The organism is Peptoniphilus faecalis (assembly GCF_012976305.1).
GTDB lineage: Bacteria > Bacillota > Clostridia > Tissierellales > Peptoniphilaceae > Peptoniphilus_A > Peptoniphilus_A faecalis.
Genome location: NZ_JABDSR010000001.1, coordinates 115,344 through 230,686, shown reverse-complemented (window position 1 = coordinate 230,686; position 115,343 = coordinate 115,344). Strand labels below are relative to the sequence as shown.

The 115,343-nt window shown below is 30.8% G+C and carries 113 protein-coding genes, 2 tRNA genes and 1 other annotated feature (2 of these 116 cut by a window edge); of the genes, 91 read left to right on the top strand and 24 right to left on the bottom strand.

The window, feature by feature from the left end; all coding sequences use genetic code 11:
- From HKO22_RS01175 to HKO22_RS01120, 12 genes are all read left to right on the top strand, one after another.
- A protein-coding gene (locus HKO22_RS01175) for a DUF2848 family protein (RefSeq protein WP_075659038.1) crosses the window boundary here: on the top strand, positions 1–499 show its 3' portion. It extends 182 nt beyond the left edge of the window; only the last 499 of its 681 coding nucleotides appear in the window; its start codon lies off the left edge, out of view; the stop codon is at positions 497–499.
- A gap of 28 nt (positions 500–527) precedes the next feature.
- Entirely contained in the window at positions 528–1,556 is a 1,029-nt protein-coding gene (locus HKO22_RS01170) for a TRAP transporter substrate-binding protein (protein ID WP_083635516.1), read from the top strand.
- A gap of 14 nt (positions 1,557–1,570) precedes the next feature.
- Complete coding sequence (locus HKO22_RS01165) at positions 1,571–2,041, top strand: TRAP transporter small permease (protein WP_075659037.1); 471 nt, start codon at positions 1,571–1,573, stop codon at positions 2,039–2,041.
- Positions 2,038–3,306: a TRAP transporter large permease gene (locus HKO22_RS01160; protein ID WP_169967940.1), complete on the top strand. Its 1,269-nt coding sequence runs from the start codon at positions 2,038–2,040 to the stop codon at positions 3,304–3,306. The genes HKO22_RS01165 and HKO22_RS01160 overlap by 4 nt, the downstream gene beginning before the upstream one ends.
- Positions 3,307–3,949: 643 nt before the next feature.
- Complete coding sequence (locus tag HKO22_RS01155) at positions 3,950–5,296, top strand: DUF3798 domain-containing protein (RefSeq protein WP_169967938.1); 1,347 nt, start codon at positions 3,950–3,952, stop codon at positions 5,294–5,296.
- A gap of 77 nt (positions 5,297–5,373) precedes the next feature.
- Entirely contained in the window at positions 5,374–6,969 is a 1,596-nt protein-coding gene (locus HKO22_RS01150) for a sugar ABC transporter ATP-binding protein (protein WP_075659034.1), read from the top strand.
- A complete protein-coding gene (locus tag HKO22_RS01145) occupies positions 6,962–8,038 on the top strand; it encodes an ABC transporter permease subunit (RefSeq protein ID WP_075659033.1) in 1,077 nt (358 codons plus the stop codon). Before HKO22_RS01150 ends, HKO22_RS01145 begins: the two co-directional genes overlap by 8 nt.
- Positions 8,031–9,182, top strand: a complete 1,152-nt coding sequence (locus tag HKO22_RS01140) for an ABC transporter permease subunit (protein ID WP_075659032.1) — start codon at positions 8,031–8,033, stop codon at positions 9,180–9,182. Before HKO22_RS01145 ends, HKO22_RS01140 begins: the two co-directional genes overlap by 8 nt.
- A 331-nt stretch (positions 9,183–9,513) precedes the next feature.
- Positions 9,514–10,155 carry a TetR/AcrR family transcriptional regulator gene (locus HKO22_RS01135; RefSeq protein WP_169967935.1) on the top strand — a complete coding sequence of 214 codons (642 nt, stop codon included), beginning with the start codon at positions 9,514–9,516 and terminating at the stop codon, positions 10,153–10,155.
- A complete protein-coding gene (locus HKO22_RS01130; RefSeq protein ID WP_169967934.1) occupies positions 10,152–12,206 on the top strand; it encodes an efflux RND transporter permease subunit in 2,055 nt (684 codons plus the stop codon). The genes HKO22_RS01135 and HKO22_RS01130 overlap by 4 nt, the downstream gene beginning before the upstream one ends.
- Positions 12,207–12,217: 11 nt before the next feature.
- The gene (locus HKO22_RS01125; protein ID WP_169967932.1) at positions 12,218–14,647 is read left to right on the top strand and encodes a methyl-accepting chemotaxis protein; all 2,430 of its coding nucleotides are present in this window, start codon (positions 12,218–12,220) and stop codon (positions 14,645–14,647) included.
- Between the two features lie 58 nt (positions 14,648–14,705).
- The gene (locus HKO22_RS01120) at positions 14,706–14,972 is read left to right on the top strand and encodes a GNAT family N-acetyltransferase (RefSeq protein WP_075659028.1); all 267 of its coding nucleotides are present in this window, start codon (positions 14,706–14,708) and stop codon (positions 14,970–14,972) included.
- Positions 14,973–15,039: 67 nt separating this feature from the next.
- Here HKO22_RS01120 and HKO22_RS01115 read toward each other — a convergent pair whose 3' ends face one another.
- Together HKO22_RS01115 and HKO22_RS01110 are read right to left on the bottom strand one after the other, a co-directional pair.
- Positions 15,040–16,059 carry a PTS transporter subunit IIC gene (locus HKO22_RS01115; RefSeq protein WP_169967931.1) on the bottom strand — a complete coding sequence of 340 codons (1,020 nt, stop codon included), beginning with the start codon at positions 16,057–16,059 and terminating at the stop codon, positions 15,040–15,042.
- On the bottom strand, positions 16,059–16,640 hold the full coding sequence (locus HKO22_RS01110) for a nitroreductase family protein (protein ID WP_169967929.1): 582 nt from the start codon (positions 16,638–16,640) through the stop codon (positions 16,059–16,061). The genes HKO22_RS01115 and HKO22_RS01110 overlap by 1 nt, the downstream gene beginning before the upstream one ends.
- Positions 16,641–16,948: 308 nt before the next feature.
- On the opposite strand from HKO22_RS01110, the gene HKO22_RS01105 reads away from it, so the two are divergent.
- The 10 genes from HKO22_RS01105 to HKO22_RS01060 all read left to right on the top strand — a co-directional run bounded on the left by HKO22_RS01105 (position 16,949) and on the right by HKO22_RS01060 (position 28,213).
- Complete coding sequence (locus tag HKO22_RS01105) at positions 16,949–18,886, top strand: acyl-CoA dehydrogenase family protein (RefSeq protein ID WP_075659025.1); 1,938 nt, start codon at positions 16,949–16,951, stop codon at positions 18,884–18,886.
- An 11-nt stretch (positions 18,887–18,897) separates the two neighbouring features.
- Positions 18,898–20,139 carry an FprA family A-type flavoprotein gene (locus tag HKO22_RS01100; RefSeq protein WP_075659024.1) on the top strand — a complete coding sequence of 414 codons (1,242 nt, stop codon included), beginning with the start codon at positions 18,898–18,900 and terminating at the stop codon, positions 20,137–20,139.
- Positions 20,140–20,418: 279 nt separating this feature from the next.
- Entirely contained in the window at positions 20,419–21,033 is a 615-nt protein-coding gene (locus HKO22_RS01095; RefSeq protein WP_235932791.1) for a DUF5317 domain-containing protein, read from the top strand.
- Positions 21,033–21,863 (top strand): diadenylate cyclase CdaA, encoded by an 831-nt coding sequence (gene cdaA, locus HKO22_RS01090; RefSeq protein ID WP_075659022.1) that lies wholly within the window; start codon positions 21,033–21,035, stop codon positions 21,861–21,863. The genes HKO22_RS01095 and cdaA overlap by 1 nt, the downstream gene beginning before the upstream one ends.
- Entirely contained in the window at positions 21,844–22,785 is a 942-nt protein-coding gene (locus HKO22_RS01085) for a CdaR family protein (protein WP_169967928.1), read from the top strand. Before cdaA ends, HKO22_RS01085 begins: the two co-directional genes overlap by 20 nt.
- Before the next feature lie 20 nt (positions 22,786–22,805).
- The gene (guaB, locus tag HKO22_RS01080; RefSeq protein ID WP_169967926.1) at positions 22,806–24,251 is read left to right on the top strand and encodes an IMP dehydrogenase; all 1,446 of its coding nucleotides are present in this window, start codon (positions 22,806–22,808) and stop codon (positions 24,249–24,251) included.
- A gap of 79 nt (positions 24,252–24,330) precedes the next feature.
- Positions 24,331–25,014: a response regulator transcription factor gene (locus HKO22_RS01075; protein WP_075659019.1), complete on the top strand. Its 684-nt coding sequence runs from the start codon at positions 24,331–24,333 to the stop codon at positions 25,012–25,014.
- A 13-nt stretch (positions 25,015–25,027) separates the two neighbouring features.
- Complete coding sequence (locus tag HKO22_RS01070; protein ID WP_169967925.1) at positions 25,028–26,449, top strand: sensor histidine kinase; 1,422 nt, start codon at positions 25,028–25,030, stop codon at positions 26,447–26,449.
- A complete protein-coding gene (locus HKO22_RS01065; protein ID WP_169967923.1) occupies positions 26,442–27,866 on the top strand; it encodes a hypothetical protein in 1,425 nt (474 codons plus the stop codon). Before HKO22_RS01070 ends, HKO22_RS01065 begins: the two co-directional genes overlap by 8 nt.
- Before the next feature lie 8 nt (positions 27,867–27,874).
- Complete coding sequence (locus tag HKO22_RS01060; RefSeq protein WP_075659017.1) at positions 27,875–28,213, top strand: cytochrome C biosynthesis protein; 339 nt, start codon at positions 27,875–27,877, stop codon at positions 28,211–28,213.
- Positions 28,214–28,319: 106 nt separating this feature from the next.
- On the opposite strand, the gene HKO22_RS01055 is transcribed toward HKO22_RS01060, so the two are convergent.
- Entirely contained in the window at positions 28,320–28,967 is a 648-nt protein-coding gene (locus tag HKO22_RS01055; RefSeq protein ID WP_144015192.1) for a helix-hairpin-helix domain-containing protein, read from the bottom strand.
- Positions 28,968–29,109: 142 nt separating this feature from the next.
- Between HKO22_RS01055 and fusA the strand changes: the two genes are divergently transcribed.
- The 6 genes from fusA (at position 29,110) to radA (ending at position 37,203) form a co-directional block, all read left to right on the top strand.
- Positions 29,110–31,170 (top strand): elongation factor G, encoded by a 2,061-nt coding sequence (fusA, locus tag HKO22_RS01050; protein WP_169967922.1) that lies wholly within the window; start codon positions 29,110–29,112, stop codon positions 31,168–31,170.
- 289 nt (positions 31,171–31,459) lie between these two features.
- Positions 31,460–31,912: a CtsR family transcriptional regulator gene (locus HKO22_RS01045; protein ID WP_075659010.1), complete on the top strand. Its 453-nt coding sequence runs from the start codon at positions 31,460–31,462 to the stop codon at positions 31,910–31,912.
- A 10-nt stretch (positions 31,913–31,922) separates the two neighbouring features.
- On the top strand, positions 31,923–32,432 hold the full coding sequence (locus tag HKO22_RS01040; RefSeq protein ID WP_075659009.1) for a UvrB/UvrC motif-containing protein: 510 nt from the start codon (positions 31,923–31,925) through the stop codon (positions 32,430–32,432).
- Positions 32,425–33,405 (top strand): ATP--guanido phosphotransferase, encoded by a 981-nt coding sequence (locus tag HKO22_RS01035; protein WP_169967920.1) that lies wholly within the window; start codon positions 32,425–32,427, stop codon positions 33,403–33,405. Before HKO22_RS01040 ends, HKO22_RS01035 begins: the two co-directional genes overlap by 8 nt.
- Positions 33,402–35,867 carry an ATP-dependent Clp protease ATP-binding subunit gene (locus tag HKO22_RS01030; RefSeq protein ID WP_075659007.1) on the top strand — a complete coding sequence of 822 codons (2,466 nt, stop codon included), beginning with the start codon at positions 33,402–33,404 and terminating at the stop codon, positions 35,865–35,867. The genes HKO22_RS01035 and HKO22_RS01030 overlap by 4 nt, the downstream gene beginning before the upstream one ends.
- Entirely contained in the window at positions 35,836–37,203 is a 1,368-nt protein-coding gene (radA, locus tag HKO22_RS01025; RefSeq protein ID WP_075659006.1) for a DNA repair protein RadA, read from the top strand. The genes HKO22_RS01030 and radA overlap by 32 nt, the downstream gene beginning before the upstream one ends.
- Before the next feature lie 52 nt (positions 37,204–37,255).
- Here the strand turns inward: radA and brnQ are convergent, their stop codons facing one another.
- Entirely contained in the window at positions 37,256–38,563 is a 1,308-nt protein-coding gene (gene brnQ / locus HKO22_RS01020; RefSeq protein WP_075659005.1) for a branched-chain amino acid transport system II carrier protein, read from the bottom strand.
- Between the two features lie 115 nt (positions 38,564–38,678).
- Between brnQ and HKO22_RS01015 the strand changes: the two genes are divergently transcribed.
- Both HKO22_RS01015 and HKO22_RS01010 read left to right on the top strand, forming a co-directional pair.
- Entirely contained in the window at positions 38,679–39,956 is a 1,278-nt protein-coding gene (locus HKO22_RS01015) for a bifunctional folylpolyglutamate synthase/dihydrofolate synthase (RefSeq protein ID WP_169967919.1), read from the top strand.
- Between the two features lie 400 nt (positions 39,957–40,356).
- Positions 40,357–41,799, top strand: coding sequence for a carbon starvation CstA family protein (locus HKO22_RS01010; RefSeq protein ID WP_075659003.1), 1,443 nt, complete (start codon positions 40,357–40,359; stop codon positions 41,797–41,799).
- A gap of 575 nt (positions 41,800–42,374) precedes the next feature.
- Here HKO22_RS01010 and rpmB read toward each other — a convergent pair.
- The 9 genes from rpmB to lepB (HKO22_RS00965) form a co-directional block, all read right to left on the bottom strand.
- Positions 42,375–42,566: a 50S ribosomal protein L28 gene (rpmB, locus tag HKO22_RS01005; protein ID WP_075659002.1), complete on the bottom strand. Its 192-nt coding sequence runs from the start codon at positions 42,564–42,566 to the stop codon at positions 42,375–42,377.
- Positions 42,567–42,935: 369 nt separating this feature from the next.
- On the bottom strand, positions 42,936–43,529 hold the full coding sequence (locus tag HKO22_RS01000) for a response regulator transcription factor (RefSeq protein ID WP_169967917.1): 594 nt from the start codon (positions 43,527–43,529) through the stop codon (positions 42,936–42,938).
- Complete coding sequence (locus HKO22_RS00995) at positions 43,507–44,667, bottom strand: sensor histidine kinase (protein WP_169967915.1); 1,161 nt, start codon at positions 44,665–44,667, stop codon at positions 43,507–43,509. Before HKO22_RS00995 ends, HKO22_RS01000 begins: the two co-directional genes overlap by 23 nt.
- A 3-nt stretch (positions 44,668–44,670) precedes the next feature.
- Positions 44,671–45,309: a hypothetical protein gene (locus HKO22_RS00990; RefSeq protein ID WP_169967913.1), complete on the bottom strand. Its 639-nt coding sequence runs from the start codon at positions 45,307–45,309 to the stop codon at positions 44,671–44,673.
- Positions 45,306–46,019 carry a beta-carotene 15,15'-monooxygenase gene (locus HKO22_RS00985; protein ID WP_169967911.1) on the bottom strand — a complete coding sequence of 238 codons (714 nt, stop codon included), beginning with the start codon at positions 46,017–46,019 and terminating at the stop codon, positions 45,306–45,308. The genes HKO22_RS00990 and HKO22_RS00985 overlap by 4 nt, the downstream gene beginning before the upstream one ends.
- The gene (locus HKO22_RS00980; RefSeq protein WP_169967909.1) at positions 46,016–46,678 is read right to left on the bottom strand and encodes an ABC transporter ATP-binding protein; all 663 of its coding nucleotides are present in this window, start codon (positions 46,676–46,678) and stop codon (positions 46,016–46,018) included. Before HKO22_RS00980 ends, HKO22_RS00985 begins: the two co-directional genes overlap by 4 nt.
- A gap of 372 nt (positions 46,679–47,050) precedes the next feature.
- Positions 47,051–48,190 (bottom strand): radical SAM family heme chaperone HemW, encoded by a 1,140-nt coding sequence (hemW, locus tag HKO22_RS00975; protein ID WP_169967907.1) that lies wholly within the window; start codon positions 48,188–48,190, stop codon positions 47,051–47,053.
- Positions 48,177–49,988, bottom strand: coding sequence for a translation elongation factor 4 (lepA, locus tag HKO22_RS00970; RefSeq protein ID WP_169967896.1), 1,812 nt, complete (start codon positions 49,986–49,988; stop codon positions 48,177–48,179). The genes hemW and lepA overlap by 14 nt, the downstream gene beginning before the upstream one ends.
- A 30-nt stretch (positions 49,989–50,018) precedes the next feature.
- Complete coding sequence (gene lepB, locus HKO22_RS00965; protein ID WP_075658995.1) at positions 50,019–50,543, bottom strand: signal peptidase I; 525 nt, start codon at positions 50,541–50,543, stop codon at positions 50,019–50,021.
- Positions 50,544–50,744: 201 nt separating this feature from the next.
- On the opposite strand from lepB (HKO22_RS00965), the gene hrcA reads away from it, so the two are divergent.
- From hrcA to HKO22_RS00910, 11 genes are all read left to right on the top strand, one after another.
- Positions 50,745–51,767, top strand: coding sequence for a heat-inducible transcriptional repressor HrcA (gene hrcA / locus HKO22_RS00960; RefSeq protein WP_075658989.1), 1,023 nt, complete (start codon positions 50,745–50,747; stop codon positions 51,765–51,767).
- A gap of 8 nt (positions 51,768–51,775) precedes the next feature.
- The gene (gene grpE / locus HKO22_RS00955; protein WP_169967894.1) at positions 51,776–52,351 is read left to right on the top strand and encodes a nucleotide exchange factor GrpE; all 576 of its coding nucleotides are present in this window, start codon (positions 51,776–51,778) and stop codon (positions 52,349–52,351) included.
- Positions 52,352–52,377: 26 nt separating this feature from the next.
- Positions 52,378–54,204 (top strand): molecular chaperone DnaK, encoded by a 1,827-nt coding sequence (dnaK, locus tag HKO22_RS00950; protein WP_075658987.1) that lies wholly within the window; start codon positions 52,378–52,380, stop codon positions 54,202–54,204.
- A 163-nt stretch (positions 54,205–54,367) separates the two neighbouring features.
- Complete coding sequence (gene dnaJ / locus HKO22_RS00945; RefSeq protein WP_075658986.1) at positions 54,368–55,498, top strand: molecular chaperone DnaJ; 1,131 nt, start codon at positions 54,368–54,370, stop codon at positions 55,496–55,498.
- A gap of 74 nt (positions 55,499–55,572) precedes the next feature.
- A complete protein-coding gene (prmA, locus tag HKO22_RS00940) occupies positions 55,573–56,475 on the top strand; it encodes a 50S ribosomal protein L11 methyltransferase (RefSeq protein ID WP_169967892.1) in 903 nt (300 codons plus the stop codon).
- Positions 56,468–57,157, top strand: coding sequence for an RsmE family RNA methyltransferase (locus HKO22_RS00935; RefSeq protein ID WP_169967890.1), 690 nt, complete (start codon positions 56,468–56,470; stop codon positions 57,155–57,157). Before prmA ends, HKO22_RS00935 begins: the two co-directional genes overlap by 8 nt.
- Complete coding sequence (gene mtaB / locus HKO22_RS00930) at positions 57,157–58,455, top strand: tRNA (N(6)-L-threonylcarbamoyladenosine(37)-C(2))-methylthiotransferase MtaB (protein WP_169967888.1); 1,299 nt, start codon at positions 57,157–57,159, stop codon at positions 58,453–58,455. Before HKO22_RS00935 ends, mtaB begins: the two co-directional genes overlap by 1 nt.
- Positions 58,456–58,839, top strand: a complete 384-nt coding sequence (locus tag HKO22_RS00925) for a DUF1284 domain-containing protein (protein ID WP_169967886.1) — start codon at positions 58,456–58,458, stop codon at positions 58,837–58,839. It begins immediately after the preceding gene.
- A gap of 2 nt (positions 58,840–58,841) precedes the next feature.
- Positions 58,842–59,180 (top strand): histidine triad nucleotide-binding protein, encoded by a 339-nt coding sequence (locus HKO22_RS00920; protein WP_169967884.1) that lies wholly within the window; start codon positions 58,842–58,844, stop codon positions 59,178–59,180.
- A gap of 184 nt (positions 59,181–59,364) precedes the next feature.
- Positions 59,365–60,216, top strand: a complete 852-nt coding sequence (locus tag HKO22_RS00915) for a patatin-like phospholipase family protein (RefSeq protein ID WP_169967882.1) — start codon at positions 59,365–59,367, stop codon at positions 60,214–60,216.
- A gap of 13 nt (positions 60,217–60,229) precedes the next feature.
- Positions 60,230–60,979, top strand: a complete 750-nt coding sequence (locus HKO22_RS00910) for a TVP38/TMEM64 family protein (RefSeq protein WP_169967880.1) — start codon at positions 60,230–60,232, stop codon at positions 60,977–60,979.
- 207 nt (positions 60,980–61,186) lie between these two features.
- Here the strand turns inward: HKO22_RS00910 and HKO22_RS00905 are convergent, their stop codons facing one another.
- Positions 61,187–62,467, bottom strand: a complete 1,281-nt coding sequence (locus HKO22_RS00905) for an O-acetylhomoserine aminocarboxypropyltransferase/cysteine synthase family protein (protein WP_169967877.1) — start codon at positions 62,465–62,467, stop codon at positions 61,187–61,189.
- Positions 62,468–62,552: 85 nt separating this feature from the next.
- Positions 62,553–62,794 (bottom strand) — a binding site (T-box leader).
- Positions 62,795–62,964: 170 nt separating this feature from the next.
- Here HKO22_RS00905 and HKO22_RS00900 point away from each other — a divergent pair.
- The 23 genes from HKO22_RS00900 (at position 62,965) to HKO22_RS00790 (ending at position 86,088) form a co-directional block, all read left to right on the top strand.
- Positions 62,965–63,690, top strand: coding sequence for a YebC/PmpR family DNA-binding transcriptional regulator (locus HKO22_RS00900; RefSeq protein ID WP_075658978.1), 726 nt, complete (start codon positions 62,965–62,967; stop codon positions 63,688–63,690).
- Entirely contained in the window at positions 63,690–64,349 is a 660-nt protein-coding gene (deoC, locus tag HKO22_RS00895; protein WP_169967875.1) for a deoxyribose-phosphate aldolase, read from the top strand. Before HKO22_RS00900 ends, deoC begins: the two co-directional genes overlap by 1 nt.
- Positions 64,346–65,104, top strand: coding sequence for a prolipoprotein diacylglyceryl transferase (gene lgt / locus HKO22_RS00890; protein ID WP_169967874.1), 759 nt, complete (start codon positions 64,346–64,348; stop codon positions 65,102–65,104). The genes deoC and lgt overlap by 4 nt, the downstream gene beginning before the upstream one ends.
- Positions 65,105–65,142: 38 nt before the next feature.
- Positions 65,143–65,754, top strand: coding sequence for an epoxyqueuosine reductase QueH (locus HKO22_RS00885; RefSeq protein WP_169967872.1), 612 nt, complete (start codon positions 65,143–65,145; stop codon positions 65,752–65,754).
- Positions 65,751–66,926, top strand: a complete 1,176-nt coding sequence (locus tag HKO22_RS00880) for a CapA family protein (protein WP_169967870.1) — start codon at positions 65,751–65,753, stop codon at positions 66,924–66,926. Before HKO22_RS00885 ends, HKO22_RS00880 begins: the two co-directional genes overlap by 4 nt.
- Entirely contained in the window at positions 66,923–67,612 is a 690-nt protein-coding gene (locus HKO22_RS00875) for a tRNA1(Val) (adenine(37)-N6)-methyltransferase (RefSeq protein ID WP_075658974.1), read from the top strand. The genes HKO22_RS00880 and HKO22_RS00875 overlap by 4 nt, the downstream gene beginning before the upstream one ends.
- Positions 67,609–68,403: a 16S rRNA (cytidine(1402)-2'-O)-methyltransferase gene (gene rsmI / locus HKO22_RS00870; protein ID WP_169967868.1), complete on the top strand. Its 795-nt coding sequence runs from the start codon at positions 67,609–67,611 to the stop codon at positions 68,401–68,403. Before HKO22_RS00875 ends, rsmI begins: the two co-directional genes overlap by 4 nt.
- Positions 68,400–69,344 (top strand): DNA double-strand break repair nuclease NurA, encoded by a 945-nt coding sequence (locus tag HKO22_RS00865; RefSeq protein ID WP_169967866.1) that lies wholly within the window; start codon positions 68,400–68,402, stop codon positions 69,342–69,344. The genes rsmI and HKO22_RS00865 overlap by 4 nt, the downstream gene beginning before the upstream one ends.
- Before the next feature lie 8 nt (positions 69,345–69,352).
- Positions 69,353–71,185: an ATP-binding protein gene (locus HKO22_RS00860; RefSeq protein ID WP_169967864.1), complete on the top strand. Its 1,833-nt coding sequence runs from the start codon at positions 69,353–69,355 to the stop codon at positions 71,183–71,185.
- 167 nt (positions 71,186–71,352) lie between these two features.
- Positions 71,353–71,706 carry an Asp23/Gls24 family envelope stress response protein gene (locus tag HKO22_RS00855; RefSeq protein WP_169967862.1) on the top strand — a complete coding sequence of 118 codons (354 nt, stop codon included), beginning with the start codon at positions 71,353–71,355 and terminating at the stop codon, positions 71,704–71,706.
- A 13-nt stretch (positions 71,707–71,719) separates the two neighbouring features.
- A complete protein-coding gene (locus HKO22_RS00850; RefSeq protein ID WP_169967860.1) occupies positions 71,720–73,378 on the top strand; it encodes a DAK2 domain-containing protein in 1,659 nt (552 codons plus the stop codon).
- A 57-nt stretch (positions 73,379–73,435) separates the two neighbouring features.
- The gene (gene recG / locus HKO22_RS00845) at positions 73,436–75,469 is read left to right on the top strand and encodes an ATP-dependent DNA helicase RecG (protein WP_169967858.1); all 2,034 of its coding nucleotides are present in this window, start codon (positions 73,436–73,438) and stop codon (positions 75,467–75,469) included.
- Between the two features lie 53 nt (positions 75,470–75,522).
- Complete coding sequence (gene rsmD, locus HKO22_RS00840; RefSeq protein ID WP_169967856.1) at positions 75,523–76,089, top strand: 16S rRNA (guanine(966)-N(2))-methyltransferase RsmD; 567 nt, start codon at positions 75,523–75,525, stop codon at positions 76,087–76,089.
- Complete coding sequence (gene coaD, locus HKO22_RS00835) at positions 76,067–76,552, top strand: pantetheine-phosphate adenylyltransferase (protein WP_169967853.1); 486 nt, start codon at positions 76,067–76,069, stop codon at positions 76,550–76,552. Before rsmD ends, coaD begins: the two co-directional genes overlap by 23 nt.
- Positions 76,549–76,989 (top strand): ATP synthase subunit B family protein, encoded by a 441-nt coding sequence (locus tag HKO22_RS00830; protein ID WP_169967852.1) that lies wholly within the window; start codon positions 76,549–76,551, stop codon positions 76,987–76,989. Before coaD ends, HKO22_RS00830 begins: the two co-directional genes overlap by 4 nt.
- A gap of 212 nt (positions 76,990–77,201) precedes the next feature.
- Positions 77,202–77,783 carry a hypothetical protein gene (locus tag HKO22_RS00825; RefSeq protein ID WP_169967850.1) on the top strand — a complete coding sequence of 194 codons (582 nt, stop codon included), beginning with the start codon at positions 77,202–77,204 and terminating at the stop codon, positions 77,781–77,783.
- A 4-nt stretch (positions 77,784–77,787) separates the two neighbouring features.
- Positions 77,788–78,339, top strand: a complete 552-nt coding sequence (locus HKO22_RS00820; RefSeq protein WP_169967848.1) for a hemerythrin domain-containing protein — start codon at positions 77,788–77,790, stop codon at positions 78,337–78,339.
- Positions 78,340–78,441: 102 nt separating this feature from the next.
- Positions 78,442–79,308 (top strand): S-layer homology domain-containing protein, encoded by an 867-nt coding sequence (locus HKO22_RS00815; protein ID WP_169967839.1) that lies wholly within the window; start codon positions 78,442–78,444, stop codon positions 79,306–79,308.
- Between the two features lie 74 nt (positions 79,309–79,382).
- A complete protein-coding gene (locus HKO22_RS00810; RefSeq protein ID WP_075658961.1) occupies positions 79,383–79,742 on the top strand; it encodes a hypothetical protein in 360 nt (119 codons plus the stop codon).
- Between the two features lie 208 nt (positions 79,743–79,950).
- Positions 79,951–81,213: a sodium/glutamate symporter gene (locus HKO22_RS00805; protein ID WP_075658960.1), complete on the top strand. Its 1,263-nt coding sequence runs from the start codon at positions 79,951–79,953 to the stop codon at positions 81,211–81,213.
- Between the two features lie 818 nt (positions 81,214–82,031).
- Positions 82,032–82,634 carry a TetR/AcrR family transcriptional regulator gene (locus tag HKO22_RS00800; RefSeq protein ID WP_235932786.1) on the top strand — a complete coding sequence of 201 codons (603 nt, stop codon included), beginning with the start codon at positions 82,032–82,034 and terminating at the stop codon, positions 82,632–82,634.
- The gene (locus tag HKO22_RS00795) at positions 82,635–84,353 is read left to right on the top strand and encodes an ABC transporter ATP-binding protein (protein ID WP_169967836.1); all 1,719 of its coding nucleotides are present in this window, start codon (positions 82,635–82,637) and stop codon (positions 84,351–84,353) included. It abuts the gene before it with no gap.
- On the top strand, positions 84,346–86,088 hold the full coding sequence (locus HKO22_RS00790; protein ID WP_169967834.1) for an ABC transporter ATP-binding protein: 1,743 nt from the start codon (positions 84,346–84,348) through the stop codon (positions 86,086–86,088). Before HKO22_RS00795 ends, HKO22_RS00790 begins: the two co-directional genes overlap by 8 nt.
- 238 nt (positions 86,089–86,326) lie before the next feature.
- Here HKO22_RS00790 and HKO22_RS00785 read toward each other — a convergent pair whose 3' ends face one another.
- On the bottom strand, positions 86,327–86,584 hold the full coding sequence (locus HKO22_RS00785; RefSeq protein WP_075658957.1) for a putative signal transducing protein: 258 nt from the start codon (positions 86,582–86,584) through the stop codon (positions 86,327–86,329).
- A 166-nt stretch (positions 86,585–86,750) separates the two neighbouring features.
- On the opposite strand from HKO22_RS00785, the gene HKO22_RS00780 reads away from it, so the two are divergent.
- Positions 86,751–88,055: a sodium-dependent transporter gene (locus HKO22_RS00780; RefSeq protein ID WP_169967832.1), complete on the top strand. Its 1,305-nt coding sequence runs from the start codon at positions 86,751–86,753 to the stop codon at positions 88,053–88,055.
- A 134-nt stretch (positions 88,056–88,189) separates the two neighbouring features.
- On the opposite strand, the gene rpsD is transcribed toward HKO22_RS00780, so the two are convergent.
- Positions 88,190–88,786 carry a 30S ribosomal protein S4 gene (gene rpsD / locus HKO22_RS00775; protein WP_075658955.1) on the bottom strand — a complete coding sequence of 199 codons (597 nt, stop codon included), beginning with the start codon at positions 88,784–88,786 and terminating at the stop codon, positions 88,190–88,192.
- A gap of 224 nt (positions 88,787–89,010) precedes the next feature.
- Here rpsD and HKO22_RS00770 point away from each other — a divergent pair, with 224 nt between their 5' ends.
- Positions 89,011–90,354, top strand: a complete 1,344-nt coding sequence (locus HKO22_RS00770) for an oxaloacetate decarboxylase subunit alpha (protein ID WP_075658954.1) — start codon at positions 89,011–89,013, stop codon at positions 90,352–90,354.
- Positions 90,355–90,470: 116 nt separating this feature from the next.
- A complete protein-coding gene (locus HKO22_RS00765; protein WP_169967830.1) occupies positions 90,471–91,718 on the top strand; it encodes an aminopeptidase in 1,248 nt (415 codons plus the stop codon).
- Between the two features lie 207 nt (positions 91,719–91,925).
- Here the strand turns inward: HKO22_RS00765 and lepB (HKO22_RS00760) are convergent, their stop codons facing one another.
- Positions 91,926–92,444 carry a signal peptidase I gene (lepB, locus tag HKO22_RS00760; RefSeq protein WP_169967828.1) on the bottom strand — a complete coding sequence of 173 codons (519 nt, stop codon included), beginning with the start codon at positions 92,442–92,444 and terminating at the stop codon, positions 91,926–91,928.
- A gap of 225 nt (positions 92,445–92,669) precedes the next feature.
- Positions 92,670–93,143: an IS200/IS605 family transposase gene (gene tnpA / locus HKO22_RS00755; protein WP_169967826.1), complete on the bottom strand. Its 474-nt coding sequence runs from the start codon at positions 93,141–93,143 to the stop codon at positions 92,670–92,672.
- A 215-nt stretch (positions 93,144–93,358) separates the two neighbouring features.
- On the opposite strand from tnpA, the gene HKO22_RS00750 reads away from it, so the two are divergent.
- From HKO22_RS00750 to HKO22_RS00685, 14 genes are all read left to right on the top strand, one after another.
- The gene (locus HKO22_RS00750; protein ID WP_169967824.1) at positions 93,359–94,879 is read left to right on the top strand and encodes a YifB family Mg chelatase-like AAA ATPase; all 1,521 of its coding nucleotides are present in this window, start codon (positions 93,359–93,361) and stop codon (positions 94,877–94,879) included.
- Positions 94,880–95,959, top strand: a complete 1,080-nt coding sequence (gene dprA / locus HKO22_RS00745; protein WP_169967822.1) for a DNA-processing protein DprA — start codon at positions 94,880–94,882, stop codon at positions 95,957–95,959.
- A gap of 25 nt (positions 95,960–95,984) precedes the next feature.
- Positions 95,985–98,066 (top strand): type I DNA topoisomerase, encoded by a 2,082-nt coding sequence (gene topA / locus HKO22_RS00740; RefSeq protein ID WP_169967811.1) that lies wholly within the window; start codon positions 95,985–95,987, stop codon positions 98,064–98,066.
- The gene (locus HKO22_RS00735) at positions 98,059–99,501 is read left to right on the top strand and encodes a GspE/PulE family protein (RefSeq protein ID WP_169967809.1); all 1,443 of its coding nucleotides are present in this window, start codon (positions 98,059–98,061) and stop codon (positions 99,499–99,501) included. Before topA ends, HKO22_RS00735 begins: the two co-directional genes overlap by 8 nt.
- Positions 99,498–100,667, top strand: a complete 1,170-nt coding sequence (locus HKO22_RS00730) for a type II secretion system F family protein (protein ID WP_169967807.1) — start codon at positions 99,498–99,500, stop codon at positions 100,665–100,667. Before HKO22_RS00735 ends, HKO22_RS00730 begins: the two co-directional genes overlap by 4 nt.
- 9 nt (positions 100,668–100,676) lie before the next feature.
- Positions 100,677–101,057 carry a prepilin-type N-terminal cleavage/methylation domain-containing protein gene (locus HKO22_RS00725; RefSeq protein ID WP_169967805.1) on the top strand — a complete coding sequence of 127 codons (381 nt, stop codon included), beginning with the start codon at positions 100,677–100,679 and terminating at the stop codon, positions 101,055–101,057.
- The gene (locus HKO22_RS00720; RefSeq protein WP_169967803.1) at positions 101,047–101,778 is read left to right on the top strand and encodes a prepilin peptidase; all 732 of its coding nucleotides are present in this window, start codon (positions 101,047–101,049) and stop codon (positions 101,776–101,778) included. Before HKO22_RS00725 ends, HKO22_RS00720 begins: the two co-directional genes overlap by 11 nt.
- 3 nt (positions 101,779–101,781) lie before the next feature.
- Positions 101,782–103,065, top strand: a complete 1,284-nt coding sequence (locus tag HKO22_RS00715) for a hypothetical protein (protein ID WP_169967801.1) — start codon at positions 101,782–101,784, stop codon at positions 103,063–103,065.
- Positions 103,066–103,091: 26 nt separating this feature from the next.
- Complete coding sequence (locus HKO22_RS00710; RefSeq protein WP_075658944.1) at positions 103,092–104,078, top strand: AIR synthase family protein; 987 nt, start codon at positions 103,092–103,094, stop codon at positions 104,076–104,078.
- Between the two features lie 68 nt (positions 104,079–104,146).
- Positions 104,147–105,487 carry an N-acetylmuramoyl-L-alanine amidase gene (locus HKO22_RS00705; RefSeq protein WP_169967798.1) on the top strand — a complete coding sequence of 447 codons (1,341 nt, stop codon included), beginning with the start codon at positions 104,147–104,149 and terminating at the stop codon, positions 105,485–105,487.
- Positions 105,488–105,502: 15 nt separating this feature from the next.
- On the top strand, positions 105,503–106,219 hold the full coding sequence (gene rph, locus HKO22_RS00700) for a ribonuclease PH (RefSeq protein WP_169967796.1): 717 nt from the start codon (positions 105,503–105,505) through the stop codon (positions 106,217–106,219).
- Complete coding sequence (gene rdgB, locus HKO22_RS00695) at positions 106,216–106,800, top strand: RdgB/HAM1 family non-canonical purine NTP pyrophosphatase (RefSeq protein WP_169967794.1); 585 nt, start codon at positions 106,216–106,218, stop codon at positions 106,798–106,800. The genes rph and rdgB overlap by 4 nt, the downstream gene beginning before the upstream one ends.
- A gap of 50 nt (positions 106,801–106,850) precedes the next feature.
- A tRNA-His gene (locus HKO22_RS00690) sits at positions 106,851–106,927 on the top strand.
- A gap of 35 nt (positions 106,928–106,962) precedes the next feature.
- Positions 106,963–107,049, top strand: a tRNA-Leu gene (locus HKO22_RS00685).
- A gap of 205 nt (positions 107,050–107,254) precedes the next feature.
- On the opposite strand, the gene HKO22_RS00680 is transcribed toward HKO22_RS00685, so the two are convergent.
- The 6 genes from HKO22_RS00680 to HKO22_RS00655 form a co-directional block, all read right to left on the bottom strand.
- Positions 107,255–108,448 carry a tyrosine-type recombinase/integrase gene (locus tag HKO22_RS00680; protein ID WP_169967792.1) on the bottom strand — a complete coding sequence of 398 codons (1,194 nt, stop codon included), beginning with the start codon at positions 108,446–108,448 and terminating at the stop codon, positions 107,255–107,257.
- 141 nt (positions 108,449–108,589) lie between these two features.
- The gene (locus HKO22_RS00675; RefSeq protein WP_169967790.1) at positions 108,590–109,123 is read right to left on the bottom strand and encodes a DUF5067 domain-containing protein; all 534 of its coding nucleotides are present in this window, start codon (positions 109,121–109,123) and stop codon (positions 108,590–108,592) included.
- Positions 109,124–109,138: 15 nt separating this feature from the next.
- Positions 109,139–109,387 (bottom strand): HIRAN domain-containing protein, encoded by a 249-nt coding sequence (locus HKO22_RS11040; protein WP_328818429.1) that lies wholly within the window; start codon positions 109,385–109,387, stop codon positions 109,139–109,141.
- Positions 109,388–109,396: 9 nt separating this feature from the next.
- Complete coding sequence (locus HKO22_RS00665; RefSeq protein ID WP_169967786.1) at positions 109,397–109,627, bottom strand: hypothetical protein; 231 nt, start codon at positions 109,625–109,627, stop codon at positions 109,397–109,399.
- On the bottom strand, positions 109,624–110,064 hold the full coding sequence (locus tag HKO22_RS00660; RefSeq protein ID WP_169967784.1) for an ImmA/IrrE family metallo-endopeptidase: 441 nt from the start codon (positions 110,062–110,064) through the stop codon (positions 109,624–109,626). The genes HKO22_RS00665 and HKO22_RS00660 overlap by 4 nt, the downstream gene beginning before the upstream one ends.
- A gap of 129 nt (positions 110,065–110,193) precedes the next feature.
- Positions 110,194–110,499 carry a helix-turn-helix domain-containing protein gene (locus HKO22_RS00655; protein ID WP_169967775.1) on the bottom strand — a complete coding sequence of 102 codons (306 nt, stop codon included), beginning with the start codon at positions 110,497–110,499 and terminating at the stop codon, positions 110,194–110,196.
- Between the two features lie 254 nt (positions 110,500–110,753).
- Here HKO22_RS00655 and HKO22_RS00650 point away from each other — a divergent pair, with 254 nt between their 5' ends.
- The 10 genes from HKO22_RS00650 to HKO22_RS00610 form a co-directional block, all read left to right on the top strand.
- Positions 110,754–110,936: an XRE family transcriptional regulator gene (locus tag HKO22_RS00650; protein ID WP_169967773.1), complete on the top strand. Its 183-nt coding sequence runs from the start codon at positions 110,754–110,756 to the stop codon at positions 110,934–110,936.
- A 15-nt stretch (positions 110,937–110,951) separates the two neighbouring features.
- A complete protein-coding gene (locus HKO22_RS00645; protein WP_169967771.1) occupies positions 110,952–111,731 on the top strand; it encodes a phage antirepressor KilAC domain-containing protein in 780 nt (259 codons plus the stop codon).
- Positions 111,715–111,840, top strand: coding sequence for a hypothetical protein (locus HKO22_RS10945; protein WP_268935699.1), 126 nt, complete (start codon positions 111,715–111,717; stop codon positions 111,838–111,840). The genes HKO22_RS00645 and HKO22_RS10945 overlap by 17 nt, the downstream gene beginning before the upstream one ends.
- 171 nt (positions 111,841–112,011) lie before the next feature.
- Complete coding sequence (locus tag HKO22_RS00640; protein WP_169967769.1) at positions 112,012–112,233, top strand: hypothetical protein; 222 nt, start codon at positions 112,012–112,014, stop codon at positions 112,231–112,233.
- A gap of 101 nt (positions 112,234–112,334) precedes the next feature.
- Entirely contained in the window at positions 112,335–112,520 is a 186-nt protein-coding gene (locus HKO22_RS00635; RefSeq protein ID WP_169967767.1) for a hypothetical protein, read from the top strand.
- The gene (locus HKO22_RS00630; RefSeq protein ID WP_169967765.1) at positions 112,517–112,768 is read left to right on the top strand and encodes a hypothetical protein; all 252 of its coding nucleotides are present in this window, start codon (positions 112,517–112,519) and stop codon (positions 112,766–112,768) included. The genes HKO22_RS00635 and HKO22_RS00630 overlap by 4 nt, the downstream gene beginning before the upstream one ends.
- 10 nt (positions 112,769–112,778) lie before the next feature.
- Positions 112,779–113,312 (top strand): host-nuclease inhibitor Gam family protein, encoded by a 534-nt coding sequence (locus HKO22_RS00625; protein WP_169967763.1) that lies wholly within the window; start codon positions 112,779–112,781, stop codon positions 113,310–113,312.
- An 8-nt stretch (positions 113,313–113,320) separates the two neighbouring features.
- A complete protein-coding gene (locus tag HKO22_RS00620) occupies positions 113,321–114,064 on the top strand; it encodes a hypothetical protein (RefSeq protein WP_211660176.1) in 744 nt (247 codons plus the stop codon).
- Between the two features lie 11 nt (positions 114,065–114,075).
- Positions 114,076–114,933, top strand: a complete 858-nt coding sequence (locus HKO22_RS00615) for a helix-turn-helix domain-containing protein (protein WP_169967761.1) — start codon at positions 114,076–114,078, stop codon at positions 114,931–114,933.
- Positions 114,917–115,343 carry the 5' portion of a DnaA ATPase domain-containing protein gene (locus tag HKO22_RS00610; protein ID WP_169967759.1) on the top strand. It continues 383 nt past the right edge of the window, so only the first 427 of its 810 coding nucleotides appear in the window; it begins with the start codon at positions 114,917–114,919; the stop codon falls past the right edge of the window. The genes HKO22_RS00615 and HKO22_RS00610 overlap by 17 nt, the downstream gene beginning before the upstream one ends.

Below are 115,343 nucleotides of genomic sequence, written 5' to 3'. Positions count from 1 at the left end.
AATAGTTACTCAAGACACTGAACTTAAGTTCGTCGGTGAACAAACTTCGGGAGAAGTAGAATATATTATTTTAATAAAAAATGGGAGAATATATATAACTGTTGGCTCAGATCATACTGATAGAGGATTAGAAAGTGTAAGTATTTTTAAATCTAAACAAGTATGTTTAAAACCAATAGCAAAAGAAATATGGGATTATGATGATATAAAAGATCACTGGGATTCTATAAAATTGGTCTCTTCTCAAGTTATTAATGGAAAAGAAATAGAATATCAAAATGATACGTTGGCTTCAATTTTACCAGTTGAAAAAATAATAACGGAATTAAAAGAAAGAGTTGGAAATATTGAAAACTCAATAATTTATTCAGGAACTGTTCCATTAGTTGATGGATTTAAATATGGAAATAAATTTAATTCAAAAATGGTAGATGATGTATTAGGTAAAACTATTAACTTAAATTATGAGATTAATGTAATACCAGAAGAAGAGAGATAATTTTTGTCAAGTAAACTAGGAGGAATTTATGAAAAAATTAAAAAAAATAATTTCAGTTATTTTAGTATTTTTATTAATTACATTTACATTCACAGGATGTGGGTCTAAAAAAGAAGATGATACTGCAAAAGATTCGTCATCTGGGAAAATAAAGATTAAGCTTGGATGTGTGGGTAACGAAAAACACCAATCAACGATAGCAGCTGAATTATTTAAACAGTACTTAGAAGAGTCATCAGATGATTTTGAAGTAAATGTTTATCCTAATGCTCAATTGGGTGGAGAAAGGGAGATGGCAGAAGGCACCAAACTAGGAACTATACAAATGACAATTGTAACTTCAGATGGAACATTGCCAGCGTGGGTTCCTGAAATTCAAATTTTATCAATTCCTTACTTATTTGAAAATCAAGAAAAAGCTTATAAGGCTTTAGATGGTATTATTTCTGAAAAGCTAAATCCAAAATTTGAAGAGGCAGGTTTTAAACATTTAGCTTTTGGTGAATTAGGATTTAGGCATTTCTCTAATTCAAAGAAAGAAATAAAAACAGTAGAAGATATGAAGGGACTTTCATTTAGAGTACAAGAAGCGCCTATCTGGTTTGAATTACTTGATAGTTTAAAAGCATCAGCCGTTCCAGTTTCTTTTAATGAACTATATACAGCACTTCAACAAGGTATGGTTGATGGACAAGAAAACCCAATAGCTACAATTGCAACTCAAAAATTTTATGAAGTTCAAAAATATTTATCTTTAGATGGACACACTTATGCAGCTGTAAGCATGGTTATGAATAAAGACTTTTTTGACAAACTTACACCTGAACAACAAGAAATTGTTCAAAGTGCAGCAAATAAAGCGGCAAAAGAACAAAGAAAAGTTGTGGCAGAACATGAAGCAGAATATTTAAAAGATTTAAAAGACAATGGAATGATAATAACTGAGGTTGATAAAGATTCTTTTGTGGAAGCAACTAAAGACATATACAAAAAACCAGATGTTGAAAAATTAGTTAGTCCTGAATTTGTAGATGAAGTTAGGGATTATGTAAAATAACATTAGGAGGTTCTATGAAGTATCTTGAAAAAATTATTAAATTTATAATGATATTAAGTTCGGCAGTGCTTGCTATTGTTACTTTTTTACAAGTTATAATGAGATTTTTCTTTAAAATGCCGGTTGCATGGGGTCAAGATATAATAAGATTGAGCTTTGTGTATTTAGTTTTTTTAGGAGCAGCTTATTGTTTAAAAACAAACGATCACTTAAATATTGATATAATTTTTTCTGCAATTCCAGTTAAAACAAGTAAAGTATTACAAATTATTATAAATATTATATTATTAGGATTTTTTGTATTTTTGCTAATTTATGGAATCGAATTTTCTAAAACAGGAGTAACTCAAAAAGCCCCTTATACAGCCATACCAATGATTTATTATTATGCGTCTATACCAATAAGTGCATTGTTCTTGATAGTATATGATCTTGAAATCATAATGCATCAGATAAAAAAAATAAAGGATGGTGATACTGAATGATAATTGTATTATTATTTGCAGCATTTCTTTTAGGAATTCCAATAGCTTTTGCATTAGGAATAGTTTCTTTAGGACAGATAGTTGCAGATGGGTATCCTTTACTTGTTGTAGCTCAAAGGCTATTTACAGGAGTTGATAGTATTGCATTAACCGCAATTCCTTTGTTTATATTATCTGGTGGGTTAATGCTTAAGGGTGGAATGAGCGATAGATTAGTAAATTTTGCGGATCTTCTCATTGGACATCATCCGAGTGGACTGGCAATGGTAAGTATTTTAGCTTGTATGTTTTTTGCTGCAATAACGGGATCGGCTATAGCTGCGACGGCTGCTATAGGTGGAATAATGGCACCAATTATGATTGAAAAAGGTTATGATAAAGAGTTCTGTGCTCCTTTACTTGCAACTGGTGGTTCAATAGGGCCAATAATACCACCATCAATTCCACTTTTGATTTATGGAGTTATGGCAAATGTTAGTGTAGCAAAATTATTTATAGGTGGATTTATACCTGGAATTCTTATGGGCATAGCTTTGATGATTTACTATTATTTTGTAGGGAAAAAAAGAAATTATATAGGTAGGGAAAAAAAAGCATCAATTTCAGAAATATTAGTGGCAGGAAAAGATGCTATACTAGCATTAATAATGCCAATTATTATAATAGGTGGAATAATGAGTGGATTTTTTTCTCCTACCGAATCTGCAACAGTAGCGACTTTTTATGCTTTAATAATTGGATTATTTGTCTATAAAGAGTTAAAACTTAGTGATTTACCAGCAATATTATTAGATGCTGCAAAATCTACTGGACAAGTTTTATTAGTAGTAGGAGCAGCTTCATTATTTACTTGGGTAATAACTGTTAATAATATACCACAAACAGTAGGAGCTTTTTTAGCTGATAATGTTGGATCTAAATTTATGTTACTATTAATAATAAATATTATATTATTAATAGCAGGAACATTTATAGATACGACTAGTGCTGTTGTAATATTTACACCATTATTTTTGCCTATAATTCAGATGTTTGGTATAGACCTTATTCACTTTGGTCTCATTATGGCTGTCAATTTAACTATTGGAATGTGTACACCTCCATTAGGAGTATGTTTATTTGTTGCTGGTTCTATTACTAAAGTATCATTAAAAGAACAAATGAAAGATTTGATACCTATGTTAATAGTTTTAATATTAGTTTTACTAATAATAACATATATACCTTCCACAGTTACAATACTACCAAACAAATTTGTTAAATAATTAAAAATACAACTTCTAATTATTAAAATTTAATATTATCTAAATAAAGATAATGAGTTTTAATAGTTGGGAGTTTTTATTTTTAATAATATTTAGAAGTTTTTAGAATTATAAAACAATATAAGTTTAAAAAATTAAAAAATCATAAATTTATTCCTGAATAAGTCATAGATAGTAAATTTAACATTAGAAAATGTTACATTAAGTTTTTAAATTCTATGATAAAAGAGTACTTATTTTTTGATTTATTATAGTATATCGAAAATTGATGGTATGTTAAGGTCTGTTAATAGTTTTCTTAAGGTTTTATCTTATTTCAATTTATTGATGTAAAGGGAAATATAAAAAAAGGATTATTTTTTTATTCTTTATTATTTAATTTATTAATATTTGTTATTTATATAATTGTAGATTTTAAAGGTTCTAATAAAATCCCTTATGATTTGAAATTTGAATAAGATTAAGTTTAAGCAATATTTTAAATTAAAATTTTACTTTGAGTAAATATTAGGTAAAATTTTTGTATTAAAAAATTCCTTTATGTGTATATATAATGAGAATTTTATTGACCTTTGCTATTTAATGTGATAAAATTTTTTTAATTTATAAACCAATATTAAATAAATTAGAAGAGGTGTAAAAAATGAATGTAAAATTTAAAAGGTTTATGGGTATTATGATACTAATGTTATCAGTTTTAGCTTTCACTGGTTGTCAAAAAGTAGACAATGGAGCTAAAAAAGCAGAAGGTGGAGAAACTGCTACTGCAGAAGCTGAAGCTGGTCAAAAGGCAAAATTTGAAACTGTTAAAGAAGGTGAAGAATTTCACATTGGAATTATAACGGGCACAGTATCACAAGGTGAAGATGAGTTCCGTGCTGCTCAAAAGGCAATTGAACTTTATGGTTCTGCTGATAATGGCGGAATGATTAAACACGATACTTATCCAGATAGATTCGAAGCTGAACAAGAAACTACAATTTCCAAAATTGTAGCAATGGCGGATGATCCTCTAATGAAAGCTGTAATTGTAAATCAATCAGTTCCAGGAACTGTTGCAGCATTTAATCAAATTAGAGAAAAAAGACCTGATATTATTCTTGTAAACTTAGTTGCTCAAGAAGATACAGTAATGGTAGAAAAAGCAGCAGACCTTGTAATGGATGCTGATAATGTATCTAGAGGTTATAGAATTATAGCTGCTGCTAAAGAAATGGGAGCTAAAAAATTTGCTCACATCACTTTCCCTAGACATATGTCTATTGAGCTTTTAGCTCTTAGAAGGGCAATTATGGAAGAGGCATGCAAGGATTTAGGACTTGAATTTATTTCATTAAATGCACCTGACCCTACAACTGATATTGGTATTCCAGGGGCACAACAATATATAGCTGAAAATATCCAACCTTGGATTGATAAATATGGTAAGGATACTGCTTTCTTCTGTACAAATGATGCACATACTGAGCCACTTCTTAGAGGGGTTGCAGCTGGTGGAGCAATCTTTGTAGAACAAGATTTACCATCTCCAATCATGGGTTATCCAAAAGCTTTCTCTGTCGATATTAAAGATATGGCAGGTGATTGGCAAGCAATCAACGCTGCTGTTGAAAAAGCTGTTATTGAAAAAGGTGGCGACAAGAGAATGGGTACTTGGGCTTATTCATTAGGTTATTCATTGACTCTTGGTTCTCTTGATCATGTAATAGATGTTTTAAAGGGACAAGGCGAACTTCTCAACAAGGAACAAATTGTTAATTCTATCCAAAAATACACTGAGGGTGCAAAGTGGATGGCTGAAAACTATATAGATAGAGCTTCTGGAGAAACTAAGGAAAATCACTTCTTATTATCTCAAGACACTTATGTATATGGTAGAGGTTATCTAGGAATGGATAAAATTAAAGTTCCTGAAAAGTATTTGAATCTTAATGTTGATTTAGATGCTATTAAAGCTTCTCAAGAACAAGCTGAAGGACAAGCTAAATAATTATTTTATAAAAGAAATTAAAGTCAACGGATTTCCGTTGATTTTAATTTTATTATTAAGAAGATGGAGGGATTTTGTTGACAAGTAGTTTACTTGAAGTCAAGAATGTCAGCAAGAGTTTTGGCGAAAACGCCGTCTTAAAGGATGTAAACTTTACTCTCGAAAAGGGAGAGATTTTGGGACTTGTTGGAGAAAATGGTGCTGGCAAGTCAACTCTTATGAATATAATTTTTGGAATGGAAATTATTAGAGACACGGGCGGTTACAACGGTGAAATTTATTTTGACGGAAAATTAATTGACTTTAAAAACCCAATTGACGCTTTAAATGCGGGCATAGGCATGGTACATCAAGAATTTAGTTTAATCCCTGGATTTACAGTTGCGGAAAATATTACTCTCGATATGGAGAAGACAAATTCCTCTGTAATTTCTAAAATTTTTGGTAAAAAACTAGAGAGTATAGATGCTAAGGAAAATATTAAAATAGCAGGCAAGTCTCTTGACACTTTGGAAGTAAGTATTGATACAAATGCGCTTGTTTCTGAAATGCCTGTAGGTCATAAGCAATTTATTGAAATTGCAAGAGAAATGACTAGGAAAGATGTAAAATTAATAATTATGGACGAGCCAACTGCTGTACTCACTGAAACTGAGGCGAACAATCTTATAAAGTCCCTTAGAACTCTTGCAGATCTTGGCATATCTATAATTTTTATCACTCATAGACTTCGTGAAATCATAAATGTGTGTGATAAAGTAGTTGTCCTTAGAGATGGTGAAATAATAGAAGATAGAAAGAATGAAAATTTATCTATTGAGCAAATTGCTAAATGGATGGTTGGTAGAGATGAGGACAGTAAAAAAATAGATGTAGAAAAAGTGGAAAAACATTTAGATGAAAATGACCACATTCTTGAAATTGAGCATTTATGGGTTGATATGCCTGGAGAAGCAGTCTACGATGTAAGTCTTTCTGTTATTAGGGGAGAAATTTTAGGTATTGCTGGTCTTGCTGGTCAAGGTAAGCTAGGTATTCCAAATGGAATTTTAGGGACTTATCCAGTGGGCGGTAAGATAATTTATAATGGTAAGGAATTAAAACTAGGAAATACTTTAGATATTTTGAAAAATAGAATTGCCTTTGTTTCTGAAGATAGAAGAGGCGTAGGTCTTTTGTTAGAAGAGCCAATTTTTTGGAATATAGCTTTTAATGCTATGCAAGTACAAGAAAAATTCATAAAAAAAGTTCTTGGATTTAAGTTTAGAGATGAAGCTAAGATGAGAGAACTTTCAAATGAGTACATTGAATCTCTTAATATAAAAACTACTGGTGCGGATCAAAAGGCAGGAAATTTATCTGGTGGAAATCAACAAAAAATTTGTCTCGCGAAGGCTTTTGCTATGGAACCAGATCTATTATTTGTATCTGAACCTACTAGAGGTATTGACATTGGTGCAAAGGAACTTGTTCTCGATGCTCTTACAGAAAGCAATGAAAAGGACAACACAACTATTGTAATGGTTTCATCAGAACTTGAAGAACTTAGAAGTATTTGTGATAGAATTGCTGTAATTTGCGAAGGAAAAATCGCAGGTGTACTTCCAGCAAAATCTGATCCGTCAAAATTTGGACTTCTAATGAGTGGAGAAGTGGAGGCAGTAAATGACTAAAAAGAAAAGTTTAATTCAGAAAATTGGAATTCCACGACTTATTATTGGAGTTTTCTTATTAATACTTTTTATTGTAGCTCCAATGGCTGGTGTTTCCCTTGTGGACTCAATAGAAAATGTTCTGTCAAGATTTGGTATGTTCTCAGTTTTAGTTTTATCACTTGTACCAATGGTGCAATCTGGTTGTGGACTTAACTTTGGTATTCCAATTGGAATTGTAGCAGGAATACTTGGAGGCGTAACTTCTATTGAATTTGGTTTTAAAAGTTTTTCGGGTATTTTTATTGCAATGATTATTGCTGCATTAATTGCAGTTGTATTTGGATTTTTCTACGGATTACTTTTAAATAGAATTAAGGGAGATGAAATGCTTATAGCAACATATGTTGGGTATTCTTTTACAGCTTTTATGTGTATTGCTTATTTAATTCTTCCTTATAAGAATCCAGTTTCTGTTCTAAGTTACGGAGGAAGGGGATTATCTCAACAAATTCCGGTTGCTGATTATTGGATGAAATCAAAGATTTTGGAAGATGGTACAAAAGTAACTGAAGGTGTTCTAAATAATTTTCTAAGTATAAACTTATTTGGGGTTAGAATACCAGTTGGAATGTTTTTGTTATTTGCATTTATGGCATTTATTGTATGGGCATTTTTTAAGACAAAAACTGGTACAGCTATGACAGCTGTAGGTTCAAACTCAGAATACGCAAAGGCTGCTGGACTTAATATTAACAGAATAAGACTTGTATCTGTAATTCTTTCAACAGTAATTGCAGCAGTAGGGATTGTTATTTATCAACAATCCTATGGATTTATACAACTTTATCAAGCACCACTTGCTTTTACTTTTCAAACAGTAGCTGCACTATTGATAGGTGGTGCAAGTATTAACAAAGCATCAATTCCAAATGTAATAATTGGTACATTTTTATTTCAAGGTGTAATCACTCTTACTCCTACTGTAATAAATGGTGCATTAAATATAGACATTTCAGAAATACTAAGAATGATAATAACAAATGGAATGATAATTTACGCACTAACAAGGAGGAGTAAAGATGAATAAGAAATTTAATATAAAAGAGTTTTTATACAGATTTATGGTTCCTATTTTGTTCATAATAATAGTTGTGGCGGGTCTTATTATTGCTAAACCACCTCTATCTTATATTACAAATGAACTTTCAAAGAGAATGGTAAGAAATACATTTCTTGTATTATCACTTATAATACCTATTATTGCAGGTATGGGTATTAACTTTGGTATTCCACTAGGAGCAATGGCTGGACAAATTGGAATTATTTTCGCACAGGACTGGGGCTTCACTGGAGCTACAGGACTTATAATAGCGGCTGTTATTGGCACACCTATTGCAGTTTTGCTTGGACAATTTTCTGGTAGAGTTTTAAACAGGGCAAGAGGAAGAGAAATGATAACATCAATGATGCTTGCATTCTTTATACTAGGTTGGTATATGCTTTTCCTATTGTATTTCTGTGGCACTTTAATTCCTATGAGAACAAAATCTATGGTGCTTTCAGCTGGTTATGGTATTAAAAACTCTATTACATTAGCATCAGCACAAGGTTTTGATAATATTTTAAAATTTAGAATAAATATTCCTATTACTGCAAAACATCAAATACTATTTGATGTACCAGTAGTTACAATTGTAATCATTGCTTTACTTTGTTTATTTATAGTTTGGTTTAGAAATACTAAACTTGGTCACGACATGAAGGCAGTAGGACAAGATCAGTTTGTTTCTTCAAATGCAGGTATGAATTCTGACAAAATTAGAATTGCATCAATAGTTATGTCCACTGTACTTGCTTGCTATGGACAAATTATTTACCTTCAAAATATTGGAACTCTTGCAACTTATGCAGGTCAAGACCAAGCAGCACTTTATGCAGCAGCATCAATTCTTGTAGGGGGTGCATCTGTATCAAAAGCATCAATACCTAATGTTATTTTAGGAACGGCACTATTTCACTTAATGTTTATCGTTCTTCCACAAGCAGGAAGAGTTTTAACGGGAGATGCCATGATGGGTGAATATTTTAGAACTTTCATCTCTTACGGTGTTGTAACTCTTGCACTTATTCTTCACGCCTTCGAAAGGAAGAGAGAACTTGAAGCTAATAGGTTAAGGATTAGGGAAGACAGAATTAAGGAAAATAAGAATAATAAAACTTTAGCAAATTAATTCTCATGTAAGTAAAATTTATAAAATTGCTCCTTATTGGTATTGGGGCAATTTTTTTTATTTCAAATTTAAAAAATATTTTTAAATTAATAGATTACAAAATTTATAATTAATATTATTTTTAAAATCAATAATTTTTCTCTTCAATTAATCACAGACATATTTTTAAAATTTACATTTAGTAAATCTTTTAGCATGTAAAATTTTACATGATCGATAATTTTCTGAAAAACTCCCCTAACTTCATTGCAATTGAATTTCCTAAATAATTTTACACTAGTTTCACTATTTTATTTTAATAATATAAAAAATAGTTGAACTTTGTTCACAAATGAGTTATTATATTTTTCATGAAGATGAACTTTGTTCAGAAAATAGGAGGTTAAATTTGACACCTGAAGAAAGAAAAATAGAAAAAGAAAATAAAATTATTAGAGCAGCTCTTGTGTCCTTTGAAGAAAAGGGAATAGAGGCAACTTCTATAAGAGATATTATGAGTAGAACAGATCTTGGGCTTGGAACTTTTTATTTATATTTTAGAGATAAAAAAGATCTTGAAGAAAAGATAGTATTAGACATTATGATGGAATTGACTTATAGTGTCGAGTCTAAGTGCAAAGAAAAGGATTTAAAAAAGAGGTTAATTTCTTTTTTCGATTATATCATTGATCATTTGATAAATAATCCCCTAGAATTAAAACTTATTTCAAGTAATTTAAATTGGGCACTATATGCAAAAGTTGAAAATGATAATAGATTTAAAGAGGCAGAAACTACTCTTCACTTTATTTTAAATAAATATTCAAATTTATTTCCTACAATAGTTTCTTATGAAGAAAGATTATTTATTATGTCGTTAATAATAAAAATTGTGCTTTCTACTTGCGAATCAGCACTAAAAAATGATTCTGTTCTAGGAATAGATGAAATGAAGCCAGTTTTATATAAAATTGTAGATAGAGTGATTGGATGAAAAAATTCACAAAATTTATATCACATAAGCCAAAGTTTGTCCTACTTATTATGACACTTCTCCTTATTCCGTCATTTTTAGGCTACAAACTTACAAGGGTCAATTATGATATTTTGTCTTATCTTCCCAAGGATTTAAAATCCACTCAAGGGCAAGATATTTTGGATAAAGATTTTAAAAATGCCGCTACAGGAATGCTAATCCTTGAGGGAACGGATCATGAAGCTGAAGTTTTGCGAGAAAAAATTCTAGAAATAGATGGTGTAGAAGATGTAATTTCAAAATCATCGACTGTTGGCGATATGATTCCTAGTGAATTTTTGCCTGACGAGATAAAGGATATTTTTTATGCAAAAGGTTCAACTCTTATGATAGTTAAGTTTAGCGATTCATCATCTTCATTAAAGACAATGTCTGCAATTGATGAAATTAGGAAGATTGAATCAAATAAAAAATATTTAAGTGGTATTTCATCTTTGGTAAAAGATACTAAAGATTTAATTGACAAGGAAACACCAATCTATGTTGCACTTGCTGTTGTACTTGGTCTTATAATTTTATCTCTTACAAATGAATCTACGATCGTGCCCTTTGTATTTATGTTAACTATTGGTTATGCCGTTGTGTACAATTTTGGGACAAATATTTTTTTAGGAGAAATATCATACATTACTAAAGCCATTGCCGCAGTTTTGCAACTGGCGGTAACCATGGACTACTCTATATTTTTGTATCATAGGTATGTAGAAGAGAAAAAAAAGACAAAAGACAAAAGAGATGCCATGGATATAGCAGTTCAAGAAACTATTTCTTCACTATTTGCATCATCTCTTACAACTTTTGCAGGTTTTATAGTTTTAATTTTTATGAGACTTGGACTTGGAAAAGACATTGGGCTTGTAATGAGTAAAGGAGTTTTAATTGGCCTTATATCAACAGTTACAGTGCTACCTGCAATGTTGCTTGTAGTTGAAAAATTTGTAAATAAATATAATCATAAAGTTATGCTCCCTGAGTTTAATAAATTGTCTGAGTTTACAATAAAAAGAAAGAAAGCACTTTTTTTAATTTTTATTTTGCTGTTTATTCCAGCAATTTATGGATCAGTAAACACAAAGCTTTATTACAATTTAGATAGATCTTTGCCACAGGATTTAGATTCAATTGTTGCTTTAAATAAAATGAAAAAAGATTATGATATGGCAAGTACACATTTTATAGTTGTAAAAGACGATCTTTCAAACTCGGACTTGGAAGGCTTAATAAGCGATTTAAAGGGCGTGGATGGTATCAATTCTGTTTTAAGTATAAATTCTATTACTGGAGTTACTCTTCCTAGTGAATTTTTGCCTGAAAAAATTCAAGAAAACTTTTCAAAGAATGGGTACCAAATGATAATGGCAAATTCTAAATTTCAAACAGCATCGCCTGAAGTGAAAAAACAAGTAAGTGAGATGAGGAGTGTTATAAATAAGTACGACAGAGAAGGATACTTGACAGGAGAAGCAGTTTTAACTGATGATTTAACAGTTATTTCAGATCGGGATTTTAAAATTGTAAATATTATTTCTACTGCAGTAGTATTTTTAATTATTGCAATTGTATTTAAATCAATAGGAATTCCAATAGTTTTAATTGGTGCAATTGAACTTGCAATTCAAATAAATATGGGCATTCCTTTTTATCTAAATCATACAATACCTTTTATAACTTCAATAATAATAGGTGTAATACAGCTTGGGTCAACTATTGATTACTCAATACTCATGACAGATAGATTTTTGGCAGAATATAAAAAGTCAAAAGATGTGGATTCATCGCTTAAAATTTCTGTAAAGGAGACTTCAAAGTCCATTGTTACATCGGCTTTGTCCTTTATGGCAGCCACTATTGGTGTAGGAATTTATTCAAAAATGGAAATTGTATCGACTATTTGTACTTTTTTGGCTAGGGGTGCAATTATTAGTATGTGTGTAATTATATTATTGCTTCCAGCTATTATTTCGGTTAGTTTTCCATTAATTAAGAAAACTACTAAGGGTTTAAATTAAGGAGAAGAAAAATGAATAAAAAAATTGAAAAAGGTGTAATTACAGTTATTTTGTCATCAATGATTTTGACGAATACAACTTTTGCGGCATCAACTATTATTAATAAAAGTGAAACTGTTTATGTGTTAAAAGAAGATGATAACATTAAAGATAAAACTGTTTCAGTATGGTTAAATTCAAAGGAAGACATAAAAGGCAAAGACAAATCTAATTTAAAGAATATTAAAAATTTAAAGACAGATGAGAAAATAGAAAATAAAAATGGTTATATAAATTGGGACGAAAATGTTAAAGATATTTATTATCAAGGTGAGAGCGAAGAAAATATTCCTATTGATGTAAAAATTGACTATTATCTTGATGGCGAAAAAATCGAAAACAATGAGCTTAAAGGTAAGTCAGGTCATCTTAAAGTAGTAATTTCCACAGAAAACAATAAATATGTAATTAAAAAAATTGACGGGAAAAATACTAAAGTTTATGCACCTTATACTGTAATTGCGGCAATGTCATTTCCACAAGAAGTTGTATCAAACATCGAGTCAAAGGATGCAAAGATTGCAAAGGATGGAAAAAATGAACTCGTAACTTCAGTTTTGACTCCAGGTCTAAAAGAAAACTTTGAAACTATCTTAGAAGATAGACAAATGGAAGAATTTAAAAGTGAAGCAGAGATAGAAATGGATGTAAAGAACTACGATCCAGTGGAAGCTTATGTTGTAATTTCCAACGAACTTTTCCAAAATAAAGCTGATCTAGAAACGATAGACAAACTTCGCAACGGAGTTAGAGAACTTGAAGACAATTCAAAAAAATTGGTGGATGCTTCTACAAAGCTATCTGACGCACAACATAAATTAAATAGTGGAATTACAGAATTAGGAGATGGAACAGTTAAGCTTAAAGATGGATCCAATGAACTTTACGAAAAATCGGGCGAGTTTGAAGACAAGTTAGACGAAGTTATTGAAAAAGTAAAACCAGTGCCTGGTGCTGCACAAGAAATGTATGAGGGTGGAAGTAAATTAACTTCAGGAATTAGTGACTATACATCTGCAGTTGGCAAAATGAATGAAAAAACTGGAGAAATGAAAGATGGAGCGAAAAAACTACATGATGGCTCTGTAGAACTAGATAATGGACTTGGAAAGTTGAAAGATGCTACATCGCAGCTTAGAGAAGGCTCAAGCAAGTTAAGTAAAATTGATGAGTTAAAAGAAGAGGCCATGTCAAAGTTAATTGAACTTAAAAATGGAATTGGAAAACTTTCTGCTGGTGCAACTGAATTAAATGCTGGAGCTAATAAAGCTGTAGAAAGTGCAGGTGAACTTGTAACAGGTGAAAGCGAATTTAATAGAAATTTACAAATGTTAAATTCAAAGGTTCAAGAAATTTCTGTGCCAGATCTATCTGGAATTGAAAATATTAATGTAGAGGGAGATCTTCAAAGTATTGGGCAAAGTGCAAAGTCCATTGGGGCATCAGTTAATGATATAAAGCAGGTTATTGGTCTGTTGAACCAAATTCAAGATCCAGAATCAAAAGCTATAGCTCAACAAGCTATTTCACAACTTGCTGGGTCTGCACAAAATATTGGACAAAATGCACAAAGTATTGGAGTATCTACTAATAATGTTGCAGCAAAACTTCAAGCTTTAAGTGGACTTAGTGAAATGTCTAATAATCTTTCAAGCTTAAAGGAATTAAAGAGCGGCATGAATCAGTTGGCGGCAGCTTCAGAAAAAATAAATACAGGAATAGAAAAATTACCTTCAGGCCTTAAGGAATTACAGGCAGGAACAGAAAAACTATCTAATGGAGCAAGCGAAATAAATTCACAGCTTGAAAAAGCCATGTCAGAGGCAGCATCAAAAATGGACACATCAGAACTAATGAAGCTTTCAGATTCTCTTGTAAAACTTGACGATGCAGCTTCAAAGTTAAAGGACGGATCATCACAATTAAGAGAAGGAACAGAACAAAGCGAAGAAGCAGTAAATTTATTTACAGATGCAATAACAGAACTTAATTCAAATTCACCAAAGTTAAATTCTGGTGCAACAGAGCTTACAAATGGACTTCTAGAATTCCGTGATAAGTCAAAACTATTTGATGATTTTCCAAGATTAAAGACTGAAGGAATAGCTCCAATGAGAGACGGAATTAAAAAATTAGACAATGGAATTATTGATCTAAACTCTGGTGCCATTGAATTAAAAGATGGAGGAGACTTAATCGATGATAATATGAAAATTTTCGCAGAAAAGTTAGCGGAATTTAAACAAAGGGGAATCGATGAGTTAGATAAAAAGACAGAAGAGCTACCAGAGTTTAAAGAGATTGTAGATACAATGTCAGAACTTTCAAAAAAAGATTCATCCTTTACTGGGACTACAGAAGGATTTGATACTAAGTACAGAATAATTGAAAAAATAAAATAATGTGAAATTTCCAAGAATTTGGGTATTAAAAAAGTAAGATAAATTTGAGGAGGTTATTATGGAAATTAAAAAAGGAAAAAATTGTTACTATATAGGTGAAGACGAAAATAATTATAAGGGAATTTTGACTTTTGAAGAAAAGGGCGATGTAATAGATGCAACACACACTATTGTAAAACCTGAGTACGGTGGACAAGGCCTTGCAGGAGAACTTTTTAAAAAGCTTGTGGAGGATGCAAGAAGTAATAATAAAAAAGTCAAGGGAACTTGTTCCTATGTTCACAAAAAATTAGAACCAAGTGAATTTGACGATATAAGGGCATAAAAAGGATGGGTATTTAATCACATCTTTTTTATGCAAATTTTTAATTTAAAAAACTTAAATAGTTAAATTATTTAAAATATAATTTCATATCACCGTCTTGAATTAACCCCTTGCGATAAAAAATTTCATAAATTGCAAAAGTAAGAACTGCTGGCAAAATTATGTGCATTAATAAAACTATCCCAAGAAGTTTTATAAAGGGAACATCGGGCATTGCTGTAAAAGTAGAAATTTGTCCAACAAGTCCACTTGTACCCATACCTGAACCAAGTGGTGTATTTTCAAGTTTAAAAACCATAGTGGAAATAGGTCCAAGGATAGCAGATGAAATAATTGGAGGTATAATGATTATTGGCTTTCTCACAATATTTGGCATTTGAAGCATTGAAGTACCTAGACCCTGTGCTACTAATCCCTCCATTTTATTGTCACGGTAAGAAATAACTGCAAAGCCGACCATTTGGCAGCAACATCCAATAGTTGCAGCTCCACCAGCAAGGGACGAAAGAGAAAGCATCATGCATAGTGCGGCAGATGAAATAGGAAGAGTAAGAACTATTCCTACGATTACAGATACAATTATTCCCATAAAGAAAGGAGCTTTGTCAGTGGCGTTAATAATAATTGCACCAAGAAAATTCATAAAAGCACTTATGTATGGTCCCACGAAATTTGCTATAAAAACTCCAATTAGAACTGTAACAGCAGGAGTGACTATTATATCAATTTTAGTTTTTCTACTTACAAGTTTTCCAAATTCAACTGCAAAAATCGTTGCTATATAAACACCCATTGGTCCGCCAAGTTCATTTCCTGCGATTCCAACTACTGTCGCCGCATATACGACAAGAACTGGTGCAGACATGGAAGTAGAAATAGCAACAGCTATGGCAGGTCCTGTAGCTTTTTGTGCCAAAGGCCAAAGTACATCTGTTAAAAATGTTATATTAAAACTCTTACCAATGGTATTTAAAATTGTACCTACAAGAAGAGTAGCAAAAAGTCCAAATGCCATGGCTCCAAGAGCGTCAATAAAATATAATTTTGCCTTATTTTTTATTATGTCCCTAAAACTTTCCTTTGACATTATATTCTCCTAACTATTTCACTTATCTTATACTTAGGAACAATATAATTTCCATTATTATCCAAGTAATAGGATTGATCTTCTGTTGTATCAATTTCTTTTATAATAGAATTAACCTTTGGATATCCAAAAGCTATTACAACTTCACAGGAATAATTATCCTCATAATTTAAAATTTCACGCATTTTTTTGTCATTAATACTACCTATGATGCAAGAACCAATACCCTTTTCTGCAGCAGTTATAGTTAAATTTGAAATGACAAGTCCCTCGTTTATTCCATTAAACTTAAGCTTTTTGTCATTGTCACTTAAAATTGCAATAAAATAAACAGGTCTTTCGCCAACCTTTGGTCTTCCCAAATTATTAGGAAGGGAAGCTGCCCACTTTGTATTTTCAAAAACTTCCAAAACTTTACTTTTGTCTTCTACTGAAATAAATCTAAGATATTGTCTATTGTTTACGCAGGAAGCAAACTTAATAGAGTTTAAAATATCTCCAATGTCTTCTTTTGAAATAAGTTTGGTTTCGTCAAATTTTCTATAACTTCGTCTCCACTCTAATAATTTTTCTAAATTCATTTTCTCCTCCAAGCTATAAATTTTATTCTTATTAACTTAATATTTTATTACAAAAAAATAATTTTACAATAAAATATTAAAATTTATGTTTTATTTATTAAAAAGGGGTATACATTCTTTAGTCAGAAAACATAATAATTTGATGAGAAATTTTTAAAAATTTAACTCAAATTTAATGAAAATGTTTTGACACTTTATATAAGTTGATGTATACTATAATTATTGTATACCGCTTTGGTGTATCTTTTGTTTTTCACAATTCTATGAAAAATATTTTAACTATTCTTTAATTTAAAAAGGAGGAAAATATGTCAAATATGTATAAGACTACTGCTGAGCATGAAGCTCTTCGCAAGGCTATTAGAGAATTTGCAGAAGCAGAAATTAAGCCATTGTCTTTTGGACTAGATCAAAATAATGAATTTCCAGAAGAAATTATCAAAAAAATTGGCGAAAACGGTTGGATGGGTCTACCTTATTCTGAAGAAGAGGGTGGAGCAGGCAAGGATGTTATTTCTTATGCCATAGCTGTTGAAGAATTATCAAGAGTAGATGCAGGTGTTGGTGTTGTATTATCAGCTCATACATCATTAGGTTCTTATCCTATCCAAGCTTTTGGTACAAAGGAACAAAAGGAAAAATATTTAAAACCACTTGCTCAAGGTAAAAAACTTGGTGCTTTTGGTCTTACTGAACCTAATGCAGGTTCTGATGCTGGAGGTACTGAAACTACAGCAGTCCTTGATGGCGACTATTATATTTTAAATGGTAATAAAATATTTATTACTAATGCTCCTGCTGCAGACACATATGTTGTATATGCAGTTACTACACCAGGAATTGGTACTCATGGAATTTCTGCATTTATAGTAGAAAAGGGTTGGGATGGATTTACTTTTGGAGATCATTATGACAAATTAGGTATTAGATCTTCAACTACTGCTGAACTTCAATTTAACAATGTTAAAGTTCCAAAGGAAAACTTACTTGGAAAAGAAGGTCAAGGATTTAGAATTGCAATGCAAACTCTTGATGGTGGTAGAATTGGAATCGCATCACAAGCTTTAGGTATTGCACAAGGTGCTTTTGAAGCTGCTCTTTCTTATGCAAAAGAAAGAATTCAATTTGGTAGACCAATTGCTCAACAACAAGTAGTTGCTTTCAAGATTGCTGATATGGCTACTAAAATTAGAGCTGCAAGACTTATGGTTTATTCAGCTGCTGAAATGAAACAAAATCATGAAAACTATTCAATGGAAGCTGCAATGGCAAAAACTGTTGCATCTGAAGTTGCAATGTGGGTTGTAAATGAAGCTCTTCAAATCCACGGTGGTAATGGATATCTAAAGGGAATGGATGTAGAAAGATTCTTCAGAGATGCTAAGATCACTACTATCTACGAAGGTACTTCTGAAATCCAAAGAGTTGTAGTTGCAAATCATCTTATTGGAAAAGCTCCAAAGAAAAAGGGTAGAGCTGCTGCAATAGACAAGAAGTCTGGACCAATAACTGGAGAAAGAAAGAGAGAAATAATTAAAGCTGACACAGCTAAAGAAGCTGTTGATATTTTAGTTAAAAATTTAAAGAAAGATGGATATGACTTTTCTGTAGGAATTGACATTGACACTCCTGTTTACGATGCTGAAAGAGTTGTTTCAGTAGGTAAAGGAATTGGCGGAGAAGAAAACATGGATATGGCTAGAGAACTTGCACATGCCGCAGGCGCTGCACTAGGTTCTTCAAGACCAGTTGCTGAAACATTAAAACTTCTACCATTAGAAAGATATGTAGGTATGTCTGGACAAAAATTCAACGGAAACCTATATATTGCATGTGGTATTTCTGGAGCAAGCCAACACTTAAAGGGAATTAAAAACGCATCAACAATTGTTGCGATAAACAAAAATGCAGGTGCTCCAATATTTAAGAACTGCGACTATGGTATAGTTGGAGATATGTTTGAAATTATGCCACTTCTTGCAGAAGCTCTTGGAACTGGCGAAAAAGAACCAGCACCTCCAATGAAGAAAGTTAGAAGATCTAAACCTAGAAAACTAGCTCCAAATTATAAAGTTATGGTATGTCCAGGTTGTGGATATGAATACGATCCAAACTATGGAGATCCAGAAGGCGAAATTGATCCTGGTACAGATTTCGACAAATTACCAGAAGATTGGACTTGTCCAGAATGCCAAGAAGAAAAGCAAAACTTTATTGAAGCTGATTTCCCTGCTGATAGAAAATAAAGGAGGATATAATGTATACTGTTAGAAAAGTTACAGATGATCTTTACTATGTTGGTGGCAATGATCATAGATTAGAATTATTTGAAAATATTTTTCCTATTCCTGAAGGAGTAACTTATAATTCATATTTGTTAAAAGATGAAAAAAATGTATTATTTGATACAGTTGACTGGTCAATTGTAAAAGATTATCTTGAAAATATATCTGAAGTTCTTGATGGAGAAGATCTTGATTATCTTGTAATCCACCACTTAGAACCAGACCATGCTGCTGCTATTGATGAAATAGTTTTAAGATACCCAGATGTAAAGGTAATTGCTAGTGAACAAGGTTTTGAATTCATGCGTCAATATGGATTCCATGTAAACGAAGAACAATCAATGATAGTTGCTGAAGGAGATACTATTTCCTTTGGTAAGCATAATTTTGTATTCTTAGAAGCACCAATGGTTCACTGGCCAGAAGTTCTTGTAAGTTTTGATACAACTGACGGAGTATTATTCGCAGCCGATGCTTTTGGTACTTTCGGAACACTTGATGGAAAATTATTTGCTGACGAAGTTAATTTCGAAAGAGATTGGCTTGATAGTGCAAGAAGATATTTAACTAATATTGTAGGAAAGTATGGTCCCTTTGTACAAGATGTTCTTAAAAAAGCGTCTACTGTTGACATTAAAATAATTTGTCCACTTCACGGACCAGTTTGGAGAGAAAATCTAGGTTGGTTCATCGACAAATATGATAAGTGGTCAAGATATGAACCAGAAGAAGAAGGCGTAATGATAGTTTACGCATCAATGTATGGAAATACTGAACGTGCTGCACAAGCTCTTGCATCAAGACTTTGTGATAAGGGAATGACTAATGTAGTAGTTCACGATGTAAGTAACACTCATATGTCCTATCTAATTGCAGACACATTTAAGTATTCTCACATTGTAATTGCATCCGTAACTTACAACTTAGGTATTTATCCTGTAATGAAGAACTTCTTAATGGATCTTGAAGCTCTTAATGTTCAAAATAGAACTGTTGCTATCATTGAAAATGGTACTTGGGCTTGTACAGTTGGCGACAAGATTGAAGAATATATTGATGAAAATCTTAAGATGTTTGATGTTCTTCCAGAAAGAGTTACACTTAACTCTGCACTTAACAAGGCTAACGAAAACGACATGGAAGCACTTGCAGATTCCATTATCGAGTCTATGGCAAAGATTAGAGAAATTAAAGAAAAATCCGCTAACCAATAATGCCAAAGCGGTGTGGATGTTTAATTCGGTTATATCAAATGATATAGCCGAATTTTTTTGGCTCTATGTCAAATATTGGGTAGACTCAAGTGGACTAGTAGTAAAATTATAATCAAAAAATACATATTTTTAAGTAATATTAAGATTTTATAAAATCAAATCAACCTGTTTAATAAAATAATATCTATGGGAATTTTAATAAAATTATTAAAAAGATTTTTAAGACTTAAAAATAAAATTGAAAATTCTTTTGTGTTATAATATTTTAAAAGAAAATTTATGGATTTTATGTCAATGCAAAGTATTTGTGATATTATAAATTATGGTGATGGAATGATTTTAGAGGCAATAATTCTTGCAGCAATTGTTTTATTTTTTCTTAAGGATAAGGATATAAGTAATTTAATAAATTTTAAATTCAAAGGGATTTCTCTTGCATCTATTGGAATTTTTTTAATGATTTTTATAAATTTTGTAACTTCAAAATATTTTGGGAAAGTTACAGATTTTTTTGTGGATAATTTTAAAATTTTTCACATCCTATCTATTTTATTAATTGGAATTTCACTTCTTTTAAATTATAAAAACTATGGATTACTTTTAAGTGGAGCAGGCACAATTTTAAATGCTATTCCAGTGATTTTTAACGGTAAAATGCCTGTCAGCATAGATGCCTTAATGAAAACAAATAATGAGAGGATAATAAAAATCATATACATGGGGGGAAGCCTTAGTCACGGAATTTTTGAAAATCCAAAATTTTATTTTTTGTCGGATATTATACCTTTACATAGAATTGTTGGCAATTCAAAGGTAATAAGTATTGGAGATATTTTTATTTCTATTGGATTATTTTTTGCAATAATTTTAATTTCGAGAAAGCGAGGTGTGTGATGGAAAGATTAAATAATATAATCAATGTAATAAATTTAAGAGATGTTGTGGACATTTTAATTGTAACAATATTAATCTATTATATTTTAAAATTAATTAGAAATACTAGAGCAGAGCAAGTTTTCAAAGGAATACTTTTGATTTTATTATTTATAAAAATTTCACAGTTTTTCCAATTGTATACTGTCAACTGGATTTTCACTAGGTTTATTAACGATGGTATCGTCGCTATAATTGTGCTTTTCCAACCAGAAATTAGAAGGGGTCTTCAATATTTAGGGTTGACTTCTAGTATTAAAAATAATTTTAATCAGAATAAGGATACAGTACCTGAAACTGTTGAAGAAATTATTTCTGCAGTTGCTTCTCTTGCGAGACAAAAAATTGGGGCTCTTATAATTATTGAAAAAGAAGTTGGACTTAATGAAGTTATTGAAACTGGTACAGAAATCAATGGACTAGTGAGCAGCGGTCTTCTTATAAATATTTTTATTCCAAATACGCCTCTTCACGATGGTGCAGTTATCATTAAGGGGTCAAAGGTTAAGGCAGCAGCTTGTTTTTTGCCACTTTCTGACAATCAAAAAATTTCCAAGGAACTTGGCACAAGACATAGGGCGGGCATTGGAATTTCTGAAAAATCAGACTGTCTAAGTATTATGGTATCTGAAGAAAATGGAACTATTTCAACTGCAGAAAATGGTGTTATCTCCAGATATTTAGATATTGAAACTCTTGAAGCAAAGCTCCTTGAGATTTACAGCCCAGATTATAGAGTAAGGTCGATTTTCTTAAAGCGTGGTGATAAAAATGAAAAAGATAAATTTTAAAAATGACAGAAGTTTAATGATAAAAATTACATCTCTTATTTTTGCGATTATCTTGTGGTCTTATGTAAAAAGTGAGGCAAATTTTATTACTTCGACAAATTTTAAAAACATCGAAGTTACTTATGAGGGATTGTCTAATTTAAAAGAAAAAAACTTGACAATTATATCACCTAAGGAGTCAACTGTTGATGTTAAATTGCAGGGCTATAATTCTTATATGCGAAATGTTACAAGAGATGGAATTGTGGCAAAGGTGGATTTAGCAAAACTATCTGAAGGAGAACATTCTGTCCCTGTAAATGTTTCTTATATTGACCTTGGAATTTCTGTTGTAAATACATCGCCAAGGAGAATTCCTTTTAAAATAGATAAAGTTTTGGATGAAAAAGTTAAAGCAAATATAGTTATAAAAAATAAACCTCAAAGGGGATTATCTGTTGGAGAAATTGACAAGACAGTCAATGTTGAGGTAAAAGGTGCAAGCACTTATATTAACAAAATTGATAAGGTAGAAGCACATATTGATGTTACTGACATGACTGAAACGTCAACTGTAGACGCAGAAATCTTCGCTTATGATGATTCTGGTAAAATCATTAAAGAGGTAACTGTTACGCCTGCTACTGTAAAAATAGATGTTCCTATTTTAAAGAGCAAGACTGTTCCAATTAAATTGGTTTATAATGAAAATACTACAGAAAACATTGTGACAAATGACTTTTCAATTGAGCCAGCTTCTGTTACAATTAGAGGAAATTCTGATGTAATTGATTCTATAAAATTCATTGAAACACGTCCAATTAATTTTAATGATGTTAAAAGGGGCGATGATCAGGTTAAGTTGAATTTGCCAGATAAAGTTACATTAGTTGATGAAAATATTAATTTTAGATTGAGACAAAAACCTAAGGAAGTAGAGTAATTAAGTAAGTAGGAGGGAATATGGAATATTTTGGAGAAGGATTAACATTTGACGATATTTTACTTGTGCCAGCAAAATCAGAAATTTTGCCAAATGAAGTCGATTTATCAACAAATTTGACAGAAAGAATTAAGTTAAACATACCACTTATGTCTGCGGGCATGGACACTGTTACTGAACACAGAATGTCAATTGCTATGGCAAGAGAAGGTGGAATAGGTATTATTCATAAGAATATGTCTATAGAGGACCAAGCCCTTGAAGTAGATAAGGTTAAGAGATCTGAACATGGAGTAATCACGGATCCTTTTTCACTAACTAAGGATCATTCAATAAAAGATGCGTCTAAACTTATGGAAAGGTATAGAATTAGTGGTGTTCCAGTTGTAACAGAAAAGGGAGTTTTGGAAGGAATTATTACTAATAGAGATATTAGATTTGAAACTGATTTATCTAAGAGAATTAGCGAAGTAATGACTTCTGAAAATTTAATAACCGGTGCTCCTGATATTTCCCTAGATGAAGCTCTAAAAGTTTTGAAAAAATATAAAATTGAAAAACTTCCCCTTGTAGATAAAGATAATCTTTTAAAGGGGCTTATTACTATTAAAGATATTGAAAAGCACGAACAATATCCAAATTCTGCTAGAGATAAAACTGGAAGACTTCTTGCTGGTGCTGCCGTTGGAGCAACTAAGGATGTTCTTGATAGAATCGAAGCACTTGTAAAGGTAAAGGCAGATGTTTTTGTAATTGACACAGCTCATGGTCAATCTAAAAATGTTTTAAATACTATTAGAAAAATTAAAGATGCTTTCCCTGATATTCAACTTATCGCAGGTAATGTTGCAACTTATGAAGGAACAGAAGATTTAATTAAAGCAGGTGCAGACTGTGTAAAAATTGGTATTGGCCCTGGTTCAATTTGTACAACAAGGATTGTAACGGGAATTGGAGTTCCACAGATTACAGCTATTATGGAAGCTTATAGAGCTGCTAAAAAGTACGGAGTTCCAATTATTGCCGATGGTGGTATTAAATTTTCAGGTGATGTTGCCAAGGCCCTTGCAGCTGGCGGTAATGTTGTAATGATGGGTTCACTTTTCGCAGGTACTGATGAATCTCCTGGAGAAGAGATCTTTGTTGAAGGTAGAAGATTTAAAGCTTATAGAGGAATGGGATCTCTAGGAGCAATGAGTGCAGGTTCATCTGATAGATATTTTCAAAGTGGAACTACTAAATATGTTCCTGAAGGAGTTGAAGGTAGAGTTCCTTACAAGGGACTTGTTAGCGACATTGTATTTCAACTTGTTGGCGGTGTAAAATCTGCAATGGGTTATCTTGGAGCAAAGGATCTTGAAACTTTAAGGGCAACTGCTAAATACGTCAAGATTACTCAGGCTTCTCTTACAGAATCTCATCCACACAATATTACAATTACAAGAGAAGCTCCTAACTATTATTAATATTAAAAATTTATTAATAATCCACTTCAATTGAAATTGGAGTGGATTTTATTTATAATTATCATTGAGAGGTGATATTTTGAAAACTAAGGTATTACTTGTTGAAGATGAAGAATCAATAAGAAAATTTGTGAAAATAAATTTAGAAAGAGAAGGATACATAATTTTTGAAGCAGGTAGCGGCGAAGATGGAATTGAAATCGCAAGACGTGAAAGACCTGACATTGTAGTACTTGACATTATGCTTCCAGGAATTGATGGATTTGAAGTATGTAGAACTCTTAGGAGTGAGTTTCCTTCACTTGGCATAATAATGCTTACTGCAAAGGCAGAAGACTACGATAAGATAATGGGTCTTCAATATGGGACGGATGATTATCTTACTAAACCTTTCAATCCAACGGAACTAACTTTAAGAATTAAATCTATTGAGAGAAGACTTGAGCCAGAAGAAGAGAAGGAAAGCAATTTGACAATTGATCCACCTTTTAAAATTGATTCTTATTCAAGAAAATTTTATAAGGACGATGTTGAGTTGGAACTAACTCCCACGGAATATCAAATTATAAAAATATTTATGACAAATCCTGGTAAGGCTATGACAAGAGATGAAATTCTAAGACTTGTGTGGGGCGAAGACTTTTTAGGGGATTCAAAAATTGTAGATGTAAACATAAGAAGGCTTAGATCAAAAATCGAAACAAATCCTGCAAAGCCAAAATATATTGAAACAGTTTGGGGAACAGGATATAGATGGAAATAAGAGGTGTCTGTAATTGAAAAACAAAATTGGAAAAAGATTAGTAAAAAGTTTTCTAATAGTTATTTTAATTACAATTTCGATTATAGACATATTTTTGCTCTTTGCTTTTAGTTTTTATTTTTACAACAATATTTCTAAAGAATTAATTTCTAGGATGGAAGTATCTCTCGAAATTTACAAAAGAGATTATTCCGACAAAACAATTGAAGATTTAATTTATGAAGATAGCGACATATTTCTTTCAAATACGAATGCAGAGGTACAAATTTTAGACAATAATGGAGATTTATTGTTAGATTCCATTGGGAAACTTTCATCTATACCAATTGAGCCATCAGATATGTTTGCTGCAGAAAATGGTGAAATAAAAACATGGCGTGGTGAAGACGCTCAAACTGGCGAAGCCATTATGTCTGTTACTGGTGCAATAAAAAATAATGAAGGTGAAAAAATCGGCTATCTTAGATTTATTTCATCTATAGAAGAAGCTAATAAGGCTATACTGAAAACTGGAATATCTCTACTTATCTTCATGCTCTTTGTTGCATTGGTTACAGCCATGGTATCTCTTTTAATTTCAAGATCAATTGTAAAGCCAATACTTGAGCTTACAGAAGTTGCAAAGACAATGTTAAGTGGAAACTATGAGGAGAAGGCAAAAGTTTATGAAGACGATGAAATAGGAGAGCTAGCAAAAACTCTCAATGCAATGAGCGATGAAATTCTAAATAAGGATAGAATTAAAAATGACTTTATTTCTTCGATTTCTCACGAGCTTAGGACGCCTCTTACATCTATAAAGGGATGGGCAGTTGTACTTAAAGATGCAAAGGAAGATGAAAAGGATCTTGTAGAAGATGGTTTAAATATTATTGAAAATGAAGCTGATAGACTTGCAAAAATGGTCGAAGAACTTTTGGATTTTTCTAGATATATTTCAGGAAGAATTACTCTAGATAAAGACTTATTTGACATTTCACAAACTTGTGTGGATGTTTCAAAACAGATGAAACCTCGTGCGAAATTAAATAATATTGAATTTATAACAGAATTTCCAGAAGAAGCTGTGTTAATATATGCCGATGAAAATAGAATAAAGCAACTTTTGATAAATTTGTTAGACAATGCAATAAAATTTACATCAGATAAGGGGTGGGTAAAGTTTCAAATGTCTAAAGAAGATGGATATGTCCACATGATGATTTCTGATAATGGTATGGGAATGACAAAAGAAGAAATTTCTCATGTAAAAGAAAAATTTTACAAGGGAAAGCATTCAAAGAGTCATAGCGGTATTGGACTTTCAATAAGTGATGAGATTACAAAACTTCACAATGGAAACTTGGAAATTTTTTCTGAAGAAAATATTGGCACAACTGTAAAAGTTACCCTTCCAATAGAAATTCCTAAGGAAGTAGGTGATAAAATTGATTAAAAAATTATTTATTATAATTTCCTTATTTTTTTTAACAGCTTGTTCCTTTTTAAATACACAAAGCACAAATATTGAAACGCCTACTATGGGGCAAGCCCCTATATATGGCAAGTGGACTATTACAAAATTTATTTACAATAAAAAAATCAATCAAGATAATTTTTTATTTAAAGATATAATTGGAGAAAATATTTACTTTAGCAATGATCAAGTTGTACTTTCTAACGACTATATAAAAGATGTTGAGTACAAGACAAAATATGTAAAACTTTCTGAATATCTATACAAAAAATTTAATTTAGACTATAAAACTCTTGGCATAGAAGACTCAGATGTTTATACGACCTATGTTTTTGACTCAAAGGCAAGTAGAAATATTTATTATGAAGTAATAAAAACTAGTGAAAACACAGCTTTGCTATTTTATAATGGAGTGATTTTAGAGATAAAACTTGTCGATGACAAGATAAAAAATGAGGATCTCAATAAATTAATTCTGGCTAAAAAAGATGAAGTGCTTGCTAGGGGAAGTTTATTTGATTACAAGGGCGATAAAGGATTTTTAATTGGTTTTAAATCAAAAGCTGATTCTAATATTCCAACATGGAACTATAAAACTTTCTATATTAAATTTTCTGACTTAAAGCTTGAGAATGTATATGAGATGAATAATATTATTCTTCCTCGCAATGATAGCTTTTCTGAAATTAGCGTTCAAAGAGAGTCAAAGGGCGATGAGACCACAGATAAATTAATTGTAAGGGACTATAAAAATTCAAAGCTTAGAAAAGAAGATGACATTCTTAAAACTGATACAGAGGAGCTAAAAGAGAATAATAATCTAAAGACAATAAACTTTATTACAAATAATTATGTCAATGTGGAAAGTTTGGACAGAAATTCAAACAATAATTATCTACGAATTTACAAATTAGATAAGTTAGAGGATAAAAAGCCTCTAAGCTATAAAGACTTTTTGTCAGAAAAAGATTTAGATACGAAAGACAAAAATATCGAGGCACTAAAAAAAGATCCCTATAATATAGGGATTTATAGAGACAATGGTTTTTGGAAATTAAAGGGTAGAATGAAACTTTCAGATGGTAAATTTTCTGATTTTGATTTAAATTTAGTTCTTCCCTATGAAGTAAATAAATATAACGAGATAAATATTCCAATGTCTCAAATAAAAAATTTCAAATCCAGCATAAAAGATGGATTTGTATCTCCTGACAATAAATTTTTAATAACATTGGAAAAAAATTTTATGAGAATTTATAATATAGAGGATAGTAAAATACTTCCTAGTCCAATTTTTGAAAGGGAAATTGGAGATGAAGCGTCCACAATTATGACGGAGTGGGCAATAGGTCGCTATTCAAATATTTGGCAACAAGAACTGTCATCAAATAAATGAGGTGTAAAATGAACAAAATAATGGAAATGGTCATGGAAAATTCAACTTACTTGCTCCTAACTCTTGGTGCAATTTTAATTGGAGTTGTCCTTACTTTTATAGTAAACTTTGCTGCAAGAGATTTAAAATTTATAAAATATTTGCCAGGACTTGCCCTAGTTTTTATTGGAATTATTTCACTTTTTATGGTGATAAATAAACTTTTCGATCCAGGAAGTCTTGATAACTTAATTATTTTTGTAATAGGCGTATCTTCTGGTTTGGTTTCACTAATTTTTGCTTTAATAATAGGAATTGCAAGTTCAAATAAAAATAGGTATAGAAAAAACACCAGAAAAAAAGCTTAAGATGAAGAGGCACATTGTGCTTCTTTTTTCTTGAGCTTTTTTAATATTATCAATCGTTAGTGAAATTTTATAATGAGATTATCATTTAATAATATTCCCTTAAGTTTCAATAAGTTGAGAGAAAATCTTTCATTGATTCGAATTTTTTATCGCCAATACCATCGACATTTTTAATGTCTTCAATTGATGAAAAAGAATTTTGTGAGCGATAATTTATAATTTTCTCAGCAGTTTTTGGACCAACGCCAGGGATTTTTTGAAGTTCAGTTGCATCTGCAGTGTTAATATTTATTTTTACATTAGAACTTTCACTGGAATTACTTGAAACTAATTGCGTGGTATCTTTATTAGTATTTACTTCATTAATTTTTGGTATATAAATTTTTTCTTCGTCGTGGAGTTTTGCTGCTAGATTAATTCTATCTAAGTCCGCTTCATCTGTTGCTCCACCTGCCATATAAACTGCGTCTACAACCCTTTTTGACGAATCTAATTTTAAAATTCCTGGACTTTTAACTGCACCAGAAATGTGAACCATTATCTCTTTAGTTTCGTTTGATGTCTGAATTTCATCTTCTTCAGCTAATTCTTTTTTAGAAATTTCTTTTGAAGGAAGGCTTGAAGTTTTTGTGTTCAAAAATTTTGTAGCATCATCAAATTTATGTGAATCATAATATTGATATCCAATTATTAAACAAAGAGAAATAATAATTATGTAGGGGATATTATCTTTTTTAAAAAATTTAAAATCCATTTTCATCACTCATTTATTTTAATTTATCTTAAAATTTTAATACCCTAAATTGATAATTTTACACAGTTTTCAAAAGTAATAATCTATGTTATAATCTATATATAGAAACGATTTCAAAAAATTTACATAATAGGAGGAAAGTATGAAAGTATATACAACAGATAAGATAAGGAATCTTGCTCTCGTAGGACATTCTGGCTCCGGAAAGACAAACCTAACAGAGGCTATGTTATTCCAAAGTGGAGCTACACAAAAACTTGGCAATGTTTCTAACAAAAATACAGTTTCCGACTTTTCAAAGGAAGAAAAGGAGAGAGGAACTTCTATTGGAACATCAATTATTCCTATTGAGTGGAGAAATTATAAAGTAAATGTAATAGATACTCCAGGATACCTCGACTTTGTTGGAGAAGCTCATAGTGCTTTAAGAGCAAGTGAAGCTGCAATAATGGTGATTGATGCAACAAAGGGCGTTGAAGTTGGAACTGAAAGAACATGGAAATACACAGAAAAAATTGGACTTCCAAGAATTATTTTTATAAATAAAATTGACGGAGAAAATGTAAACTTTAGAAAACTAATGGATGAACTTGAAGCTTCCTTTGGTAAAAAAGTTATTCCTTTCTCTGTGCCAATTGGCGAAGGTGAAAATTTTGTTGGCGTTACAGATGTTATTTTCCAAAAGGGATATAAATATGTAAATTCTGCACCGCAAGAAACTGAACTAAACCACGATCAAGTTAAAGCAACTGAAAGAATGTATGAAGAAATTGCTGAAGTTGTTGCTGGATCTGATGAAGTTTTGATGGAAAAATATTTTTCTGGAGAAAAATTCACTAGAGAGGATCTTTTGAGAGGAGTTACCACAGCACTTCTTGAAGGGGATGCAGTTCCACTACTTGTAGGAAGTGGCGAAAAGGGCATTGGTATTGATATTCTTCTCAATACAATTGTAAACTACATGCCAGCTCCAGATGATGAACGTGCACATCAAGGCTTTAGATTTAAAGAAGGCGAAGAAAGAAAAGTTTCTGCAAAGGAACCTTTTGCTGCAGTAGTATTTAAGACAATTTCAGACCCATTCCTTGGAAAAATTTCTATCTTCAAAGTTATTTCTGGAATTGTAAATAAAAATACAGCTCTTTATAATGTAAACTCAGAAGAAAATGAAAAACTTGGCGGACTTTACATAATGAGAGGTAAAGAACAAATTGAAATAGATGAAATTTATGCAGGAGACATTGGTGCAACTACAAAACTTGCTAAAACCGTTACAGGGGACACTCTTTGCGATAAAGATCATAAAGTAGAATATAAAAAATTAAAATATTCTACTCCAGTTTTATACTATGCAATTGAACCAAAGACTAAGGGCGACGAAGAAAAGCTTTCTCAATCATTGAGAAAAATTAAAGACGAAGATCCAACATTTGTAATTGAAAGAAACCCTGAAACTAAACAAATGACTATTGGTGGTCAAGGTAAAGTTCAATTAGATGTAATTCTTGATAAATTAAAGAACACTTATGGAGTTGAAGTAAATATTGTTCCTTTTATTGTTCCTTATAGAGAAACAATTAGAAAGACTTCAAGCGTTCAAGGTAAACACAAAAAACAATCAGGTGGCGCTGGACAATATGGCGATGTTTGGATTAGATTTGAACCATCTGACAAAGAATTTGAGTTTGACGAAGAAGTATTTGGAGGAGCGGTTCCTAAGAATTATTTCCCTGCAGTTGAAAAGGGAATTATTGAATCTAAGGAAAGGGGAGTTCTTGCAGGATACCCTGTAACTAATTTTAAGGCCGTTTTATACGATGGATCTTACCACGATGTTGACTCCAACGAAATGAGCTTCAAGCTTGCAGCAAATCTTGCTTTTAAGAAGGGAATGCAAGAAGCAAGTCCAGTTCTTCTTGAACCAATTATGAAAGTTGAAGTTACAATCCCAGAAGATTATCTTGGCGATGTAATGGGCGATATGAACAAGAGGCGTGGCAGAATTCTTGGTATGGACCAACAAAATGACGGTACTCAAGTTTTAATTGCAGAAGCACCACAAGCTGAATTGTTCTCTTATCTAATTGATTTAAGGTCTCTTACTCAAGGTAGAGGAACTTTTAGCATGGAATTTGTAAGATATGAAGAAGTTCCACAAAATATTGCAGAAAAAATAATAGAAGAAAGAAATAAAGAAAAGTAAATTTAAGGGTATAATATCTGTTGGAGAGTAAAATCTCCATCAGATATTTTTATGTAAAAAAATATTGCAATTATAGGCAAAAAAACTTAAACCTTAAATAAGGTAAAAGATAGTTTTAAAACATACTATAAAGGCACGCAGTTTTTATAATTTTACTTAAATAATATATTTAAAATAATATTAAATTAAAAGCTTTACAAAAATTATATTTTGTATTAAACTAGAAATAGTAAAAGATAGTCAAAAATTTTTTAAATCAAAGGACAAAGATGGTCAAAGGAATGGTATTATGGCAAAGCTTTCTAACTCCATTGAAGATTTTTTAAATGAACTTATTTTTGAATCTGGTGGAGTTATTGAGATACAAAGATCAAAAATTTCAGATTATTTTAATTGTGCTCCTTCGCAAATAAATTATGTTTTAACAACAAGGTTCACGCCCGTCAAGGGATACTATGTTGAGTCCAGACGAGGCGGTGGAGGTTACATTAGAATAGTAAAAGTAAAATTTGAAGATGATGAAGATACTTTGGATACTTTTTTAAATTTTATTGGTGATTCAATCACAAAAAACAATTCAGATGAACTATTAAAGGAGCTATTGAGAATTAAAAAAATAAGTAAAAGAGAGATGGAGCTAATAAAAGTTGCTCTATCAGATAGAGCACTTAGTGAGTGTGAAAATAAAAATGAACTGCGAGCAGATATTTTAAAAAATATGCTATTAGTTATTTTTAGTTAGGGGGAAGAATATGTTATGCGATATTTGTAAGGAAAGGGAATCTGTCATATCCTATACTAGGATCAACGACAATGAAATAGAAGAAGTCCACCTATGCGAAGTTTGTGCAGAGGAAAAATTTAGAAAAGATTTCAAAAGTTATCAAAATATAATTCCTCAACTTGAAAATGCACTTAGAAATATTTTTCAATTCACCACAAATTCATATAGTGATGAAGAGGATATAAGTTGTGAATATTGTGGAAGGAGCTTTCGTGAACTAAAGAGCACAGGAACTCTTGGATGTCCTAAATGTTATGATTCTTTTGGAGTAGAAATTAGAAAATATTTAAATGCACTAAATATTAATTTAAAATACAGAGGCAAAATTCCAAAAAATGCGGATAATTATCTTGTCTACAATAGGAAACTTGAGGATTTGAAGGAGAAATTAGATCTTGCCATAAATTTGGAAGAATATGAAAAGGCAGCAGAAATAAGGGATGAGATAAAGAAGTTGAAGGAAGATGTCAGTGTCTAAAATTATTTTAGGTTATAAATTAAAATTATATAGAAATATTGACGGTAAAAAATTTGTAAACGCAATGACAGAGGAAGAATTAAGGAAAAACTTGGAATTTGTTTATCCTATTTTAACTGATTTAGGGTACACTAAAGTTGATATGGAAAAAATTTCTTCTCTAAAAAAACTTGAGTATGTAGAAAATGGAAGAATTGGGAAAAATTTTTTAGAAAAAAGTAATATTGGATTTTATGAGAAAAAGGATGCTCCAGATATTTTGATTAATGCGGGAGAGCATATTGAACTTTCAATTTTTTCTCGAGTAAAGACTTTAAGCGATTTATTCAAAGAAATTTACGATCTTGAAGAAAAATTAGAGGATAAAATCAATTTTGCTTTTGATCCAAATTTTGGATATTTAAGTTCAAGAGTTTTAAATGCTGGGACAGGTTTAAAGCCAATTGCAATTTTATACCTTCCAGCTTTAAATTATTTTGGAATAAATGAAATAGCTAGGGGACTTTCAAGACTTGGCTACACTTTGGGTTCTTATAGAGATAGTTCAAATAAGGCATTGGGAAGTATTTACACTTTGTCTTTTGAGTCAACTTTTGGAGAAGACGAAAAGTCCTATATTGATAAATTAAAAATCATCGTGCGAGAAATTGCCGATGTTGAGAGGGAAAATAGAAAAAAACTTTATTTAGACAATATTATTACTCTAGAGGATATGGTAAATAGGTCCTTTGGAGTGCTTGCAAATGCAAGAGTTTTATCGGAAGAAGAGATGATGCAGTCCATGAGTACAATTAATCTTGGAATTGAACTTTCAATTTTAAAACCAAATCGAGAATTTGATTTTTATGAAGAGATTATTAAACTTAGAAATGGACATTTGCAAATTGAGAGGGGTGCAATATTAGATCTTAAGTCGAGAGACATTTTAAGAGCTAATAAGGCGAGAGCTCTCATGAAGGAGGTTTTCAAATGAGTATGTTTGGAAAATTTAGTGAAAAATCACAAAAAGCTATTCTTTTTGCACAACAAGAGGCAAGGGAACAAAAACATCCATATATAGGTTCAGAACACATTCTTCTTGGAATAATTAGAGAAGGAACGGACACAGGTGCACACATTTTGTCAAAACTTGGCATCGATTATAAGAAGGCAAAGGAAGCCACACTTGATATAGTGAGTAGCGGTCAAGGTCCCGTTGTATCTAGTATTGCATATACTCCAAGGACTAAGAGAATTTTTGAACTTGCATTTGAAGTTTCAAGGGAAATGGGAGAAGCTACAGTTTCAACTGAACATCTTCTTCTTGGAATTTTGCGTGAAGGTCAAGGTGTTGCCATATTAGTTTTAAAAAGACTTGGCATTGATATAATGAGTCTTGAAAATGACATTTTAAACAATATGGAAGAATATGAAAATTATGAAGACGGAGAAATTTCTTCAGAAGCTTTGGAAAAGTATACTACAAATTTAAATAAAAAGGCTGAAGAGGGGAAAATCGATCCAGTAATTGGAAGAGAAAGGGAAATAAAAAGAGTTATCCAAGTTTTGTCTAGAAGGACAAAAAACAATCCCGTACTAATTGGAGAGCCGGGTGTAGGTAAAACCGCAATTGCAGAGGGACTTGCCGCAGAAATTGTTGCAGGAAATGTACCAGAGATTATGAAGAATAAAGTCATTTTAACTCTTGATATTTCTCAACTTATTGCAGGATCAAAATACAGAGGGGATTTTGAAGAAAGACTAAAAAATGTAACTAATGAAGCTGCAAAAAACAAAAATATCATTTTATTTATCGATGAAATGCATGTAATAATTGGCGCAGGGTCAGCAGAAGGTTCTCTCGATGCATCCAATATTTTAAAGCCAATGCTTACTAAGTCAGCTCTTCAAGTTATTGGAGCTACAACAATTTCTGAGTACAGAAAGAAAATTGAAAAGGACACGGCTTTTGAGAGAAGGCTTATGCCCATAATGGTTGAAGAACCAAGTGTTGAAGATTCTATAAAAATTTTAAGTGGATTAAAAAACATTTATGAAAAGCATCATCATGTAGTAATTCCAGAGGAAACTATTGAAGCTGCTGTAAAATATTCAGATAGATATTTAAATGATAGATTTTTGCCTGATAAGGCAATTGACTTAATAGACGAGGCAAGCTCAAAACTTAAAATTGAGTCCTATAAAGTTCCTGAATTCGAAGAAAAATTCAAAAAGGAACTTGAAGATATTGAAAATAAAAAATCTGAAGCAGTAAAAAATCAAGATTATGAACTTGCTGCAAATCTTCGTGACGAACAAAAAAATGTTGAAGAAAGATATAAAGAAGAAATAAAAAAATTTGAAGAAAAAGATTCGAAGAAAAAAGTAACTCCAGAGCTTGTTGCCGAAATAGTTTCTGAATGGTCAAAAGTTCCTGTTACGGATATGACTGAAGAAGAAACTGAAAAATTAAGAGACCTTGATGTTAAGCTAAAAGAAGATGTAAAGGGTCAAGACGATGCTGTCAAGACTCTTGCAAAAGCAATTAAGAGGTCAAGGATTGGCCTTAAAGATCCAAATAAGCCAATTGGAACTTTTATATTTGTTGGGCCAACTGGTGTTGGAAAGACTTTCCTTGCAAAGAGCCTTGCAAAAAATTTATTTGGAAAAGAAGAAAACATGATTAGGTTTGATATGTCTGAGTACATGGAAAAATTTACTGTATCAAGACTTGTAGGTTCTCCTCCGGGATATGTTGGATACGAAGAGGGTGGCGAACTTACTGAAGCAGTAAGGACACATCCATATTCAGTAATTCTTTTAGATGAAATCGAAAAGGCACATCCAGATATTTTCAATATTTTGCTACAAATTTTAGACGAAGGTAGAGTTACTGATTCAAAGGGAAGGACTGTAAACTTTAAAGATACAGTTATAATTATGACTTCTAATGCAGGTGCAAACCTCCTTGCAAAAAATTCAGTTCTCGGTTTTTCAACTTCAGAAAGTTCTGAAAAGAAAAACGAATATGAAAATATGAAGAAAATTATAAACGAATCCTTAAAGCAAAAATTTAGACCTGAATTTTTAAATAGAGTTGACGATGTAGTAATATTTAAAACTCTTGAAAAAACTGAAATTAAAGATATTGTAAAAAACATGCTTGATAAATTAAGCGATAGACTTTCTGAAATGGGAATTAAAGCAAATTACACAAATAAACTAATTAATTTCTTAGTTGACGAAGGTTATGACAAAGTATTTGGTGCAAGACCACTTCAAAGGACTATTACAAAATTAATTGAAGATAAAATTGCCGATGAATTTTTAGATGGAAAGATAAAAGACGGCGATGAAATTTTAGTAGATGTTAAGTACAAAAAAATTCAAATAGAAAAAGTTAAGAGGACTAAACAGAAGGAAAATGAAAAAGAAAATAGTGTATCAGTGCAGTAATTGTGGATATATTTCTCAAGGATTTTTTGGGAGATGTCCAAACTGTGACTCTTGGAATACTTTAGAAGAAAAAAAAGAGGAGCCTGGCAAAAAGGCTCCTTCTAAAAATAATAAAGATGCACTTAAACTTAAATCAATAGAGGTTTCTTCAGATGAAAGAGTAAAGACTAGTATTGAAGAATTTAACAGGGTAATGGGTGGTGGAATCGTAAGAGATTCTGTGAGCATTTTAACGGCAAAGCCTGGATCTGGAAAGTCAACTCTACTTATGCAAGTTGCAAATGACATTGCGAATAAGGGTATGAGAGTTCTTTACGCATCGGGAGAAGAATCTGAAACACAAATAAAAATGAGAGCTGAAAGAATTTTAGACAAGCTTTCTGATAATATTTGGGTTTACTCAGTAAATTCTCTCAATTCAGTTTTGGCTCAAGTGGAAAAAATTGATCCTCAGTTTATAATTATTGACTCAATTCAAACTTTTACTCTAGATGAATTTCCTCAAAGACCAGGCACTCCAACACAGACAATGGAGTGTGCCTACAAGATGACAGAAATTGCAAAGGACATTAAGAAGCCTCGAATGATTTTTTTAGTTGGTCAAATGACTAAGCAAGATGAACTTGCAGGAGTTAGAAGTCTCGAGCATTTAGTAGACACAGTTTTATTAATTGAAGGTGATTCATCGGAGGACTTGAGATCTTTAATGGCAACAAAAAATAGATATGGTTCCACTGGTGAAATTGGATTTTTTTCAATGACAGAAAAGGGAATGATTTCTATCGACAATCCTTCAGAATATTTTATGACAAGAAGATCAGAAAATGAACAAGTTGCAGGTTCATCTCTTTCTGTTATAAGAGAGGGCACGAGACCAATAATTTTGGAGACAGAAGCCTTGGCATCAAAGACATTTCTCCCATATCCATCAAGAATTTCAGAATCTATTAGAAGAGAACATTTAAATACTTTAGTTTCAATTTTAGAAGAAAGAGCGGGAATAAAATTTTTGGATAAAAATATTGTCGTAAAGTCAGCTGGAGGAATTAAAGTTAAGGAACAGGCATCAAATTTATCTGTGATGGTCTCCATAGTTTCTTCTACCCTTAATAAACCTGTGGAAGCAAATTCAGTTTTCATCGCAGACGTTGGTCTTACTGGAGAACTAAAAAATGTTCCAAGCTTAGATGTGAGACTTAAAGAAGCGGAGCGAATGGGCTTTAAAAAAGCCTATGTTTCAAAATATTCCAATGTGAAGGTAGAAAATTATAAAAAACTTCAAGTTATTAAGATGACAAATATTTTAGAAGTTTTACAAAAAATATTTAGCATATAAATTAGACAAAAAAACTCTTTTTACTGGGATAGGTAAGAAGAGTTTTTTTATATTAAGCCTCTTTTGGCTTTCTAAAGTTTGAAATTAAAATTGCAATTACTAGTCCAATTAACATTGGAATAACCCAACCAAGACCAAATGTAGCAAGAGGAAGCTTTGTTATTAGTTCATTAAGTCCGCCAAGAAATTCTTTCCCCTGTAGTACATATAAAAGACCAAATACAAGTGAAACTATTGATGGAATTTTGAAAACTAAGTCGTCTTTAATTTTGTCATTAAATAATCCGATTAAGACAATAGTCATTGCGCAAGGATAAAGTATTTCAAGAATTGGCGCAGAAATTTTAATTATTTGGCTTACACCAAGCACTGAAATTGCACAGGAAACAATAGAACAAATAATAACTATAATTTCGTAAGAAACTTTACCTTTACCTAGGTCGTTAAAGAAGTTACCTGCAGCTGAAATCAAACCAATGGCAGTTGTAAGACAAGCAAGAGCTGTTATAATAGCCAAGATATATACTCCAACTCCACCAAGAACCCTATTTGTAATATCTACGAGAAGTTGAGTATTATCTGTATTTATGTCGTATACGCCAAGGCTTGACGTTTGTGCACCAAGGTATACTAAACCACCATAGATAAAAGCGAGACAGATAGCTGCAATAATTCCTGAATAAATAGTTGCCTTGATTTCTAGTGCTTGCGAAGAATATTTTCTAGTCTTAACAGCATTTATGACAACTAGTGCAAACATACATCCTGCAATAGCATCCATAGTTTGATAACCATCAGTAATTCCCTTTTTAAGAACAGTGTCTATCATGGCAGTATTTGCAATTTCTCCAATTGGATTAAAAATTCCATTTATAATTAGAACTAACATACAAATTATTAAAGAAGGAGTTAAAAATTTACCTATTATATCTACAACCTTGCTTGGTTTTATGCTTAAAAGACAAGCAACAATAAAGAAAAATACAGAGAATAAATATCTATTTACAGATTCACCAAAAATTGGCAATATAGCTATTTCATAAGTAGTAGCAGCCGTTCTAGGAGTTGCTAAGAAAGGTCCAATACATAAAATAATTGCTGTTGAAATAATAATTGCAAAAGTTTTATTAACTCTTGAAGCGAGAACATTTAAATTCCCATCGTATTTAGAAAGAGCGATAATTGCAATTAGACCTAATCCTGCATCTGTAATAGTAAACCCCAGAAAGCCAATCCACCATTGTGGGCCCGATATAAGCCCTAAATAGGGTGGGAAAATTAAATTTCCTGCTCCGAAAAACATTGCAAAAAGTGCAAAGCCAATTACAAACAAATCTTTCCATCGAATTTCGTCATTCATTTTTTACCTCCAATTAATAGCTTTTTCCATTTTATCACAATTAAATAGAATTTGATACACTAAAACATTGAATACTAATAAAAACTTTGGTACTATTTTTATAAAGGAGATGGACATGAATTACATTGAATCAGTTGATTGGATTGAAAATAGGAATATTCCTCTTGGTGAGTTCACGACGGACAATATAAAAGCACTTTTAGAGGTATTTAATAAGCCGCAAGATAAATTGAAAATAATACACATTACTGGCACAAATGGAAAGGGATCAGTTGCAAGTTTTATTGCAAATTCTTTAAAAGAAAATAATTTTTCTGTGGGAAAATTTACTTCGCCTTACATAACAAATATTCGTGAAGAAATTAAAATCGATAATGAGGAAATATCTGAAGAATGTTTTGCAAAACTAGCTTCAGAAATTAGAAGAAAAGTAGAAGAACTTGATGAGAAAAAAATTTTTGTAAGTGGATTTGAAATTTTGACCTCCCTTGCTTACATTTTTTTTGCAAGGGAAAAAGTGGATTTTGCTGTAATGGAAGTTGGAATGGGTGGAAGAGTTGATGCAACTAATGTAATGGAAAAATCAATTCCAGTTTTTTGCCACATTTCTCTTGACCATGCAAATATTTTGGGAAATACATTAGGTAAAATTGCAAGGGAAAAGGGTGGAATTATAAAAGAAAATTCTCATGTCTTTAGTTATCCTCAAGAGAAAGAGGCAGGAGAAGTTCTTAGAAAAATTAGCAGCGATAAAAACTCTACCTTTGACGAATTTAAGGAGAATGAAGTTGAAATTTTAAAGTCCAATGAGTTTGGAAATAAATTTAACTTTAGAAATTATAAAGATGTCGAAATAGATCTAATTGGAGAGCATCAAGCTTTAAATGCATCACTTGCTCTAATGGTTTTAGATTTCTTAAAAACTGAGTACAACTTAAATGAAGAAAAAATAAAGTTGGGACTAAAAAATGCAAAGAATATTGGCAGGATAGAATGCCTTTCTAAAAATCCACTTATAGTAATTGACGGATCTCACAATTTAGATTCAATTGAAAGAATTGAAGAAAGTATAAGAAAATTTAAGTATAATAAATTAATTTTGGGTTTTAGTCTTTTAAAGGATAAGGATCACGATAAAATTCTCAGAAAAATCGAAAATATTTCAGATAAAATTATTCTAACAGAAATTGACAACGATAGATTTACAGAAGTTGATGTTCTTGTAAATGAATTTAAAAAAATTTCAAAAAAAGAAATTTATGCAATAAAAAATAGAGAAAAAGCCGTAGAAAAAACTTTAGAACTTGCAGAAGAAGGCGATATGATTTTGTGGTGCGGATCTTTATATTTAATTAAGGACATTAGAAAAATAATTTTAGAAAAATTAAATTAAAATAAAAAAGATATATAAAATCCATGGAGAATGAACTGAACCCCTAAACCTAGATTAATTTAATAATATTTTAAGCGGAATAACCTGTACATTATGAGGATATTTCGCTTATTTTTTAAGTCCAGCCTAATTACATCCTTTAATATCTGCCTATTTCATTTTATTAGCTCTTTATAATTTTTAAGTTCTTGTCCCTAGAATATTTTTTTAAACTAAAATTGAAGTCTTTGAAGAAATTGTGTCAAAGTACAAAAGTGTAAAATATGTCTTGATAGTTGAGAAAATCCTAAAAAACATGAAAGATTAGGTTGTATTTTTTAAAAAAAAATAATATAATTAAGAGAATTAAGTTGAGGTATTTTTTAACTCAATTTTAAATTTTATACGAGGAGGTAAGAATATGACAACATTTCTCATTGGCTTAGCTATTTTAATTATCGGTGGCTTTGCCTATGGACGATTTGCCGAGAAAGTATTTCAACCGGATGATAGGGAGACGCCAGCGATTAAAAATCAAGATGGTGTCGACTATGTTCCCATGGGCAAAAAAAAGAACGCACTTATTGAATTATTAAACATTGCAGGAACTGGACCGATCCTAGGTCCAATTCAAGGGATTCTCTTTGGACCTTTGGCTTTTCTTATGATTCCAATTGGATGTGTTTTTGGTGGAGCTTTACACGACTATATGAGTGGCATGATTTCAATTCGCTCAGGTGGTGAACAAATGCCGGGACTCATTAAGCGCAATCTTGGGGGTAAGGTATACTCTATCTACAATATTTTCGTAATAATTCTCATGGTTCTTGTAGGTGCAGTGTTTATTTATACTCCCGGAGATTTAATAGTAACTAATGTATTAAAACAAGAAGCAGTGTCCACAAACCCCGTTGTTTGGATCGTTTATGCTTGTATTTTTGCTTACTATATTGCGGCAACACTCTTCCCAATCGATAAGATAATCGGTAGAGTATATCCTATTTTTGGCGGCATCTTATTACTTTCCGCCGTTGGTATTTTCTTCGGTTTATTTTTTAAAGGCTATCAACTAGATAATTTGGATTTGAGCAATCTAAACACACATCCAAATGGAACACCGATTTTACCAGTGTTCTTTGTAACTGTTGCTTGCGGAATCGTGTCAGGATTCCACTCTACACAAGCGACTTTAATAGGTCGTTCTGTAAAGAGTGAAGGTGAAGGTCGTTTCGTATTTTACGACATGATGATCCTAGAAGGTTTTATCGCTATGATATGGGCGGCAGCTGCAATGGGTATTTACAACAAGGGTATAGACGCTGGTCTCATTGGAAAACCTGCGGTTATAGGTCTTGTTGCAAATGATATGCTTGGTACAGTGGGAGGTTTAATTGCCATTATTGGCATTATCGTTCTTCCAATCACTTCTGGAGATACGGCACTTCGTTCTGCACGACTTATGATAGCAGATCACTTAAACATTCCGCAAAAAACCATGAAGAGCAGATTAAGTCTTTCCATAGGTATGTTTATATGCGTACTAGTTATCTTAATCTTTGCAAAATTGAGTCCAAATGGATTTAATGTTTTGTGGCAATACTTCGCATGGGCTAACCAAACGATCGCCGTATTTGCCTTCGCCATGATTTCCATTTACTTACAACGTCATGGTAAAGCATTCCTAGTATCCTTGATTCCTGGTATGTTTTACGTCTACGTCATTACAGCCTATATTATGGGTGCTAAGATTGGATTTAACTTGCCTTATATGATGGCAAATATAATAGGTGTTACAGTTGCCATCCTTTACGCTTTTGTTGTCTATAAAGAAGGTGACAAGCAAAAAGTTTTAGCAAGAGCATAGGATTTATAGAGCGCGTTTATACGCGTTCTTTTTTTGGCTTTATAATTCGGCTCTATAATATCTGTTGGGGAGTAAATCTCTAACAGATATTTTTATGTAAAAAAATTGCACTTATACGCATTTAGTCCTAAACTTAAAATAACAACAAACTTTGTTAGGAGGTGCATATAAGTGCAAAATAATAATAACATGAATTTGTTGAGTTTTAAAGATGTAATTTTTGATAATTTTTGTGAGGATAAGGAATTTGTTCACATTCATGCTACTGTTAGCAAGATGTCTACTTGTTAAATAGTGGCTATAAAAAGATTTGATTTCAAGACTAAGGGTCCAAAAAATTGAGGATTAACATATATTGATAAAAAAAGAGAGACTCATTATTTGAGCCTCTCAATATTTGAGCCTCTCAATATTTGAGCCTCTCAATATTTGACATAGAGTCAAAAAACTCCACCACTATTAGGGTTTTTTGGTTTAGTTTAAAGGTAAAGGATATTATAAAATTTGAAATAAAGAACTCTTGCATTGCAATATGTAACTTATACATAAAAAAAGGATCTTTTTAAGACCCTTAATTATATAGCTCTTTCGACTTTACCAGATCTTAAACATCTAGTGCACACGTTGATTCTTTTTGTTGATCCATTAACTACAGCTTTAACTCTTCTAATGTTAGGAGACCAGCTTCTGTTAGAACGAGAGTGAGAGAAAGAAATTCTATTACCAAATTTTTTTTCTTTTCCACAAATTTCACATCTTTTAGCCATAACGCACCTCCTTTAGTTATTAAGCAACAAATATTCTATCAAAAATTGCTGCTAAGTGCAAATATTTTTTTCAATATGTTTTTATTTTACACTAAATTATTATTTTTTACAAAGGATTTTTCAAATTGTAACGAGATAATATATATTATATAAATAAAAAATAGATAGTGCTTTAATACAATGTAATTTAACAAAAAGTATAGAAGAAGCTCTTATGTTAATAATAATTGGCAGTAGTATATGTTAGATGTAAATTAGATGAAAGTAAGAGATAAATATTTAGAAAAAGAATATTTGAGCAATACTACAAACTTAACAAAATGGAGATGAAAATTTTAAATTCTAAACAATTTTAAAAATATATGATTTTCACATAACTGGATTGATGTATCCAATTTCCATAGCTTTATTATAAGCTTCGACAATATTTTTAGCTTGCAACTTGTGATAAATGTTAGCTATATGATTATAGAGAGTTCTCTCACTTATAAATAGCTTCATGGCAATATCTTTTTTACTTCCACCTTTTATTAACTCTTTCAACACTTCAATTTCACGATTTGTTAAAGGATCAATTATTGATTTGTTCATTTTTTTATAGTTGCCATTATTTACATTTTTTATTCTTTCTAAAAGTTCGTGGGTTTCTACAGATTTATTTATAAAATCTTTTACTCCTAACTTAAAAGCCATATCCTTGTAATTATCTAAATCATAAGATGTTAAAACTATTATCTTTTGTTTGGGATTATAATCTACCAAATCCTTAATTAAATCAAGACCAGTCTTATCATCTTTTAAATTTATGTCGATTAAAAAAATATCATAGGCATTTTTTTGTATCATTTTTAGAAAATCTTGAGCTTTTGATACATAAGCACATGAAATTTCTTCTTGCTCTTCTAAAAGCATCTTAAGAGACTCCCCAAATATTTTATGATCATCCAACAAAATAATTTTCATCTCTTTCCACCTCCAAGCAAACTTTTGTTGAAAGTATATCCTTATTTAATCCATAAGAAATATTTCCCGCATTTGAATCTATCAAAAGTTTAAGTAGCAAGACTCCTCTCTTTGATTCATTAATTTTATTATAATCAGCAGGGCTTGCACCATCACTATCCATTTCTATTATTACAAAATTTCCTTTTTTATAAAGTTTATAATTTAAATATTTTGCATCTGAATGCTTATAAACATTATTTATAAGTTCCTTTAATATTATTGAAATCAACCTAATTAATTTTTTATCTTCTGTTAAATCACTATCGATAAGTTTAGTAATTTTAATATTTTTATTTGGATATAAAGAAGATACATTATCAAATATTGCAGATAATGATGTTTCCAGATTAGCTTTTTCAAATAAAGAAGATTGATAGAATTTCATGATATTTCTTGCTTTCTTTTCAAGACTAGTCAAAATCTTTTTTGAATATTCTATATCAGGATTTTTGGAAGAAAGGTAATTTTTACTTGTAAATATATCTTGCAAAATATCGTCATGTATAATTCTTGCAAATTCATCTCTTTCACTAGCCATATAGTCTGATAGGTAATATAGTTTAAAGGTTCTCTCAAAAGCTAATTCTTTTTCCTTTAAAAATAAGATAAAGAAAAATTCTGTAATAAGAAAGATTATCTGAGTGAATATATTTATCATTACCGTATCTATATCAAATAAGTAAATCAAGACAAAAATAAAAAATACAAGTCCAATAGTAAATATTTGGGTGGATTTTCTTGATATCGGTAAGATGTTTATATATTTTATATTCTCTAATACCAAATATTTTTTTATAAATAGGCTTGTTGAGCCTATACTTATAAGAGCGAATAGAAACTTATAAGGTAGACCATTTATTAAAATCAGACTCAAAGGCAAAAGAGACGTAAAAATAACCAAAATAGAAAATATTCCTAGTATATTTTTATTTGAAATTTCTGTGTATATAAGTCCGTATAATGCAAAAACTAAAATAAGTGAAACTGCATTTAAAATTGAGTCCTCCTCTACTAACATTTTGTTTTTAAAAAGAAGACCCCAAAATAAAATTATCATTAAATGGCTGATTACAATTTTTTCTAATTTCTTATACATATCTCAATAGTAGCTAACTACAATCCTTTCTTTATTAGTTTTTATACCCAAAAATAGATTTATTGATACTAAGACAAAAAACTTACTTAATAAATATAAAGACAGCTTATTTGTAAAATTATATACTAGTGAGGATATAATCATAATTCCTATAAATAGCCCTACAAGCCTAATATGAAGAGAATTTATTTTGTTCATATTAATGGTATCAAGTATAGTTAATACTACGACCAATGTATATAATAGGCTTGATAAGATTAAGTTTAGCATGACCAGATAAGATAATTTAACTTTTAGTAAATTTAATACTAAACTTGGGAGAAGTATAATAAATGAGCTTATATATATGCTGATAAAATACTTGCCTAGAATTTTTTTCATAGGAAATCCATTTGCAAGTAAAAATTCAAGCTTTTTGCTAATCTTATCTGCTGCCAAGGTATTTTTAGCGAGTTCTATTCCAAATATTACAAAAAGTATTAAAATTCCATCAATTTTAATTATATCTATGACCTTATTTATTTCTTGGCTTCCTTCATCAGTAAAAAACAGAGCCATAAAGGTGCATAAAAATGCTATAAATGACATTAAGAGAGCATTTTTGCCTAGTAATTTTTTTAGATCATCAATAACTAATTTCATGACCATGAACCTTCTTTATTAATTACAGATTCATTGTTTATCTTGCTTAAATCTTTCATGGAGGAGATTGCAAAGATTAATCCCAATCCTAGATTTATCCCTAATATTATATAGATAAGGTTTAGATTATATCTTTCTATTAATGAGAGAATCTTCTCTGAAAATGTGCCTATCATGTAAATTAAAATTGTTGTTCCAAAGAAAACTATATTTTTGAAAAACTTAAAGTTTTTTTGGGATAAACTTATAAGATTAAAAAATAGTATTTCAAAATAAGTCATTCCTATCATTGTCACAAATATACCCACAATCCACTTAAATTCGATTTGAAAGTCTACTAGGACATAAGTTAGAAAAAACAACATAAAGGGAACAATGGAAGATAGTCTCCACATTTCTACCCCATAGGCTTTAATCACATCTTTTATATTTACTCCTGATGCTAGGATAAATTCTATACGTTTATTTAATTTATCCTTGACTGTTAAATTGACAACCATAGAATTAGACATAATTAGTGAAATTCCAAGCATTAGTACATATAGCATTAATATAATATAATCATTTCCTCTAGAATCAAAGATCCCCTTATATAGTAAAAAAATAAAGCCAAGGGAAATCAAAGTAAATAATAATAAATTTAAAATAAAATCCTTGTCTTTACTTAAATAGTAGCGACAAGCCCTATTAATATTCATCTTATCATTCATTTTGTACCTTCCTCTATAAATAAATCTTCTAAGCTCTCTCCTTGCATTTCGTCTATATTCTTCGTAAAAAGCAGCTCTCCTGATTTTATCATGGAAACCTTATCTGCTACTTTTTCAATTTCTGACAGGTCATGACTAGTAATTACTATGGTCTTACCTTCATCCTTTAGTAATTTTATGAGTTTTCTAATCTCAACTCTTGATATTGGATCTACTCCACTAGTAACCTCATCTAAAAATATTATCTCTCTATTCATCATTACAATAATTAGTAAAGACAATTTCCTCTTCATACCTTTAGAATATGTAGAAACATTCCTATTCAAATCCTTTGTAATTTCCAATAAATCAGAATACTTTTTATAATTTTCAGGCTTATATCCAAAATATAAACCGTATAATTTAATGTTTTCAAGTCCTGTCTTGTCTTCATACAAATAGTCATTTTCAAGTAACATTGACATACTACCTTTAATCTTAACTTCTCCACAATCTTCATCATAAAGATCTGTAAGTATTCTAAATAGAGTTGTCTTACCAGATCCATTTGGTCCAACAAGGGCATGCACTGTATTTTCTTCAATTTCTAAAGAAAAATTGTTGAATAGCTTTTTGTTTTTAAAATTTTTACTCATATTTTTTACTTCAATTACATTCATATTAAAAACCTCCTGATTCATAATTAAATTTATTATTAAACTAAAGATATATTTCAAGTTAAAACTATAATTTAAAACCAAATTAAAATTTGTATTTAAATCTATTACAAGTTAATATATCGTACAAATAGCACATAGTTTACAATAATTTCTCGGTGCTATAATTTTTGATTTCATATTTTCGCCTCAATATGTTTTATTTTATGCTATTATAAATTTTATTACGTGAGTAAATACTGCAAACTTAATAAAAAAAAGCAGTCCTAAGACCGCCATAATTTTTCCACACCTTTGCTATGTTTTTTTACAAGCTTTAGTTCATACTTTCAATTATTTTTTACAAGTAGCAGTTTTGTGCATCTAGCTTTATTTTTACTTAAAAAAATCTAGTTCTACTTGATTTGATAAATCTCTTCCCCTTTTAGTGAGATAGATTTTATTTTCACTAATATTTATTAATCCAAGAACAATATTTTTTTCGATTTCACTTTCATAAATTTTAAAAAAATCTTTTTGGAATTTTTCCTTAAATTCATCTATATCTATCCCTGAATTAAGTCTAAGCCCCAACATTATAAATTCATTAATTCTATCGATTTCAGATAATTTTTCAGAAAATTCTATGGGCAAATCATTTTTATCAATTGAATTATAATAATTTTTAAAATCAGAAAAGTTTCTATATCTTAAATTTTTTATATTTGAAGAAGCCTCTAGCCCAAAGGAAATATAGTCCATTAGCTTCCAATAAATTAAATTGTGCCTACACTTAAATCCCTTTTTCGCAAAATTTGAAATTTCATATTGATGGAGACCAATTTTTTCAAATTCTTTGACTACATAGTGATACATTTTTCTATCCTCAAGTTCATTAGGGAAGTCTAGAGGATTTTTTTTGTGCGCTTTATAAAGAATTGTACTTTCTTCTAAAATCAATGAGTAATAAGAAATGTGAGGAAGATTTAATTTTTTTACTTCATTAACTGATTTTAATATATCAGAAAACTTTTGTGATGGAAGTGCAAGCATTAAATCTAAATTTATATTTGTAAATCCTGCAATTCTTGCATTTTCAATAGCTTTATAAATATCAGCAGAGTTATGAATTCTTCCAATTTTTTTTAATATTTCATCGTTAAAGGATTGTGCTCCAATGGAAATTCTATTAATGCCAGAATTAAAAAAGATCTCTGCTTTTCTTCTTGTAAGAGAATTGGGATTGGACTCTATTGTAATTTCTGCGTTTTCACTAAAATCATAATTTTTTAAAACGCTTAAAATTCTCACAATAAATTTCTCGTCCACAGAAGAAGGAGTACCACCACCAATAAAAATAGTGTCAATAGTTCTTTCTTTTAAAATATTTTCCTGTAATTTTATTTCTCTTTCTAAATAATAAAAATATTTTTCTTCATTTTCTTTATTTAAAAGAGAAGAGCAGAAGTCACAATAGTAACATCTACTCTCACAAAAGGGTATATGAATATAAATTGAAATTTTATTTTTCTTCATCGTATTTTAATACAGACAAGAAAGCATCTTGTGGAATGTCAACATTACCTACAGTACGCATTCTCTTCTTTCCTTCCTTTTGTTTTTCAAGGAGTTTTCTCTTTCTAGAGATATCGCCACCGTAACATTTAGCAAGGACGTCCTTTCTAAGGGCACGAATAGTTTCTCTTGCAATAATTTTATTTCCTATTGCAGCTTGAATTGGTACTGCAAATTGGTGTCTTGGTATTACATCCTTTAACTTTTCACAAATTTTTCTTGCACGAAGGTAAGAATTTGATTCGTGAACAATTAATGAGAAAGCATCTACAAGCTCTTCATTAATTAAAATATCAAGTTTAACGAGATTAGATTTTTCATAGCCAATTAATTCATAATCATAGGATGCATAGCCACGAGTCTTTGATTTAAGTGCATCAAAAAAATCATAAATTACCTCATTTAGGGGCATGTTATAAGTTATAAGTGCTCTAGTTTCTTCTAAGTATTGCATATCTTTAAAGACACCACGCCTATTTTGGCATAGTTCCATAACTTGACCAACATAATCTGTTGGAGTCATAATTTCTGCTTTTACAATTGGTTCTTCCATGTAATCAATTTCTGTTGGATCAGGCAAATTTGATGGATTTTGAATAGAAATCATCTCGCCATTTTTTTTCATTACATTGTAAATAACAGATGGAGCAGTAGTAACAATATTTAAATTAAATTCTCTTTCTAGTCTTTCTTGGATAATTTCCATGTGAAGAAGTCCTAAGAAGCCACATCTAAACCCAAACCCAAGAGCAACAGAAGTTTCTGCTTCAAAGTCTAGGGCTGCATCATTTACTTGTAGTTTTTCTAAGGCGTCGCGAACATTGTTGTATTCTTCGCCTTCGCCAGGATACACACCACAGAATACCATTGGTACAACTTTTTTATATCCAGGCATGGGATCACTTGTTTTATTATTTTTTAAAGTGATAGTGTCACCGACTCTAGCGTCTTTGACATTTTTAATTGAAGCAGTTATAAAACCAACTTCGCCTGCATTTAAAGAGTCAAGAGGAATGTGACCATTGGAAGTTACTCCAACTTCAACTACTTCAAAAGTTTTACCTGTAGCCATCATAAGTATTTCATCACCTGGTTTTACTGAGCCGTCAATGATTCTAACGTGGCAAATTACTCCTCGATAAGAGTCATAAATTGAATCAAAAATTAGAGCTTTAAGTGGGGAATTGTAGTCGCCATTTGGTGCAGGAATTTTATCTATAATTGCGTGAAGTACATCGTCAATTCCAATACCTTCTTTTGCAGAAATAAGTGGAATGCCTTCAGTGTCGATGCCAATAATATCTTCTATTTCTTGTTTTATCTCATCGGGTCTTGCACTTGGAAGATCAATTTTATTTATCACTGGAACAAGTTCAAGGTCTTGATCAATAGCAAGATAGACATTTGCAAGAGTTTGAGCTTCAACGCCCTGTGAAGCATCTACAACTACAATGGCACCTTCGCAAGCAGCAAGGGAGCGAGAAACTTCGTAGTTGAAGTCAACATGCCCTGGAGTGTCAATTAAGTTTAAAATATACTCTTTGCCATCTCTATCATCTTTATATATAAGTCTAATAGCTTTTAATTTAATTGTAATTCCTCTCTCACGTTCAAGATCCATGGAGTCGAGGACTTGATCGTCCATTTCTCTTTTGGTGAGCATTCCAGTTGACTCAATTAGTCTATCGGCAAGAGTGGATTTGCCGTGATCAATATGTGCTATTATTGAAAAATTTCTAATATTATTTTGATTTCTCAAATTTTTACCTCCGTATTTTAGGGGATATTTTTATTTTATCAAAGTTTCAATTTTCCCTCTACTTTTAAGAGGTAAAATTCTGTAGACTGCCGCTGATTTTATTCTTTTCTTTTCGATTGGTCCAAAGTATCTCGAGTCAACACTCATGCCCGGCAGTCTGTTATCTCCCATTACAAAATATTCATTATCTTTTAGTATAAAACTTTTTTGGTCAGATTCTGTGACATCAGTTGAAGTGTAGTTTTCTTTTAATAGACTTCCATTTAAATAAACTTTTCCTTCTTTAAACTCAATTGTGTCGCCAGGCTTTCCAATAAGCCTTTTAATGTAATTCCTATTGTCGTTTGGTGCGTCAATTACAACAATTTCGCCTCTAGGTATATCAGTGAACCTTTTATAAGAAAGACAAATTAACTTATCTTTTTCATTTAATGTTGGGTGCATGGACTCTCCATTAACAACAGCTATATTAAAAATAAAGTTCCTCACAAATAGTGCAATTAAAACTGCAGCAACAATTGTAAGAATAAAAGACAAAGTTTCATTTTTTTTCAATTGAATCATCTCCAATTACTAATTTTAACATAAATATATAGAAGATTGGAAAATTTTTGATTTATTACAGTTAATAACATTTTACTTTATAATAAAAATAATAAAAAATTTTTGAAAATTCCTTGACAAATAGGAGAGAAGAGGGTACTATATAAATAGATTAGCACTCAACACCAATGAGTGCTAATAAAGGAGGAAATTATGGATGCTAGAAAAATAAATATTTTAAATGCCATAATTGAAGCATATATCGATATGCCAACTCCCGTCGGGTCACGAACTCTATCTAAAGAATATCATCTTGGAGTTAGTTCTGCGACTATAAGAAATGAAATGGCAGATCTTGAAGATCTTGGTTTTTTAAATAAGCCGCATCAATCAGCGGGAAGAATTCCTTCTGATAAGGCTTATAGATTTTATGTTGATGAAATTTTTAAAAGTTTTAGCGAATTTCATGATATAGATGCTTCTAAAAAAATCAAAGACAGAATTTTATATACTTCTAGAAATTTAGAAGACTTTTATAAAAATTCAGTTAATTTGCTCGCCAACATCAGTAATTGCACGGCATATTTAATTACACCACAAAAGGCTGATACAAAAATAAAAAGACTTACTCTTGTAAAAATCGATAGAAATACGGCACTCTTGGTCTTAATAGGCGATAAGGGAGTAATAGAAAGATATTTTTTAGAAATAGAAAATATTTCTGATGAAGATTTTTATTATATTGAGAAAGTTTTAAATGAAAAAATGTCGGGAATTGACTTTGACAAAATTGAATCACTTAAAATTTCTCTTTCCGATAATATGATTAGATATGGGAATTTTATTTCCAATGTTGTAAAAATCGCAAGTGAATTTAATAAAAAGGTCTCATCCATTGAAATTTATTATGATGGTCTCACTAATATTTTGAATTTTGACGAATATAGGGATCTTGACAAGGCTAAAGATTTTATGAGTTTAGTTGAGGATAGAGACAGTTTATTTCAAATCTTAAAAGATGATAATTTCACAGGAGATGTGGAAGTAATAATTGGTTCAGAAAACAGTGCAAGTTTAATGAAAGAAAATACTATTATTAGAGCACCCTTTACTAAAGATTATGGTATCTATGGAAGTATTGGAATTATTGGACCAGTTAGGATTGATTATATGAGATTGGTCAAGGTCGTTAAAATTTTTAGTGATGCACTTACTAGAGGATTAAAAGAAATGTGAGGGAGTACATGACAAATGATGATATAAAAAAAGAAGATATAAAAAAAGAAGAAGATATTAAAGAAGAAGCTGTTAATGAAAATAAGAATATAAATAATGAAAATATTAGTAATGATACGAAGACAGAAGAGGATTCTGAAAAAATTATCGACTACGAAAGTGACGATGAAAAGTATCAAGCACTAACTGATAAGTTTATGAGACTTCAAGCTGATTTCGCAAATTACAAGAGAAGAACTGAAGCTCAAAAGGCTGAATATATTGAACTTGGAGTTAAAAAGGTTGTAAACGACTTACTTCCTGTCATTGACAATTTTGAAAGAGCAATGAATTCTATTGGTGATAGGGATTCAACTTATGACGGGATAATGATGATAAAGGATCAACTTACTGAAGTACTTAAAAAGGAAGGTATTGTTGAAATGAAGGCTCTGGGTGAAGAATTCGACCCAATGTATCACCACGCAGTGCTCACTGAAGATTCTGATGAATACGACAGTGGCTATGTAATTGAAGTTTTACAAAAAGGTTATTTAATTAATGACAAAACGCTAAGACCTGCAATGGTCAAAGTTTCACAATAAGTGATTTATTTAGGAGGAAATTTATTATGGGAAAAATAATTGGTATTGATTTAGGAACAACTAACTCTGCAGTAGCAGTAATGGAAGGTGGAGACGCTGTAATAATTCCAAACATTGAAGGTAATAGAACTACACCTTCTGTTGTAGCTTTTACTAAAGATGGTGAAAGATTAGTAGGAGAAACTGCTAAGAGACAAGCTATTACAAACCCTGACAGAACTATCTCTTCTATTAAGAGACACATGGGTTCTGACTTTAATATAAAGATAGATTCAAAAACTTATACACCACAAGATATTTCAGCTATGATTTTACAAAAATTAAAATCTGATGCAGAATCTTATCTTGGAGAAAAAATTACTGAAGCGGTTATTACAGTTCCAGCTTACTTTACAGATGCTCAAAGACAAGCAACTAAAGATGCAGGAAAAATCGCAGGTCTTGATGTGAAAAGAATTGTAAATGAACCAACTGCGGCTGCTCTTGCTTATGGAGAAGATAAGGATACAGAGGCACAAACTGTAATGGTTTATGACCTTGGTGGTGGTACTTTCGATGTTTCAATCCTTGAACTTTCTGATGGAGTATTTGAAGTACATGCAACTCGTGGTAATAATAAATTAGGTGGCGATGACTTTGACAACAGAGTTATCGATTATATTGCTGAAGAATTTAAAAAAGAAAATGGAATTGATTTAAAGGCTGATAAGATGAGTCTTCAAAGACTTAAAGAAGCTGCTGAAAAAGCTAAGAAGGAGCTTTCTTCAACATTGTCAACTAATATTAATCTTCCATTTATTACAGCATCACAAGCTGGTCCACTTCACTTAAATATGGATTTAACTCGTGCTAAATTTGATGAACTTACAGCTGATCTTGTAAAAATGACGGAAGGACCTGTTAAAGATGCATTATCAGATGCAGGACTTTCTGCAAAGGATATAGATAAAGTTCTTCTAGTTGGAGGTTCAACAAGAATTCCAGCAGTGCAAGAATGTATTAAAAAGTTGACTGGAAAACAACCACAAAAAGATATTAACCCAGATGAATGTGTTGCTCTTGGTGCAGCAATTCAAGGTGGAGTTCTATCAGGTGATGTAAAAGACTTATTATTACTTGATGTAACACCACTATCTCTTGGAATTGAAACTATGGGTAATATTACTACAAGACTTATTGAAAGAAATACAACTATTCCAACTAAGAAGTCACAAGTATTTACAACTGCAGCAGATAATCAAACTTCTGTAGAAATTCACGTACTTCAAGGTGAAAGACAAATGGCTAAGGACAATGTAACTCTTGGTAGATTTACACTTGATGGTATTGCACCAGCAAGAAGGGGAGTGCCACAAATCGAAGTTACATTTGACATCGACGCAAATGGCATTGTAAATGTAAGCGCTAAAGACCTTGGTACAGGTAAGGAACAACACATCACAATTACATCTTCTACTAACCTAAATGAAGAAGAAATCGAAAAGAAGGTTAAGGAAGCTGAAATGTATGCGCAAGAAGATGCTAAGAAGAAGGAATTAATTGAGGCAAAAAATAACGCAGATTCAATTATTTATCAATCTGAAAACACATTAAAAGATGTTGAAGGTAAAATTTCTGATGCTGATAAGACTAAGATTGAAGATGCAATCAAGAGTCTTAAAGATGTAAAGGATGGCGAAGACCTTGAAGCTATTAAGTCTAAGACTGAAGAGTTAACTCAAGCTTTCTATGCAATCTCTGAAGAAATTTATAAACAACAAGGTGCACAAGGACAAGCTGGATCATCTGAAGCAAAAAATGATGATGATGTAGTTGATGCAGACTATGAAGTTGTAGATGATGACGAAGAATAATAATTAAATAGAATTGTTGCAGTTTAGGCTGCAACTTTTTTTATGTTTAAAAATTAATTTATTTTATTTTTGATAATTAATTTATAGATTTTTTAGCAAATTTTAAAATAAACTTTATTTTTTCAAGACTTTATATTAGAATGGAAAACTAATGAGGTGGAAGATGAGAAATTTTTATGAAATTCTTGAAGTTAAAAAAAATGCAACCAAAGAGGAATTAAAGAAATCTTATAAAAAACTCGCAAAAAAATATCATCCAGATCTAAATCCAGGAGACGAAATTGCAGAGGCAAAGTTCAAAGAAATTTCTTATGCCTATGAGGTTCTTTCTGATGACGAAAAAAGGCAGATTTACGATGTCTATGGAGAAGAGGGTTTAAAGGGCAATGTTGGAAGCTCTGGAACTAGTGGTTTTGGAGGATTTTCTGATATTTTTGACGATATTTTTGATATTTTTGGAGGTTCTAGGTCTAATAGATATGAATATGAAAATAGAAGGAACATGCCAAAGAAGGGCCCAGATACTAGAGTGGATGTAACTTTGGATTTCTTTGAAGCAATTTTTGGCGTTGAAAAAGAAATCACTGTAAAGGTAAAGGAAGAGTGTGAGCATTGTAAGGGAAGCAAAATGGAGCCAGGAACAGAAAAACACAAATGTGACAAGTGTAATGGAACTGGTCAAGTAACTTCAGAACAAAACACACCTTTTGGCAGATTTGTTAGGACTTCATCTTGTGACAAGTGCAATGGAACTGGCGAAGTAATAGAGAAACCATGTAAAGAATGTGGAGGCAAAGGTTCAGTATTAAAGAGCAAGAAATTAAAAGTAAATATTCCTAAGGGTGTAGACAATGGTAATATTATTTCGCTAAGAGGTCAAGGTTCCATTGGTGAAAATGGCGGCGAAAATGGAGATGTCTTTGTCTACATTAGAGTAAGATCTGATGCAGTTTTTAAAAGAGATGGCAATGATATTTATCTTGACATTCCAATTTCTTATCCAGATGCTGTCCTTGGAGCAAAGATAAAAGTTCCAACACTTAAAAAGATAGTTGATTATGAAATACCTAAGGGTACAACTGGCGGCACTGTCTTTAGATTAAAGGGAGAAGGCGTTCCCTATGTAAATAGGGAAAATCAAAGGGGAGATCTTTTCTTCAAAGTTAATATTATTATTCCAAAGAAAGTATCTGATGAACAGAGAAAACTTTTGGAAGAATTAAGAGAAACTGAGCCAGAAGTTGAAGAAAACAAAAAGTCATTTTTAGACAAGTTAAAGGATTTATTTGACTAATGCGGATCATTGATTCGCATTTTTTAAATTGTATAAAAATTTAAGGTAATATATAATGAGTTCAGGTGATTAGATTGAAATACATTGAAATGACAATAGATACTTCAAAGGATAAAAAAGATTTAATAGAAGGTATTCTTTTTGACTATGGAATTTATAACTGTGAAGAAGTTTCCAGCGATTTATTTGAGGAACTTGACCAAGATGAAAAAGATTGGGATTTTATAGATTATCCTCTTTTAAATTCAGATAAAAAAATTTTTAAAATAAAAGTATATCCAGAAAATTTAGAAGATGCTAAAAAAATAAAAACAGAAATTGAAGATAAAAATTTAGGAAGCTTGACAATAGAAGAAAAAGATGACGAGGATTGGGCTAATAACTGGAAAAAATATTATAAACCTCTTGAAATCGGAGAAAGTTTAGCAGTAGTACCTGAATGGGAAGAGTATGAAAGTGAAAGAAAAATTATAAAAATAAATCCAGGAATGGCATTTGGTACAGGAACTCACGAGTCAACTTATATGTGTCTTGAGCTTTTAGAAAAATATGTGCGTGAAGACGATGAAATTTTTGACATTGGATGTGGGTCTGGAATACTTGCAATTGCTGCACTAAAACTTGGAGCAAAAGAAGCTCTTGCCATAGATATTGACGAGAAGTGCATCAAAGCATCTTATGAAAACGCAAAATTAAATGATGTAGCAGACAAAATGAAAATCAAAAAGGGAAATCTTCTTGACATCGTAAAGGGAAGGGCAGATTTAATTGTTTCAAACATAATTGCAGAAATAATTGTTGATGAAATTAAAAATTTGAAAAATCACATGGATAATGGTGGAATTTTTATAACTTCAGGAATTATTAAAGAAAGAAGACAAAGGGTGATCGACGCTCTAGAAGACAATGGATTTGAAATAGTAGATGAAGTTGAAAAAAATGACTGGGTTGCCATTGTGGGAAAGTTAAATGTATAGATTTTTTGAAGATAGAAAATTTGAAGGAAACACAAAATTAAAGGAAGAAACTCTCCATCATCTAAAAAATGTAATTAGAATAAATGATGGTGAAGAGTTTCAAGTTGTTTTTGAAGATGGAATTTTTTCCTTTGCATATTTTGATAAAAAAATAAAAAAAATTGGCAAAATAGAAAATTCAAACGAATCAAAAGTAAGACTTTCTTTATTTTTTGGTGTTTTAAAAAATAATAAATCAGAAGATGTGTTGCGCCACGCAACAGAAATAGGAGTGAGCAATTTTTACCCAGTTTTAATGGATAGGACAATTTCTGACCTTTCAAAAAAGGCGGACAAGAAAAAAGAAAGATTTCAAAAAATTGTGGAGTCTGCGGCAAAACAATCTAAGAGAGATATTATTCCAATAGTTCACGATATAATAAAGACTGATGATATTTTAAAATTTAAGGGAGACATAGTACTTTGCTATGAAGATGAAAATAAAAATCAGCTTGGAGAAATTATATCAAATTTAGGCGACAATATAGGGCTTGTAATTGGACCTGAGGGCGGAATATCAGATAGAGAACTTAAAGTTTTAAAGGATGCAAAAAAAGTTGGTCTCGGAAAGCGAATTTTAAGAGCAGAAACAGCTGCAATCGCTGCATCTTTTTATATAATACATGCGAAGGAGTGTGAGTAATGGAAAAAACTTTTTCAATTTTAACTCTTGGCTGCAAAGTAAATCAATATGAATCAGAAGCCATGAGCGAAATTTTTGAAAAGAGGGGATATAAACAAGTTGATAATGATGAATTTAGCGATGTGTACATTGTAAATACTTGCACGGTTACAAATTTATCAGATAGAAAATCTAGACAATTTATTAGAAAATCAAAAAAGAAAAATCCAGACTCTGTAATTGCAGTTGTGGGCTGTTATTCACAAGTAAGCCCCGAGGAAGTTAAAAATATTGATGGTGTGGATGTCGTGATTGGAACTACTGAAAGAGATAAAATTGTTGATTTAATAGAAGAGTCAAGGGAATCTCATAAAAAAATAAATATTGTAAGGGATTTAAAAAATATTCGTGAATTTGCAAATACTACAAACTTTGACAGCAACAATAGAACTCGTGCTTACATGAAGGTACAAGATGGATGCAATAGATTTTGCACTTATTGTATAATTCCCTTTGCAAGAGGTCCAATTAGATCTAGGACAATTGAAGATTCTGTGAGAGAAGCAAAGACACTTGCTAATCGTGGATTTAAAGAAATTGTCTTGACGGGAATTCACATTGGATCCTTTGGCATGGATATGGGCGATATTAGGTTAATAGATTTAATAGAAAGTATTGCAGAAGTTGATGGATTTGAGAGGATTAGACTTTCATCTGTTGAGCCAATAATTATTTCACAGGATTTTATGAAAAGAGCAGTAAAGACTGGAAAACTTTGTAATCACTTTCATTTGTCCTTGCAAAGTGGATCAAATAATATCCTAAAGGCAATGAACAGAAGATATACTAGAGAAGATTATATTGAGAAAGTAAGTATTATTAGAGAATATATGCCAAATGCAGGTCTTACTACTGATATAATTGTGGGATTTCCTGGAGAGAGCGAAAAAGATTTTGAGGACTCAATGAAAATAGTGGAGGAAGTTGGTTTTTCAAGGATTCACGTTTTCAAATATTCTAAGAGAAAGAACACAAAGGCAGCTTTAATGCAAAACCAAATTGATGGCAATGTGAAAAAAGAAAGGTCAGAAAAATTAATTGCCCTTGGAGAAAAGTATCAAGAAATTTTTGAAAAGGAAAATATGAAAAAATCTCAATCGGTTTTATTTGAAGAAGAACATGATGGAGAGTATTATGGCTACACGACAAATTACATTAGAGTTAAGACAAAAAGTGATGCAAATTTAAAAAATAAAATAAAAAATGTAAAAATTTTAGATACTGGTGAGATTGCAAACTGTGAAATTGTTGGTGATTAAATGTTAAAAATAAGAGCACATCATTTACTTTGCACAGAAAATTTTGTAAACGAAGGTTATAGCGAAGACTTTTCAAAAAACATGGGTGAAGTTATAGAAAAATTGAGGGAAAATTCAGAGGTAAAATTAATAAAAGATCTAGACGATATTTGTAAACACTGTCCAGAAAATCTTGGAGATCACTGCAAGAATGATGAAAAAGTAAAGGCCTATGACGAGAAAGTTTTAAAAATTTTAAATTTAAGTTCAGATGAAAAATATTTTTGGAGTGACATTAGAAATTTGACCTGTGATATAATATTTGATAGAGATAGGCGAGAAGAAATTTGTAAAGATTGTCAGTGGAATGAGCTTTGCAAAGAAGTTGAAACTATGAGGAGGTAATAATGGACTGTTTATTTTGCAAAATAATAAGTGGAGAGATCCCTTCAGACAAAATTTATGAAGATGATCTTGTGTATGCTTTTAGAGACATAGACCCGCAAGCTCCAACCCATTTTTTAATTGTGCCAAAGGAACATATTGCATCAGCAGATGAACTTGAAGAAAGGCATAAGGAATTAGTAGGTCATGTATTTTTAATTGCAAAAAAAATTTGTGCTGAAGAGGGACTTACTAGGGGCTACAGAATTGTAAATAATTGTAAAGAAGATGGGGGTCAGAGTGTAGATCATCTTCACTTTCATGTACTAGGTGGAAGAAGTTTAAAGTGGCCACCAGGCTAATTAATGATAAACTTAAGAAGGATTAATGCTATGAGTTTTACTTATAGCATTTTTTCAAATATTTAATTCATTTTAAAAAGTTTAAGCACTTTTATGTCTTTGACCATATTAAATTTAACAAATATCTTATATACTATATATAAAACTAATAAATTTTTAAGTTAATAAAGAAAGAAGATGAATTATGAAGTTAGGATTTGTAGATGTAGGCGGTGGGACTCGTGGAATTTATGGTGCAGGAGTTTTCGATTATCTAATGGAAGAAAACATTGGCGGCGATTATTTTATTGGTGTGTCAGCAGGTGCTGCTAATGGTGCTTCCTTTCTTGCAAAGCAACCTAGGAGGAACTTTGTATTTTACAACAATTATGCCTTTCGAAAAGAATACATGAGCTTCAAAAATTATCTAAGGACTGGATCATATATTGATTTAGATTATATTTATTCAGATCTCAGTGGTTCTAATGGGGAATATCCTTTAGATTACAAAACACTAAAGGATAATCCAATGGACTTCGAGATAGTTGCAACAGATGCTAGCACTGGAAAAGCAAAATATTTTAGCAAAAGTGATCTTACAATAGATAATTATGATCCGATAAAGGCATCTTGTTGTGTGCCAGTTCTTTGTGAGCCTTATAAAATAAAGGGCATTCCCTATTTTGATGGAGGATTAAGCGATCCCATTCCCTTTAAAAGAGCCTTTGATGCGGGTTGTGACAAAGTAATCATAGTTCTTACAAGACCAAGAGATTATTTTAGAGAAGCAAGAAAAGATAAAAAATTTGTCAGAATTTTAAGAAAAAATTATCCAATAGTTGCAAAAACCTTTGCAAGAAGGTCGCATGTATATAACGAAAGTTTGAGAGAAGCAATTGAACTTGAGGAGGAAAATAAAGTTATAATTGTCGCTCCAAAATATATTGGTAATTTAAAAACTTTGACACAAGATCATGTGCAATTAGAAAACCTCTACGAAATGGGAAGAAGAGATGCAAAAAACATTCTTACTTTAGAAAATATTAATAGAAATTGAGTTGATGACTAATATGGGCAAAATCAAATCAAAAATACATTCTATTAAAGACAATAATCTAAAAAATAATAAAAATTTTAACGGAAAAGATGAAAACATTAAAAGAAGATTTAGAAAAATTCAAGTAGTTGCATTAATTTCTTTTGCATCTATTTTAACAGTTCTACTTCTAACACGAAGTGGAAATGTAAGTATAGAGAGTATTACAGAAAAATCTTTAGGCAATCCAAAAAGAGCAATTATTTCTTTAATAAGCCTTTTTGCAGTAAAAAGTTTAACTATAATTATTCCTCTTCCATCACTATATGTTGCAAGCGGAATATTATTTGAACCAATAAAGGCAGTTTTAATAAGCTATTTGGGACTTACAGTTACACTTACAATACCCTTTGTCCTTGGAAGATGGTCTGGAACAGAAGAGATAGATTACATTAAAAAGAAATATCCAAAAATAGAAAAAGTAATTGAAATACAGAAAAAAAATGAATTTTTGGCAAGTTTTATAATACGATTAATTGGGTGGTTTCCCTGTGATATATTGAGCTTTTACTTTGGTGCATGCAAGACAAACTATTTAAAATATATAGTATCTTCACTTCTTGGATCTTCCATAGGAGTGATAACAAACACATTGCTTGGAGATGTGATACTAAATCCACTATCATGGCAATTTATAGTCATGTTAGTTATAAAAATTTTGATATCATTAACAGTTTTAGGAATAACTTATTTACTAAATAAAGATAAAAATTTTAAAAAATAAAAATTGTAATATGATAAGACATATATTACAGAAATAAAAATAGAGAGGTACCTTTGATACTATATAATTAAACTTAAAAGAGTATCAAAAGGAGTCCTCTCTGTGGCGATATAACCAAAAATGAAATATTGTTAAATGTTCCAATCAGATGATCTACACAATACTATTCACCTAGACTTTTTGAAATTAAAATTGAAATTTATGAAATTAAATTTTTTCTAGTGCTTGTTTAACATCATCGATTATGTCCTTTACATCTTCAATGCCAACACTCATTCTTACCAAGTCAGGACTAATACCAGCTTGTACAAGTTCTTCTTCGTTCATTTGTCTGTGAGTTGTACTTGCAGGATGTAGGACGCAAGTTCTTGAATCGGCAACATGAGTTACAACTGCTGCAAGTTTTAAGCTATCCATGAATTTTGTCGCAGCTTCTCTGCCACCTTTAACTCCAAAGGCGATTACGCCACAGGATCCATCTGGAAGATATTTTTTTGCAAGTTCGTGTTGTGAGTCCCTTTCTAATGCAGAAAAACTTACCCAAGAGATTTTTTCGCTATTTTCTAAAAACCTTGCAACGGCAAGAGCATTTTCATAATGTCTTGGCATTCTAAGATGCAATGTTTCAAGACCAATTTCCAAATAAAAAGAATTTTGAGGAGAAGGAATGCTTCCTAGATCTCTCATTAAAGTTGTAGTCATTTTTGTAATATAAGCACCTTTGCCAAAGGCTTCGGTATAAATTACTCCGTGATAAGTTTCATCAGGCTCAGTAAGTCCAGGGAATTTGTCCTTGTACTTTGACCAATCAAAGTTTCCAGAATCGATAACTGCACCGCCAACGGAATTTGCGAATCCATTCATATACTTTGTAGTGGAGTGAGTGACAATATCTGCACCCCATTCAATTGGTCTTAAGAAAATTGGTGTAGGGAAAGTGTTGTCAACTATTAGTGGAACACCATGTTCATGTGCAGCTTTTGCGAAAGTTTCTATATCTAAAACTTTTAGTGATGGATTGGAAAGAGTTTCGCCAAATACGGCCTTTGTGTTTTCCTTAAATTCTTTGTTTAAATCTTCAAGTGAAATTGCTGGATCAACAAAAGTTGATTCAATACCAAGATCTTTCATCGTGTGAGCAATTAAATTATATGTTCCGCCATAGATTGCTGATGAGGCAATTATGTGATCGCCTGCCTTTAAAATGTTTAAAAGTGCATAAAAGTTTGCAGCTTGACCTGATGAAGTTAAAATTCCAGCAACACCTCCTTCGAGTGCTGTAATTTTATTTGCAACAGCATCATTAGTTGGGTTTGCAAGTCTTGTGTAAAAGTAGCCTGCTTCCTTTAAATCAAAAAGATTGCCCATTTGTTCTGATGAATCGTATTTAAAAGTAGTTGATTGAATAATTGGTACAACTCTTGGTTCGCCATTTTTTGGCTCATAACCTGCTTGAACACATAATGTTCCTAAATTTTTCTTTGTCATTTTATCCTCCTAATTTTTGTCGGTAGCTCAAAGGGATTGAAAATTTTATTTTAAAACTTTATAACAATAAAAAAAGCTTCCATCCTTAAAGGACGAAAGCTATGCTTCGTGTTACCACCTTTTTTTATTATTTTATCGCTAAAATAACCTCATAGAGTACCAACATACTCCGAACGCTATAACAGGCGTACCTGTCGCAGTCTAAACAATTGTCTCGGTGCGATGACTCCAAGGCCATGTTCCAAAGTATCCATTTTGATTTCTTTCACCATGTGAAACCTCTCTGTAAAAACTTTTACAATGTACTCTCCTCTTCAAAGTCTATACATTGAATTGTAAATAGAAAAAAATATTTTGTCAAGTAAAATTTTAAAATTTTACATTAAAGTAAGTTTTGACTTTTGTAAAAGAAAAGCCTAACTATTGACGATATTAGAAACTTTGTAATATAATAATAAAAAAGCTAAAAATAGCGATTTATATAGAAAGGTGATTAAATGTCAGGACATTCTAAATGGAATAATATTAAAAATAAAAAGGGTAAGGAAGATGCAAAAAAAGGTAAAATTTTTACTAAACTTGCAAGACAAATAACTGTTGCTGCAAAGGAAGGCGGGCTTGATCCAGATTATAATCCATCCCTTAAGGTGGCTATCGATAAAGCTAAGGCAGAAAATATGCCTAATGATAATATAGATAGAGCAATTGCTAAAGCTGGAGGTGGAGATAACGACGCTAACTTTGAAGAAATTGTATACGAAGGTTATGGTCCAGGCGGAGTTGCTGTAATGGTAAATTGCTTAACAGACAATAGAAATAGAACTGCGCCAGATGTTAGACATTTATTTGATAAATATAGTGGAAATCTTGGTCAACCTGGTTGTGTATCCTTCATGTTTGATAAAAAGGGTTCTCTTGGAGTCCTCAAAGAAGGACTTGATGAGGACGAGTTTACTCTTACTGCAATTGATGCGGGAGCTGAAGATGTAATCGACAGAGGAGAAGCTTTTGAAATTATTACTGCACCTGAAGATTATATTGATGTTAGAAAGGCATTAGAAGATGCAGGACATTCTTTTATTGAATCAGAAATAACTTATATTCCACAAACTACTACTGAACTAACTGATGAAGAAGATATTAAAAATATGGATAAATTAATCGATGCATTGGAAGATAATGATGATGTAACTGATGTATATACATCTTGGGAGAGAGATTGATGGAAATTAATAGAATTATTGACCACACATTGTTAAAACCAGAGGCAACGGAAGCACAAATCGAAGAAATTGTAAGAGAAGCTAAAGAATACAATTTCTTTTCAGTATGTGTAAATCCAACTTGGGTGAAAAAATGTGCAGAAATGTTAAAAAATAGTTCTGTAAAAGTTTGTACTGTAATTGGCTTTCCTTTGGGAGCAAATACTTTGGAAACTAAAATATTTGAAACAGAAAATGCAATTGAAAATGGTGCAGACGAAATTGACATGGTTATTAATATTGGCTATGTTAAATCCAAAAAATTTAACGAGGTTGAAGATGAAATAAGAGAAATTGCAAAAGTTTGTCATGATAATGGTAAAATTTTAAAGGTAATTTTAGAAAATTGTCTTCTTACAAAGGATGAAATTAAAAAAGCTTGTGAAATATCAGATAGAGCTGGTGCAGATTTTGTAAAGACTTCAACAGGATTTTCGACTTCTGGTGCAAGTGCAGAAGATGTTAAATTAATGAGGGATTCTGTATCCGATAGGGTAAAAGTTAAAGCAAGTGGTGGAATTAGAGATTATAAAAAGGCAATAGAAATGATAAATAATGGAGCAGACAGGCTTGGAGTTTCTGCGGGAGTTGCAATTTATAAGGAGAGCAAATTATTATGAAAATAAATCCCGTCGCCTTTACAATTTTTGGACTTGAAGTAAAATGGTATGGAATTTTAATAGCAATTGGTGTTTTTTTAGCAATTTTTATAACAGAAAAAATGGCTGAGAAGAAAGATTATAAGTTTGGCCTTTATAAGGATATTTCAACTGATGTGTCTATTTTTGCTGTATTAATTGGAGTTTTAGGTGCAAGACTTTATTATGTGATTTTTGAGTGGGAATATTATAGCAAGCATTTAGATGAAATTTTTGCAATAAGAAATGGAGGACTTGCAATTTACGGTGGAATAATTGCAGGAGGACTTGCTATATATTTTTTTTGTAAGCATAAAAAAGTAAAAACTTTAACCTTACTTGATTGCGTTGCACCAGGTCTTGCACTTGCACAGTCCATTGGAAGATGGGGAAATTACATCAATGGCGAAGCTCATGGTGGTGTTACAGATGTACCTTGGGCAATTTTAGTTGATGGTCAATGGGTTCATCCAACATTTTTTTACGAATCAATTGTTAATTTTTCAATATTTTTGTTTTTATATTTTTATCTTTCTAAAAGGCAAAAATTTGAAGGAGAACTTATTTCTTTTTACATGATAGTTTATGGAATTGCAAGGTTTTTCATAGAAGGTATGAGGACTGATTCACTTTATATAGGTATCTTTAGAGTTTCTCAACTTGTAAGCATTGCTATAATAATTTTTGGTATATCTATTAGAATTATAGCTAAGAGTAGACAAAAGAATGTAAACTAATTGGACTAGGCAACTAGTCTAATTTTTTAGGTGATATTTTGAATAAAATTAATTACAATTTGGAAATGGAAAAAATAATAGAAAAAATTGAGATAGGGAAAAAGCCTAGACTCCTTTTACACTCTTGTTGTGGTCCTTGTTCTTCTGCAGTTTTAGAGAGGATTTGCGATTACTTCGACATAGATGTTTTTTATTATAATCCAAATATTGACAGTGAAGATGAATTTTACAGAAGATCTAATGAACAAATTAAACTTGTCGAGGATTTAGGACTCAATGAGAAAATTGACGTTAAAGTTATAAAATATAATCACAATGAATTTTTAAATTATATAAAGGGATTTGAAAATTACAAAGAGGGCGGAGCAAGATGTTTTAAATGTTATAAACAAAGGCTTGAGAAGACAGCAAAATACGCAGCAAAAAACAATTATGACTACTTCACAACAACTCTTTCTATTTCTCCCCATAAAGATTCACAAATTCTAAATCGACTTGGAAAATTTATTGCTGAAGAATATCAAGTAAAATATTTATATTCAGATTTTAAAAAGAAAAATGGTTTTAAAAGATCAGTTGAACTAACTGATAAATTTAATATGTACAGGCAGGATTACTGTGGTTGCGAATTTAGTAGAGGTGAAGATTGAAAAATTTAAAAAACATTTTCTTTATAGTCATTGTGTTTGCTTTGGGACTTGTGCTTTATATTTCTCACAACAACAATTTTAACTTTGCAAGCAATGAAAATAAAATTAGTAAATTAAAAAATGCAAGTGAAGAACAAATAAAAAAAGAGGATAAGTCTGAAGTAAAAATTTTTGCAATGGGCGATATGATTTTTCATCAACCCATTGTAAGAAGCTACGAAACTACTAATTCTTACGACTTTACACCAATTTTTGCTAAGATTTCAACAGACATAAATGAGGCAGATATTGCAATTGCAAATTTTGAAGGCTCAGTAAATTCAAATAGAAAATTATCGGGATTTCCTCTTTTTAACTATCCCAAGGAAACTATTTATTCCTTAAAAAATGCGGGTTTCGATGCAATATCAACTGCAAATAATCACGCACTAGATACTGGAATTGAAGGAATTTTGGAAACTATCTCTCATATAAAAGAGAGTGGAATGAATTTTTTTGGAACACTTGTAGAAGATGGTGAAAAAGGAATAATTATCGAAAAAAATGGAATAAAAATAGGACTAATTTCTTTTACAGACACATTAAATGGAATGGACTCATTAATACGAGGCAGGGAATATTATGTTAATACTTTTGCACAAGATGTGAAGGCAGATATTGAAAATTTAAAAAATAAGTCTGATATTGTAATTGTTTATGCTCACTGGGGAAATGAATACCAATTAATTCCCAATGAGAGACAAGTTAATTTAAAAAACATGCTTCAAGAATATGGTGTAGATATTATTCTAGGCTCTCATCCGCATGTTTTACAAAAATATGAAGTAGAGGAAAAAAATAATAAAAAATATTTTACGATTTATTCAATGGGAAATGCTCTTTCAAATCAAAGAGAGGAATATTTAAAAAAATCTGGTGTTGACACAGGAGCATTAATAAAACTTATAATTGAAAAGGACAATAGGAGCGGAGAAACAAAATTAAAGTCCTATGGTGTTTATCCAACTTTTGTCAATAGATATAGGGAAAAGGGTAAATTAAATTACGAGTTGGTAAAGTTAGAAGATATTGTATCTAATGAAAAAATAAGTGATGTTACTAACTCTGAATTAAAAAACAAAGCCGAAAAAAAATACAATGAGGCGATAAAGATTTTAAAGGGTGAAATATGAAAAAGGATGAAGTTTCAGGTACAAATTATGTAATTTTTCAAGATGAAGAGGAATTCAAATACACTACTGACGCCTTGATTTTATCTTCTTTTGTGAAAAGTGGGGAAAAAGCCATAGATCTTGGATGTGGCACTGGAATTTTGTCTCTTAGGGTATGCGATAGATTTCACGAAATTCATGCTATTGACAAAAACAAAAATGTTTTGGAATTATTTAAAAATTCTATTTCTTATAACAGATTAGGGAAGAAAATAAATTTATTAAGAGAAGATATTTTTAATTTAAGGGATTTTTATAGTACAAATTTTTTTGATGCAGTAATTTTTAATCCACCATATTATAATTTTAAAAATATAAAACTTGAAACTATTGATGCAAAGCATTTTTTTGATTTAGATGGAAGTCTTTACATAGTAAATTATCTTCTAAAAAACTCTGGAACTCTCTATATGATTTATCCAACTTACAGACTTGCAGAAGTGATATATAATATAAATAGTGTAGGACTTAGAGTTAAAAACATAATAAATATCCACGGAAATAAAAATAAAAATGCAAAAACAACAATAATTATTGCGAAAAAACAAGCAAATTTTGGAAATGATTTTAGGGATTTTTATATAAGAGATGGATCAGATTATTCCGATGAGATGAAAAGAGTTTATAGAAATGAGGTATTATTGTGATTTATTTTTGTCCAACGCCAATTGGAAATTTAGGTGATATTACAATTAGGACAATTGAGATTTTAAAATCTGTTGATATAATTTTTGCCGAAGACAAGAGAGTTACAGTAAAACTTTTAAATCATTACGACATAAAAGCAGAGTTGAGAACTTATCATAAATTCAATGAATCTGAAATGTCTGAAAAAATAATTGAAAACATTGCCGATAGGGATATCGCCCTTGTAACAGATGCGGGTATGCCTGGAATAAGCGATCCTGGTGCAATACTTGTTAAAAAATTAATTGAAGAGAAAATTGATTTTAGAGTTTTGCCAGGTGCCAATGCTGCACTTACAGCCTTAGTTTTGTCAGGGCTTGATACAGATCATTTTACATTTTATGGTTTTGCTTCAAGTAAATCTTCTGCAAGGAAAAAAGAATTGGAATCTTTAAAGGATTTAAAATTCACTATTATTTTTTATGAAGCACCGCATAGAATTAAGGATTTTTTACAAGATGTCTATGAAGTTTTTGGCGAGAGAAAAATTTCTATTTCACGTGAAATAACAAAAGTATTTGAAGAAACTATTAGATCTACAACATCAAAAGTTATTGATGAAGATATTACTGAAAAAGGGGAGTTTGTAATTTGTATAGAAGGCAATAATAAAGAAGAAAATTATAATATAAAAGAACTTTTGGAAGAAGAGTTAAATAAGGGTGTAAAAAAATCTCAAGCTGTGAAAGAAATTTCAAAAAAATATAATATTCCAAAAAACGATGTTTACAAGGAGAGCTTAAATTTATGATAAATTTAAAGGAACTTGAAGGTCAAATAAAAAATGTAAATTTAAATTTGAGAGATAAGTACGACTTTGTATTTAGAATAAATCATAGTGAATTTAGAGAAAAAATAAATAAAGACGTGGGAAAAATTATCAAAATGGAAAAATTTAAAAAAGGCGAAATTTCCAAATACAAAAAAACTGTGGGAGTTGACGGTTCAAACAATAGAGCTGGTGGTGCTTTTCCGCATTTTATAGAAATTTTTCAAGGACTTGCGAAGTCAACTGATGGCAACGAAGTTTATAAAACTAATGTCTATACCCCGACTTTAAACTCAAATTACGACGATAAAAACCTTTCACAAAAACTTTTGGCGACTATTGAAATAGAAACTGCTATTGAATATATAGATAAATATGATTTTGATTATTTAATGATGGACGGAGGATTTATTAGGTATAAAATCAATTGTTTGGAATTATTTAAGGAGCTTCGTGAATGTTGTGAAAGAAAAAACATAATTCTCTTTGGTGTGATCAAAGATATAAAGACCAATGTTATTGCAAGAAGTCTTGAACTTGACGAAAGCATTTACGATAGAGAAATTTTATTCAATAGACTTAATATTGGCGAAGCAATTTTAATAAAAAATGAAATAAATAAAAAATTTATTAAAGATGGAATGGGAGAAGGGTTTTCCTCTGCATTTATGAGAACTTCAAGATTTCCTGGAGCAATTGGAGTTGATATTTTAGATACGCAAGAAGATTATTTAATGGAAATTTGCAATTTAATTTATACTTTAACTCCAATGTCATCGAGAGGAGTACCACTTTGGCTTGATATTGTAGATAAAGATGTAAAAATTACTGATGAAATATTAGAAATGCTTTTGGAAGAATATTTAGACAGAGATGTTTATGAACGATTTTTTATTTCTGAACGAGATAAGAGATCTTTATAGGAGGAAAAATGAAAGTACTTGGAGTTACTACTACAAGGGAAGTATATATTGGTTCAAAGGAAAAAAACTTTCGAAACAATGAATTTTTAATAGTTGAAGATCCAGTTCAAGGCGATATTATTGGAGAAGTTGTTGATTCAAAAACTTTTAACAGATTTATTCCTCTTGATATTGGAGGGGATTTTGTAGACAATGATGTATTATCATCTCTTGATTCCATGGGTTACGATGTTGGGGAAGAAACAGTTTATGTAGCAAAACTAAGATTTTTTGAAGAATTACTTTATCCACCGCTTACTGGAAGTGATTTGAGAACACCAGAATTTTATGAAATTAAAAATTTATTAATAGATACAGTGCCAAATAATTCTTTAATTCTCGGCTCAATTAAAAATACCGACAACATTGCAAAGGGTATGGATGATGTTTATAAAAATCTTTTTAGTACCTTTGAAAACAAGGAATATTTAAAACAAAGAGAACTTCCTTATTTATTTGATTATAAATCCATGCACCAATATCCTCACATAGGAGTATTTGGAGGATCTGGAAGTGGTAAGTCTTTTGGGCTTAGAGTTATATTAGAAGAATTAATGGAAATAGGAGTACCTGCAATTGTAATGGATCCTCATTACGAAATGGATTTTTCAAATAATTCTGAAATTTCTAATAAGAATTATAGTGACAAATTTAAATGCCTTGAAATAGGATTGCAAACGGGAATAAAATTTCAAGAGTTACAAAAACGAGACCTAAAGAATCTTTTAAACGCCGCATCACCGCTTACAGATTCCATGAAAAATGTAATCGACATAATGCTAACAAAGGGATCTAGCTTTGAATCCTTTAAAAATAAATTGGATATGCTTTTGGAAGGACAAGAGATCGGGTCAAAAGATAAAATATTATCGGAAATTGCAGCAGAACCAGACATAACTAGAAAGAATAGACTTGAAGAAGTATTGGATATATACGAAAGATATGACAAAACTTGCAATTCAATGAGCGTTCGTGGGGTTTTGTGGAGGCTTATAAATCTTCAAAACGAAGGGATTTTCTCCCACAATATTGACGAGCTTTTAGATTTATTAAAGAGGAGAAAATTAGTTGTACTTCAAGGATCGACAAGAATTATAAATGTATTTTCAACTTATCTTTTGGCTAAATTATATTATTTAAGAAAGGAATATAGGGATGAACTTTACAGAAACAATGTAAAAGCAGATTATTTTCCACCCTTTGTAATTATTACTGATGAGGCACATAATTTTGCTCCAAAGGGTTTTGACACACCATCAAAAAGTATTTTGCGTGAAATTTCTCAAGAGGGGAGAAAGTACGGAGTCTTTTTAATTCTTGCAACTCAAAGGCCGACACTATTAGATGAAACAATCACTGCACAACTAAATACAAAGCTGATTTTCAGGACTGTAAGAGCTTCTGATATTGACACAATTAAAGAGGAAACAGATCTTTCCATTGACGAGACAAAAAGACTTCCTTATTTAAGTTCAGGAGATGTGTTTATTTCCTCTGCAAAAAAAGGACGTACATCTTTTGTTAGGATTAGAGCTGCAAATACAGTTTCACCTCACACGGAAAATCCTTTTGATGAGTTAGAAAGTTATGAAAATGAAACTTTCGAAAAATTTTTTAATGACATAAAGGATTTACTACCAATTGACGCAACAAGTTTAAATATAGCTTTAGTTAATTATAATAAAAAATCTGGAGAGAATTTATCCTATGATGAATTTAAAAATAGATTAGATGAATTGTATAAAAGAGATTTTATAAAAAAAGAAGACAATTTTTTGACGGAAATGTATTTGATTAAATAAAAGGCGAGGAGATTAAAAATTCTCGTTTTTTTGATACAATGTATTTATGAAAATAAAAAGTGTAACATATGTCTTGACAGTTAAGAATTTTTACAAGGGAATTTTATAAATTCTGTTAATCTTTTATAAATTCTCTGTTATAATAAAAAAGATAAGGAGGTGCCCTCATGCCGGCAATTATTAATAGAAAACTTGGAAATATTGTAATAGAAGATAGCGTAATTGCAAACATAGCTGGAATATCAGCAATGGAAAGCTACGGAATTGTTGGAATGGCATCAAAAAATGCCGCAGATGGGATTTTTGAACTTTTGAGATTTGAAAATCTATCAAAGGGAATTGTTGTAAACACTGAAGAAAATGAAATTAGGATTGAACTTCATGTTATTCTAGAATATGGAGTAAAAATTTCTACTGTTGGTGAAAATATTATAGAGAGAGTTAAGTTTAATATTGAAAACTTGACAGGACTTGAAGTTGATAATATCGAAGTCTTGGTAGAAGGAATTAGACTTAAATAGTGGAGGTAAGATTTTGGAAATAAAAAAAATTAATGGCCCTTTATTAAAAGAAATTTTTAAAGGTGCTGTAAATTATCTAATATCCAGAAAGGAAGAGGTCAACGCTCTTAATGTGTTCCCTGTTCCTGACGGAGATACAGGCACAAATATGAGCCTTACATCAAAATCTGCCTTAAAACAAATTGATGGTTTAGAAGGGGATTTTTCAGTAGGAGATGTTTCTGCTGCAGCAGCACGTGGAGCACTTATGGGTGCGAGAGGCAATAGTGGAGTAATTCTTTCTCAACTTCTAAGAGGTTTTTCTGAAGGATTAGAGGGAATCAATGAAGCGGGAATTTCTGATATTGCCCATGCTTTTAAAAAAGCAAGTGAAACAACTTATAAAGCTGTTATGAAGCCAATTGAAGGGACGATTTTAACAGTTGGCAGAGAAACTGCTGATTTTGCCATTAGGCATCATAAAAAAGCTGAAGATCTAATTAAGTTTTTAGAAGATGTAATTGTTGAAGCTAATAAGTCCCTTGATAATACTCCAAATTTGCTTGAAGTTTTAAAGGAAGCTGGGGTAGTTGACGCAGGTGGCAAGGGTTTAGTTGTGTTGCTTGAAGGTGCACTTAAAGTTTTAAAGGGCGAGGACATTGCTGATCAAAGCGAAGACGAAACTTTGAAGAAAAAAGCACAAAAGGAAATCCAATTTACTGAAGCTGACAAATCTCTTAAATATGGATATTGTACAGAATTTATTATAAATACTGATTACGAAGATATAGATTCTTTTAGAGAAAAGATTGCTCCTCTAGGGGACTGTTTATTAGTTGTTGGTGGTAGTGGAACACATATTATTAAGGTTCATGTTCACACCAATGATCCAGGCATTGTTTTGCAACACGCTTGTGAACTTGGCCTTCTTCAAGATATTAAAATTGACAACATGAGGTATCAACACAGAGAAGTTCTTTTTGATGACAGTGAAGTTGCTGAGGCTAAAAAGAAAGAAGAAGAATCTATTGAAGAAAAGGATTATTCTTTCATAACTGTATCCATGGGCAGTGGAATGACTGAAACCTTTAAATCTCTTGGTGTTGATTATGTCGTAGCTGGTGGACAGACTATGAATCCATCGACAGAAGATCTTTTAAAGGGTGTGGATAAAGTTGGCGGAAAAGTCATCTATTTAATTCCAAACAATAGCAATATTATTTTATCAGCAGAGCAAGCTAGGGACATTTCTGACAGAGAAATTATTGTAATTCCTTCAAAATCTGTACCACAAGGAATTGCAGCAATTCTTGCCTTTAACGGAGATGCAGATAAAGAAGAAAACAAAGAAAATATGATGAAAGCCATAGAAAATGTAATTGATGCATCTGTAACTTATGCAGTGAGAGATACAACTATTGGCGGAAAAGAAATTCACAAGGACGACATAATTGGGATTGCATCAAAGGAAATCATCTCCAGTGGAAAAACTGTATTTGATGTTGTAATTGATACTGTGGATAAACTTATGGATGATGAAATTTCTCTATTAACCATTTTTTATGGAGAAGATGTAAAGGAAGAAGATGCTGAAAAAGTTCGTGAAGCCATTGAAGAAAAATATCCAGATGTGGATATAGATGTTATAAAGGGTGATCAACCTATTTATTATTACATCCTTTCATTAGAATAAGAATTAATTTAGATTTGAGCCCGAAGTTTTTCTTTGGGCTTTTGTATTAGGAGAATTATGGTTAAGTTAAGCGATTCTATAAAAAATTTAAAGGGGATTGGACCAAAGAGAGAGAAACTTTTCCACAAGCTTGGAATTTATTCTCTAGAGGATCTTTTATTATATTATCCTAGAAGGTATGAGGATAGTTCAAAGATTGTAAGCATTTCAAATGCAGTAATAGGAGAAAAAAACACCTTCAAGGTTAGAATTATATCAAAACTTCAAAATAGAAGAATAAGAAAGGGTCTTACTCTAACAAGTTTTCTTGCAGAAGATGGAAGTGGAGAGGTAGAGCTTTCTTTTTTCAATGCCTTTTACTTAAATTCTAAAATAAAAATTGGAAGTGAGTATTTAGTATATGGAAAAGCTGACTTTTTTAGGGGAAGAATTAGCATAAGCAGTCCTGAAATTGAAAATATACATAATTTAAAAAAATTGGGGAAAATTTCTCCAATTTACAATTTAACTGAAGGACTAAACAATTTTGCCTTTGAAAATGCAATAAGCCAAATAATAGACTTAAATTTATTTGAAGAAAATTTGCCAGAAGAAATTTTGAAGAAATACACTCTAATAGATAAGAATTACGCCATAAAAAGTATTCACTATCCTAGTAGCAGAAAAAATTACATTCAAGCACGTGAGAGATTAATTTATGAAGAATTATTTTTATTTGAACTTTCTATTTTAAAAAATAAATTTCAAAATGAAAGAAGAGATGCAATAAAATTTGAAATTAAGGATAAAGTTTTTAATTTTATAGAGGATCTTCCCTTTAAATTAACGGAAGGACAACAAAATGTAGTCGATGAAATTTTTGACGACATGAAAAAAGGGAAATCAATAAATAGACTAATTCAAGGAGATGTTGGAAGTGGCAAAACAATTATTGCAATTATAATAATGTATCTTGCCTATTTAAATGGCTATCAATCATCTATTATGGCGCCGACAGAAATTTTGGCAAAGCAACATTTTAAATCTTTTGTGGAGCTTTTAGAGCCTCTTGGAGTAAAAATAGCACTGTTAATAGGTTCAACTTCAAAAAATGCAAAAAGAGATATCCTAGACAATTTGGAGATGGGTTCTATTGATATATTAATAGGAACTCACGCTCTCATAGAAGAAAATGTAGTTTTCAGAAAATTAGGAGTAAATGTTATTGACGAGCAACATCGCTTTGGCGTATTGCAAAGAAATATGCTTCAAAATAAAAATAAGGACGCAGCAACAATTGTAATGTCGGCTACACCAATACCTAGAAGTTTGAGTTTAGTTCTCTACGCAGATTTAGATATTTCTGTCATAAAGACTATGCCCTTAGGCAGAAAACCAATTAAGACTATTGCAATAAATGAAAATATGCTAGATAAATCTCTTAATTTTATTAAATCTCAGCTTTCAAAAAATAGGCAAGCCTATGTAATTTGTTCTTTAATCGAAGAAAATGAAGATTATGAAAATTTGCAAGCAGTTGAAAAAGTTTATGAAGAATTAAAAGACTTTTTTTCTGAATATAGTGTTGGACTTCTCCACGGAAAGATGAAGGCAGATGAAAAAAATAAAATTATGACAGAATTTGCAGAGAACAAAATAAATTTACTCGTCTCTACAACTGTTGTCGAGGTTGGAGTAAATGTGCCTAATGCGACTGTAATTATGATTTACAATGCAGAGCGTTTTGGACTTTCAACACTACACCAACTTCGTGGAAGAGTAGGAAGAGGAGATCATCAATCCTATTGCATACTCTACAATCTTTCTAAAAGTGAAATATCTTGGGAGAGAATGAAAATTATGACGGACTCAAACGATGGATTTTATATTGCAAATAAAGATTTAGAACTTCGAGGCTTTGGAGATATATTGGGAACTAGACAATCAGGTATGCCAAATTTAAGACTTGCAGATCCCTTTAGAGACGAAACAATTTTAAAATATGCAACAGAAGACGTGAAAAATATTTTGGAAGAAGATCCAAATTTAGAGAGCAAAAAATATTTTTACTTAAATAGAGAAATAGTTGATTTTTACTCTGATTTGAACTAATATCTTTTATTATCTCTTGACTTATGGTAAAATAAAACTAATTTGGAGGCTTTATGAGAATAATTTCAGGAAATAGACGAGGACTCAAATTAAAGGCACCAAAGGGCTTTGATACGAGACCAACAGAAGATAGAGTTAAGGAATCGGTTTTCAATATTTTGGGGCAAAATTTTTTTGACGATATTGTCTTAGATTTATTCTGTGGCAGCGGTGCAAATGGAATTGAATTTATTTCAAGGGGCGGAAAAAAAGCCTACTTCATTGACAAATCAAAGGAAGCAATAGATTGTGTAAAATACAATTTAGATAAGGCAAAATTTTTGAATTATGCAGTTGTAATTGAAGATCACTTGAATAAAGCCCTTAGAAGTTTAGATGTAAAGTTTGATTACATTTACATGGATCCACCTTTTGACAGGCGTGATTTATATAAAAAAGCCTTTAAACTAATTAGAGAAAAGGAACTATTAAAACCGAAAGGACAACTAATTGTGGAGTATAATTCTGATATTCCACTTTTAATTGGCGAAGGTTTTGTAGAAATAAAAAATAAAAAATATGGAAATACATCAATTTCCATATGTGGATGGGATATAGATGAAAGCAATATATGCGGGTAGCTTTGACCCAGTAACTAATGGACATTTAGACATTATAAAAAGAGCAAAGGATATTTTTGGAGAGGTAATTGTCGCAGTTCTTGACAACACTTCAAAAAAAGAATTATTTACAGTTGAAGAGCGAAAAGAACTCCTTCACAAGGTACTAAATGGCGTAGAGGGCGTGGAGATAGATTCTTTTGATGGACTTCTAGTTGACTATGCAAAGAAAAAAAATTGTAAAGTAATAGTAAGAGGACTTAGATCAGCTTCTGATTATTTTAATGAATATACACTTGCCATGGCAAATATGCACTATAAAGATGGTGTTGAAACTGTTTTTTTATTGGCATCAAATGAAAATTTATTTGTGAGCTCAACGCTTGCTAAAGAGGTTTCAACCTTTGACGGAGATACAGATTTATTCGTGCCTCCTGTTGTAGGAGAAGCTATGAAGAAAAAATTACTTAGGAGGAAGATATGAATTTAATTGATTTAGTTGAGGAATTGGAAGATCTTGTAGAAACATCATCACAAATACCACTTACTAATAAGGTAATGGTTGATAGAGATGAATTTTTGGAAATTGTAAATGAAGTAAAAATGCAAATTCCTGAAGAAGTTTCCGAAGCACAAAAAATTGCAAAGGACAAAGACGAAATAATCAATGGAGCACATGACGAAGCTGACAAAATAATTGCAGCAGCAAGAGCTCACTCAGAAAAGATTATTGACGAAAATGAACTTGTAAGACAAGCTAATGAGAGAGCATCAGAAATTTTAAAATCTGCAAAAGAAGAATCTACTCAAATTAGAGAAGGCGCAAGAGATTATGCAGATGAACTTCTTGAAAATACACAAGTTAATTTATCAGAAATAATTAAAATGCTTAATGAAAATAGACAAGAGTTAAGAGGATAATTTAATATTTTTAAAGAAAAATGAGAAGCTATACTGATGTATTGCTTCTTTTTTTCTCTTGATTTAAAATTTCACATAGTGGATTTATAATATATTTTAGCAAAAATTTTTTTAGTAATTTATTATTAATGCAATAATGTTTTTACTTGTGACTTTTATCACATTATTTTTTTGATTATAATGATATTATTTCATGAGAAATGAGGGATAAGATGAGTTTATTTTTAGGACGCATTCACTACATTATGTACGAAAAAATCATTTTCCAAGAAGAGATTTTAGAAAGTTTATTAAAATTTTTGGATAAGGATGAAAGTGCTAAGTTAAAAAAAGATTTAGATAGAGAATTTCCAATTGAAAGAGGAAAACTTGAAGATATAATCGACACAAGTAATATTCACGCTTGGCTTGACAAACGGGTTGTGAGAAGTGAAAATAGACTTGCAAAGGCAGTTTCAATTTTATTAAAAAATTTTGATTTAGAAAAAATAAAAAATAAATTTTTTGAAATTGGCAAAAATTATAATGGAGGGAAAACTCCTCTTGAGGCTTTTAATTTTATAACTTCGAAATTTTTGGATGGAATGCCTTGTGATCATGCACTTGCAATTTTAAAAAATGATAAAGATGAACTTGTATTTACTGTAGAAAAAGATGTTCACGAAAGTATTTGGAAGAATTATGTTGATCCCAAAAATTATTGGATACTTCGCGACAATTTTATTGAGGGGAGTTTAAAATCTTCCAATATAAAATTTGAAAAGATAGATGAAAATTATATACTTAGGAAGTGATTAAATGAATACTTTAAAAGAAACAATTAATTATCTAGAAGATGAGCATAAAGAAATTTTAATTTTTTGTGATAGAATGGAAGAAAAATGCCTTGAAATATTAAACGGAAACGTGGACAAGGAATTTTTTAAAAATGCAATAATTTTTATAAGAAAATACGCAGATGGAAGGCATCACAAAAAAGAAGAAGATATTTTATTTAAGGCAATGTTAGAAAATCTTGGACCAGTTGCAGAAAAAGTTGTGCGTGGCGGAATGCTTGTAGAGCATCAAATGGCAAGAGGATATGTAATGGAACTTGAAAATAATTTAAATTTATTTGAAAAATCTAAGTCAGATCTTACAAAACTTCATATACTTACAAATGCCATGGCTTATGTTGAACTTTTGAGGAGCCATGCTACTAAGGAAAATAACACAGTCTATCCCTTTGCAGACAAAAATCTTCCTGAAGATGTGAAGAAAAAAGTTTCAGAGGAAATGAAAATAAAAATCCAAGAAGAAAAAAAGGATAACAGTGAGAAAATAAATTTAATTAAAATATTAGGAATTTAATCACTTTAGCTTGATACCAAAAAGATTACAAATTGATTACAAAGTTTAATTTTCAAAGATTTTCACCTTAATATTTGTTATTATAAGAACTTGAGGTGAAAAATGAAAAAAATATTTATATTGATTATAATTTTAATTGCAATGCCAATAAGTGTTTTTGCATCAAAGGAAGTTGCAATGCCCCTTAATGTCAGTGTAGTTAAAGAAAGTGAAGTATATAATTTTGAAATAAAAAATGCAAAAGACAAGGACGTAATTGAAATTGAAGTAAAAAGCGAAGGCAATGACGTAAAATCTAAGATTACAAAAAATGTATTTGTAAAAAACAACAAAAAATATATTTCTCTTGCTCAAAGAGAATTGGATTCATTAGTTGGACCATCAACAGGATACACTTTTAGACTTAGGTTTGCCAAAAATGATGGCAAGTCAAATTTTACAGATGAATTACATCTTGGAAAGGCTCCAATTTTTAGAAATTACAGCAACTGGGATTACAATGATTTATTAAAAGCAGAAGAATTAAAACTTTTCTCTAAAGAAGTTGCAAAAAATACAAGAGAAAAAATTACACGTGAAGAATTTGCCGAAATTGCTGTCAAGGCTTATGAAATTAAGTACAAAAGAAGTGCTCAAGGCTCAGTAAAACAGTTTAAAGACACTGACAATAGATACGTGAATATGGCATACGACCTTGGCATAATGAAGGGAAAGAATAGAGAAAAATTTGCTCCAAGGGATCATATTACAAGGGAAGACTATGCTATTGTAATTTCAAATTTATTTAAACTAGAAAAGAGCAAAGATTTAAAAATTAAGGATGCCAAAAAGATTTCTAATTACGCAAGAGATTATGTTAACAATGCTATAAATGGTGGATATTTAAATTTAGATGAAAAGAATAATTTTGATCCAAAAAGAGAAATGACGAGGGAAGAAGTTATTTCTTCAATAGTGCGTCATATTTGATAAAAAATTTACAAAAATCTTTAAATTGTATATAAAATTTTATAATTGTGATATAATACTTCCAAGGTGAGGTAATGAAAAAAGTAATTTTTGACATTAGCCCACTTGGAAGTTTTCAATTTTCTTGTGAGGCTTACATGATTTATTATAGAGAAAAATATGGACAAGATATTTTTTTCTACACTAGAAAAAATGGGAAATATATAAGGATAGAGGACGAGGAAGAGTTAAAACATCTTAATAGCAGAGTAATCACAAATAAGGACCTTGGCTATGAGATAGATTGGATTCCTCATGATTCTGAAGCTAGAGTAAAACCCTTTTCAGAAGAGTTGGAAGATGATGAATTACTTATAAAAATAGTGGAAGACCTTGGCGAAAACGCAAGTTGGAAAAATTCTAAAATGAAAGTCGTAGAACTTCAAGAATGTTAATTAAGTTAAGAAGAGAGATTCATTTATGAGTCTCTTATTTTTATATAAACTTTCAATAATATATAAAAAGGTTTTCTTTAATTGTTTGAAGAAATATTATAAAAAGATTGATAGAAAAAGGAAAAATATTGTGATATCATAGTTTATCATAATAATTTTTATAATTTTATAAGCTTATTATGATAAAAATTTTATTGGAGGTTTTAGTATGACATTAGAACACGTTCTTAGTTATTTTGGAACTTATACTCCCGGTAAAAATGGCGAAGTTGCAAGTTTTGAATTTGAATACCTTTGTACATTAGGTATTGCTGCTTTAGTAATTTTTGCTGGTAGATGGTGTGTAAGTCATTCATCTGCTTTAAAGAAATATGCAATTCCTGCACCAGTTGTATCAGGACTTATATTTTCTATTATTGTTGCAATTATTAAATTATCAGGAATTATTTCCTTTAGTTTTGATGCAAAAATTACAAAGGATCTTGCACAAAATATATTCTTTTTAACAGTTGGATACGGATTTTCTGCATCTTTATTTAAAAAAGCAGGAAGAAAATTGATTTTTAATATTGCTTTTGCAGCTTGCTTATTGATAACTTTGCAAGACATTATTGGAGTACTAGTTGGCAAGGCAATAGGCATGCATCCATTGTTTGCACTTCAATGTTCATCTGCAGCTATGTCAGGTGGAGTTGGAACTGCATCTGCCTTTGGACCAATTTTTGCTGAATGGGGAGCACCTGATGGAGTAACAGAAATTGGGGTTGCCGCTGGAACAATGGGAAATATTATGGGTTCATTAATTGGTGGACCTGTAGCAGCATTTTTAATTAGCAAATATAATTTAAAAGCGGATCCAAATGATAAACCAGAATCAGAACTTAGCGATAAAGTAGCACCTTTAGTTGACAGTAGAATGATTGTGGCTTTTGCCATGGTTTTACTAATATCTGCTCTAGGTATGCCAATTTATTTCTTGCTTGACAGCATTCCAAAAATTGAGATGCCTAAGTTTATAGGTTGTTTATTTGCTGGAGCTATTGCAAGAAATATTATTGAAAAGCTTAAAAGAGACACCTATGTATCTGAAGTTAGCGCTATCGAGCATATGTTCCTTGAACTTTATCTTGCGCTAGTTCTTATGACAATAGATATTACTAAATTATTAAGCCATTTAGGACAAATGGGAATAGTTTTAGCAGCTCAAGCAGTTCTTATGGCATTGTTTGCAATTTTAATTTCTTACAATTTGTTTGGTAGAAATTATGGAGCAGCAGTTATGGCAGCAGGAAACTGCGGATGGGGTTGTGGCTCTGGTCCAAATGCAGTAGCAAATACAAAAGCAGTAATGGATACTTATGGATACAATAATATTGCTTGGGTACTATATCCTTCCTTTGCAGTAATAATTGACGATATTTACAACCCAATTTTCTTATCCTTCTTTGGTAAGATAATAAGCGGTTCTTAATTACAAAATAAAACTCTCTTTGAATTTCTTTAATAGAAAATTGGAGGGAGTTTTACTACATATGTAAGAATGTATAGTGATGCCACAAGGAAGACTACTTTTCATAAAAAATCTTTGTACATTTGTGAATGATGTGATATTAATATCAAAATATAAAAATAAATATCCTATATACTAATCTATTATTGGGAGCTAGCCAATAATAGATTTTGTTTTACCTAAAAGTTAAAAAATTTAGAGTTTGCATTGGTAATCTATTTGATTTATATAATACCTTTCGCTTGATTTTAAATCAAAAATATAAATATTTATAAAATCTCTCATTATTATTTCTATGACTTCTTTCGACTTTAATATTATGTTTTGCCTTCTAGGTCTTATTAAATTATTTTTCATGCCTAGTTTATTACATAAAATATCAAAGAGATGTATCTTTTTTGTTTCCTAAAAATGAGTAAATTAAAATCCTTATCTATTTGTATAATATCCCAAATAATCTATTACCCTTTTACACCAATATTTTTTGGAGCATCATAAGGTTTATAATGTAAGATTTTTTCTTTTTAACCATATCTTTAAAATATCCAAATTTTCTAAAAACTCTAAATAATGAACCGAGATGTCTTTTATATTCTTTATTAAGCCTAAGCTTTGCATGTAATTTTATCATGAAAATATTAGGATTTCTTTTAATATAGTTTTTATCTATAAAATTTCCTCATGTATAAATAATTTTATAATCAAATATGTATTGAAAATAAATATCAATAATGATATTATAATAATAACGACACCGGTGTCGGTATAGGAGGATGTTTATGGCTAAAAAAATGATTGCTGACGAAAGAAAAAAACAAATTCGACAAGCAGCTATAAAAGTGTTTTTAAATAAGGGATTTAGAAATACTGTTATGAATGACATTATGGAAGAAACAGGACTTTCAAGAGGAGGTCTTTATCATCATTATGGCTCAACTTATGAAATTTTATATGATCTCATGATGGATGGAAATTTATATAGAAGAAATATTATTCAAGAATCAATCAATGATGAAAATTTAAGGCTAAGTCCAAATTTTTTTTCTAGAATTATCGTGGATAAGATGCTTGCAGAGAGCGATTATGCAAAAATTTATGTTATGTTTTTATGCGAGTTGAAGGAAAATAAAGATTTGAAAAACTTATATATGAAGCTAAAAAAAGAGTCCATTCAAGTATTTAAAGAATTGTTTTCTAGCTTGTCTATTGATATACCATCTGATGAAACCTTTGAGTTTATGATTAATATTATAAATTCCGGCTTGATGGCTTGTGAGGTTTTGGGAGCTCGTGCTAATTTTATAGAGAATAAGAAATATATCATGGAAATGATAGATACCTATTTCGCAAAGGTGTTGAATTCAAAGGAAGGAGCTAAATAAATGGATTTAATAAATAAGTATACAAAGGAGAATAAAATACAATATTTTATTTCTGTGTTGTTTGCAATACTTGGGGTAATATCAAATCTTTTTGTATATATTATCCTAAGTAAGGTGATTGTATCTTTGATTGATGGGAATCAAGATTATAATTATTATATGCAAAAGATATTTTTAATCTTTTCTTGCCTTTTAGTAAAAGAAATATTTATGTCTTTATCAACAGCGATTTCCCACAAAGTAGCTTATCAAATAATAAGAGATATAAGAAAAAATCTTATGGAAAAATTATTTAAAATGCCTCTAGGAGATATATTAAATGAGTCTACTGGCAAATTAAAGGACATAATAGTAAATCAAGTTGACAATACTGAAACAACTTTAGCTCATATTATACCTGAGATGACAGCAAATTTAGTTGGACCTTTAATATTGTTTATTTATATGTTGGTTTTAGATTATAGGCTAAGTCTAATATCTTTAATTCCATTATTTATTGGTGGAATTTTTATGAGTGGACCTATGAAAAGGATGAAAGTAAAATTTCCACAAGCAGTTAAAATTGGTCAAGATATGAATAATTCTATAGTTGAGTATATCAATGGGATTGAGGTTATTAAAACATTCAATAAAGGAGAAAAATCCTATAAAAAATACAGTGAGAATGTATATAAAAAGGCAAATTATTATTACAATTGGATGAGAGAAAACACAAGGGATTATGCGATAAGTATGTCCATAGCACCAGTCGGCATTTTTACTATCATACCATTTGGGCTATATTTTTGTATGAAAGGAAGCTTAGATGGTGGAGTGTTTTTAACATTGATAATACTTTCTTTTGGCACTATACAAAATATAATGCGAGTGATGACATTTGAAGATGATATTGGAAGGATATCAACAATTTTTGGAGAAATTAAAAACATACTTAATTCGAGAGAATTGTATCATAAAGATGATAATTCTGAAATAAAAAATTACAATATAGAGCTAAAAAATATAGATTTTTCTTATGAGAAAGATATACAGGTGATAAATAACTTAAATATTAATATAAAAGAAGGTAGTTCAAATGCCTTAGTTGGCGAATCTGGTTCTGGGAAGTCAACTATTGCAAAACTAATAGCAGGATTTTGGGACGTAGATAATGGTTCTATAAGTATAGGGAATGTAGATATTAAAAGTATGTCTCTTGAAAAACTATCTAATATAATTTCCTATGTATCACAAGATAACTTTCTTTTTGATATGTCAATCATGGAAAATATTAGGATAGGAAATAGAAGTGCAAGTGATAAGGAAATAATTGAGGTATGTAAAAAATCAGCCTGCCATGATTTTATAATGAATTTATCAGAGGGATATGAAACAAGAGTTGGTGAAGCTGGCAGCCTCTTATCTGGAGGAGAAAGACAAAGAATATCTATTGCTCGTGCAATGATAAAGAATGCACCAATCATAATTTTAGATGAAGCAACTTCTTATATTGATCCTGAAAATGAGGCTTTAATTCAAGATGCTATATCAGAATTAGTAAGAGGAAAGACTTTAATTATAATAGCACATCGTTTAAATACGATAACTAATGTAGATAAGATATTTGTAATTAAAAATGGATACCTTGCAGACCAGGGCAGCCATGATGAGCTCTTGCAATCATCAGAAGACTATCACAATCTATGGGAAACTGCTTTGAAAGGAGAAAAAAATGATTAGTGTTTTTAAAAAGATATGGAATTTTTCTATAGGCGAGCAAGTATATATAAAAAAATCAATTCTTGATAACTTTTTAGGGGCTATATTTAATGCCTTTCAATTTGCTGCAATATACCATGCAATTTTAGGAGTAGTGAACAAAGATATAAGTTTAAAAACTATAGGAGTATCAAGCTTATTTTTAATAATCAGTGTTCTAGGACTTATTATTTCAAAAAATTCATCCATGCTAAAACAAACGCATGCTGGATATTTTATGGCTGCTGATAAGAGGATTGAACTTGGAGAAAAAATAAAAAGGGTTCCTATGGGATTTTTTTCAAATTTAAGTTTGGGAAATTTAACAACAATTGCAACTACAAATTTAGACAATGTTGAAACTTGGGTTCCTAGTTTATTTATTATGGTTTTTGGTGGTATGTTAAATGCTATTGTTTTTATATTGTCCTTATTTTTCTTTTCCTATAAGGTTGGTCTTGTAGCGATAATTGGCTCCGTTGTATTTTTGTTAATTATATCTCTTATGCAAAAAAAGTCGAGAGAAAATGCAGATAAAATTCATAAAATCCAAGTATCATTAACAAAAGATGTCCTATCAACATTGCAAGGAATGCAGATTATAAAAGCCTATAATCTTGGAGGAAGTAATAATAAGAAACTTGAGAAAAGCTTTGATGATGCAAGCAAGTCATCTTTTGATTTAGAGAAAACCGTAGTACCTTATACTTTATTAGCTAAAAACATAATAGCAATCACAATTTGCACTATGTTATTTGTATCTGTAAAGACATACTATAATGGACAAAGTCAATTAGTTAATACAATTATGATATTTGTTGCAAGTTTTGTTATATTTGATGGACTTATTGCATCTGGCTCTGCGCTTGCCATGTTAAGGCTGGTAGAAAATGCTGTTGATTCCTACGAATATACAAAAACTATAGAAGATATGGCAGAAGGTGGAATTATTGAAACTATAAAAAATCATGACATAGTTTTTAATAATGTATCTTTTTCCTATAACGATAGACCTATTCTAAAAAACATAAATTGCAATATAGAAAAAAATACAATGACGGCAATAGTTGGCCCAAGTGGATCAGGAAAGACAACTTTCTGTAATTTAATAGCTAGATTTTGGGATGTAAACTCTGGCGAAATTTTAATCGGTGGCAAAAACATTAAAGACTATACTATTGAAAATTTAATGGATAATATCTCCATGGTTTTCCAAGATGTCTATCTCTTTGAAGACACCATAGAAAATAATATAAAATTTGGCAAACAAGATGCAAGTCATGAGGAAGTTGTTGAAGCTGCGAAAAAGGCAAGATGTCATGAATTTATAGTTGGTCTTCCGGAAGGATATAACACTTTAATCGGAGAGGGAGGAGCAAGCCTTTCAGGAGGAGAAAAGCAAAGGATCTCTATAGCAAGAGCTATGCTAAAGGACGCAGACATAATTATTTTTGATGAAGCAACTGCAAATATAGACCCAGAAAATGAAGATAAACTAAAAGAAGCCATAGAGTCCTTGACAAAAAATAAAACGGTTATCATGATTGCCCATAGACTAAAGACCATAAGAAATGCAGATCAAATTTTAGTTTTAAAAGATGGAGAAATTGTTGAAAGAGGAAATCACGATGAACTCATTAAAAACAATGGACTCTATTCAAATTTAATTAATGCAAAATCTAAGGCTGAATCATGGAAGCTTGGAAATAAAGTCTAATTAATATTATAAGGAATTTCTTTCATTTTAGAGGACTAATCATGCAAAGTGCAATAGTCCTCCTTTTTATTTTCAAAAAATAAACTGGAATGAAAAGGAGGAGATGTCTAAGGAAAAACATATGAATGGAAAAACAATTAGAGATTTAGCAAAGGAAAAAGATGTATTGTACACAAATTATTTCACAAAATCATACATTTTCATATAAGTTTTTATTGTTTTGTAATTAATAAATAAATTAGTCAAAGATCAAATCGTCATTGTCGTCATTATCATTCATAAAGTAAATCAAGAGTTCGTTTGCAGTATCAAAATCATTCTCTGAAACATATATTCCCTTTTCATAAAGCGAAAATCCAGAAATTAGCCTCATATAATCGCCCTCGTCTTTTACGAAATAGGGAATTGAATTGTCTTCTAAGAAAGCACAAATTTCATCAAATAAAAGTTTATTGGTAGAAGTAACGAGTTTTACATATTCAATGTCTTTTTTCATAATATCACCTAAAAAGATTATACCCTTAATTATAAAAAATTAAATTTTATTAAAACAATTTATTAAATTTATTGGAAAATAAGGGAACAATACTTTAACGCTTTTATCTATTTAAAAAATATTAATTTTGTGATACTATTCTAGTGTACAAAAAAAGGAGGAGCGTATGTCAAAGCAAAATGAAGGATTTTCATCGATCCTTGGATTTATTATGGTTGCCATTGGCCTTGCCTTAGGAATAGGAACTCTTTGGAGATTTCCCTATGTAGTTGGCGAAAATGGTGGAGCAATTTTTATATTTTTATATATTCTAATTATTTTAGTAATAGGAATTCCTCTTATGACTTGTGAGGTTACAATAGGTTATGCGACGGGAAACGCAGCTATAGATGCTTATAAGACTCTTAAACCAAATACTAAATGGTACTTGGCAGGATATCTTCACACACTTGCAGCACTAATTATAGTGGGATACACTTCGGTTATTTATGCGTGGATTATTAAATATATTGCCGGAGCTATAAGTGGAGATTTTGTTGGACTTACTAGTGAAGGCATACAAAGTTATTTTGATACTTTTAATGCAAATAAACCAATAGTATTTTTATTTTTCTTAATTAACTTTCTATTAAATGACGCAGTAATTATCTTGGGAGTTCAAAAGGGAATTGAAAGAGTTTCAAAAATTTTAATTCCAGTCTTATTTGTAATTATGGTTGTAATAATAATCTTTGGACTAAGACTTCCTGGTGCAATTGACGGCATTAAGTTTTTATTTAAACCAGATTTTTCTAAATTCTCAATGAATTCAGTTATTGCATGTCTAGGTCAGGCGTTTTTTGCACTTGGTCTTGCAATGTTGGGTTCCATGGTTTTTGGTTCTTATATTAAAGAAAAGGACGAAAATATTTTTAAGGATTCATCAGTAATATGTCTTGCACTTGTATTTGCAGGAATTTTATCTGGACTTATGATTCTTCCAATTGTATTTGCAACTGGACTTACACCGGGAGAAGGAGTTGGACTTACATTTTTAACCCTTCCACTTGCCTTTAATGTAGTGCCCTTTGGAAGAGTACTTTCAATTTTATTTTACTTTGGATTTTACATTGCAGCTTTCACTTCATCTGTTGGCGTATTAGAAGCAATTGTTGGACAATTTATGGAGAGATTTAAATTAGATAGAATTAAAGCATTAATCCTTGCAAGTGTTATTATAATTGGAATTGCAGCATTATCTATTTTCTATGATCCAGCCTTTGCATTCATAGACAATGTGGAAAGTAATTATATTTTAGTAATTGGCTGTCTTTTAATCGCACTTTTTTCTGCAAGAGCATGGAAAATGGAAAATTTAATTGAAGCGGCAAATATAAAAAGTCCATTTGTCAGAATGTGGATGAATGTAAGTATAAAATATATTTCACCAATTGTTATTGTCATTATATTCTTTAGTCAATTTATAAAATAAAACTTGCATGGCCTTGTCATGATTTTTATAAAAAAACTGAGCAGCACGCCCAGTTTTTTATTTATATATTTAAGCTTTTTAATAAGGAAAGTTTACAATAAAAAAAGACCGCGCTGGGTCCTTTTCCGTTGTAATTACATATTCTTTGAATAAAATTCAACGATTAATTGGTCTTCAATTTCTATTGGAATATCTTCTCTATTAGGTAGAGAAACTAAAGTTGCTTTAAAGTCTTCATCTTTAGAGATGTAAGGATAGTTTACAACTATGTTAGTGTTGTAGTTTTCTTTAAATAAATCAACTTTTCTTCCCTTAGCAGATAATGCAATTACATCAGATGCTTCACATCTGTAGGAAGGAATATTTACTTTCTTTCCATTTACAGTTAAGTGACCATGAGTAACCATTTGTCTTGCTTGTCTAATTGAAGATGCAAAGCCCATTCTGTAACATAAATTATCAAGTCTTCTTTCAAGGAATGTTACTAAGTTAGGACCAGTTTGGCCTTGAGTTCTTTGAGCTTCTTTGAATAGATTAACAAATTGTCTTTCAAGCACCCCGTAGTATGCTCTAAGTCTTTGTTTTTCTAAAAGTTGCTTACCATATTCAGTAAGTTTTTTATCACTTCTTGCAGTACCCTTTGTAGCTCTTTTCATTGCTTTTGGGTGACCACATACATTTAGTCCAAGTCTTCTTGATTGCTTGAACTTTGGATCCATCATTTTTGCCATTTTAATCAAACTCCTATAAATTTTCGCCGCGATAATTTATAAGCCGATAGCATTATACTAGAAATAGAGGTTTTTGTAAAGAAAAAAATTAAAATTAGAAAATTTTATAAGCTAACAAAGATTATTTGTTAAGAAAGCATTTATTTAATGAAAATTTTAAATAAATTATGTTATACTAAAAATATAAATAAGAGATATCTTTCGATTAATTGTTAGGAGGATTTATGAAAAAAATTGAATTTGTTGACACTGTCCTTCGAGATGCCCATCAATCACTAATGGCAACGAGAATGACTTATAAGGATATGGAACCTGCACTTGATAAGCTTGACAAAGTTGGATACAAGGCTTTAGAATGTTGGGGAGGAGCGACTTTTGACTCATGTATTAGATATTTAGATGAAGATCCATGGGAAAGAATTAGAAATATAAAATCTCATTTAAAAAACACAAAGACTCAAATGCTTCTAAGAGGTCAAAATCTTTTGGGGTATAAAAATTATCCCGATGATGTTGTAGAAAAATTCGTTGAACTTTCTGTTAAAAATGGAGTAGATATAATAAGAATTTTTGACGCATTAAATGACCTTAGAAATATTGAAACTTCACTTAAAGCTGCTAAAAAAGCTGGTGCAGAAGCACAGGTTGCGATTTGTTATACTACATCAAAAATTCACACAATAGAATATTTTACAAATCTTGCTAAAAATGTTCAAGAAATGGGTGCAGATTCAATAGCAATCAAAGATATGGCGGGAATATTGACTCCGCCAATATCAAGAGATTTAGTTAAGTCACTTAGAAAAGTAATTGATATTCCAATAGAACTCCACACTCACGAAACTACTGGATGTGGTTCTATGACCTATCTTAAGGGTGTTGAAGAAGGCGCAGATATTTTAGACACTGCCATTTCACCATTCTCTGGTGGAACAAGTCAACCTCCAACAGAAACTCTTGCAATAATTTTAAAGGAAGCAGGATATAAGGTCGATCTAAACTTAGATGTTTTAAATGAGCTTGCACCTTATTTTCAAGAAGTTAAAAACAAGTATTTGAACAATGGAACTTTGAGAGTAAAAATGCTTACAGTTGATCCAAAGGGACTTATCTATCAAGTGCCTGGTGGCATGCTTTCAAATTTAAACTCTCAACTTTCAGCTGCAAAGCAAGAGCATTTATTTGACAAAGTTCTTGCAGAAGTGCCAAATGTTAGAAGAGACATGGGTTATCCGCCACTAGTTACTCCAATGAGTCAAATGGTAGGAACTCAGGCATCTTTTAATGTTATGACTGGAAAGAGATACAAGATGGTTCCAAATGAAATCAAGGATTATTTAAAGGGACTTTATGGAAAAACTCCAGTTGAAGTGGACGAAACTTTTAGAAAATCTATAATAGGCGATGCTGAAGTAATTACAGATAGACCTGCAAATCACTTAGAGCCAGCTCTTGATAAATACAAAACTGAAGTAGGAGATCTTGCAAAATGCGAAGAAGATGTTTTAACTTATGCATTATTTCCACAAGTTGCAAAGGACTTCTTGGCAAAAAAATATAGCAAATAATTTAAATACTATTAATACTATTGGCAAGTCCAATAGTATTTTTTTGCAAATAAAAATATTTTGTTGTATTATTTTTCTAGATAATAAACATTATATATAATTGAAAGGAAGATAATATGGATTATAAAAATTTTGTTGTCAATGACTATATAGAAATCTATGCAGAATTAATTCTAAAGATTGGACTAAAAATCAAAAAGGGCGACAGACTTGTAGTGAGATGTCCAATAGAAGCTAGAGATTTTGCTATTACTTGCACAAAAAAGGCCTACGAACTTGGAGCAATTGAAGTTGTAATGGATTATAGAGATCAAATAATTTCTAAGTTAAAATACGAAAATGAAAGCGTGGAAGTTTTAACGGATATACCAAAGCACAAAGTAGATAAAGAAAATTATTACATGGAAAAAAAGGCAAAATATCTTTCTATAACTGGATCTGACCCCGATGTATTTAAGGGAATTGACTCCGAAAAACTATTCAAAGCAAATCTTGCAAATTCAAAGGCATTAAAGGACTTTTCAGCTAAGATGATGGCAAATTATGTGTCATGGATAGTTGTTGGAGCAAGTATTCCATCATGGGCTACAAAAGTTTTTCCTGACTTAAGTGAGGATGAAGCTGTAAAAAAATTATGGTATGAAATTTTTAATTCTGTGAGACTTTTTGAAGAAGATCCAGAAAAAGCTCTTGAAGAACATGTAAATAATTTAAATAAATATAGTGCATTTTTAAATGAAAATAAATTTGAAAAACTTATTTACAAATCAGAAAAGGGAACTGACCTTGAAGTTTGTCTTCCTAAGGGATATATTTTCGCAGGAGCTGGAGATGTAAATAGCGATGGCGAAGAATTTATTGCAAATATGCCAAGCGAAGAAGTTTTTTCTGCACCAAGACTTGATGGAGTAAATGGAAAAGTTTATTCAACAATGCCACTTAATTACAATGGAAATTTAATTGAAGACTTTTATTTAGTTTTTAAAGACGGAGAAGTAATTGATTACGATGCTAAAAGTGGAAAAGAATATTTAAAAAATATAATTGAAACAGACCAAGGTTCAAAAAGACTTGGAGAAGTTGCTCTAGTTTCACATAATACACCAATTTCCATGAGAAAAGTTTTGTTTTACAACACACTTTATGATGAAAATGCATCTTGCCATTTTGCCCTTGGCAAATCATATCCAAGCTGCATTGAAAATGGTGAAAAACTTACAATTGAAGAATTAAAAGAAAGAGGTATGAATGATTCATTAACTCATGTGGATTTTATGGTTGGCGACGAAACGACAGAAATAGTTGGTGTAAAAGAAAATGGAGAAAAAGTACAAATTTTTAAGGATGGGAATTTTGTAATATAATAATAAAAAAGTGATGCTGCATAATAGATATTCTATTCTGCTCATCACTTTTTTATTAAATATTTGAATTAACATTATCTTTTTTGATTAATAAATTATAAAATTGAAGGAAACAATAAATAAAAATTATATTAAATAACTTTGTGTAAAATGTTAATAATTACAAAACAGATATTGGTAAGTGATAAAATTTTTGACTACATCATATTAACCTCCATTAATAAATTTTTTAGAATTAAGTGGAAAAATTCTAAAAAAAGGCTTAGAAACTACAGTATCTGTCTTTATAGGCCCAAAATTTCTCGAATCATAGGATCCATTTAAAGTTCTATTATCCCCGAGGACAAATAATTCGTCTTCACTAAGTGAAAAAATTTCTTTATCTGAGTATGTATATGAACCGTCTACTAAATAATATTCATTTAATCGATTTCCATTTACATAAACAGAGCCATCAATTATTTCTATTTTATCCTTTGGAAGCCCAATAATTCTTTTGACAAGTAGCTTATTTTCATCTTTAGATTTAAAAACTATAATATCACCTCTTTTGTATTCTTTTTTAAATTTATAAAAAGAACTAGATAATATTACATCTTTTGGATGAAGAGTTGGATACATAGATGTTTGATTTACTATTACTACATTAAATACAAAGAATCTGAGAAATAGTGCCAATAAAAAGGCAAATAATATTACTTTAAAATCGTGATAATACTTTTTCATTTTATCTAAATACAACACCTTTATTTAATAATAATAATAAATAATTAATTAGAAGTCAATTTAAAACACATCATCTTTAACCAATAATAAAAGGTAAATAATTAATCATAACCACCGGCTAAGCCGGTGGTTTGTTATGCCCCTATAAGGGGCTGTTACCGGCAGCATTTCATGCTTTGAATTTTCTTTCTCGTGCACCTTTTTCACAGCTAGTGCTAAAGCACTTTAGTTTCTGCTTTTGTTCACTTGCTCACCCGTAAACGGGTCTATAAATTCTTTCATACCTATTTGATCTGACATATAATCTTCTTTCAATTGATTCTTTATATATTCTTGTATTTTCTTTGCATTTTTTCCCGCTGTGTCTACATAATATCCTCTACACCAAAAATGTCTATTTCCATACTTATATTTTAAATTCGCATGTCTATCAAATATTATTAAACTGCTTTTTCCTTTTAAATAGCCCATTATTTGTGAAATACTGTATTTTGGTGGGATTTCCAAAAGCATATGAATGTGGTCTGGACAACATTCTGCTTCTATTATATTTATTCCTTTTCTCTCGCATAAATCTCTTAATATTTTTCCTATGTCTTGTTTTAATCTTCCATATATTATTTGTCTTCTATACTTCGGTGCAAATACTATATGATACTTACAATTCCAAGTTGTATGTGATAAACTATTTTTATCCATTTGGATACCTCCCTGATTTTGATTATGCTACTGCCTGTAAATTAATCATTATATCATGGGAGGTTTTTTGCTTGAAGCTAAAGCTATTATTCCTACCACCAGCATAGCTGGTGGTTTTTTCATGCTTAAGCGTACAATAAAAATGAAAATATTATGAAAATATTTTCATAAACATGGTAGAATATAATTAATTAATAGATAAAATAGGAGGAAATATGTATTCTTGCACAAAAACTTGTACATTAACTGGACTCAATGGCTATCCAGTTGATGTTGAAGTTGATCTTTCAAATGGGATGCCAAAAATTATACTAGTAGGACTTGCTGAGACTGCAGTAAAAGAATCCACAGAGAGAGTAAAATCGGCAATAAAAAATTCTGGTTACGACTTTCCAAAAAAGAGAATTACAATAAATTTAGCTCCTGCTAATTTGAGAAAAGACGGGACACAACTTGACCTTGCAATTGCGGTAAGCCTTTTAAGTTGCGATGAAAGTTTAGAACTCGACTACAGTCCTTACATATATATGGGTGAACTTGCACTGGATGGCAAGGTAAATAAAATTCAGGGAGCACTTCCCATGGTAATTTCCATGCGAGAAAAGGGCTACAGAAAATTTATCGTGCCTTATGAAAATAGAAAAGAATGTGTAATAGTTAGCGATGTTGAAATCTATCCAGTAAAAACTTTAGAAGAAGTAATTTCTTTTTTAAGGGGAGAAATTAAAATTGAAAGATGTGTCGGAAATTTTACTAGGGAGAAGGTTTCTTATACAGTGGATTTTTCTGACATAAAGGGACAGGAAAGCCTAAAGAGAGCGCTTGAAATTTCTGCTTGTGCAAAATCCAATATTTTAATTTTAGGTTCACCTGGATCGGGAAAAACAATGGCAGCAAAGAGATTTCCAACTATTTTGCCAGAACTTGATTTTGAAGAAGCAATAGAAGTAACAAAAATTTATTCAATCTCAGGGCTTTTAGACGACAATGCACTTATAATTAAGCCACCTTTTAGAGCGCCACATCACACAGCATCAGCAGTTTCATTAATTGGCGGAGGCAAAATTCCAAAGCCGGGAGAAATTTCCCTTGCAAATAAGGGAGTATTGTTTTTAGATGAGTTGCCAGAATTTTCAAAATCGGTTTTAGAAGTTTTGCGTCAACCAATGGAATCTAAGGATATAATAATATCTCGTGCAAATGCCAGCGTTAGATATCCAGCAGATTTTCAACTAGTTGTGGCATTAAATCCTTGTCCATGTGGTTATCACAATTCTAAAACTCATGAGTGTAATTGTTCGCCTTATGAAATTCAAAGATATCTTTCAAAAATTTCTCATCCTTTGCTTGATAGAATTGATATTCATTTAGAGGTTCCTGAAGTTGAATATAAAGAAATTTCTTCTGAAAGATCTGGCGAAAGCTCTGAAGTTGTAAGAGAAAGGGTAAAACATGTTAGAGAAATTCAAAAAGATAGATTTAAAGAGGAATCTTTCAAATATAATTCAGAAATTCCTGAGGATAAATTAAAAAAATACTGTGCATTAGATAGCACTTCAGAAAAGATTATGGAACTTGCTTTTAAAAAGTATGGCATGAGTGCAAGGACTTATAATAAAATTTTAAAAATTTCAAGGACTATTTCTGACATGGATGGATGTGAAAACATTAAAGAGGATCATGTTTTGGAGAGCATACAATATCGAACTATGGACAAAAAGTTTTGGGGTAATTAGATGAATAGAAGAGATCTACTAATTTTTTTAAATGAGATAAATTTCTCAAGTGAAAATTCTTTAAAGATTTTAAATTATTTAATAGACAGTAATATTCCAATTGAAGATTTTGATACCATTGATTATTTTAAGGAAAGGGTTTTGTCAAAGAGAAGTTTCGACAGATTAAAGGAAAAGGCCAAAGATTTTAATTTAGTTGTCGATGAAGTTAAGGAGAAAATCAACTTAATTGGAGTTAAAATTACCACAATTTTAGATGATGAATTTCCTAAGTCTCTTAGATATATAATGAACCCACCTTCAGTTTTATATATAAAGGGAAATTTAAAGATTTATAATCCAATTGCCTTTGTTGGTGCAAGGAGTCATTCTTCTTATGGAAATATGGTTGTAAATAAAATAATTGATAGTATGAGTAATTATGATTTTACAATTGTAAGTGGGATGGCTTATGGTATTGATTCACTTTCACATAAAAGAGCTTTAAAAAACAATTTAAATACAATTGCAGTTCTAGGTACGGGAATTGATGTAATTTATCCAAAGTCAAATAAGGAACTATATGAAGAAATTTCAAAAAAAGGTTCAATAATTAGCGAGTTTGCCTTGGGAACAAGTGCGAATAAATTTACATTTCCAATTAGAAATAGAATTATATCTGGTCTTTCAAAAACTGTTGTAGTGGTAGAGGCAAAGGATAAAAGCGGAAGCTTAATAACTGCGAGACTTGCTGCAGAACAAGGAAAAGAAGTTTTTGCAGTTCCGGGAAATATTACTTCAATTTATTCTGTTGGAACAAATAAGTTAATTCGAGACGGTGCAATTCCTTTAGTTGAGGTAGAGGATATTTTAGATTATTATCCAAATTTAAATAAAAACAAGGTTTATGAAGAAAATATTGAAATGGATGCAGAAGAACTAGCTGTGTATAATTTAATTCAAAGGGGAATAAATAACACTAACGATATTTGCAATAATTTAAGGAATGAGGTATTTTATATAAACAAGATATTGACAAAATTAGAACTCAGAGGAATTATAGAAAAAATTTCTATGAATGAGTTTCAAATTTTAAAATAGATTTTAGGAAGAGGGAGATGGTATTTTGGCAAAAAATCTAGTAATTGTAGAGTCGCCAACTAAGGCGAAGACAATAAAAAAGATGCTTGGCTCAAATTACAAAGTAATTGCATCAGTTGGTCATGTTAGAGATTTACCAAAATCAAAACTAGGTATTGATATAGAAAAAAATTTTGAACCACAGTATATGAACATATATGGCAAGGGGCCTCTTATTAAGGAAATTAAATCTGAAGCTAAAAAGGCTGATAAAATAATTCTTGCAACCGACCCCGATAGAGAGGGAGAAGCAATTTCTTGGCACCTTTCACATATTTTGGAAATGGATCCAGATGATAAGAATAGAGTTACCTTTAACGAAATAACTAAGGATACAGTAAAAAGAGAAATTAAGAATCCAAGAGCAATTGACATGAATCTTGTGGATGCTCAGCAGGCAAGACGTGAATTAGATAGGCTTGCAGGTTATCAAATATCTCCATTATTGTGGAAAAAAGTAAAGGCTGGTCTTTCTGCTGGCAGAGTTCAATCTGCAGTTTTAAAACTAATATGTGACAGAGAAGAGGAGATAAATAATTTTATTCCTGAAGAGTATTGGACTATTCAAGCAGATTTGAGAGTTGGAAGAAGAAAACTTTTAGCGGATTATTATGGAATAAAAGAAAGTGGAAAAGCTAAAAAAGTCGAATTAAAGTCAGAAGATGATGCAAATAGAGTACTTAAAAATATTGATGAGGAAAATTTTATTGTTGATTCTGTAAAAAAAGGAAAGAGAGTAAGAAAGGCTCCAAATCCTTTCACAACTTCAACTATGCAACAAGACAGTTCAAGGAGAATAAATTTTTCAACAAAAAAAACTATGATGGTAGCTCAAAGACTTTATGAAGGAATAAAACTTCCAAAGGAAGGTTCAGTAGGCCTTATAACTTATATGAGAACAGACTCTACGAGAATTTCTGTTGAAGCACAAAATGCTTGCCTTAATTTTATAGAAAAAAATTATGGAAAAGAATATTTAGGAAAAAAGCATGCACCAAGTAAAAAGAAAAATGAAAATGTTCAAGATGCCCACGAGTGTATTAGACCTACAGATGTAACAAAAACACCATATTCAATTAAGGATTCTCTATCAAAGGATGAATTTAAATTATATTCATTAATATGGAGTAGGTTTGTAGCATCACTAATGTCAAATGCGATTTATGACACTGTTTCCGTAGATATTCTTTCAAACTCTCAATTGTTTAGAGTTGCAGGTTCAATTTTATCTTTTGATGGTTTTTTAAGAGTTTATAACTATTCAAATGAAAAAAACGCAGAACTTCCATCACTTAAAGAGGGACAAATCTTAAAATTAAAAGAGATAAACAAAGAACAGCATTTTACAAGCCCACCTCCAAGATACAATGAGGCATCATTAATAAAAGAACTTGAAGCATTGGGAATAGGGAGACCTTCAACTTATTCACCTACTATTTCAACTCTCCAAAGTAGATACTATGTAGTTCTTGAAGAGAAAAAATTTGTACCAACAGAATTGGGACAAACAGTAAATGAAATTTTAGTTGAAAATTTCAAAAATTTAGTAGATAAAAAATTTACTGCTGAAATGGAATTTGAATTAGACGAAATTGCTGCGGGGAAAAAACAATGGAAAGAGTTAGTTAGATCCTTTTATGATGACTTGAAAAAGGATTTAGACAAAGCTTATGAAAATATAGAAAAAGTTGAAATAGAAGATGAAGTATCTGATGAGATTTGCGAAAAATGCGGACGAAACATGGTTATCAAGATGGGGAGATATGGAAAATTTTTGGCTTGTCCAGGTTTTCCAGAATGCAGAAATACTAAGTCACTTGTAGAAAAAATTGGAGTTAAATGTCCAGAATGTGGTAAGGGAGAAATTGTAGTTAAAAGAAGTAAAAAGGGAAGAATTTTTTACGGATGTGACCAATATCCTAAGTGCGAATTCGTATCTTGGAATAAACCTATAAACGAAAGATGCCCAAAATGCAATAGTATTTTGACAGAGATGGAATCTAGAGGTAAAAAGATAATCAAGTGTAGCAATAATACTTGTGATTATAGGAGAGATGAAAGTGAGTAATTTTTCTTTTGATATTAAAAGTATATTCAGCGAAAATTATTGCCGAAAGAATTTCGTAGCTCCTGCAAGAGAAGAAGGAGACATAGTTGTCTTCTTCTCTTTACATATTGACGAAATTTTAAAATATAATCTTCAAGAAAAATTACAGAGAAAAGTAATTTTAGAAGAAAGTTCTAAAGAAAAGATTTTAAATGAATTAGACAAAATATATAAAGATGAGAAGAGAGATTTTATAATAGAAGATATTAATTCAAACTATGAAGATTTGTCAGTAAGTAATATCGACGAAAAAGAAGATTCTCCTGCAGTTAGACTTTTAAACTACATTTTAAGGGAAAGCATAGAAAGAAATGCCAGCGATATTCATATTGAGCCTAGATTTGAAAATATAATTGTTAGAATAAGAATTGACGGTGCATTAAACACATTAATTGAGCTACCAAAAAAGATTTATCCTCATCTTGTAACAAGGATAAAAATCCTTTCAGAATTAGATATTTCAGAAAAGAGACTTCCTCAAGATGGTCGATTTAGCTTTAATTTTGATGCTGAAAAAATAGATATTAGAGTTGCCACAACGCCTACAGGAACTGGTGAAAAAATAGTTCTAAGAATTTTAGACATTCAAAGAATTTCTTATACACCAGAGGGAATAGGTCTTGTCGGTGAAAATTATGAAAAAGTAATGAACTTAATTAGTCAGCCTTCTGGACTGATTTTAATTTGCGGACCAACATCTTCGGGAAAGACATCAACACTTTATACACTTTTGCGAAAAATCCAAGATGAAGACATAAATATTATGACAATTGAAGATCCCATCGAATATAAAATTGATGGCATAAATCAAATTGAAGTAAATCAAAATACAGGGCTTTCCTTTGAAAAGGGATTGAAGGCTATATTAAGAATGGATCCTGATAAAATAATGATTGGTGAAATTAGAAATGAAGATACAGCTCATATTGCAATTTCATCCTCAATTACTGGACACCTAGTTTTATCTACTCTTCACACTGAAAGCTCTCCAGCATCAATAGGAAGGCTTATTGATATGGGAATTGAACCCTATTTAATTTCAGCTGGTTTAATTGGCGTAATTTCACAAAGACTTATAAGAAAATTATGTCCTAATTGTAGGGAAAAGATAAAAAACACAAATTCAATTATAGATAATGAATATGTATTTAAAGCGAAGGGCTGTGATAAATGTAATGGAGGTTACAGTGGAAGAACGGCGGTATTTGAAATTATGATTATAGACAGTGAAATTCGCGACATGATAAGTAGGCGTGAAAGTATAAAAAATATTAAAAATTTTGCAATTGAAAGGGGTATGAATACTTTATCAAGTGAGATTTTAAAATTGATTAAAAAAGGCGAAACAACTTTTGAGGAGTATTTTAAACACATACATACTGTTGGTGAACTATGATTTATAAATACAAGGCCTTTAGAGGCAGTGAAAAGATCAAGGGAAACATTGATGCAATAAGTATTAAAGATGCTAAGGAAAAGTTAAAAAGAGAAGGACTTAGGCCAATAAAAATTGAAGAAAACATTGAATCAAGTAATTCCTTTAATTTTAAAAGAAAGTTAAAAAACGAAGATCTTTATATTTTATTTAGACAACTGGCCCTATTAATAAATTCAGGAATTAATATTGAAAATGCCTTTGAAATTTTAATCGGGGAATTTTCTGAAGATAAGAGTAAAATATTAAGCAGCGTAAGGGATAATCTCAGAAGTGGGATTTCTCTATCTGAATCCATGGAAGAAACACATTCTTTTCCAAGTCTTGTTACAAACATGGTCTATGTTGGAGAAAACACGTCAAGTCTTGGTAAAATTTTTAATAGTTTGTCAAATTATTACATAAAAAAGAGAGAAACAAACTCAAAAATTACAGAAGCCTTGGCTTATCCAATTATTCTTTTGATTACTTCATGTTTTGTAATAAACTTCTTGATTATAAATGTAATACCAAATTTTATGGAAATTTTTAGTGCAAATGACAATTTGCTGCCACTTCCTACTAGAGTCTTAATAAGTTTTTCAAACTTTTTATATAAAAATTATATTTATATAATTTTAATTATATTATTTTTGATAGCGATTACATTAATATATCATAGAAAAAATCAAAGAACCTTTCACAAAATTTTTTTGAAACTAAAGTATTATAGAATGACAAAGAGTTTAGAATTTACATTTAACATGGAGCTACTTCTTGGTGCAGGGCTCACAATTGATAGAAGTCTTGAAATTCATTCAAATATGGAAAAAAATGTCGTCCTAAAAAGCAAATTTTTAGAAATTTTAAGAGATATAAAATCTGGAGAATCTTTTTATAATAGCGCTGCAAAAATAAATGTATTTCCAAAGATTTTAATTTCCATGATTCATGTGGGAGAAGAATCTTCAAACTTAAGAGAAGTTTTTAAGATTATGTCTGGATTTTATGACGAAGAACTAAACAATTATAACAAGAAGTTTTTAGGAGTTCTCGGTCCAATTTTAATAATAATTATGGCATTAATAATTGGATTCATAGTGATATCAATTGCACTGCCGGTTTTCGATATGGTAAATCAATTTTAGGAGGATTTTATGAAATTAAAAAAGAAAAATCAGGGTTTTACACTTATTGAATTAGTAATTGTAATAGCAATTATCGCAATATTAATTTCAATTGCAGCTATGAAGTATAGCAAGACAAATCTTGCAGCAGAAGCAGCAGCGCATAATTCTAATGTAAAAGTTTTAAAGAGTGCAGGAATTTTATATTTAATTGATCATCCTGATGAAAAAAGTATAAGTATAGAAAATTTAAAGCCCTATATTGAAAGTGGAAAAATTCCCAAACCTGCAAAACATTTAGGCAAAGCAACTACATTTACAATAAGTGTAACAGAGGATGGAGATGTGCATGTTGAACCAGGTCTTGTAAAAGTGTCAAACAATTCTTTAGTAGAAGAAAATGGAAAATAATTTTTATAAAATTACTCTAATTTTTTTGGTTTTTATGCTTGGAGGATCCTTTGCATCTTTTTATTATGTATTTGTCAATAGAAGAGAAAAAAAGGAAGATTTCATATTTGCAAGGAGCCACTGTGACAATTGTAATAGAAAATTAGCATTTTATGAAATCATTCCTGTATTTTCTTATATTTATCTTAAAGGAAAATGCAAAAGTTGTGGAGAAAAAATTGGCATAGACAAATTTTTAACAGAAATTTTAATTTCAATTCTTTCTGTTTTAAATTTTTTTAAATATGGAAATTCACTTTATACTATTTTATTTATTGTTATAATTACAGTGGCAATTTTTATTGGAATAATAGACTTAAAGACAGGATATATTTATAATATAGACCTTTTTATAATTTTAGTCTTTATTTTGCTTTTAAAATTACTTGCAGAAGAAAATATTTTAAATTCTCTAAAATTTTCTCTAGGAATAGGTTTATTCTTTTTCATGCTATATAAATTTACGGAGATGATGGGACTTGGAGATGTTTATTATTCCTTTATAATGGGATTTTTTGCTAATAATTTATTAGAAGCCTTTAATTTATTTAAGGATTCCTTTTTAATAGCAGCAATATTTTCTATAATTTTAATTTTATTAAAGAAAAAAAGTTTTAAAGATTCAATTGCTTTTGGACCTTTTATTAGCATATCTATTATTATTTTCATATTATGCAGGTGAATTATGTTTCAAAAAAAGATTACTAAATTTATAATAAACGACGGATTTATAAAAATTAATAAAGATATAAAAGAAGAGTTAAAAATTGCCCTTCCTTATAGAATTTATAGAGATGGTGAAATATTAGATTATCACCATTTTTATTACAAATTAAGTAAAATTATGGAAAAAATTAATTTTAAAAGGAAGGATAAACTAATCTTAATATTTGACTCTTCATCTTTTATTCACATTAATTATAAAATTCCAGAAATTGATGAAAGCGAGATAAAAGATTTTCTTAAATTAGAACTAGAAGATTACGGGGATTTTGATCTATCAAAATATGAAGTTTTTTACGATTCTATAAAAGAAAAAGAGATCTTAAATTTATCAATTGATTTAGTACCAGCAAATTTGATTTTAAAATTAAAAGAAGTTTTGGAGAAATTAGAAATTTTAAACTATGAAATAATTCCAGAACCGCAGTCTATAAATAAAGATGGAAAATATATAGAGATTTCTCCAACTTATGTAAAACTAATTTCTGTAAAAAATAATTTAGTAAATTTTTATGAAAAAATCTACGATAAAAATTTTGAAAAACTAATTGAAGAAAATAAGTTAGAGGAGCAAAATGCCTCTAATATAATCAATCTTTGCTATGACCCAGAAGAATCTAAAATTGATGAAGACTTTCTGTTTAAATATAAAAATTATTTTACCAATTATATTAGTAAAATAGAAAAATTTGCGAAGGGTGAAAAAGTAGAATTATTTGGGAATATTTGTGATTCAACAATTATAAAAGAAACTTTAAAAACATTTAGCAGTTTAGAATATAATCTCTTAGAAGAAGACATACATGATAAAATTTCTATAAAAAAAGAGAAGAGAGAAAATAATAGGTTAAAAAATAAAAATTTTATAAATTTAATTCTTGCTATTTCTATGTTTTCAATAATTATCTTTAATTTAGTATATTTTTTAAATCTAAAAAAAGAAAATGAGATTAAATTGGCAAATACAAAAGATGTAGAAAAGGAAGAAGTTGTAGAAACTAATATGTCTAGTGATAAATTCCAAGAGAGAAATAAAATTTTTATAAATAAAATTTCTGAAATTCAAAAACTTGAGGATAAAAATTTAATAATAACAAATTATTCCTTTGACAATGGTAGGATTATAGTGAAGGGAATAGTAAAAAATGAGGAGTATTTTAACAAAGTTTTTAGAGACATAAATATTCTCAGCAAAAATATTTATATGGAGAATGGGTTTTACAAATTTGAAATGCAAATTAAATAATTGTAAAATTCAATAGGGGTGTTATTTTGAAAATAGGAAAATTAAAAGCAGAATTATTGGAAAAATATATTTTCAATAACTTGAGTTCAAATAGAGAAGAAGTAATTATAAAGGGTGGAACTGGATTAGACAATGCAGTTTTAGACTTTGGTGGAGATTTAATTGTCGCATCGACGGATCCTATAACGGGTGCTTCAAAAAACATTGGTTCTTTGGCAATAAATGTATCTGTAAATGATGTAAGCTGTCAATGTGCAGATCCTGTGGGAGTTTTAATGACAGTTTTAATTCCACCAAGTGCAACAATAGATGATTTAAAGGAAATTATCGACGATGCAAATAGTACGGCAAACAAATTAAATGTGGATATAGTAGGCGGTCACACAGAAATAACGGATGCAGTAAATAAAATTTTAATTTCCACTACAGTCTTAGGAAGAGTTAATAAAAAGATTAGGCCAGATATAAAAAGCATTAAACCAGGAGATGTGATTGCAGTTTCAAAATATATTGGTATAGAGGGAACAAGTATCATTGCTCATGATAAGTCTAATATAAAAGAAGTTTTAAATGAAGAAGAATTAAAACTTGCCATATCACTATCAGATGAAATTTCAGTTTTAAAGGAATCAAGACTTGCATCAAAATATGGAGTTAAGCATATGCACGACATTACTGAGGGCGGATTGTATGGTGCACTTTGGGAAACAGGTGTAGCAATAGATTATGGTTTAGCTACTTATTATGATAATATTCCCGTACTTGATGTAACAAAAAAAGTTTCAGAATTTTATGCAATTGATCCCATGAGACTTATTTCAAGTGGAAGTATGCTAATGATTTTTGAAAAAGATAAATTTACAGAGTTTAAAAAAGCAGCAAAAAATGAAGGAATAAAAGTTACAAAGATTGGCGAAGTAATTAAAGAAAATAAGACAGTAGTAGTATTTAATGACAAAACATTAGCTTTATCAGAACCAAGCTCTGATGAGCTTTACAAAATTATTGATTAACTATTACAATTTGGTTACAATATTGACAAATTAGTTAATGATATATAAACTTTAACTAGGTGAATTATATGAAAAAAATTATCAAATTATCAATATTATTTATAGCAATACTTATTACACCAGTATTTGCAGCAAATATTTTTTCTGTGAGTATTGGAAGTAGTGTTTTTAAAGTTAAAGAAGCAGGCGTTTTAGTTAATAAAGAGACGCTAAAAACTGAATTTTCTCCATACATAAAAGATGGAAGAACTTTCGTGCCAATTCGTGAAATCACAGAGAAACTTGGTGCTAATGTAAAATGGAATTCAAAGGACGAAAGCATAAAAATTACTTTAAACGGCGATGTAATTAATATGCAAATCAATAATCCAAATGTAACAGTTAATGGAAAGAAGATTTCATTAGATAAAGCACAAGCTCCACAACTTGCACTATATAAAAGCCCACGAAGAGAAACTAAGACAATGGTACCTCTTAGATTTATTTCAGAAACCTTTGGATACGAAGTAAACTGGAACAATGAAAAAGTGAGAGCAGAAATTAGCACAGAGTCGTCAAAATCTATTGTAGAAGAAACTAATAAGGAAAACGCTGAAAGAAAATCAAATAGTAAAAATGATAATCAAAATTCCACTGACAATAAAAAATCTAACATTAAGTCAGTATCAATTTTTGATAGCAACTATTTTCAATCAAATGCAGAAAAAAAAGAAACTGATAACATAAAAAGCCAAATAAACAATGGAAATGAAAACAAAATATTTGAAGAAGCAGATCTAGATTTAAAAGATAAAAAGAATAAGGTAATTAAAGACAAAATTGAAATAAATGGCAAGCTAAATATTATTATTGACCCTGGCCATGGAGGTAAAGATTCAGGTGCAATTGCACTTGATGGATATACTTATGAAAAAGATTTAAATTTGCTAGTTGCTGAAAGTTTAATGGAAAAACTAAACTCAAATCCAGAAATAAATGCAACCATTACAAGAACAAGAGATGAATATGTCAAACTTTTAGACAGAGCATCTGTATCAAATGATAAAAATGCAGATTTATTCCTTTCAATTCACTTTAACAGCTCCGATAATTCAAGTGCACAAGGAATTGAAGTATTATACGCCTCAGAAAATAATATTTCAATAAAGGATACTGTTCAAAAACATTTTGCAAACTGTTTACAAAAAGCACTTATAAGGGAAACTGGTGCTGTTGATCGTGGAATTAAAAACAGACCAGCTATAATTGTATTAAATAAAACAAAAAATGTTTCTGCACTAGCTGAGCTAGGATTCTTATCAAATGAAAGAGATTTAGAAACAATAAAAGACCCTGATTACATTGATAAATTAGCTAGGGGACTCTATAATGGAATAGAAGACTATATGAATAGCTATGTTATTAAGTAAGTAAGAAAGGGAATTATGAGAGAAGATAGACAAAACGACGAAATAAGACAAATTAGAATAACGCCAAATTATTTGGGACATCCAGATGGTTCTGTATTAATTGAATGGGGAGAAACAAAAGTTATTTGTACAGCGATGATTGAAAATAAAGTCCCTGCATTTTTAAGAGGAAAGAATAAAGGATGGCTTTCAAGCGAATACTCAATGCTTCCTGGCTCAACTCCAACAAGAAAAGTAAGGGACATCTCAAGGGGAAAACTTGACGGAAGAAGCAGTGAAATTTCAAGATTAATTGGGAGAACACTTAGATCATGTATAGATTTAGATAAAATTGGGGAAAGGACGATATGGATCGACTGCGATGTCATTTCGGCTGACGGTGGAACAAGAACCGCATCCATAACGGGATCTTATATTGCACTTAAAATTGCAGTGAAAAAAGCTTTGGAAAATGGAAAATTCAAAGAAGACCCAATAATTTCTAAAGTTGCTGCAATTAGTGTAGGAAAAGTTGGCGGAATAAATTTAGTAGACTTAGATTTCAGGGAAGATTCAAATGCTGATGTTGACTTAAATGTTGTCATGAACGATAAATTTGAACTAATAGAAATTCAAGGGACTGGCGAAGGGGATACTTTTTCAGTTGAAGAGCTAAATGAATTTTTAAAGGGCGCTAAAAGAGGAATTGAAGATATTTTTAAATATTTTGAAATTGTGGAGAAGTATATATGAGAGAATTAGTTTTATCCACTGATAATATTAATAAGTTAAGAGAAATAAGGGAAATTTTACAAGATTTAGACGTAAAAATTTATGGGAAATCAGATATAGAAGGCTTGGATTTTGAAGTAATAGAAGATGGCGACACTTTATATGACAACGCATTAAAAAAAGCAAGTGCAATGGCAGATAGAGTTAATTACGCAGTTTTAGCAGATGACACGGGTTTATTTGTAAATTCACTCAATGGAGAACCAGGAGTTCATTCTGCAAGATATGCATCAGAGCATGATGACAAAAAGAATAGAGAGAAATTATTAAATAATCTAAAAAACAAAGAAGACAGAAGCGCATATTTTAAAACACAAATAGTTTTAATCGATGAAGATAAAAACATTATTCCTATTGAAGGAGTTTGTTCTGGTAAAATTTCACTTGAAGAAAAAGGCGACAATGGATTTGGCTATGACAGCATCTTTGTACCAGACGGATTTGACAAGACCTTTGCAGAGATGAGCCATGAAGAGAAAAATGAAATTAGTCACCGAGCAAGAGCATTAAAGAATCTTCGAGATAAACTTTCAATAATGTAAAAAACAATTGACAAAAAATATATAATTTGTTAAGATATATATTGTTCGTGGTGGGTATGGCCTAGCTGGTTAAGGCGTCAGATTGTGGTCCTGAAGATCGTGGGTTCGATTCCCACTATCCACCCCACAATATATAGAAGTGTCTTAGACACTTCTTTTTTTGCTAGAGTGGCGGAATTGGCAGACGCACCAGACTCAAAATCTGGCGGTCGCAAGATCGTGTGGGTTCGAGTCCCACCTTTAGCACCATTTTATGTTATCGTGTATTATTGTAAATTATCGTTTGTTTGTATTTTAAGCGGTTTACAGTGATACACGATTTTTTTATTCTCGTGTAATATTGTTTTTTTGTCGTCTATTTTTGCCAAAATCCACACCAAATGTCCACTTTTTTTAGAATGGATTCTTTATTTTAAGCCTTTTAAAAGTTTGTTTGTAAAAAAGTATCCACTTTTTAAAAAGATATTACATTATCCTTTTTCTTAACTTTAACTCTGTTTGGTAAGTCAAAGGCACTCTCATATATATCTCGGTTATCCTCAACTGCGTGTATATATTTTTGAGCTGACTCTATGCTGTAGTCTCCCAAATGTTTAGCTATGCTTGGCAAAGGGACATTTGCATAGGCTAGCAGAGTTGCACTTGTATGTCTTAGTCCATAAGGCGGTATATATCTTAATCCATGTTGTTTACAAAACTTACACCAGAAATCTCGGAATTTTCCTTTGCCCCAATGAGATCCATCGTCTAAGGTAAAGACATAGTTTTCTTCAAAAGGAATTTTTAATTTTAATTCTGTATATTTCATTTTCTCGTTATTTTTATGGACTTTTAAAAGCGACAGTGCATAGTCAGTCAAAATTGAAGTCCTGACATTCTCGTTTTTTGTGCTTTTATAGATGTATCCCTTTGTTGTAGCTGCTAAAGACTTGTCCACCAGGATTTCTTTTCTTTCAAAGCTAACTTTATTCCATACTAGTCCCATAATTTCAGCAGGTCTAAAGCCGCAGACATAGGATAAGACAAAATAAGTTAATTTATCAGTAGTAGCATACTCTGACAGTTTTTCTAAGTTTTCTTTTAACTCATCTGGAGTGTAAAACTTAGATACAGACAAGGGTCTGTTGGGTACATTAACTTGAATTTTACTTGCAGGGTTTTTATTCATGAGATCTCTATCGACGCAGTCCTCAAAAATTGCTTTTAAGACTGTCAAATAATGTTTTTTAGTTTTTTGTGACAATGGCTTGCCATTAGCTTTTTTAGCATTATCAAGCATAGAGAAAAAGTTTTTTACATCTAAGTCACTTATAGTCTTAATTTTCTTGTTGCCAAAAAAAGTATAAGTTCTATTTCTTAGGTATCTTACATACCAGTCGATAGTGTTTTGCTCACGCTTTTTATTTTTTATAAATATCTTTTCAAAGTAATCTTTTAAATTTAAGTCTCCAGGATTGGAAACTTCATTTAATTCTTTATCTACCTCTCTTTCTAACACGGCTTCCTTGGTAAACAACAAAGCATCTAGTTGTCTACCAGTAAGTTCAGTTTCTAGGGTCAAGGTTTTTGTTTTCCTTGCGCCTGTGCTATAATCTTTCTTATCAATTCGTATTTGGTAGCGACCGCCACCTAAGTCTTTGATTGCCATTTTGCCTCCTAAATAGGATACAAAAAATCAATCTAATAGAATTAATTAAACAAATGTGGTATAATTGTTTTGCAAAGGTAAAAGCGTTATTTATAACACTTTATTAGGGGATGTGCTTGTCACGTTCTCTATTTTTTATGGTTATTTATTTAATACATATTCAAAGTTTCCGTCCCAATCTCTAACATATACTGGGCTATCTTTTATTTTTAGTTGATAGCCAATAACAGCTTCTACAGTTGCACCTGGTTTCACTTGTACATCAGATGCAGCAACAAGGTCTGGTTTATAATCTTCAGGGAAAAGACCATTTGCACCATCAAGCAATTCTATAGTTTTATCAGTTTCTTGTTCTCCTTTTAGTGGAGTACCAAACCAAGGGTCAACGGCTTCATCAGTTTTATTTGTGAATTCTATTGTAAGTGCTACAATGTCAACATTCTCATCATATTGACTTTTTAGAAATTCGTAATTTTTGATAATGACTTTTGCTGATTCATCTTCAAAGATGTTACTTTCTTTTGATGATTCTTGTTTGCTTTCAACAGATTCTACTGCATTAGTTTTATTTTCTTTTGGGGGTTCATTTTTAACCTCGTTTGTCTTTCCACCACAAGCTGTTAAAAGTAATGCGATAGATCCAATTGCTAATACATTTTTAACGTTTTTTTTCATTTTATTTTCTCCTTTCTAATCTTTGATTATGCTAACTTCTACAATTGGGTCAAATTTTTCTATAATTACATCTCCATGCTCATCAAGTTTTTTTCTGTTGCCACCATGGATCTCTGCTATAGCAGTTCCTGTGTTTAATATAAAGTCATGATATTTCATATTTATTTCATGAGGGACATATCCTATGTGCAATCCATCAAGATAAACTGCAATTGCTTTATTGTCATATTCATTAGTAGGCTCTGCGACAAAGTTTACTGGGATGTTACTTTGCTACGAATACTGATAAGTTGGTTTTTCAGTGTAATGAGCACCTATCCATTGATTCCTAGCGTTTTGCGATTGCCACATTTTAATATTGTCGGCAAACTCATTCCAGGTTCTTACTTCAAATTTCAAATCATTACCAACTTTTTGAGCTGAATTATTTGAAAAGATGAGTTTGAAGACCCATTTAATAGGTAAATACCACCAGCCTATGATAAGAAACCAAATTAATTTCATAAAATCACCTCATTAGGATTAATTTTATTAAACTGCCTAAGATCATAATCAAGGGTATTCCATCGTACTTGCAAAGCTTGGTTACTTACTCCATATCTATATCCTTCGACATAAGGTTTTCGATTAAGGTCTCTCAAATTTTTAAATTCTTTTGCTGGCATTAAAATATTTCCTGCAAAAGTATCTGCTTGTTTTTCCCAAACAGTATGTTTATACCTGGAACTCATCAAAACTTTTTGAGGTAATAGGAAATGGTGAAATAATTCTATATGTCCAATTTCATGCGAGATTGTAAAATTAATTCGTGGTTCGTATCTCAAAGGATTATAAAAAATATAATACTCATTGTTTTCATAAATACTAAATCCATCTTCACTTATGTCATAAAGTTCAAAAAATCTGTCATCTTGAAAGCCGTCAGTAGTATAAGGGATCAAATTTCAGCCCATACTTCGACAGTAGAAAAATGGATCAAAATAATCTGTTATATTATTTACCTTTAAAAAATGAGAGATTCTTTCGTATAAATAATAGTCGCTTCTCCAGTCCAATTAATCACACCCTTTTTAATTTCTTTCTTTAAATTCTTTGATCATATTTCGTATAAGTGCAACTTGACTATCTGTAAGTCCACTTGCTTCGCGAGCAATAATTTTACTCTGAGTGTCTTCTTCGTTACCAGTAACTAAGTAATCCATTGTTGTTCCAAGCTCTTTTGCTACTCTTTGTAATTTGTCAGCAGATGGAATTGATTTTTGCCATCTTGATATAGTTGCATTACTTACTCCAACTCTTCTTTCAAGTTCAGCTACTGTAATTCCTTTTTCTGAAATTAACTTTTGTATCCTTTCATACATTTCATAACTATTCATTTTTACACACCTTTCAAAAGTGCTAAAAATTTTTAAAACAATAGATTAAAATCTATTGACAATTAGAATATAATCTATTATACTTAATTTAAGCTAAAAATTAAGCATAAATTTAGCACTTAAATTTTATAAAAATAATTTTGTGATTAGGATTACCAAGCCGTTAATCAAGTGTTATTTTTATGCTTAAATATTAGCATAAAATCTAACAAAACGCAAGACAAAATCTAAAGCTTATAAAGGCAGGTGAGAATATGACAATCAGGGATCTTTCTTTGGAAGAAAAAATTAGCATTGCAATGAAAAGAAAGGGCTACACTTATCAAAAGTTAGCTGAAGAGATGGAAATCAGTGTTGGTTATGCTTTTGACATAGTCAAGGGCAATAGAAACAACAGTGATAGATTGGAACAGATTAAAAAAATTTTAGAGATTTAAAAGAAAGGATCAAAAATGAATGATTTAAGAATTTTTGAAAATAAAGATTTTGGTCAAGTAAGAACATCGATTATTAATGATGAGCCTTATTTCAATTTAAACGATGTATGCGAAATTCTAGAAATTAAAAATACAAGAGATGCTAAATCAAGGCTTAACTCAAAGGGGGTCGCTACTACCGACATCCTTACAAACGGTGGAAGGCAACAAGCAAATTTTATCAATGAGTCGAATCTCTACAAACTAATTTTCCAAAGTCGAAAACCAGAAGCAGAAAGATTTGCCGATTGGGTTACATCAGAAGTATTACCAAGTATAAGAAAGCACGGAGCATACATGACAGAAACAGTCATTGAAAGGACTCTTACAGATCCCGATTATCTAATACAACTTGCAACAACTCTCAAAGAAGAGAAGCAAAGAAGAATTGCAGCCGAAGAAGAAAACGAAAGAAATAGACCTAAAGCTTTATTTTCCGATTCCTGCGAAGTTGCTGAGAACTCAATCCTTATAGGCGAGTTTGCAAAAAGATTAAAACAAAATGGTCTACCAAACATGGGACAGAACAGGTTATTTGCTCTACTAAGAGACCAAGGTTATCTCTGTAAGGGCGGAGAAAGACGAAATCAGCCTACGCAAAGATCTATGGAACAAGGGCTTTTTGAGACAAAAGTAAGAGTAATTAATAACCCCGATGGCAGTACAAGAACAACTACAACAACAAAGATGACTGGTAAAGGACAGATTTACTTTACTAACAAATTTTTAGGGGGATCTTATGGACAAGAATTTTGACGTTGCCATCGAATATAGCGATACACAGGCTGACTGGGACGCTTTTATAAATCTCATGGCAGAAAAGTTTAAAAAGTGGCAAAAGGAAAGAGAGGATAGAGATGATTAAAGTTAGTAAATATAACATCTTATTAACAATCAGGAGATTGATAGGCTTGCTGATTCTTGCGAAAGCCTTATATTTTATAAGTTTGATTTCCATTAAATTTATATTTTGGTTTTTGTACGCAGGTGTAGAAGTTATTGACAGTTTTTTTAAGTTTTTAGTGAGGTGATGAGATTGAAAGCAAATAGAAGAACTGCCACAGGAATTTTAAGGGCATATTTTGAGAAAAAGAACATTGCCGATAGAGAAGATTTTGAAATACAAGATTATAGAAAGTTCCTAGAAGAGGAAACGGAATCTTATCATAGACAATGTGGGATCGATGTTTTCCAAGATTACGGGAAGTTTTCAAAGTATGTGAAAGATAAGTATTTAAAAAGGAGAAAAAGTGAATAAGGCAAATAAAAAAGTCCTCGCACCTACCAAAGTAAAAGGACTTAAAACAAATAAATATTTGCCCTTATTATATCACAAATTATAGAAATGTGGAGTTGTAAATGAATGATTTAATAAAGGATTTAAGGAATGAGTGGAAGAGGTCAGAATACCTCTACTACAAATCTTATGATATTAATTTAAAACATGAATTAGGGCTTAACATGGCGGACATTAGATCCAAGATAACGCAGTTAGAGCTAGAAGAAGAACATATAGAAAAAGTGATAAAGGGAGTAATAGCATGAAATTTAATAATTATAAAGAATTTATAGAGGGAAATTTAAGAGAAACTAAGGCTTATACGATAGACGGTGAAAGCTTATATAAAACTAAGACAGAAGCTATTGAAAATTATAAAAAAGAAAGAATAAAAAGCTTAATTAGTTCAAGTATTGGCAATGTGTTTGACTATGACCAAGATTATATAGCAGAAAAGATTACTGAGGAATTAGAAAAGAACATAGATGAATTAATTGAAATTTATAGTCTTTAAGGGGGATAAAATGGAAAATTTAAAAATATTTGATGATATAGAAGATGTTGAAGATGTTGAAGAAAGAGAAACCTTTGAAATTAAAGATTTAGCAGGCTGTGATTGGTGCTTTGAAAAGTTAAAAGCTATTAAAAAACAAAAAGATGAGTTCATAGAATACGCTGATGAACAAATAAAGAGATATGAAAATTTTAAGGAAGAGAGAATTAAAAAGGCGGAAGATGATGAAGCCTACTTCAAGGGTCTTATTCAAATTTATACAGATAAAAGATTGGCGGAAGATAAAAACTTTAAGTTAAAGACAGTAGAGGGCACAGCTTCCTATGGAAAAGTCCAAAAGAAATGGAATTATGATGAGGATTTGCTTTTAAAAGATTTAGAAGATAAACATTTAGATGAGTATATAAAAATAAAGAAGTCAGTTGATAAGTCTAAACTTAAAAAGTCATTAAAAGTGGCAGGTGATTCTGTTGTTGATGAAAATGGAGAAATCATCGAGGGAATAAAAATCACTGAATATAGAAACTTTAATGTTAAATATTGAGGTGGACTATGAAAGATATAAGGCTACTAAAAGCTAATGAAATTGATGTGCGTGTGCAAATGATAAAACCAAATTATATAAGCGTCCTTTTGTATAAGGACGCAAGGGTTGACATGAAAATCCTTGACGAAACTTTTGGACCTATGAATTGGCAAAGAACGCATAGTGTAGTCAACAATAATTTGTTTTGTACAGTAAGTGTTTATGATGAGGATAAAAAACAATGGGTCTCTAAACAAGATGTCGGGATACCAAGTTATACCCAAGGGGAAAAGGGAGAAGCATCTGATTCTTTTAAAAGAGCTTGTACAAATATAGGTATTGGCAGGGAGCTTTATTCTGCACCATCGATATTTATTACACCACTGCAAGGGGAAGTTACACAGAATAAGGGCAAGTATCAAACTAAGTCAAAATTTTATGTAAGGGAAATTGAATATAATAGCGAGCGTGAGATTGCTTATTTAACAATTATTGATAGTGAGGGCAATCAAAGGTATTCCTACGGAAGAAAAACGCAAAAAAAAGCTACTGTGGATAATAATAACTATAAAAACAACTCAAATAAAGGACAATTAAACCAAAAAACAATAGACCAATATAGATTAGAGATAGCAGAAGTGTTAAAGGTTAAGGGCATACCGTCAGAAAATTTTGTGAATTGGTTAAGGCGAGAATATGGGATTGAAAAATTAGAGGGTTTGAACGCTAAGCAAGTTGAAGAAGTTAAAAATATAGTTGCTAGTTGGTAAAGGAGATAAAAATGGATAGAAACGAAGTGCAAATTATAAGAGATACAGGGTTTGGACAAGTTAAAAGGAGTATTTTGAGAGACAATAGTATTTCAATAGAAGCTAAGGCTATTTACTCATATTTTTGTGGATTTGCTGGAAGTGAGTCTAAAGCTTATCCGTTAAGAGAAACTATTATTAAAGAACTAGGTATTAGCATTAAAAGATATTACAAGTATCTAAAGGAATTACAAGAGAAAAATATTATAAAAATACAGCAAGTAAAAATTAGCAATGGATTATCTAGAAATATTTATTATATTAACGACTGCCCGACTAAATCATGTAGTCAAAATGACCACATAGTATGTAGTCAAAACGACCACATAGAATATAACAATAGAATAATAACATATAATAATAACCCCCCTATATCCCCCCAAGGGGAAAAGGGGGAGGTGGAATCTCAAATTAAAAACATCGATGTTGATATAAAAGATACTGAAAAAACACAATCCTCTAAAAGTGAAAAAGAAGTTCAAGAAGATACGCCAGAAGAAAAAGCAAATAAAGCTATAAATTCTATTAGCACAGATAAAGGCATAAAGAAAGTTATCAAGGACTTTGCAGGAGATGATATAGACTTGATAGACGCCTTAAAAGAATTTTATAGGGCAAGGAGCAAGCTAAAAAAACCACTGACGGCACGAGCCTTAAAGCTTAATATTAATTCTTTAAAAAATCTATCGATGGACAGAGATGAGCAGATAGAAATTATAAACCAGTCAATTGAAAAGGGCTGGCAGAGTTTCTATGAACTGCCTAAAGATCATCCTTATCAACGTGAAAAGTCGATTAAGGAGAATTCAAAATATGGATACGTATTTTAACTTAACAAAGAAAATCATGAATCTAAAAGTCAATCTCTTTACAAGAACTAAAGCTATATCTTTGGACGAAATGCAGATATACAACAGCACTACCGGCAACGAAACTAATTGTCCTAAATGCAAGGGGAGAGGATACATAGCAGAAGTTGTAGGTGAAAAAGATGTAAATGGCAATGATACTAGATGTTACATGATTTTAAAAGAATGCGAGTGTTTAAGCTATAAAAGAGAAAGCATAAAGGCTAAAAATAGCGGTATACAACCATTGCTAGAAAAGACCTTTGACAACTTTATAGCAAAAGATGACTGGCAAGTTAATATAAAAAGCCTTGCGGAAGAAAACGCAAAGGGAAAAGACTGGTTTTTTATTGGTGGTCAAAGTGGAACAGGCAAGACACATATATGCAGTG

What these genes read in the sequence shown, in the direction of transcription:
- HKO22_RS01010 (WP_075659003.1), top strand. Translation starts at nt 40,357, where the DNA reads ATGACAACATTTCTCATTGGCTTAGCTATTTTAATTATCGGTGGCTTT.
- HKO22_RS00820 (WP_169967848.1), top strand. Translation starts at nt 77,788, where the DNA reads ATGAATACTTTAAAAGAAACAATTAATTATCTAGAAGATGAGCATAAA.
- HKO22_RS00750 (WP_169967824.1), top strand. Translation starts at nt 93,359, where the DNA reads ATGTATTCTTGCACAAAAACTTGTACATTAACTGGACTCAATGGCTAT.
- HKO22_RS00980 (WP_169967909.1), bottom strand. Translation starts at nt 46,678, where the DNA reads ATGAATGTAATTGAAGTAAAAAATATGAGTAAAAATTTTAAAAACAAA.
- dnaK (WP_075658987.1), top strand. Translation starts at nt 52,378, where the DNA reads ATGGGAAAAATAATTGGTATTGATTTAGGAACAACTAACTCTGCAGTA.
- HKO22_RS00645 (WP_169967771.1), top strand. Translation starts at nt 110,952, where the DNA reads ATGAATGATTTAAGAATTTTTGAAAATAAAGATTTTGGTCAAGTAAGA.
- HKO22_RS01085 (WP_169967928.1), top strand. Translation starts at nt 21,844, where the DNA reads ATGAAAAAGATAAATTTTAAAAATGACAGAAGTTTAATGATAAAAATT.
- HKO22_RS00725 (WP_169967805.1), top strand. Translation starts at nt 100,677, where the DNA reads ATGAAATTAAAAAAGAAAAATCAGGGTTTTACACTTATTGAATTAGTA.
- HKO22_RS00875 (WP_075658974.1), top strand. Translation starts at nt 66,923, where the DNA reads ATGAAAAAGGATGAAGTTTCAGGTACAAATTATGTAATTTTTCAAGAT.
- HKO22_RS10945 (WP_268935699.1), top strand. Translation starts at nt 111,715, where the DNA reads ATGGACAAGAATTTTGACGTTGCCATCGAATATAGCGATACACAGGCT.
- HKO22_RS00915 (WP_169967882.1), top strand. Translation starts at nt 59,365, where the DNA reads ATGAAGTTAGGATTTGTAGATGTAGGCGGTGGGACTCGTGGAATTTAT.
- rpmB (WP_075659002.1), bottom strand. Translation starts at nt 42,566, where the DNA reads ATGGCTAAAAGATGTGAAATTTGTGGAAAAGAAAAAAAATTTGGTAAT.
- HKO22_RS00900 (WP_075658978.1), top strand. Translation starts at nt 62,965, where the DNA reads ATGTCAGGACATTCTAAATGGAATAATATTAAAAATAAAAAGGGTAAG.
- HKO22_RS00630 (WP_169967765.1), top strand. Translation starts at nt 112,517, where the DNA reads ATGAAATTTAATAATTATAAAGAATTTATAGAGGGAAATTTAAGAGAA.
- HKO22_RS00990 (WP_169967913.1), bottom strand. Translation starts at nt 45,309, where the DNA reads ATGAAATTAGTTATTGATGATCTAAAAAAATTACTAGGCAAAAATGCT.
- HKO22_RS01125 (WP_169967932.1), top strand. Translation starts at nt 12,218, where the DNA reads ATGAATAAAAAAATTGAAAAAGGTGTAATTACAGTTATTTTGTCATCA.
- HKO22_RS00830 (WP_169967852.1), top strand. Translation starts at nt 76,549, where the DNA reads ATGAATTTAATTGATTTAGTTGAGGAATTGGAAGATCTTGTAGAAACA.
- HKO22_RS01055 (WP_144015192.1), bottom strand. Translation starts at nt 28,967, where the DNA reads ATGGATTTTAAATTTTTTAAAAAAGATAATATCCCCTACATAATTATT.
- HKO22_RS01015 (WP_169967919.1), top strand. Translation starts at nt 38,679, where the DNA reads ATGAATTACATTGAATCAGTTGATTGGATTGAAAATAGGAATATTCCT.
- HKO22_RS00790 (WP_169967834.1), top strand. Translation starts at nt 84,346, where the DNA reads ATGATTAGTGTTTTTAAAAAGATATGGAATTTTTCTATAGGCGAGCAA.
- HKO22_RS01000 (WP_169967917.1), bottom strand. Translation starts at nt 43,529, where the DNA reads ATGAAAATTATTTTGTTGGATGATCATAAAATATTTGGGGAGTCTCTT.
- HKO22_RS00905 (WP_169967877.1), bottom strand. Translation starts at nt 62,467, where the DNA reads ATGACAAAGAAAAATTTAGGAACATTATGTGTTCAAGCAGGTTATGAG.
- HKO22_RS01045 (WP_075659010.1), top strand. Translation starts at nt 31,460, where the DNA reads ATGGCAAAGCTTTCTAACTCCATTGAAGATTTTTTAAATGAACTTATT.
- HKO22_RS01170 (WP_083635516.1), top strand. Translation starts at nt 528, where the DNA reads ATGAAAAAATTAAAAAAAATAATTTCAGTTATTTTAGTATTTTTATTA.
- HKO22_RS00865 (WP_169967866.1), top strand. Translation starts at nt 68,400, where the DNA reads ATGATAAATTTAAAGGAACTTGAAGGTCAAATAAAAAATGTAAATTTA.
- HKO22_RS01110 (WP_169967929.1), bottom strand. Translation starts at nt 16,640, where the DNA reads ATGAATTTAGAAAAATTATTAGAGTGGAGACGAAGTTATAGAAAATTT.
- hemW (WP_169967907.1), bottom strand. Translation starts at nt 48,190, where the DNA reads ATGAAGAAAAATAAAATTTCAATTTATATTCATATACCCTTTTGTGAG.
- HKO22_RS00620 (WP_211660176.1), top strand. Translation starts at nt 113,321, where the DNA reads ATGAAAGATATAAGGCTACTAAAAGCTAATGAAATTGATGTGCGTGTG.
- grpE (WP_169967894.1), top strand. Translation starts at nt 51,776, where the DNA reads ATGACAAATGATGATATAAAAAAAGAAGATATAAAAAAAGAAGAAGAT.
- HKO22_RS01115 (WP_169967931.1), bottom strand. Translation starts at nt 16,059, where the DNA reads ATGTCAAAGGAAAGTTTTAGGGACATAATAAAAAATAAGGCAAAATTA.
- HKO22_RS00680 (WP_169967792.1), bottom strand. Translation starts at nt 108,448, where the DNA reads ATGGCAATCAAAGACTTAGGTGGCGGTCGCTACCAAATACGAATTGAT.
- dprA (WP_169967822.1), top strand. Translation starts at nt 94,880, where the DNA reads ATGAATAGAAGAGATCTACTAATTTTTTTAAATGAGATAAATTTCTCA.
- deoC (WP_169967875.1), top strand. Translation starts at nt 63,690, where the DNA reads ATGGAAATTAATAGAATTATTGACCACACATTGTTAAAACCAGAGGCA.
- HKO22_RS00855 (WP_169967862.1), top strand. Translation starts at nt 71,353, where the DNA reads ATGCCGGCAATTATTAATAGAAAACTTGGAAATATTGTAATAGAAGAT.
- HKO22_RS00715 (WP_169967801.1), top strand. Translation starts at nt 101,782, where the DNA reads ATGTTTCAAAAAAAGATTACTAAATTTATAATAAACGACGGATTTATA.
- lepB (WP_169967828.1), bottom strand. Translation starts at nt 92,444, where the DNA reads ATGAAAAAGTATTATCACGATTTTAAAGTAATATTATTTGCCTTTTTA.
- HKO22_RS00780 (WP_169967832.1), top strand. Translation starts at nt 86,751, where the DNA reads ATGTCAAAGCAAAATGAAGGATTTTCATCGATCCTTGGATTTATTATG.
- recG (WP_169967858.1), top strand. Translation starts at nt 73,436, where the DNA reads ATGGTTAAGTTAAGCGATTCTATAAAAAATTTAAAGGGGATTGGACCA.
- HKO22_RS00985 (WP_169967911.1), bottom strand. Translation starts at nt 46,019, where the DNA reads ATGAATGATAAGATGAATATTAATAGGGCTTGTCGCTACTATTTAAGT.
- HKO22_RS00825 (WP_169967850.1), top strand. Translation starts at nt 77,202, where the DNA reads ATGAGTTTATTTTTAGGACGCATTCACTACATTATGTACGAAAAAATC.
- HKO22_RS00765 (WP_169967830.1), top strand. Translation starts at nt 90,471, where the DNA reads ATGGATTATAAAAATTTTGTTGTCAATGACTATATAGAAATCTATGCA.
- HKO22_RS01135 (WP_169967935.1), top strand. Translation starts at nt 9,514, where the DNA reads ATGAGTTATTATATTTTTCATGAAGATGAACTTTGTTCAGAAAATAGG.
- HKO22_RS01105 (WP_075659025.1), top strand. Translation starts at nt 16,949, where the DNA reads ATGTCAAATATGTATAAGACTACTGCTGAGCATGAAGCTCTTCGCAAG.
- HKO22_RS00730 (WP_169967807.1), top strand. Translation starts at nt 99,498, where the DNA reads ATGATTTATAAATACAAGGCCTTTAGAGGCAGTGAAAAGATCAAGGGA.
- HKO22_RS00795 (WP_169967836.1), top strand. Translation starts at nt 82,635, where the DNA reads ATGGATTTAATAAATAAGTATACAAAGGAGAATAAAATACAATATTTT.
- mtaB (WP_169967888.1), top strand. Translation starts at nt 57,157, where the DNA reads ATGGAAAAAACTTTTTCAATTTTAACTCTTGGCTGCAAAGTAAATCAA.
- lgt (WP_169967874.1), top strand. Translation starts at nt 64,346, where the DNA reads ATGAAAATAAATCCCGTCGCCTTTACAATTTTTGGACTTGAAGTAAAA.
- HKO22_RS00925 (WP_169967886.1), top strand. Translation starts at nt 58,456, where the DNA reads ATGTTAAAAATAAGAGCACATCATTTACTTTGCACAGAAAATTTTGTA.
- HKO22_RS00785 (WP_075658957.1), bottom strand. Translation starts at nt 86,584, where the DNA reads ATGAAAAAAGACATTGAATATGTAAAACTCGTTACTTCTACCAATAAA.
- HKO22_RS00635 (WP_169967767.1), top strand. Translation starts at nt 112,335, where the DNA reads ATGAATGATTTAATAAAGGATTTAAGGAATGAGTGGAAGAGGTCAGAA.
- HKO22_RS00675 (WP_169967790.1), bottom strand. Translation starts at nt 109,123, where the DNA reads ATGAAAAAAAACGTTAAAAATGTATTAGCAATTGGATCTATCGCATTA.
- HKO22_RS00770 (WP_075658954.1), top strand. Translation starts at nt 89,011, where the DNA reads ATGAAAAAAATTGAATTTGTTGACACTGTCCTTCGAGATGCCCATCAA.
- HKO22_RS00665 (WP_169967786.1), bottom strand. Translation starts at nt 109,627, where the DNA reads ATGAAATTAATTTGGTTTCTTATCATAGGCTGGTGGTATTTACCTATT.
- HKO22_RS01040 (WP_075659009.1), top strand. Translation starts at nt 31,923, where the DNA reads ATGTTATGCGATATTTGTAAGGAAAGGGAATCTGTCATATCCTATACT.
- guaB (WP_169967926.1), top strand. Translation starts at nt 22,806, where the DNA reads ATGGAATATTTTGGAGAAGGATTAACATTTGACGATATTTTACTTGTG.
- HKO22_RS01155 (WP_169967938.1), top strand. Translation starts at nt 3,950, where the DNA reads ATGAATGTAAAATTTAAAAGGTTTATGGGTATTATGATACTAATGTTA.
- HKO22_RS00705 (WP_169967798.1), top strand. Translation starts at nt 104,147, where the DNA reads ATGAAAAAAATTATCAAATTATCAATATTATTTATAGCAATACTTATT.
- HKO22_RS01100 (WP_075659024.1), top strand. Translation starts at nt 18,898, where the DNA reads ATGTATACTGTTAGAAAAGTTACAGATGATCTTTACTATGTTGGTGGC.
- HKO22_RS00920 (WP_169967884.1), top strand. Translation starts at nt 58,842, where the DNA reads ATGGACTGTTTATTTTGCAAAATAATAAGTGGAGAGATCCCTTCAGAC.
- HKO22_RS01030 (WP_075659007.1), top strand. Translation starts at nt 33,402, where the DNA reads ATGAGTATGTTTGGAAAATTTAGTGAAAAATCACAAAAAGCTATTCTT.
- HKO22_RS00615 (WP_169967761.1), top strand. Translation starts at nt 114,076, where the DNA reads ATGGATAGAAACGAAGTGCAAATTATAAGAGATACAGGGTTTGGACAA.
- HKO22_RS00655 (WP_169967775.1), bottom strand. Translation starts at nt 110,499, where the DNA reads ATGAATAGTTATGAAATGTATGAAAGGATACAAAAGTTAATTTCAGAA.
- HKO22_RS01095 (WP_235932791.1), top strand. Translation starts at nt 20,419, where the DNA reads ATGGATTTTATGTCAATGCAAAGTATTTGTGATATTATAAATTATGGT.
- rpsD (WP_075658955.1), bottom strand. Translation starts at nt 88,786, where the DNA reads ATGGCAAAAATGATGGATCCAAAGTTCAAGCAATCAAGAAGACTTGGA.
- HKO22_RS00995 (WP_169967915.1), bottom strand. Translation starts at nt 44,667, where the DNA reads ATGTATAAGAAATTAGAAAAAATTGTAATCAGCCATTTAATGATAATT.
- coaD (WP_169967853.1), top strand. Translation starts at nt 76,067, where the DNA reads ATGAAAGCAATATATGCGGGTAGCTTTGACCCAGTAACTAATGGACAT.
- radA (WP_075659006.1), top strand. Translation starts at nt 35,836, where the DNA reads ATGAAAAAGAAAATAGTGTATCAGTGCAGTAATTGTGGATATATTTCT.
- HKO22_RS01160 (WP_169967940.1), top strand. Translation starts at nt 2,038, where the DNA reads ATGATAATTGTATTATTATTTGCAGCATTTCTTTTAGGAATTCCAATA.
- HKO22_RS01140 (WP_075659032.1), top strand. Translation starts at nt 8,031, where the DNA reads ATGAATAAGAAATTTAATATAAAAGAGTTTTTATACAGATTTATGGTT.
- HKO22_RS00815 (WP_169967839.1), top strand. Translation starts at nt 78,442, where the DNA reads ATGAAAAAAATATTTATATTGATTATAATTTTAATTGCAATGCCAATA.
- rph (WP_169967796.1), top strand. Translation starts at nt 105,503, where the DNA reads ATGAGAGAAGATAGACAAAACGACGAAATAAGACAAATTAGAATAACG.
- tnpA (WP_169967826.1), bottom strand. Translation starts at nt 93,143, where the DNA reads ATGGATAAAAATAGTTTATCACATACAACTTGGAATTGTAAGTATCAT.
- HKO22_RS00625 (WP_169967763.1), top strand. Translation starts at nt 112,779, where the DNA reads ATGGAAAATTTAAAAATATTTGATGATATAGAAGATGTTGAAGATGTT.
- HKO22_RS00860 (WP_169967864.1), top strand. Translation starts at nt 69,353, where the DNA reads ATGAAAGTACTTGGAGTTACTACTACAAGGGAAGTATATATTGGTTCA.
- rsmD (WP_169967856.1), top strand. Translation starts at nt 75,523, where the DNA reads ATGAGAATAATTTCAGGAAATAGACGAGGACTCAAATTAAAGGCACCA.
- HKO22_RS00800 (WP_235932786.1), top strand. Translation starts at nt 82,032, where the DNA reads ATGGCTAAAAAAATGATTGCTGACGAAAGAAAAAAACAAATTCGACAA.
- HKO22_RS01130 (WP_169967934.1), top strand. Translation starts at nt 10,152, where the DNA reads ATGAAAAAATTCACAAAATTTATATCACATAAGCCAAAGTTTGTCCTA.
- fusA (WP_169967922.1), top strand. Translation starts at nt 29,110, where the DNA reads ATGAAAGTATATACAACAGATAAGATAAGGAATCTTGCTCTCGTAGGA.
- HKO22_RS01060 (WP_075659017.1), top strand. Translation starts at nt 27,875, where the DNA reads ATGAACAAAATAATGGAAATGGTCATGGAAAATTCAACTTACTTGCTC.
- HKO22_RS00720 (WP_169967803.1), top strand. Translation starts at nt 101,047, where the DNA reads ATGGAAAATAATTTTTATAAAATTACTCTAATTTTTTTGGTTTTTATG.
- HKO22_RS01120 (WP_075659028.1), top strand. Translation starts at nt 14,706, where the DNA reads ATGGAAATTAAAAAAGGAAAAAATTGTTACTATATAGGTGAAGACGAA.
- brnQ (WP_075659005.1), bottom strand. Translation starts at nt 38,563, where the DNA reads ATGAATGACGAAATTCGATGGAAAGATTTGTTTGTAATTGGCTTTGCA.
- dnaJ (WP_075658986.1), top strand. Translation starts at nt 54,368, where the DNA reads ATGAGAAATTTTTATGAAATTCTTGAAGTTAAAAAAAATGCAACCAAA.
- hrcA (WP_075658989.1), top strand. Translation starts at nt 50,745, where the DNA reads ATGGATGCTAGAAAAATAAATATTTTAAATGCCATAATTGAAGCATAT.
- HKO22_RS01165 (WP_075659037.1), top strand. Translation starts at nt 1,571, where the DNA reads ATGAAGTATCTTGAAAAAATTATTAAATTTATAATGATATTAAGTTCG.
- HKO22_RS00805 (WP_075658960.1), top strand. Translation starts at nt 79,951, where the DNA reads ATGACATTAGAACACGTTCTTAGTTATTTTGGAACTTATACTCCCGGT.
- HKO22_RS00910 (WP_169967880.1), top strand. Translation starts at nt 60,230, where the DNA reads ATGGGCAAAATCAAATCAAAAATACATTCTATTAAAGACAATAATCTA.
- HKO22_RS00650 (WP_169967773.1), top strand. Translation starts at nt 110,754, where the DNA reads ATGACAATCAGGGATCTTTCTTTGGAAGAAAAAATTAGCATTGCAATG.
- HKO22_RS00810 (WP_075658961.1), top strand. Translation starts at nt 79,383, where the DNA reads ATGAAAAAAGTAATTTTTGACATTAGCCCACTTGGAAGTTTTCAATTT.
- HKO22_RS00935 (WP_169967890.1), top strand. Translation starts at nt 56,468, where the DNA reads ATGTATAGATTTTTTGAAGATAGAAAATTTGAAGGAAACACAAAATTA.
- HKO22_RS01145 (WP_075659033.1), top strand. Translation starts at nt 6,962, where the DNA reads ATGACTAAAAAGAAAAGTTTAATTCAGAAAATTGGAATTCCACGACTT.
- rdgB (WP_169967794.1), top strand. Translation starts at nt 106,216, where the DNA reads ATGAGAGAATTAGTTTTATCCACTGATAATATTAATAAGTTAAGAGAA.
- cdaA (WP_075659022.1), top strand. Translation starts at nt 21,033, where the DNA reads ATGGAAAGATTAAATAATATAATCAATGTAATAAATTTAAGAGATGTT.